Origin of the sequence: Poriferisphaera corsica (genome assembly GCF_007747445.1) — a bacterium.
GTDB classification, from domain to species: Bacteria; Planctomycetota; Phycisphaerae; order Phycisphaerales; family Phycisphaeraceae; genus Poriferisphaera; species Poriferisphaera corsica.
The window spans coordinates 2,595,216-2,710,558 of the sequence record NZ_CP036425.1; the positions used below are offsets into that span (position 1 = coordinate 2,595,216).

Below are 115,343 nucleotides of genomic sequence, written 5' to 3' on the forward strand. Positions count from 1 at the left end.
TAGCAGGTATTTCTGCTATTTTATAACCTCTTCGCTTTGCTAGAAATAAAAGCTCAGCATCAAACGCGAATCCGCTCATACGTTGATACTGAAAAACATCAAGAGCAACATCTCGTTTAAAACCTTTCAACCCTGCTTGCGTATCTTTGTAAGGCAATCCCAACACAGCGCGCACAATCAGATTAAACACCTTGCCCATACACTTCCGTCCAAGACTTATATTTCGCTGCCGAAAAGGAATCAATTTCCTAGAACCTATAACGACATCAAAATCTAATAACTTTTTGCGAAGACGAATAATGTGATCCAAAGAATAAGCAAGATCACCATCTGTAAAACAGACATAAGGCGTTCTGCAAGCCAATATAGCACTTTTTACAGCTTCCCCTTTCCCCATGTTTATCGGCTGCTGCAATAATGTAATACGTTCATTAATACCTGCTCGACAGAGGCGGTCCGCAATGATTGATGCAGTCGCATCGTCAGAACCATCATCAACAAATATGAAATAATAGTTGTTGTGCTTCTCAACGAAATCAATAACGCGATTCATGACCGCATTAATTAACCCGGCTTCATTGAAGACCGGCAAGATTACTGAAATTTTTTCCAAAGCTACCTATTACTCCATGCCACATACCCAAGTTTACAAACCATATTATAACAAGATTTTGCATTCTTTTGTAAGTCCGCAAAAGGCATGAGATCTTAGACATATCCCTATATACACACAAATAAAAAGGCGTCTTTAGTTTTCTAAAGACGCCGCTCAAATCTGCTTATATTCTTCCTAGTAAGTATCTCGTAAATGCATTACCCTTAAATATTTCTGCATATCTGAGACACTCACTTTTTCACGCGTATTAAAGAAAACCAAACGCTTTCTATCCGGCAATAATGTAAAGCTGCTATCTTCAAATGAACCCTTCAAAGGCCCCGTATCAAGGTGAACAAAAAATGCAGGATGATCTGCTTTCAGCTCAATTCCAATCTCACCATTACAATCCTTAACGACCGCCTCAACCTTAACCTCTGGCAAATCACATTCCTTAAATTTCGAGAAGAAATGTGTATTCTCATGTATCAACGATCTCTCAACACCGCGGCCATTCTCCTCATATAGCCGCATGTGCAAAAAGCCATCTTGTGGATCATTCAACAATCGTTTGATACCCAAATCAGCAACTTGTAATGATCGATCATCACACTTAATGCCGCCAATCTGTATTTCTTTTGTGATTTGGCATTGCTCATTGCCTTCGAAATCATATACCGTCATCTCTGCAACACAATCAATCTTCCCTGGCGTATCTTTCATCACCCAGATTTCGACATGATCCTCATCTTTTTGGAATGCAGAAATCAGCACAGGTGCAAAAAATCGTTTTGCATGATAATGAAGCTGCTTCCATTTACCGCCATACTCAATACTAGACCATGAAGCCACAGGCCAATTATCGTTCAACTGCCAATATAAAGTCCCCATACATATCGGCTGCATATGTCGCCAGTACTCAACCGCTGTTTTGATTGCCATCGCCTGCTGGACCTGGCTTAAATATAATTGACTCTCGAATGAGATCGGCATCCTAAAATACCGCGTCATCATTTCAATGATCTTGCCATTACCCCCACCCGTTCCATTCCTCTGATGGTGTTCTAAAACTGGAGACGTAACATTCCATTGATCTTTATCAGCATATGTTTCGACCACACTCATCGAATTTAGAGACTGATATCCAAATTCGGAACAGAAACGTGGCACGACACGATAATATTCTTCAAACGACTTACCCTCATGCCATACATTCCAAAAGTGCATATCCCCGCAACTATCATCATGCCATGCATCTCCAAAATCATCTGGTCCATTGCATGGCGAACTTGGCCAAAACAACCTTGTATCATCACAAGCCTCAATTGTTCTACGAAGTACACGATTTAATCGATCATATTGAACAAGAAACAAATCACGTTTCCCTTCTTCAAGATCGAAAATACCATTGAGAAACCCGATGAGCTCATTGTCGCCGCACCATAGGACAATACTTGCATAATCACGAAGACGTTTGATCTGGTATTCAGCTTCTTCTTCAATTTCAGCTAAAAACTCATCACTTGCTGGATACAATGAGCACGAAAACATCATGTCTTGCCATACCAACAATCCTAATTCATCACATTTTTCGTAAAAAAGATCGTGTTCATATTGACCTCCACCCCAGACACGAATCATATTCATGTTCGCTGCAACAGCATCCTCAAGCAGATCCGTATAAACATTGTCTGTATGACGTCCCGGCATTGCATCAACAGGAATCCAGTTCGCCCCTTTGCAGAAAATATCACAATCATTGACTCGCAAAGTCATACTTCTGCCAATGTGATCCTTGCGTAAAGCCCAATCAACCTTCCGTAGCCCAATTTTTTTATCAACACGATCATCACCCGCGGATACAGATAATTCATACAACGGCTGATGACCATAGCCTGCAGGCCACCATAATTTTGGATTATCAATAACAATCGTGGTTTCGATCACATTCAGCCCCACCGATAGATCTGCTGCTACATTGATTTGCTTTTCATCCAACTCAAAACAAATAACACGACTAGCATCAATTTCACTTTCAATCTCTACCTGAACAGTTACGTGACATTGATTCGCTTGGTGTTCTTGCGAGGTATATACATGCTCAATACGGAAGCCGTCATTTGCGCGTAAACTGATATCACCATAGATACCCAATACCATCAAACAGATGCCCCAATCCCAACCCCCATGACATTGAACCTTACGAACCATATTCAAATGCGGAATCTTATTGTTCCCTTTTGCCCAAGGAATCTCGTACAGCATTTCTCCCGCTTTATCCAGCGCAACCTGTTCAGCAGAATCGATACGAATACGTATATCATTCTCGCCTAACACCAAAGCATCCTTAATATCGACACGATACCGCTTGAACATATTTGAAGTGCTCAGCACGTTCTTGCCATTGACATAAACCGTGGCAAAAGTATCAACCCAATCAATATTTAAATATACAGATTGGCGATTGAATAAATCTTTTTCAACCTTGAATTTGCGTTCAAAGAACCAAGCCCTTTTCCCGATCCATTGTGCTTCATTTTCCGCAAGTCCAAAATATGGGTCTTTGATTTCCCCAGCTTCTAACAGTGCTGAATGAAGATCACCAGGAAGCATTGCTTTCACATCAACGCTGCCTTGATCATCCCTTACCTGCCATGACCCAGACAAATCAACCATCGATAACTCATTCTCAACTACTGACATACCCGACTCCTAAATCATATCAACCAACGATAGCTTACATCCCGGTAAACTATTGCTCTAAATAAAATATCATACTATATTGATTTTTCTTCCATATATATGACGATTTATTAAAATTATTTGATATTATGCCGAAAAACGCCCCGCCTGTCCCTGTTTTGAACCGCAAAGATCACTTCCCAGTCCCTTGGGACACATATCTCGTGGATCGTCGTACAACACGTAAGCCATGGGCTTTCTTCGAGCATACGCACAAAGGGTTCTGTGAATTCCTTTACCCCGTCAGCGGCTTGATAACCAATACCATCAATGGGATCGCTGTAAACCAGAAACCGGGCGATCTAATCCTCATCCGAGAACAAGACACCCATCATCTCAAAGGCTCAAACTTCACTTACTTCAACATTAATTTTGATTTAGCTGACCTACTCGAATTTTGCTCATCGTTAAAAATCGATCCCTACAGCAACGTCAGACTCAGATCAATACTTGTGGGCACAAACGTCTGTCATTATAAAGTGACTGATGAGCAGCATATCAATCTAACACACTCATTGAATGCTCTATTTGAACATCAACAAACACCATTAGGCAATATGATGTTTCAGAAATTTCTACTCAGTATCATGGTCGATTTTATCATCGCACCAACTAAACAGTCTGTTGCAAGCAACAATGCACCACTTTGGCTTAATGATTTACTAAATCACATTGCAGATAATATTGATCTTAATCTTGTAGTAAATGATCTACCAGAAATTTGTGATCGAACACACGAACACATTTCGAGAGTTTTCAAAAAGCATCTTTCATGTACACCTTCACAATACCTAAATAACCTACGCTTAGAAAAAGCAGCCAGGCTACTCGTTCATTCGAATCAACCAATACTAGATATTGCATACACTGTTGGTTTTAATAACCTAAATTATTTCTACAAGTTATTCAGCGATAAATATCTTCTAACACCTATGAAATACCGCAAAAAGAACACTCATATTACCTAAAAATCAGCTAACCTAACCATTACCGATCTGTAGATTATCTACAAAATAGTACGGTTTATTTCTCATTGTTTCAGTTGCCAATTTCCACATCATTGATGCATCTATTAGCAACGACGGCGCGCCCATAATCTTTGATCGATTACACATACAATCATCCAATAGATCATCAAGCCGATCATATCGTTGAATGTATCCACTTTGTGTATGCCCATGCCTCCAACAAGTGATAGCTTCAGGAATACGATTATCGTCAATAGCGCAAGATCCAAGACGGTTTCCAAGCCGAATTCGGTATTCGATTTGATGCGAAAACAAATAACTGGGTCTGGCTAACTCCTCTACTCCATGCATGCTTGTATTTGGCCCTAAACCGCATCCAAGCATTAACAATTTCCCGCCCACCTCACATAATCTAGCATACGGAGAATTTACCCCACACGGTGTATCATCTAAATGGTGTCCGTTAAGCATCTGGCATGCGCCATCTCCCCACCCGCAAACACTATGCGTCGGATGCACGCTCCTAACAACTCCTGGCATACTACGGAAACACTCGCTGATTGCCCCGACACAACTTGGTGTTTGCGACACGTCAAAAAGTCGCTGTCCTTCGTGACATGTTTCATAACTCAATGCAGGAAGCAATAATGCACCTTTAGCACCAATAATGCTCTGTAACACCTTGATCACAGTTTCTATCCCCTTTTGCTCACCTGGTAACCCCAAGGATCGATACGAGCTATGCATGAGCACAGTGTCGCCTTTGCAGACCCCCAGATCACGGAACCCAATATCCATTTTTTTAGCTGCATCCATCATCAATACATCATACCTTTACACTGTGATCTCGCTACAATATCGGTGCAAATACACGACTACCCAAACTAAGCATGAATAAAAACAATCAACAATTCAGTCCTTATAAGATCGCGACATTAATTGATCTGCAAACTCAATATCAGCAGGATCGCAATTTATCAGATGACGTGAAACTTAAAAGAGACATGCGCATCGCGCCACGACTCAATAATCGTCAGCATATCGATCGAATACAACTCTGGCTATCGAATGCGATGACTCAATCATCACACACAAATAAACTTATCGCACTAAGCTCAATACTCCTGATTATATTAGGCCTCATCATTGGTATCTTGATCTCTAAATCTGCCTATTACTACAATGGATCAACACCGATCAATGTGATGATCCCAATTGCTATCTTTGTTTTCGTACAACTAGGCTTATCATTTCTCACCGTTATCGCAATGCTACCATCAGCATTCACCAGAAAGCTTCCCCTTGCCACATCACTTCAAGATTCAATTCTTGCAATCAATCCAGGCAATCTCATACTCATTTTCAAAAAAATACTTCCCAGCCATCTAACAGAGAATATCCTCAATCAATTCATGTCAACCAAACTCATCTACGCGAACCTGCAAAAATGGACAATCTTACGCTTCGCTCAATCTTTCTCACTCGCCATTAATATCGCAGCCATTACCACGTTTGTTGTTACAGTAATCTTTTCTGATCTTGCATTTTCATGGTCAACAACACTGAACCTCAATCAGCAAACAATCCAAACCGTAACGCAGATACTCGCATTACCTTTCGCATTTCTTCCCGACCTCACACCGAATAACCATCTCATACAAACAACGCAATACTTTCGAGGAAACCCAAGCGATTTTGACCCGATCTTAGCCAGAAACTGGTGGCCATTCCTTCTCGCATGCATGATTACCTATGGCTTTTTACCTCGTCTTGTTCTATACATTATCGCGGCTCAAATTCAACGACGCACGATTAAAAGCACAATACTCAACCTTCCCGACACAACACTTCTCCTTACACGATTAGATCATCTACAACAATCTCCTCAAAACTCATACGCCAAAAGTGCTAACATAAGCAGCTCAAACGATTCGCCTATAAACAAAGATTATTTGCCTCAAAATTACAATCTACTCATCATTGATCACGCTCCCATACCATCCGAATTTCACCTCACCCCTCACCGCAAAGCTCATTTCGGTGGCACGCAATCAATTGAAGAAGACTCCCATGCAATCAAGTTATTCACCAGCAATTTAGCACCCGAAAACCATTTACTTATTCTCTCAAAACTATGGGAACCTCCCACACTTGAAACACTCAATCTTTTACAGACAGTTCGAGATTACTGTTCACCAACCACGCCCATTCACCTTCTCCTCACACCCAAAGATGACAACGGGAATATCGTCACATCTCATAACAATCACATGACCCACTGGAAAAACAAGATAAATTCATTGCACGACCCTCATATCTTCTTCCACAACACCAATCTCATGGAGGATAATGCCCAATGAATGCCTCCCCACAAAAACAACCAGTAACCCCCCACCTCGTAATCGTCGGCCACCCAAACCAAGGCAAATCTTCAATCGTCTCAACTCTGCTGCAAGATACCACGATTCAAATCTCCGACATCCCCGGCACAACAATCGCCGCCCACACATACCCCGTTAATATTGACGGATTTCACTATCTCAACCTCACCGACACCCCCGGCTTCGAAAACCCGAGAAAAACACTCCACCTCCTTCAACAATCCAACGCCCCCACACACAAGCGCATTGATGCAATACAACAGTTTATCGACACACACCACGCAGACACTCAGTACGCCAATGAGTGCAACATCCTAAAACCAATACTACAAGGTGCTGGCATCCTATATATCGTTGACGGATCTAAACCTTACGCTCCTAACTACGAAGCCGAAATCGAAATACTACGATGGACGGGCCGCCCCCGGCTCGCTCTTATCAATCCCATCGAATCAAACAATTACATCAACGATTGGGAAAAGGCCCTCGCCCAGTCATTCTCAACCACTCTCATTTTTAATGCGTGCAAATCCGAATTCCAAAAACACATCCAACTGCTCCGTACGTTTGCAACCATCGAGCCCAAATGGGAAGAACCACTTCAAATAGCAGCGAACGCAAAAACCAATCAAAGACAAACTCGACAAAATAAAACCGCTTCGCTTATAGCCGAGACATTAGCCAATATGCTACTCGCCAAAACGACGCGCACGATCTCAAAAGACAATGATATCACGACAAATCAAACTGAACTCAAAAAGCAATTACTCAAAAAAATCCGTCAGCTTGAATTTCAATACCGTGATGAAATCAAATCTCTTTATAATCTCTCACCCATTCATATCAGTGACAACAATCAGCTCCAGCTACCTGATGCATTAGCGAGCGATTTGTTCACTCAAAAAACAAGCACACTCTTCGGCCTCAGCAAAATGCAACTCATCTCTGCCTCTGCGGGAACTGGCGCGATCACTGGTGGCATCATTGATGCACACACAGGCGGAACCTCATTCTTCCTAGGCACAACCATCGGCACGCTCGTCGGCGCCGGAATCGGACTCTATACGAACGACAATATTGAAAAACTTGACCTACCTTTAGATACCCAACTCAAACACAACACAACAACACTTACCGCTGGCCCTATCAAAAACATTAACTTCCCCCACATCATTATTTCAAGACTCATCTATTTCCATCGCATCATTGCAACAACCAACCACGCAAATCGTAACCCCATCAACCTCAATACAGACCGTAATCTAAACATCACAGGCAACCGTAGAAGCCAAATCAACAAATTAAGCTCGCAACTACAAAAATCGACTGGCATGCAAAAACATCATGCAATTCTTGAAAAGCTAACCATTCTTATCAGTGATTTGATAAATCAACTTGAATCTCAATCGATAAACTAATCTCAACCATTAAATATCATTTTACTTCTCGCACATCTCAAAAGAACATAAGATACACTCATTCAATTGATTGATACTAAATTGGGGAGGGCTCCATTGAGCACACAATCTACCGCACCACCATCGCTTGATTCTCGTATAAAGCCGACAAGTACAACACTACCCTCTCCAGCAACAGATGGTCGAATCAATGACTTTCTAATTAAAATTGATAATTACCGTTGGCTACTATTTTCAGCACTCATACTTCTTTACTTGACAGGCTACACAACCAATTGGCTGCCCGGTCCCGACAGCTCCCAACATCTAATCTATGCGGATCACTTATACAACAACATCCCGCACCCATATTCAAACGAGATATTCTCCCCGCTATCTCCAGGCCTTGCATTTCTCATTAACCTTAACAAGCTACTATTCCAATCAAGTTTTATCGCAACATCATTATTCTCAATGCTTCTTGTAGCATTCGCTACACTTTATGTTTCATATCATTTCTTCAAAATCATTGCCAACCGTAATGTTGCCGTTCTACTAACATTGATGCTTGGCTGCTGTGAAACGTTTTATAGATATACATTTCAGCTCCTACCAGATCTCCCATTTTTCTTCGGCCTCATCACGACGCTTTATGCGTTTGAATGCATTCGCATACATAACCGCCCCCTGCCCTACAACCTTTCGCTCTTAATCCTTGGCCTTGCTGCCATGGCATTATTTAAATCGATTGCGATTGTGGTAATTGTAGCTCTATGCTTATCTTTTGTTTTCTCAGCAATAAAGAGCAAGCATTACCGCCAACTTTTCATTTTCATTGCGATTTCCTTTATCGCATTCATGAGTTTGCGATTCATAATTGGCGGCCCCACAACACTACACACACTACATATCGACGAGCGCATCATGCTCGATCGTTTAACAATCCTTCTCCCTCAAACACTTTACAATGCACTAACCAATAATTTGCCAAGATTACTCACAGAATCTTTAACCGAAGCTGTATTCGCATTGGATTTTGGCACTCTAATTAGTCCTCTATTCAGTATACCCATCCTGATTTACTTAATTTTTCTCACCAGAATACGCGTTTTTTGGGGCATACTTACCGCGCTTTTCATCACACAATGGCTCGCCGTCATAGTTGCCGATCGATACATCTTGACCATCATCCCACTGATTATTATTGCCTGGTACTTAGCTCCAATTTGGTACGAAAAGCACGTGTCTCGAAAACTTGGAACAATCACATTTACTTTTGCCATATTCATCTTCTTCACCCCCAATATCGTCTTTGACATCAGACAAATCATTCAGAACCATACCACCAACACCATACAAGACTACAAAGACGGTAAATACACAAACGAATATCATCTCTCAAACTGGCTTACTGCTAACACGCCCGAAAACGCAATCATCATTGCTCCCTACCACACCTTTCTCCTCATTGGTTATCTCAGCAACCGCTCTACATATTTCTCTCTCAACAATCTGCCCCAAACAACACAGCCTATTTACTTTATTGGCTCACCCACTGAGCAAATGCTGGATACCCTTCAAAATCAACAGGCATCACTCTCTCAATCTCAAGTTTTCCCAAACTCCTTACACAATTCCAATCTCTATTTAGTCATACGCGAACCAAATCGTCAATGAAATTGACTTCCAATCTCATCATGCCACTCGTCATACTCGAAAATTGAGCAACCGTTTAGAAAACATCTATAAATCAGCACTTTTTTTGTTGATTACTCATATATGTACTTGATCTTTTAGCCATTTAAAGATGTAATTATCCTTATATGATTTTTCGCGCCTAGATTATCGTTCGTCCATGTAAGCCTGTTACAGTCCGAATTATCAAAGTACATGTTGAAGTATTAACCACGCTTGTTTTAGTTATTCTTCCGCCGCCTGTTGCTACGCCTGCTCTTGTATTCATGCCTCTGTTGTATCGCCTGTGTCGTCGTACAAACGTACATTTATCAATTCGCGTTGATATCCGTGCGTCATGACTCTTATTACGCTTATCGCTTCACATTGGCGACACACAGCAAGACATCTGAATACTAATCGACTGTATTCTCATCGTTTCTTGCTCAACTTTTGCCGCCATCTCCATTGAAGCTTTGCAATCATTTTCAAGGAACCCACGATGTATAAAATGCAAGATACCCTGTGTACGCACTGTAACTTCTGCAGCGCGAAAGATGGCCCAAACCTCTGCTACGCAGCACGCACAGCCCGCTTCGGTCTTGAAGGCAACTTCCCAACAAAAGACGACAAAGCCAACACCAAATTCGGTAAAACACAATCCGCTGGCGAGCAATTCCACCCAGGCACACCTCGCTACAAAGCCTTCCGTGACATCATCTTCATGCCAGAACTGCTTGGCACTGACCGTGTAGCCAAGATGGCTGAAGTTGGCTACGAGCCACTGTACACCGACTGTAAATCAGCAAGCACACTCGGCGGTTTCGAAGTTGCCTCACCACTCGTCTGTGCAGCAATGGGTTCAACACCCGTAGCCAACGACATTGGCCCTGACACCTCCGCAGGTTGTGCCCTGGCTGGAATCTGCATTAGCATCGGCGAAAACATCGTCAACATGTGGGGCTACGACAAGCCATACGACGAAGGCCGTCCAACATTGGTCGACCGTATCGAAGGCTTCACCAAGAACTACACCGGCAAGGGTGGCGTGATCATCCAGCAAAACGTCGAGGACAACAAAGTTGACGTCTGGAAAACCATCTACAATGACCCACGTTTTGCCGAAGCATTCGACAAAGGCATGATCGGCTTCGAAGGTAAAGGCGGCCAAGGCGCTAAACCAGGCATGGGCGGCGAAGTTAAGATTCCTCGTGAAAAAGCCAAGCGCATCCACGAACTCTATCACTTCCCTGTCAACCCATTCGAAGTTGAACAAGAACTCTACCAGCGACACTCAGTACCGGGTACCGCGACAAGCGAGTCACTTGAAGAGTACTACACATGGATGTGCACCGAGTTCCCTAAAGCTAAGATCTGGTTCAAGACCGGCCCTTACGGCGACCTCTTCGCACAACTCGACGTGATGGAAAAAATCGCGACCAAGTTTGGTCTCCGCATCAACTGCACCATCGACGGCGGCGAAGGCGGCACAGGTATGTCACCTCTCGGCCCAATGAATGACATGGGCCTTCCTATGGTCACATGCATGCTTGCTGTTAAAAAAGCACGCAAGATGTACCAAAACCTCGACTTCACCATCGCTGGCGGCATGGTCACCGGTCGTGATCTTGCAAAGTCTCTCGCAATGGGTGCAGACGGCATGGGCATCGGCAAGGGCTTCCTGATCGCAACCATGGCGGGTCGTCATCAGTTCGCTGGCGCAGACTCACCAATCGAAGATATCCGCGCTGGCGGCGCTAAGGGCGTCTACAACTATGCAATCGAGGGCATCACCAACGAAGCCAAGATGCTCATCAGCTCCATTGCCAAGTACGATTTCAACGACATGAAGGACAACGCACCTTACGAAGTTTCCGGCCAGACCATCGACAACATCGATGTAGTCGCACTGGACAAGGACGTTGCTGAAATGTTCGACATCCTTTACGCATATGATGCGAAGATTTGGGACAAACTCCCTGAAATCACCGCTGAAATGCGCAAGCGTTGTGAAGAAAAGGCTGCAGTCACTGCATAAGTGATTACAACTTAGAAAAACAAAAACTGCCCGGTTATTACCGGGTAGTTTTTTATATGCGTATCATCAAGAAACTTAGTTGTGTATCGTGATTTTCAGTTCGAATAAATCATTAAAACGACCAACAACTTGTATCATTAAATCACTATTTCATTAGTCTAATACAAATCTCATGGCTGCCAACGCCACAACCAAACTTTTGATCTTCAACAGCTTATACAAGTCGTCAATCCTACAACGGCCAAAATCACTCATCAAAGATAGCTTATATGTGCATAAATGAACGAACAATTAAATCTTCAAAGATGTTTCCCGATAAATTTTATATATCTATAGCAAGCCTGATTGTGGGCAAACTAAATAACTACAAAAATAAATAATATATACGAATTAGTATTGCTTTAGTCGTACACAATTTGGGCAGTGGTCACAACTTCCAAGCATGCTAACCTGTTAGGTTGTTAATAGATAACACTGGTAAATCTAAAATAAATCAACCATAATGTTGCTATAAATTACTTGACACACAAATGTCTTTCGTGAAAATACAAATCATTAGTCTAGATTTTGCATTACCATCGAAACTATTCCGTTATGTATTTATTTTGACAATTTCACGTCCTATTTACTAATCTTTTTATGCATACTGGGCAAAGACATGCAAACACAACACACTTGTTACAAACGCTGTATATGGGTTTCGTGCTATCTTTTTTTTGTTATTGCGCTCCTACTACCCATAAGCAATACATATTCATCGATAAATGACGAAGAGGCATCAAATAGATCAAAATCCCAAACTGGAAGCTTTGATGCTAATAATTTCACTGGCGCTTTTACATATTCATACCCCATTCAAATTGCACCAGCGAGAAATGGTTCTGAACCTAAAGTTTCACTTTCTTATAGTTCATCAGGTGGAAATAGCTGGTGTGGTGTGGGATGGAATTTAGACTTTGGATTTATTACCAGAGATACTAAGGAAGGAGTTCCAATAAAATGGAATACAAGCACTGGGCAATCCGAACAACAGTATGACGATAGTAAGGGCTTCGTTGCTTCTATTGGCGGCTCATATGTGAAACTCATCTCAATTGGAAATGACACATATCGTGCGGAAATAGACAGTGAGGGTATGGAATTTCAATTCCATAGAACATCTGGCCAAAATTATTGGGAGGTGACAGATAAAGCCGGAAATCGTTACTTCTTTGGCGAATCAATTGCAGCAAGGCAAGAGAATGATAGATTTACATCCTCAAGTGCAACGGAAGATTTACGTACATTCAAATGGTCACTCAGTCGTGTTCGTGATGTAAAGGGTAACGAGAGTTACTACACATATGTCAAAGAATCGAACACGATGTACATTGATGAAATCAAGTACAATGCTAACGTCAATTCTGTGTCACTTCCTGCTACTCATAGAGTCAAATTTACTCTTGAAAATAGACCAGACATTTTACTCAATTATTCAACTGGTTTTAAAATACAAACAAACAAGCGTCTTACTCAGGTTTCATCATACATTGACCAAGAAAATCAGCCTTCACGTCTTGTCACAAAGTACCAATTTGACTATTCAAATACATCTAGCACTGGTCGATCCCAATTAATATCTATTACGCAATATGGAACCGATGGTATCAGTACGCTTCCACCTGTTGGATTTAGCTACAGCGATGTCAATAAATCATTCGATCAAATAATAAACTGGGGTCCTAAAGATACACAAGGACAAAACAGTCAAACTTGGGCAACTGTTCATGAAGGCGTATCTTCCGGCCAAGTTACCACGTTACGTGATATCAATGGCGATGGGTTACCTGACCGCATCATGCGTAAAGCTTCCGGCAGCAAAACCTCATGGCGCGTCCAACTCTGCACTGGTATGCAAAGTGATGGCACATATGGCTTCGCCAGTGCCATAAATTGGACCGGTATTCAGCACCCAGGGACAAGCGTTGGCGATGCAGGCTACTGCACAACCGCAACAAATAACTACGGCACTCATACAGATCTTATGGATGTCAATGGTGATAGCCTACCTGACAGGGTAATGGTTGCGAGTGGTGGCTACACCAACCCATTTAAGGTGCAATTGAATAACGGTTCAGGATTTGACCCGGTTATTGAGTGGGAAGGTGCTTATCATCAATCTAATGACCAAAACTGGTTTACACTTCATGAAGGAGCATCAAATGGACAAGTAGTTTCATTGCGTGACATAAATGGAGACGGCTTACCCGACCGTGTCATGTATCGAAAGTCTGGAGATAAAACCGTTTGGATTGTTCAGTTTTGTACCGGCATGCAGTCAAATGGCAAATATGGTTTTTCGAATCCCGTCGATTGGCCCGGCATCCAACATCCTGGCTCAAGCGTTGGAGACGCAGGCTACCGCATTGTAGCTATTAATAACTATGGTACTCATACAGATCTTATTGATGTTAATAGCGATGGCCTGCCAGACCGCGTAATGCTTGCAGGCGGCGGCATTGCAAAACCATTTCTTGTACAGTTCAACAATGGGAGAGGATTTGATCCAGCAATTAATTGGGGACCAAAAGATATCCAGGGACAAAGCAATCAATCTTGGGCAACAATCCATGAAAGCGTTTCTAATGGTCAAGTAGTTACAATACGTGATATCAATGGCGATGGGTTACCTGACCGCATTATGCGTAAACCTTCCGGCAGCAAAACATCATGGCGCGTCCAACTCTGCACTGGTATGCAAAGTGATGGCACATACGGCTTCTCCAGTGCCGTAAATTGGACCGGTATTCAGCACCCAGGGACAAGCGTTGGCGATGCAGGCTACTGCACAACCGCAGCAAATAACTACGGCACACACATTGACTTTATGGATATTAATGGTGACGGACTTCCTGACAGAGTCATGCTCTCAAACGGCTCATATACCAAACCCTTTAAAGTTCAATTCAACAGTGGAATAAAACCTGATTTACTGTTATCAATAAACAATGGGATTGGTGGCATTATTGACGTCAATTACACGACAAGTGCTAGTTTTGATAACAAAGACGATCAAGGTATATCACAGTTACGGCATTCAACCTATGTAGTTGATAGCATCAAGCTATCCGGTGCATTAGGCTGGGAAAGCACGACTCAATACAAGTATTCTGGCGGTGTATTCGATTATAAAAAGAAATCGTTTGCCGGATTCCAAAGAGTTGAAACAATCGATCCTTCAGGCTCTCGCAAAGTAGTTTATTACCACCAGAACGGTGGCCGAAACGACTCATTGAATGGAGAATATCAAGACGACGGAGCATTTGGTAAGCAAGGAATTCCTTATTGTACTGAAATCTATGGCTCTGATAATTCACTGTATACACGTACAATCAATAAAATTGATGAAATTCAATTGCATCCTAATGGCATCTACTTTCCATACATAGCTCAAACAATCAATATGGAATATGAGGGCGATGCCAACTACCGAGCTACTTGTACAGCCTTTGTATATGATACAGCAAACAGTGATTTTACTTTACGAAACAATTTACTAACTCAGATTGAGTATGGCGAAATCTCATCTGTAAACATTCCAAACCATACCTTTACCGATATTAATAATGACGATGTATACACTCATTTCGAATACATAACATTATCTAACCCATATATCAAAGGCAAAATCAGTAAAATTAAGATTACGAATGATCTTGCTGGCACACAAATCCTGCGTAAAACCCAATTCACATTTAATAACAATGGTCAAATCACAACACATGCTTTGTGGCTGAATACTGATGACCGATTTATAACTAATACATTCGAATACGATATTTATGGCAACTTAGTAAAGGAAATTTCGCCGACTGGAGTCGAAAAATTCACTTCATATGATTCTATCTATCAAATGTTTCCAGAATCAGTTCAAATGGGTGGAAACAATTTACCACGAACATTCACTTCATATACAAAATGGGATGACCGGTCCGGTTCACCCATCTGGTCTGTAGAAATTGATGGCATGGTAACACGTTATGAATACGACATGTTCTATCGTGATATAGCAACATACATTTCATCCACATCATATAGTTTTATTGATAACCCAATTCTAGACAACTGGGATCCAACTGCTATTGCTAATCTTTGGCGTACCAAAAAAGAATACCACATTAATGGAATAAGCAATAACGCCAGCAGTAACTACATCATTACTAGAAAATTCGATCCTAACGATACAGTCAACGGACATGTCACGTACACATATTTTGATGGCTTTGAACGAACAATCCAAACCAGAACTGAAGCGGAAACCGATGCAAGCGGAGATTTCCGAGTTACAGATATTGCTTATGATTCATCAGGCCAAAGTTCATCTCAAACAATATCATATTTCAGCAACGGATCGCAGTATACTCCTGTAATTAACGCTACACCGAAAATTAGTTCAGAATATGATGCTATTGGCCGGAAATGGAAAATCACCCCACCTGTAGGTGATACTGGATCCCCAACAGGTCCTGAGCAAGTATTGTATAAACATAATGCTGACCCTTGGATAACTGTAGCAATCGATTCTGCAGGAAAAATCAAGAGATCTGTCCATGATGGCTGGGGACGTACAACCAAGATAGTTGAGGTTAATGGCAGTAATGAATATGACACCATTTACGAATACGACAAACTAGGTAATGTCATAAAGATAACTGACAATGAGGGAAATATTACTCAATTTACACGTGACAGTTTAGGCCGTAAAACTCAACTTTCAGATCCAGATACAGGGATAACAACTTACACTTACGATGATGATGGAGCATTAATTTCAACGACAAATGCAAGAGGCATTAAAACCATCAATTCATATGATCTTCGTGGCCAAACAACTTCACTCAAAGATCCATTAGGACGAGTCATTACTATTCGTACTGTAGACAATAGTAATGTAGAACTAGGCAAAATTGACTACTATTACGACACCCAAATCCAAGCTGACCACCATACTTGGATTGGCAAAATCAGTGCGATCATTTATAACGACGGAAAAGTCATCTATGATTATGACAACCGAGGCCGTCCATATAAAAAATACAGATCATTTAGTATCAATGCTAACGATCCTAATATAGAGCTTAGCGTTGAAAGAGTTTATGATGATGCAGATCGTATTATTGAATTAAAGTATCCGAATAATATTGCAACCCTAGAGTATTCGTATGACACCGCAGGACATCTCCGCAAAGTTGAATCGACAAGCGGTACCACTACAAACGAAATATTCTATGAAACAAATAGTTTTGATGCACAAGGCCAAATGACCAGCTTCGATTATGGCAATGGTTTATCAACTAACTATGAATTCTATACTGGATCTAAACGTCTTAAACGGATGCAGACAACCGCAAATACGAGCGGATATTTACAAGATCTGCAGTACACATATGATACAGCCTCTAATATCAAATCGATTACTGACAGCATTTACTCGGCATCAGCGTCATCAACCATATCAAATCTTCAATACGATGATCTTCATCGATTAACTTCAATCAATTCAGTTGCAAATGGATCTCATTCATTCTCCTATACATCCATTGGCAACATGATCACTAACACTGAAAATGGCACAAACCCATACACATACTCAACATCTAAGCCACATGCAGTAACAGCAGCCAATGGCAATTCATATAGTTACGACGCCAGTGGCAATATGATCACGCGTAACACAAAAACTCTAACATATGACCATCGCAATCGTCTCGTTAAGGTCAAGCATGGCCTCACTCCAGACCAAGGCTACACAACGTTCGGTTATACCGAAGGCGTCGATAGATTATGGAAGTACCGGTATGTCTTCAGTGGTGTAGAAACTAAGATTTGGTTTGAAGGCATCTATGAGCAAAAATCAGAATCTACAGATGGCGAAAACTTTGAAACCAAAACATTATGCCATGTTATTGCGGACGGAAAACGTATTGCAACATTTGAGCCCGACACATCACTACTAACAGCAAACCATAACTCTTTTGCTTTAGCCACTACGAACATTCTCCTGTGGCCTCTACGTCCAGGTCGAGCTATATGGACAGGGTTTGGATGTATTGCCGCAATGATACTGGCGCTGAGCTGGTTGCCGAATCGTAGAAAGAACAAATACTCAAATAAAGAGTATTCACCCGCATATGAGTTCGTTCTGAATGCACTACGCTTTACAGGCCGCCCGTGGATGAAAACCATTGTGCTTATGCTGGTCTTCTCAATTTCAATGGCTGGCATGCCTTTACGTGCAATTGCAGCTGTGGGCGTAGCCGAATACGATCCTGTCTTCTACTACTACCATCAAGATCATCTTGGCTCAGCTTCTTTGTTAACTGATCGTGATGGAGACATTGTCCAACATTATGGATACGGAGCATACGGCAAGGAAACTTACAAAAATAATACCGCAGCATACAATCTGTCCAATCGCTATACAGATCAAGTATTCGATGAAGATACAGGCTTGTATTACTACAATTCACGTTACTACGATCCTGAACTAGGCCGTTTTATTCAGCCAGATTCAATTGTTCCCAAAACAGACGACCCACAAACACTCAATAGATATTCTTACGTCAATAACAATCCTTTTAAATATGTCGATCCAACCGGCCATTTCATTATTGAGGCCATTGTCATTGGCGCTATTGTCGGAGGTTTATCTGCTGCTTATTCTGGCGAAAATATACTTATGGGGATGGCAGTTGGGGCTGTGGGTGCATTATTCATGGGATTAGGTGCCGCCGGAGCAGGCATGTTCTCTTCTAATATCATTGCGCAAACACTATGTAAAGTAGCTGCATCAGTAGCATCCGGAACAATTACTGCAGCAATTCAAGGCAGAGATATTGGCAGAGCGGCATTACATTCCGCCTTAACTGCTGGGATAGATTTGATTGATAGTAGAATCGGTAATCTTGCCGATCAAACTCAAAATGCGAAAGAAATTGTTAAGATTTTTGGTTTACCCGTCAGACAGGTTGAACAATTCGCATTACAGCAAGTTCGTGGAATATTACAAGGCGGTGTAGATAGTTTAGCCAATGGTGAAAGCGTCTTAACCGGCTTTAAGAATGCCGCGAAATCCAGTTGGAAGTCAGCATTGAGTAGTATTACAAAATCAATTGATGAAAAATTGAATCTGAAGTTTAATAAGAATATAAACTTCGCAGATTACAGTGACAGTAATAGTTCAATATCTAAAGGCCCATTAGGAATATACAGAAAATTAGAAACAAAAATTAACAGTGCTGTAGGCCTGAGTTTGAATATCAATGCGAGCTTAAGTAGTTTTGTCGATTGCGTGGTTGAAGAGAGCGTTGGACCCAGAGATGTCTTTAACTCATTTTATAGCCTCAAAGCTTCTGCCAATATTTCAGTAAAACAAACAAAAACGGTAGGAATTGAAGGTTACGAACATTATGGACTAGGTGTCATAAATCAATCCGAGAATAATTTTTCTCGCGAAGTATCTGCCACGCTACAAGGTAATTCTTTTTCCCATAGTCTTCCACGTTTCTAACGATGTCATATATTTTAGACAAACCTTTACTTCTAATATTGTGTAAATATTACAAAAGCAGCCCTGCGAAATACCTCGCAGGGCTGCTTTGCTATTGCAAATAGATTCACACTTTTCAGGGTGATCCTATATTTTTGCTAAAAATTGGAATTGAAGTGCAATACCTACGGGGCCAAGCTCTTAAGTGTTCCGGCGATGGCGTTGAGGTTAACCGCAACGATTGCTGAACCAACGACTTTAGCATTGCCCCAACTATTCCCACCCTGGCGTTAACACTGTAATAAATAGTTCTGCGCAGCATATAAATGTGATATTTCACAAATCACATTACCCAAATATTCTGAATGCTTAAAGAAAACATAACCGAGAAACAGACTGAAATAATGTCACAAATAAAAGAACCACGGCCATAAACCGTGGTTCTTTTATTTGAATTAAATGGAGCCGGGGAGAATCGAACTCCCGTCCCGAATAGCAGTCACCAAGACGCTTCTACACGCATAGTCGTTAATTTGATCTCGGATCAAAGGCGACCAACGACAGTCTCCTTATCACCCAATCTCAGTGTTATTTAACCTTCAGACCCTGAAATACAGTCATCCAGCGAGTCTACTGTCTTTTGCACCATGTCTCAGCCGCAGACACTCCTTGACATGATGGGCAGCACTATTAGGCAGCCATACGTACTGGCGCGAAGCCAATACGACCAGCGATATTATCGTTGGCAATTAAGTTTTTTGTACGTGGTTTAACGAGGTTTTCGTACACCTCGACGTGCAACGCCGAGCCTTCCCTGCCCGGTCGATACCGATCGGCCCCAATTTTCAAAGAACATTCCCACACCCTAATCTAATCAATTATACCCTAATTCCTGCCCTTTGACTACCTCCCTGCATCACTCCCTTACCCGCTCTAAAACACGATACCCCCAACCATCCAACACAATCTCCTTACCCATCCGCCATCCAGTCCCATCAAACACATCGGCATATTCACCCTCCACACGCTCCTCAATAACAACCTGTCGCCTTTGAGCCGATAAATTCAACACCACCAACACCGCATCATCACCCTTCTCACGAACATACCCCAAAACCTTCCCTTCATCTTTCCCAGCATCCCTGAAATAACGCAACGCTACCGCTTCATCACGCACATCAATCATCTTTAAACCGCCCCCCAATCTCCCATTAAACAGCGCACTGTTACGCTTTTTCAAAGCAAGCAACACACCATAAACATCTGCCATACGATCCGTCTTCCATTCAATCGCATCATGCTCAAAAAAGTCCAACCGCCGATCCAAACCCGCCTCCTGCCCATTAAATATCAAAGGCATACCATTCACCGTCATCGTCAATACGCCATACACCTCAGCCCCCTCACCAAACTGCTCAATCCCACTCCCATGCCATGAATTCTCATCATGATTCGACGTGAAATACAAACGATACTCATCTTCATACGCCCCCCGATCACGCAATAAATATTCACCCAACCCATCCGCACTCAGCTCCCCGCGATAGTTCGCCAACATCTGCCCATTCTCAAAGCCATGCAATCCCCACGCATACAACATATCAAACCCCGCCTCCATCAATGAAGCCCCATCACCCTCCGCCAGCATCAGCAAATCACCCCGATCTTGTTTCAACTTATCGATCGCCTTCTCCCAAAACTCGCTCGGCACCATACCCGCCGCATCACATCGGAAACCATCAACCCCAATTTCATTCACCCAAAATCGCATCGCCTCAATCATATAAGCTTGCAGCGCTTGATTAGAAAAATCCAAGTCCGCTACATCCGCCCAATTCGTCCCCCCCGGCTTCACAATCTCACCATCCTTCCCCTTCGTATACCACGCCGGATGCGCTTTAAGCATCTCATTATCCCACGCCGTGTGATTCGCCACCCAATCAATCAGCACATACATCCCTCGACTATGTATCTCATCAATTAGCCGCTTAAACCCATCAAGATCTCCAAACTCCTCATTAAACCCCATGTAATCCTTCACCGCATAATAACTCCCCAAACTCCCCGCCTTCTTCTCCTCACCAATCGGATGAATCGGCATGAACCAGATGATCCCCACACCCATCGCCTGCAAACGATCCAAATGCTCCCGAAAGCCCTCAATATCTCCCCGCTCACTGAAGTGACGTAGATTCACCTCATACATCCCCAAGTTATAACTCCACACCTCATGCGTCGGCTCACCCCCAACCTCAGCAGCAGCCCCCCAGAGCCCATCAACACACACCAACAAACAAAGCAGTACGACCACAAAATGCCGCAACATCGCACACACTAAACGATACTCTCGCTCAAACATATCTAGACCCACATCATCCAATAGCAACAGGACAAAAGCAGCCAGACTGCCCAGCTGCCTTGATCGTTATTATAGCTATTTCGCTCTAGACTAAAAGCTTTTAATGAAACTCATTCCCCGTCACAGACCATAAATATCACCGAACTTCGCCTCTAAATGCCGCATCAGTGCATCCGCTCCCAGTTTTTCCCCTGTCACCTCCTCACATAGATCCCCTGCCCTGTACCGCATCCCTTGCTCATGAATATTCGTTTGCAGCCACCCCAGCAACCCCACAAATTCACCCTGCTCAAAGCCTCCCTCAATATCACCTAACGCGCGCTTAGCCGCCTCATAAAACTGCGCCGAATACAAGTTGCCCAATGTATAGGTCGGAAAATAACCGATCGCACCAAGCGACCAATGAATATCCTGCAAGCACCCCACTCCAACATCCGGCACATCCAGCCCTAAATAATCCTTATACTTCTCATCCCAAGCCCCAGGCAAATCCGCCACTTCCAAATCACCCCGCATCATCGCAACCTCCAATTCAAAACGCACCATCACATGCAAGTTGTATGTCACCTCATCCGCGCGTGTCCGTATCAAACTCCGCTTCACCCCATTCATCCCTTCATACGCCTGCCGTGCATTCAGTCCCTCATACAACTCACCAAATTCATGACGCATCTCACCCGCACACCATTTCCAAAACGTCTCACTTCGTCCCACCTGATTCTCCCACATTCGGCTCTGACTCTCGTGAATGCCCAACGAAACATAATTCCCCATCGGCATCCCAGCGTGCTTCTCCAACGCGCCTTGTGTATACATCCCATGACCACTCTCATGCATCACAGAACTCAACGTCCCACCCAAACGATCTCCCGTCACATGCGTCGTCATCCGCACATCCCCATACCCATACCCTGAACAAAACGGATGTGCTGACGTATCCAATCTTCCCCCTTCAAAATCAAATCCGATCTTCTCTGCAATCTTCCTCACAAAACTCATCTGCGCATCAAACCCAACCTCAACCCCATTCACAACATCCTTTGGCTCATAGCCCTTCTCCGCAATCCTTCCCACCAAATCAACTAGTCGCTCACGTAGCGGCCTAAACACGGCTTCAACTTCGCGCGCCTGACATCCCGGCTCATACAAATCTGCCAGCGCATCCCACTTCTCTGCAACCACTTTCCCCTCACTTAAACAATCCGCTTTCTCACGCAAAATCCCAAGCAGTTTCTCCAAATGCCCCGAAAACCCTTTAAAATCCCTATCTTTTTTCGCCTCCCCCCACGCCCCCCGCGCGAGACTCGACGCGCTCGTCTGCGCCTTCACCAGATCCCCCGGCAACTTCCGCGCTAAATCATACTCACGCCTAATCTCCCTCACATTCACAACCTTCGCTTCTCCCCCAAGCGACCCTATCTGCTCACCCCATTCATCTTCACAGATCGAAAGCAAATCCCCAATCTCATCAACCACCAACATCTCATGTTCCAACCCCGACAGCATCTCCAACTGTCTCGCCCTGTTCTTCAACCCCATCGTCGGCATCATCACGTCCTGATCCCAATGCAAACCCCAACTCACATTGCGCAACGTTGTGATCTCACCATACTTCTTACATAACTGCTCATATGCCTTCTCACCCGTCATGCTTAATCTCTCTTTCATCATCCCCACTCATCAATCAACATCCATCTAATCAACGATTACCCCACCTTAGCAAACTGATCCAAATTTTCAATGTTAAACAATCATCTAATCATTGATTAGCTCAAACAGCCATCCACCCACAATATAACCTCAACAACATCAAATAAATGATAAGATATTTCAGCTTCGTAGATGCAAAATCCATGCCAAAAATTATGTTTTCAAAACGCGCGCACCAAAGTGAAATTCAAGCCATTCTACCTCTCAAAACGAAACGATTTCTAACCATTCATTGGCTGTTTCTCACCAGAGTTCAGCATTTTGGGGTCATTTCTGTTCGATTTTGATTACAGGTAAACCCCGAAAAATCGTTTTCCGTGCGCACAAAAGCGCCTCATGCTGCCTGCATGCTTTTGATTCGATTTCAGATCAGCCACATCCATTAGCAGCTTCGCTACGCACCACCACCGCCACCACCATCTAACCCGCCGCCTTGAACGCCGGGTATTGCGCCCTTGGCAATCTGTTGATTGAGGACCAAGATCGCCCCCTTATCACCTCCCGCAAATTTCACGATCTCAAGCATATCGCGCATCGATTTCTCTTCTTCAACCTGCTCATCCAGGAACCATTGCAGCGCGCTAAGTGTTGCGTAATCTTTATGTTGAGCAGCCACCTGGTACACATGATTGATCGCCGCTGTATTGTTCTGCTCCAACGCCAACGCCGTATCGAACACATCTTTCACCCCATTAAACTGCATCTTCGGCGAGCTGATTGGCGGCAAATCCACCTTCCCATCGCGATCCAGTAAATACTGATACAAGCGATTCGCATGCTGCGTTTCTTCCTCACGCTGCTTGTGCATGAACGTAGCAAACCCGTCCAAACTAATCTCCGCAAAATACGCAGCCATCGCCATATAGCTGTAAGCCGCTGTAAGCTCATGATTTATCTGCTTATTAATCGCTTTTTCAATCTTCTTTTCAATCATTTTCATTCACCTTTACGCCGAAACTGACTGATCCAACCAGACGATTCTTTACATCAAACATGACCCATTTCGATACTTAATCCTATGCCATTATTCGACTTGCCCTGCCTCTTCGCTTTGAGATTGTTACAATCAATCCATGACCGCACCCGACAACCCCCGAACTAACTCAGCAGCACCTGCGCCTAAGGGTATATCCCCTGACCCATCGCTTCAAAGTGTAACTCAAGGCAGACCAACACATAACGGTCGCGTTCACGGCGTCGTCGTCGCCTGCTACCGCCCTGAAGATCAGAAATGGCTCATGATCCGCCGCTCCGCCCATGTCCCCGCTCCGCTCGCCATCTGTTTCCCTGGCGGCGCACGCGAGCATGGCGAACCTTATGAAACCGCAGCACTTAGAGAAATGCACGAAGAGATCGGTGCCGACGTCGAGCTCCTTGAACAGGTCTGGGATTACGACGTTCCCGATAAGCCCCTCACCCTTTTCGGCTACCTCGCGAAACTCAAAAACCCTGATTCCCTCGCCCACAACCCAGACGAAGTGCATGAAATCCTCTGGCTGACCACCGAACAAGCGATCACTCATCCCGATGCAATCCCAAATTCGCGTTTCTTTATTGAAAATCTCAATAAAGCTCTGCCCCGTCATTACCCCGTCTGATTTTCATTTCAAACCCTTTCTCTGAAATCACTTACATTTTGTCTGGCTGACGATCTTTTATGGTTTTCGCGGACGCACACAGCGTTTTATTCGTTCGCCCAGACATGAATGACTATTTTTATCTTTCTAGGCAACCTTTATGCTGGTTGTGTCACTCATCGTGTGAAGTGACACAAAATTGATGGCTGACCTCACCTGTCAGATACACCCCATCTTGTCCTCACGACAAACCCTCCAACAGGATCGCCAAACGCAGATGTCGAATACGCTGCCGTTTACAACTGAAGTCGAGCATAAGGCCAAGGATGATTCAATCCTCGGCTCGGTTAGCACGTCGGTGATGTGCGATGTTGAAGATGAAGCGGAGCTTGTGCAGCGGTCGATTAGAGGTTCGCGTGAAGCGATGTGCGTGCTGATCGAGTTGTACCAAGATATCTGGTACCGGTTCTGCATCGTACAGTTACGCGATATTGAGCTTGCAAAGGATGCTGCTCAGGAAACCGCGATCCGCTTTATACAGCGGCTAAATAGATTTCAAGGCAATAGCCAATTGAAGACATGGAGTTTGGGGATTGCGGTGAATGTTTGCCGCGAGATGAGGCGACGGAGGAAGCGGGGGGATATGCAGCGGGTCGAGGCGGAAATGCTTGAAGCGAAAGATCATTTAACTGGCGCTTATGGGAACCAGGCGATTGAGCAAAAGGAAATGATCACGTTGATGTTTGATCATGTCAATATATTGCCTGCTCGCCAACGTGAAGCTGTCTTATTGAGATATTTCGAGGAACTATCGATCATACAGATTGCGGAAGCAATGGGATGCTCCACTGGAACTGTTAAGTCATCATTACATAAAGCGATTAAAAAGCTGAGAAAGATGATGAAGGTGAAACCATGACAAAGGATCACAAATCACAATCTGAAAACTTAGATTCGATTATTGAGTCGCCGTTGAATGAGACTGCGAAAGCTTATCGAGCCATGCGATATGAAGGCAGCTTATACTCAGATATTGAATCAAGACTAGACTATGGACTCGAGAATAACGAGGCGCGTGACGCATTCCAGATGATGAACTACCGCTGGGTGGGTATCGGTGCGATTGCAGCGATGCTGCTCATTGGGTTAAGCGTTCTATTTATAGCGAATTCGGATCAGGGGCAGTCTGATACTTTGGGGCCAGAGATTGCAACGGGGGGATTAAAGTCACAACACTTGTTGAGTAAGAAAATAGCGGGGAAAAAGTTAATTATCGATTTGCCTGATCTTCAGATCGTTAAGAAGATCCATGATGTACGCGGGAAGCGTTCGAACCAGTCGGCTAAGCTGAGCCAAGGCTTCCGAAAGATCCATTTTTCGTTCAAAAGATCACGCAATACATCGCCGTGGCAAATGAATATCAAGAAGAGAAAACAACGCGAACAGAACAAAAAGGAGTCTGTCTTATGAAAAAGAGCGGAATGATTATGATCAGCGGGGCAGCATTAATTTTAGGTTTGCTGTTGATATTGAATGTTAAGAGTGAAGCACATCCACATAAGCAGATGTTAAGCAAAGCAGGTGAATATACAGGCGCGGCGACGGCGTATCCGGTGCATGATGAGCGTAATTGGGAAGAAGGTGAGATGTATTTCGAAGAGGAATTTGGCCCGCTTGAAGACATGCTCGAATACATGGAGTTTGTAAGTGGCATGTTTGATGTTGCAGATCAATATTCGACTGTCGCTGAAAGCCCAACCAAGTCAGCGATTATGGCGGTTTTGATGGCGGAGGATTCATTTGAATCTCCGGGAGAATACGCGGCTTTTCTGGAAGGTTTATTACCTGAGGTTGATAGCACCGCTGTTAGCCGAGCAATCAGATTGCGTATCGCTGACATTGTGAAAGAAGACATGACAGAAGCATCTATGAAGAAATCACGGACGTATCTTAAAGATTTGATCCTGATGAAATAAGACTAAAAGCGCGTGGTGAGCGCAGTTGGAGAAGCGGGATTCGTGAAAGCGGATCCCGCTATTTCATGCGCTGAACAATGCACAAGTGCAGTTCATGTATGTTTGTAGATCTGGATAAGGATTGAAGTAAGCGACAATCTCATGCTGAGGTATGGGCGGTAACCCATTGAGGGCATGTCTGAATAAGGAACTGTGATTTGGTGGTGGTATGGACTAGGTGTTTTGCTGATTGTGTGTGAGTTTTCCATTACCTGCAATAAAAGCTGATTTTCTCGGGCCTAGTATGACTCGAAAACGTGGCGTCACGTGGTTCGCATGTGTCGGGCTGATGACGCATCGGTCGGTGGCTGATGTCATGGAGATTTAAAGATGAAACGTAAAGTGATTGCGAGCGTTGTGACGCTGTTTATCGTGAGTGGTCTGGTTGCCGCATTGTACTTGCCGAGTTATGGACAAGATGATGACAATGATATGGATAAGGCAATGCAGAATGAGCAACGTGATGGCATGATGATGCAGCAGGATGATATGGACGGGGCGATGATGGATGATGATATGCGTGGGCGCATGGGACGGCATGGCATGAGGCATGATGGGAAGATGGATGATCAAGGCATGATGATGCGTCGTGGTATGGGAATGGGTATGGACCGCAACAAAATGATGGGCGGCAAGATGGGCATGATGGATGGCAAATGGGGCAAAGGTCAGATGTGCAACTGGGGATTCATTACGTGGTACTTGAAGGTTGGACAGATGTACCTGAATATTGTTGATCAATATACTGAGGTTGCTGATGATCAAGACAAGGCTTCTGTCAGTGCGATACTTGGATCTGAAAAATTGTTTGATACACAGGAAGCGTATGCTGCGTATTTAGAGCATTGCTTGCCTGATGCTCCTAATGACACGGTGAAACGTGCGATCCAAATGAAGCTGACTGAAATTTATGGCAAGTCTGATGATCCTCAGATGAAGGAAAAAGCGACGGATATCGTCCACAAGCTGATTACGCAGCAGGACTAAAATGTGGACTGTAAGCAGTATTAAAAGAACAAGCCTCGAACAAATGTTCGAGGCTTGTTTTATCGTCTGATTTAGATCAATCAACTTATGCGTTGAGTGATTTACCTTCAGCGCGAAGGTCAATGATGGCTTCTTTAATACGATCAGCCATGGCGTTCTCAGCAGCTTTGAGGTAAACGCGTGGATCGTAGAACTTCTTGTTACCAACTTCGCCGTCAACCTTGAGGATGCCGTCGTAGTTTTTGTACATGTGGTCAGCGATTGCACGTGTGAAAGCGTACTGAGTATCGGTGTCGACGTTCATCTTGACGACACCATAATCGAGTGTTTCTTCGATCTTGGCTTTTTCTGAGCCTGAACCGCCGTGGAAGACGAGCCAGAAGTAAGCGTCGTCGCCGAACTTAGCCTTGATCGCGTCTTGGCCCTTCTTGAGGATAGACGGATCGAGCTTCACAACGCCTGGCTTGTATGCACCGTGGACGTTGCCGAAAGTTGCGGCAAACATGTAGCGGCCGTTCTTGACAGCTGAGAGACGTTCGTAAACGTAAACCATGTCTTCTGGGGTGGTGTACATTTTTTCGTCTGGGGTGTCTTCAGTACCAGCGGCACCGTCTTCTTCACCGCCGACAACGCCAGCTTCAACTTCGAGGATCTGACCGATCTTAGCCATACGCTCAAAGATAGGAACTGAGAGGTCCATGTTGTCTTTGAGTGGGAGGCCGGAAGCGTCAAGCATGTGTGAGCTGAACAAAGGCAGTTTGCCTTCAGCAACACGCTTTTCTGATTCTTCGATGAGTGGAATCATGAAGGTTTCAACAGCATCTGGTGGGCAGTGATCGGTGTGCAGGACGACGTTGATGTCGTACTGTTCAGCGATGCGGTGCACGTGCTCAGCGATTGAGATAGCGCCTTCGACCATGCTGCCGACGTTGATACCGGAAGCGAACTTGCCGCCGCCAGTTGAGACCTGAATCATGCCGTCTGACTTGAGGTCAGCGAAAGCCTTCAGAGCTGCGTTAGCAGTGATTTCGGAAGTAACGTTGATGGCTGGGTATGCGAACTTGTTTTTGTACGCGTTGTCCAGCATTTTGCAGTAAGTCTTATAATCTGCAACGGGCATGGTAATACCTCTTTCTGCATGAAAATTAGGGAGTCGAATGCGAATTCGGCTCGAATCTCGATGATTTTCCAATGTCTCAGATGCGGCAGGTGGGACGCTTTCTCGACCGGTTAAGAGGCCGAGCCATAACTCCACGTTCCAGAATCGGACCTGAGAGTCCTTACTATAGTGTCTACCCCAAAAGCCGACAAATTGAAGAGGCAATTTGGAGGATAGAACGGGCAGAAATCCGCAAGAAAACGCAAATTTAACAAGCTGAGCAGGATTTTCCGCATTTGCGAATACATGAGTCAACGTTTCCGTGCTGCTCTGCTTATAAACATCGCAGGAAAGCTGACTTTCCCACACGGCCCGAAGCTGTAACAATAAGCATTATGAGTGCGATACAAGACAATCAGATCCATCCCGGTTCCATCACCCTGCCCCGAGGCTTTCGGGCCGGCTCAGCGACGGCTGGTATCAAGGTTTCTGGCAAGCCAGATATCACCGTCATCGCTGCGGACCGCCCTGTGGTTGCTGCTGGCGTATTTACACGCAACACCATCAAAGGTGCTCCGGTACTGATTGGTATGCAACACATCCGTGATGGCAAGCTTCAAGCAATCGTTGTCAACTCAGGCAACTCCAATGTCTGCACCGGCGATCAAGGTCTTGCTGATGCCACCGAAATGTGCGAGTTGGTTGCAAAACATTTGGGTTGCAAAACGACTGATGTTTTGCCTTCAAGCACAGGTGTCATCGGCCGCCCACTCCCGATGGACAAAATCCGAGCAGGCATCAACGATGCACTCGATCAGATCAATTCAGGTAAAGAAGCTGATCATGACGCTGCCGTAGCAATCCTGACAACCGATCTGGTTGCGAAGGAAGCTAGCCGCACCGTTACGCTAACTGACGGATCAACCATCACGCTCGGCGGTATCGCCAAAGGCTCTGGTATGATCGCGCCAAACATGGCCACCATGCTTGCCTACATCACCACCGACTGCGACATCGACAGCAACATGCTTAGCCAAGCGCTTAAGCAAGCTGTCAGTCAATCCTTTAACCGCATCACGGTTGATTCAGACACCTCAACTTCAGATACCGTGATCGTTCTTGCATCTGGTGACGCTAAAAACAAAACGATCGCTCGAGAATGTACTGATTATGAAACATTTGTTGAAGCATTGATCAGCCTTAGTAAAGAGCTTGCTTATATGATCATCGAAGACGGCGAAGGAGCCGAACGAATCTTCAAGGTCATTGTAAAGAACGCGGCAACGATAGATGATGCCGATGCTATAGGCCGGGCGGTTGCGGATTCGCCACTTGTTAAAGCCGCAGTGCATGGCAAAGACCCAAACTGGGGCCGTCTTGCGATGGCAATGGGTAAAACAGGTATCGCATATGATGCGACGAAATTGCGCATTTCTATCGGTGATATTGACGTTTTCTCCGCAGGGATGCCGATTGAGATGGACAAAGACAATCAATCGACGCTAGAGAACATGATGAGTCAAAAAGAGATCACCTTCACTTTCGATCTAGCCAATGGCAACCAAACTGTTGAATGGCTCGGCTGCGACCTTTCTCGCGACTATATCGCGATCAACGCGGACTACACAACCTGATCTCGCAAAGGATAAAACCAAACATGCGAATCGGTGTAGATACAGGTGGCACGTTTACCGACATCGTCCTCATGAGCGATGACGGCCTCATTATCCAAACACACAAACGACTCTCAACACCCGACGATCCTTCACTCGCTGTCATACAAGGTATCACTGAACTCTTCAGTAAAATCAATAAAGCTCAGCCTTCTGATATTACCGTCATCCACGGCTCCACAGTCGCAACTAACGCACTATTAGAACTCCGCAATATCGACAACCCACCCACTGCGATGATCTTTACTGAAGGCTTCACCGATACGCTTGCGATTGCACGGCAAACACGTCCCGATCTGTACGCGATCAATCCCAAACGCAGCAATCCACCCATACCACGTTCCCATTGCATCGCAGCTCCTGAACGCCTTAATTTTAATGGCGAAATCATTTCACCTCTTTCTGAACAAGCTTGCAAGACCATGATTGACAAGCTGCGAGATATGCAGATCCAATCTGTCGCAATCTGCTTGCTGCACAGTTACGCTAACTCGATTCATGAAAAGTTGATTGCACAGGCGATCGCAAACGTACTGCCGAATGTGCATCTAACGGTTTCCTCTGAGTTGTTACCCGAGTATCGCGAATACGAGCGAGCTTCAACCTGTGCGATTAATGCAGTCGTTGCCCCAACAATGAATCGCTACATCAAACGTCTGGAAGAACATTTTGGTAGCGAGCAACTCCGTATCATGTGTTCACATGGCGGCATCCTCCCTGCTAAAGCAGTACGACATCACCCAGTCCGTACCGTACTCTCGGGGCCTGCTGGCGGCGTACAGGGTGCGATCCATGCGGGTCAATTGGCTGGTTTAAACAATCTCATCACATTTGATATGGGCGGCACATCGACAGATGTATCACTGATCCAGGACGGAAAGTATAAGCTTTCGACTGAGCAAACCGCAGCAGGTTTGCCCGTCCACCTGCCCATGATCGACATCCACACCGTCGGCGCAGGCGGCGGATCTATTGCTTGGATAGACAAAGGCGGTGCTCTTCGAGTCGGGCCACGCTCAGCAGGAGCCGATCCTGGCCCTGCCAGCTACGGCAAACAACCCACAAACAACCTCACACCCACCGTCACCGATGCTCACATTCTCCTCGGGCACATACCTGAAGGAACAACCCTCGGCAACGATATCACACTCAATCCTTCACTCGCTGAAAAAGCCATTTCGCAAATCGCATCCAAACTCTCACTCACTCCCCATCAAACCGCCGAGGGTATTCTTCGCATCGCAGAGATCACCATGGCCAAAGCAGTTGGTCAGATCACACTTCAGCAAGGGCACGACCCTCGCGAATACAGCCTCATTACATTTGGCGGCGCAGGCGGTTTTCACGCGTGCTCACTTGCAGATCAACTCGGTATCAAGACTGTCCTCCTCCCACCGCACCCCGGCCTACTCTCCGCTGTCGGCATGCTCTCGGCTAAGCCGATCCATCATTTTTCTCACACAATCCTTCAAACCATCCGCACTGACGATCACGGAAACTACCCTGATCTATTACAACATTCGAGAATCACGAACGAACTGACCACACTCATCACCCAAGCTCATAATGCCCTTGAGTCTGAGAATATCCCAGTCAAGTCACACAATATTCGACCTCAAATCGACCTGCGATATCAAGGGCAATCATATGAGATCACCGTATCACTCGACACCACTGATCCCATTCAAGCTTTTGAACTGGAGCACAAACGTCTTTATGGCTATCTGGCGCATAGCCGGCCTATTGAAGCTGTCACATTACGCGTCACTGCCACAACATCAGCCCCATATACACATCAGCCAACACCCTTAAAACAGCAATTGCCAGATCAACCAAGAACAACCCCCGTTATCGAACTTGGCAAACCAGTCTGCTACACGCTTTTGCATCGCGAGAAACTCAACGCAAATGATGTTCTTCCGCCTCATACAATTCTCAGTGAATACTCCAGTACCACGGTTATCCCCGAAACATGGCATGGTGTCGTCACTGATACCGGCCACATAATCATTCGCAAGGAGGATCACTCTTGAACCCTCCCTCAAGTAATCTCTCACAATCTAATTCTGAATCACCGAATACCGACCCCATCGAGCTAGAGGTTTTTAAGCATTTATTTACCTCAATTGCAGAGGAAATGGGCATCCGCCTCATGCGCTCCGCCTACTCGCCTAACATCAAGGAACGCCGCGACTATTCATGCGCTGTATTCGATACTAGTGGCGATATGATTGCTCAAGCCGCACATATCCCTGTCCATCTCGGCTCATGTCCTCTATCTGTTAAAGCTATCATCAACCGTTTTAAACACGAAGGCATTCACCCCACTGACCGCTTTATCGTCAACGACCCATACGAGGGTGGTACCCATCTCCCAGATATCACACTTGTAGCCGGCATATTTATTGATAACCAAGAACAACCTTCGTTTTACGTCTGCAATCGCGCCCACCATGCCGACGTCGGCGGTATCACGCCCGGCTCACTCCCCCTCTCAACAAACATTAGCGAAGAGGGAGTACGTATTCCACCAACACGAATCACTGATAAACTCATCACCGATATTGCAAACCAAACCCGCACACCTGACGAACGACTCGGCGATCTCAAAGCCCAACTTGCCTCACTCGACATCGGCATCACCCGCATGACCGAACTTTGCGATAAGTACCAACTTGCGACGATTACTCGGTTAGGCGGTGAACTACAAAACTATACGCAGCGCTATATCACATCCATCATCAGCGACATGCCAGACGGTACATATTCCTTCACCGATTACATGGATGACGACGGCCACGGCAACACGAACCTTCCCATCACCGCCAAACTCACCATCGCTGGTCAATCCGCATCCATTGATTTCTCTGACTCAACCCCCCAATCGATCGGCCCAATCAATGCCGTACATGCCATCACACAGTCAGCCGTCATGTACTGCTTCCGCTGCCTTGCCGATGAGGAAATCCCATCTAACTCCGGCGTTTTAAAGTCAATCCGCATCACGACCAAGCCCGGCACCATTGTTGACGCAACTTATCCCGCAGCCGTTGCCGCTGGCAATGTCGAAACCTCTCAACGAATCGTCGATACGGTCTTCGGTTCACTCGCGCAAGCCTGCCCCAATAAAATCCCCGCAGCCTCGCAAGGCACCATGAACAATATCACCATCGGATCCTCTCCCATCTCATCCAATGATTCAGCAAATAAACAAACCTTCGCTTATTACGAAACCATTGCTGGCGGCGCAGGTGCTACACAATCATCTCACGGTTCAGATGCCATTCACACACACATGACCAATACGCTTAATACGCCCATCGAAGCGCTCGAACACGCTTATCCATTCCGTATCGGCAAGTATCTCATCAACGATCTCCCCCCTGACTCATTACCTCCAAACGCTTACCGTGGGGGCAACGGTTTGATGCGTGAGTATATCTTCGACACCACCGCCATCGTCACACTTATCACAGAGCGTCGTGTCCATCCACCCTACTCGCTCCCAATCGGTTCACCTCCTGCCGGAGCGATCGGCCACAACACGCTGATCAAAAAAGATGAAATACCACAACCAATACCTGCCAAAATCTCACTCAACCTGCAACCCGGTGATCGCGTGCAAATCCAAACCCCTAGCGGCGGCCATTGGCTCGCTTAACCTCTCAAACGCGACACTTTCCAACAAAACGAGATAATGATTTGCGGAAACTTCGGGAAAGATGCAAAACCGCTCGCATGCTGTTAAAATCATCATCCCTCGGCTCAGTAGCCCAATTGGCAGAGGCATGCGACTTAAAATCGCACAAGTGTGGGTTCGAGTCCCACCTGAGCCATCTTTAAAAACCTCTTGTATATGCAAGAGGTTTTTTTATTCCAACTTGCAATCACCTCACATACCCGCGATATCTCTACTAAAGGCCATAACCAGCAAATGTATCCACATAACGACTTTAACACTCAATACAATGCAGCAGTTTCTCAATGACACTCGAATACCTGTTATAGCGATGCAAACAAACGAATATCATCATCTTCGGATACTTATTTCCTACATGCATATTTCTCACACCAATAAGCAATACGCTCTGAGAATTTATCATAGTAGTACCCTAGGCAATATACAGTCATACAAAGCCACACCTTGCCTTACCCCCTAAACAGCCCAATCCCCCCATGCCTACAGACCCAATTCTAAGCACACAATCATCTGCACAATAAGTACGATTATTCAATTACTTATAATTATGTAACTCTAATAAGTTGGGTTTTGGGACATCATTATTTTTCCCTCAATAAATATCTGTTATAATTATCTTGCTGGATAAAATGCTTAACCATCAATCGATCGATAATGCAATAAATTTCGGGTAGTGCTAAGTTTCGAGAACACTTCTCTGCGAACACGCATTATATTTTGATTGAATACTCCCAAAGGTCGTGGCGTTATCCTAATTTTGTGCTTTATTGTTTATCAATAATCACACAATGTTTTAACACGATATGATTCATACTAATTTTCGGGGTCAAAATGAGAAACTTATTTTCCACCAAGCGACTATTACTGGCTACTTCTCTATGCATGCCATGCACCTATGCATCAGCCGAAATCACGGCCACTCAGCATGTATATCCTGACAATCCCACTACATGGAACGAGAACACAACCGTAATTCTCAATGGCCAAAACCACCCAAGCAAAATCGGCACACTGGAGATTAACTCTGGCAGCTCGCTTCATACTCTCGCCTCACACTTGGGTATTACCAAGGATTATGCAGGCCTTGCTGTTATACGTGATGAAGGCTCATCATGGTTGCTAACGCAAGATATTGTCATAGGCAAGCAAGGTATCGGTTCACTCAACATTCTGGATGGCGCAAAGGTTACGAACGCCAATGGTGTCATTGGCAGCGAAAGAGGATCTTCTGGCACAGTCACCGTGGATGGCAACAATTCAGTCTGGCAGAACAATGGCGATCTCATACTTGGCAGCTTTGGAGAAGCCACACTAAACATCTCCAACAATGGTACCATCAACGTTAATCAGGCAACCCGATTCTCCCATGAAAACAATATCAACGGGAAAATTAACTTTGACAACGGCACACTCAACACCACTTCACTTCGCCTATACAAAACACAACTACTCGGCACAGGCTCAATCAACACATATGGATGGATCTACAACGACCATGATTGGGTCTTTGATGCCTTAAGTGGAGCAACCAATACTCAACGCCTAAACATCAGCCCTGAACATAACATCTCACTAACCCTTGATCTTAGTGGTAAGACAGCCGTGGCCGATACAAGTGTCGATGGATCAATGGTTGTAAAAAATGGTATCAAGGTCTTCAGCAGAAAAGGCTACATCGGCTACCAACCCGATTCATCCGGCTCTGTCACAGTTACAGGAGATGGCTCTCTTTGGGACTGCAATGACTCATTGCACGTAGGATATAGAGGCCAAGGCAGCCTAACCATTTCCAATGGCGGCAGAGTAAGCAATACATATAGCTCAATAGGGTTCAATGTCGGCTCGCAAGGTTCAGTAATTGTCGATGGTGCCAATTCCGAATGGAACAACACCGACGGGCTCGTCATTGGCAATCAAGGTGACGGATCGCTATCTATACTGAATGGAGCAACTGTAATTACCGAGACGAAAGGCATCATCGGTTGGAATACTCTCGCCAATGGATCCGTAGTTGTCAGCGGCAATAACTCTACATGGAATATTGGCACATATCTAAGCATCGCAGGCAGCGGCAGCGGAACACTTGAAATCAAAGACGGTGGTACCGTCAACTATACAGACTACGGCTCTATCGCCTTTGGCTCTGATACAAACGGCTCGATAACTATCGACGGCAACAACTCCAGCCTAAACGGTGAAAGCCTAACTGTTGCAAATAATGGCATAGGAGCGATAAACATCACAAACGGTGGGCAGCTCAACCTCACGTCCTACCTCTCCATCGGAGGATACGGCTTACAATCCGAAGCCACAGCAATCATCGATGGCCACAACTCCGTCATTAACTGTGGCGGCGTCTCCGTTGGCAGCCAAAACAAAACATCCTTACTCATCACAAATGGCGCCACCATCAACGCTAACGGTTCTGCTACCTTAGGATTTAGTGAAGGATCAAACAGCATCGTAACCATTGCCGGCCCTCACTCAACATGGAACATCAAGCACCCCCTCACTGTTGGCGCTTATGGTAACGCCATACTCAACATCCTCGATGGTGCAAATGTCAATGTCAAAGACACAACCGCCATCGCCACACGCAAAGGCTCCAGCGGCGTGATCAACTTCACAAACGGCGGAACGCTCACAACCCGACAACTCGTTGCCAAATCCGAGCAATTAAGTGGTACCGGCATCATCAATACCGGTTCATGGAACACTCATGACACTTCTTGGGTTTTTGATGCAACCAACGGAGCAATCAGTACAACAACACTCAATGATAACTCATACCAAAACGTCACCGTCAACCTCGACCTAAGCGGCAAACTCGGCTGGCACGACCTCTTCGTCGGCTATCGCGACAAGGCCTCTGTTGATGTCAAGCATGGTGTCAAAATTTACAGCCTAAACGGCATCATCGGCAACTCGGCCTCCTCGCAAGGCACAGTCACCATTCAGGGTGAAAATTCCACTTGGCATTGCTACGACACAATCAACCTCGGCTACCAAGGCAGAGCAACCCTCAACATCCTTGATGGCGGCATCGTCAATAGCCGCTCCGCTAACATTAACACCAGCAATGAAGCAACTGCAAACGTCTTTATTGCCGGCCACAATTCTCAATGGAACATTGAACGGGATCTAAGAGTTGGCATAGCCGGCATCGACATCGTCGATGGCGCTTCTCTATCAAATTCCGATGCTTACATCGGTACCTATTCTACACTCCAACCAGTAAACGTGACCGTCGACGGCCCCGGCTCAGAATGGATTAACAACGGCAACCTATACATCGGGAATCAGCAATCCGCTACCGTCAATATCACCAACGGCGGCACACTTACCAGCAAAAATACTGAACTAGACGCGACTGTTAACATCTCTGGCCAAAACACCGTTTGGAATAATGCAGACACAATCACCATGGGGGAAAACAACGATTCCACCATCTACATTCAAAATGGCGGCATCGTCAACAGTGCTTATGTCGAAATCGGCAGAGACTATGGTTCATCAAGCACACTGGCGGTTGAGGGTCTAAATTCCAAACTAAACGTCTCCAACAACCTCTTCATTGGCGACCAAGGCACCGGTTTTCTTGACATCCTCGATAATGCTCATGTCGTTGTACAAAATACAACAAGAGTCACACAACGTGATAACAACGATAATCAAATTCACTTCTCCAACGGCACCCTCACAACAAATCAACTGGTCGCAACCGCAGATCAACTCAACGGCTTCGGCACCATCAACACCAAAGCATGGGTTGGCTGTGATGCCGACTTGCTCTTCAACGCAGCAAGCGGACTCAAACAATCCATCAAACTAAACAAAGATTCCAACCAAAACATCACGGTCAACGCTGACTTTAGCGGCAAAAACTTTATCGGCAATCTTACCGTCGGCCACAACAGTCAGGCATCCATGACGCTTCAGGATGGCCTCGTACTTCAATCCCAATACGTATACCTGGGCTACAACCAAAACTCCTTTGGTAAAGCCAGCATCTCAGGCGATCAAACCTCATGGAACATCAATCAGAACCTTCGTATTGGCTTTGGCGGCTACGGATCTCTTGACATCGCCGATCAGGGCCAAATTATCGCCGACAACGTGAACATCGGTGGATATGCGCCCTTTTCTTTCTCTCAAGGTTATGGACGCCTGACCATTTCTAACCACGCAAAAATGATCGTTAATAACAAATTAGAAAATTGGTTCGGCTCAAAAGCGACCATTGTTGTTTCTGATAATAATATGCTCCAAATTGGCGGAAAACTCTCAAACTACGGCCTCATAAACCTGATTGCTGACCAGCAACTCATCACTGGAACCTATACCCCAATTTCACTCGACACATCCACTGACCATAACTTTGGCAGCATCACTGCATTCGGCGGCGCTTGGGATCAATCAGAACTACAATTCACCGTCTCTGATTTTCAATACGCCAACAACAACGAACAATTAGCCCTCAATCTCACAGAAACACAACGCGTTAAAATCGATGAATCACTCATCGTCAATTTCCAACGCAATTTGCTTAACCCTGAAATTCAGTTCACCGCATCCAAAACAAGCAGCTCAGCACTTAACGATCTTGAATCACAACTCGATAACAATCAGCACATTCAAACCAGCTGGGATTTTGACATCAACGGCCTCACCGACAACGCAGGCGTCATGCTCTCATTCTCAATCAGCAACACTCTGAATGCAGATGATCTAACCATTTGGCATTACGATGGCAGCTGGTCTAAATTCAACACGCCAGACCTCGACATCCTAAACGGATGGGCCACATTCTATACCAACGACTTCAGCAGCTACGCAATCACCGCAATCCCGGAACCGTCTAGTCTACTCCTCCTCCTCGCAACGCTCGGCCTTACTCACCGCAGAAAAACTCACGCTTAACAGCAACACTCACACAAGCTACCTAAACGTAACGGCCAATCCAAACGCCGTTACGTTTTTTTTAGCCAACCAAAACCACCCAAACTCTACAAACAATCTAGTGCAACAACACGCCCAAACATATAATCAAAACTTACTATGCAGTGATTAGTCAATCTGCAATCCACCCTTTTATACTTTCAATTTTATTACTATGTCGAACCAAAAAATTACACCTCGGAAACAAAACTACGCTCAGTGGTATCAAGACGTCATCCAATCCGCAGGCCTCGCCGAGCATTCGCCCGTCCGCGGCTGCATGGTCATTCGACCGGAAGGCTACGCGATCTGGGAAGCAATACAGCGTGATTTAGATCTACGCATCAAGCGTTCAGGACATATGAACGCTTATTTCCCGATGTTAATCCCGCAGAGTTTTTTAGCAAAAGAAGCACAGCACGTCGAAGGCTTCGCCATGGAGTGTGCCGTTGTCACGCATTCCAAGCTTGAGAATGGTCATGACAATCAGCTTGAGCCAGGCGGCCCTCTCGAAGAGCCAATGGTCATACGCCCGACAAGTGAAACAATCGTTAATCACATGTTCAGCCAATGGGTCCAGAGCTATCGTGACCTACCTATCTTAATGAATCAATGGTGCAATGTGATGCGTTGGGAAATGCGTACACGTTTGTTCCTACGCACCGCTGAATTTCTTTGGCAAGAAGGACATACCGTTCACGAAACCCGAAAAGAAGCAGAATCCGAAACACTTCGCATGCTCGACACTTATGCCGATTTTTGTGAACAGATGTTGGCCATTCCTGTCATCAAAGGTCGCAAAACAAACAAAGAAAAGTTCGCCGGCGCAGTCCACACCTACTCGATTGAAGCACTTCTCCAAGACGGTAAAGCACTCCAGGCCGGCACCAGCCATTTTCTCGGCCAAAACTTCAGCAAAGGCTTCGACATCCAATACCTCGGACGCGATCAAAAACTCGAATACGCCTGGACAACCAGCTGGGGTGTCAGCACACGTCTAATCGGCGCATTGATCATGATGCACAGCGATGATAAAGGCCTCGTCCTGCCACCAGCCGTTGCGCCGCAAGCTATTGCCATCGTACCGATCCTAAACAAAAAACAGGATGACACAGATATCCGCACGCTAATTGATCAGCTTCTAAAGCGTCTACTACCTGAAAAAGCAATAAAAATTGCATCCACTGATCGTGACAGTATTGAAAAGTACATCATTAATGAAAACACGAATCAGCAGATCGTCGTGGATTGGCGTAAATATCGTCCCGGCGACAAACGCTATCATTGGGAAAAACGTGGTGTCCCATTACGAATCGAAATCGGCCCCCGAGAAGTCGCTGCACGTTCATGTATGGTCAAACGCCGCTGTGATAATACGCAAGCATCCATGCAGATAGACGACCTAACACCAGATTGGTTACGAGACCAGCTTGCTAGCATCCAAAAAACTATGCTGGACAAAGCATCTCAGTTCATGCAATCCAATATCCGTCACGCGAATTCTTACGATGAGCTAAAACACATACTCAAAGAACATGGCGGCCTCGTGCGCTGCTTCTTCGAGCCAAACGACGAAATTGAAAAGAAAATCCAGGAAGAAACCAAAGCCGCTGTACGAAACATCCCGTTCGATCAAAATACATCCATCGGCCGCTGTATCTACACAAACATGGAAACTTCGACTGAAGTCCTTTTCGCGCTGGCTTATTAGAGCAAGTGGCATGTCGACTTAGTGTGGCTGGCAGTTAGGTAATTCGACTGCCGAACTTTGTGATTGCTGCCACCCCATCCTCAACAAATCAAGATCCCCATCCCCCTGACTCAATCAGCCCGACCCAAACAAAAAGACCCGCTGCATTCGCAACGGGTCTTTTTGAATAATGGAGCAGAGGGGGCTTGAACCCCTGACCTTTGCACTGCCAGTGCAACGCTCTCCCAACTGAGCTACTGCCCCTAATCCCTTGACGGATGAAGCTCAGTTATTGACGTAAAATGCCAACTAAACCGTAACTTCTGGGGGTCGCAAATTATAACATCCTCACTGAACGCATCAAACAGCCCGGTTATCCCCATTCAAACGCAGCACTTGCGCATACACAATTTATGCTTATGCATGCCCACATATGCCTTTTAAGCACATGAATGGCCCTAACCCAATATGTGGAAGCCCGCCAATTCGCCGCAACTGGCACATCTGATATATTATCTTAATTACTGACGGGTTACGCCCCCTTGTGCCCGCCGGGTTCGCCATCAGCGCCAACCCACCTATAATGAGGTTGTGCACCGCCTGAGCACCTTCGCCCTGCCCCATTGAGGCCGCGATCCTCAAGCGCCGCCTCATAACATGCTCACCCTGACAATGGAGAATTGCCTTGTCGCTTCAGGAAGATTTGTACGAACTGTTCCTTCTCGATACCCAAGTGCGTGGTTTACGTAGCCGCCTCGATGCCGCGATGCGTCGTCAAAAAGCGCAGCAGACCAAGCTCGATAAGATCGAAAACCAACTCGGCGAACTCCGTAACCAGCTCAAACACCAACAATCAGCAGCCATGACTGCTGAGAAGGAATCAAACGAGATTGATGAGAAGATCAAGCAATCTCGCGAGCAGATGAACGCAGTCACCAGCAACAAGGAATACTCCGCTTTGCTGGTTGAAGTCAATACACTCAAGATTGACAAGGGCAAAGCAGAAACTGTTGCGCTTGACCATCTCAATGCAACCGAAGAAACGCAAAAAAATATTGATGTGATTGAGCAGCAAGTGGATAGCCAGAAAAATCTGGTAGAAGCAGCAAGCAAGGACGTCGAAGAAGCCCGCGTTGCAGTGGGTGATCAGCTTGACAAGGTTGAAGCTGAGCGTGCGGAATCTGCGAAAAAAATTCCAACCGCGTCATTGGCAATATTTGATCGCCTTGCGTATGAGCATGATGGTGAAGCACTTGCGGAAATTGAAGAGCAAAACCGCAAGCGCAACGAATACACCTGCGGCGGCTGCTACATGCAACTCCCAATCGAGCGTATCAGCAGCACAGCCTCCAAGCCCAATGCCATCACCACCTGCCCAACCTGCGGCAGGATTCTTTTTATGAAGACCGAGAACATTGAAGCGCTCAGCGGTAAATAAGCTGACCCCCAAACAAGCAAATCTCAAAGACGCAGTCCGTTACGCTGCGTCTTTTTTTATAGACATTCACTTGCGAGATTATGACGTGCTGCACAGAAATACAGATCAGCAACATACCTCAATGCAATATTTGCACGGATCGTTAAAATAACGATCAACCTAAGTACTTGACGATTAGCTAGTAACATTAAGATTTGGATAAGACATGATGAAATGCATCATTCATATTGACGGTGGGGCGAGAGGAAACCCGGGCCCGGCCGCGGCAGGCGTAACGATCAAACAAGCAGGCACAGGCAAGATCGTCCATGAGGCGGGTTATTATCTGGGGCACATGACCAATAACTCGGCTGAGTACAACGGGTTACTGCATGCACTGGAAGCTGCGAAGGGGTTGAAGGCTGACGAACTTCTCATTCATAGCGATTCTCAGTTGATGGTGCGCCAAATCAATGGGGAATACAAGGTTAAGAGTCCTGATCTCAAGCCTCTGTATACCAAAGCATTACGATTGATCGGCGGATTTAAAAAAGTAGATCTGGTGCATGTGCGGCGTGAGAAAAATAAACGTGCGGACGAGCTTGCCAATCTTTCGATGGATGCGGAGACGGATGTTTTTTTTACGGACGAGGGAGGGGAGGAGTCAGGCAGATCATCCGAAAACTCTTCGGTTAAATCAAGTGGTGCGGGCGAGGGCTTATTCGATAACCCGACAACTGAAAGTACTACGCAAGCACAGGGTGGTGATGGATTTAGCGTGAAGTTGACAACCGGGGATTGTCAGAATGGTTGCGGAAAAGGACGAACGTTTGTGTTCGGCGAAAAGACGCCGGGCGGTTGCTGTGTGCATGCGGCGGCGGCGGCGCTGGGTGCCAATCCGATGAAATGGGACAGGAATCAAACGGGCGAGGATATGATCTGCAACCAGTGCTGGCAGACAATCGAAGTTCGGAAGCGTTGATCCCCACCTCTAACCAACAATTAGATCTGTGTTTTCGATACGAGTTATAATTCGGTTTTGTGCGCAGGTTTGTGGTTTTGTTAGCGCGTTAAATCACGTTTTTTGCGCGCACAAAAGTGAAGAAAAACAGGGGTTCGCGGCGCGTTTGTGCGCATGAAACTTCTTAATCGGGGATTACCTGTAACTCAAGTGAACACAAAATGCAGAGAACTGACCAAGGTTTGGCAAGTATTGGGTGATAACCGCGCGCTAACTGAATTTTCCTCGCTAGTGAGAAAAAGGCAAAAAACGCGATTGTGCGTGTGATCGCGCTCAGATAAAACTGAGTTTTGGCTGACTCATTGAAATGCCATTCTCGGGGACATTGAGAAGCGAAAGACAAACCAAAATTCTGAGATCGCGATTGGCTGCTGAATGTATGATGCGGTTGATCGTTTTGTTTGCTTGACTGGATTGGTTTCATTAAGCTTTGGGGCAAGTTTTGTGTTATCAGTGGTTGCTCGGAGGGTAAACATTTTGCATGAAGGGCAGAGTAAAACTCACTTGAAATCAGATATGAAAACAACGTTTGGTTTTAGCAACAAAGTGTTTTTGGGTTGCGGTTTGTGCTTTGGGTTGATGATTCTTTTCTGGATCATGATGAATTCGCTCGCCCCCAATTGGTTGGATGGATACACAACTAAGCAGGGGAACTTGCCATATCTTATTGCGATGTTGATGACGGTATTGCCGCTGTTTGTGACGAATGTAACATGGTTTGCGCGGTTGTATATCGGTAATAATTCAGGGGGTTCGAGCCGATCGAATTTGGGTGAACATGTGGTGCATTGCAGCGCGATGAAGAAGTGGATTGGGGTGTATGATCCGAAATGTTTGGGAATCGTAGTTAATCTGAAATGCTCAACGTGTCACTATAATCTTCGTGGACTGAACATTGATAGTGATTGCCCTGAATGTGGGCGGTATATAGGCGACAGTATCATAGCCTTGAAACGAATGATTGGACGGCCGCCTTATGAGAAGCTTGCGCGTATGGCAACAATGTCGTTCTGTATCGCATGCTTATCAATCATCGGTATGTTCTTTTTTTCGAATTTACTTGGCGTTATATTGTTTCAGGCTGATGATGATTTTATCGTGTATGGAAGTATGTTTTTAATCATAACGGCAGGTGTGCTGACTTTCATGATTAGTCTGTTGTTTTTCTTTGTGAGCATGATTAGTTCAATCGCATTACGGAAACGATATGAACGGTTGATCGAGGACGTCATGAGGGTGTAAGGTTCGACACATCTGAGGGGCGAAGGAGGGGGGGAAGGAGGGGCGAAGGAGGGGGGGAAGGAGGGGGGGGAGGAGGGGGGGGAGGAGGGGGGGAGGTTAATTATTAGTGAATGGGCGACAGGTCGTCAATGTAGTCGGGGATGAGATGAGTTGGTGAAGTTGGTGACGCATTGTGATCGAGGGTGTAGCGGGCGGCGGCGAGTTCGCGGATAAGGAGGTTGCGGTGATTGTAGTATGCGAGTGTATCGTTGAAGCTGGATAGATCTTGCCAGGCGAAATTTGTGAGTGGTGTGGTGTAGCTGTATGAAGGATTCCCTGAGTTGTTGGGGTAGATATAAATCTGTTGTTCTGCTTGTTCGAGGTATTGCTGGCCAAGGTCGGCAAACTGCTTCCTGTCGTAATGTTTTAGAAAAGTATATTGATGAATATTGACCATGTAATGCATAAGTAGGTCAGGTACTTCATCTTCGCTATTAAATATCTCATTGAAATACCCTTCATATTCGATGGCATACTGGCGGATAAGATCGGGCATTTGCGCATTGAGTTGCTGATCTTCAGGCAGTATTAGCGCTTGTTGCAATTTGAGCAGTTGCTGTTGATTGAGCAGATCACTACGGACGGCATACATGATCGGATGGCTGATGTTATTCCTGTAGATTATTTCCAGAAACATCTTGGGATAGTTTCTGGGAATATGAGCGATGGTGTTGGAGAGCTGAATCATAAGAAGCATGTCGTCGTAGGCTTCATTGATGCGGTTGTTGCGTAAGTGGCGGATGGTTCGAAGGCTAAGCAATGAAGTGGCGTGGTAGATGTGAACTGTGTGGTCGAGTATGTGGTTGTATTCAGGCTGGCCGGGGAGATGGAACTGGACGGGGCCCGTGGCGCGAAGCGATTTGAGCATGTCGAGTGATTGGGATGTTTCTTCAAGTAATCGGTTGATGATAGCAGCGTGTTGTGTTGAGAGATCTTCATCTGGCGGGAAGCTGACAAAGGTATACGTGCCTGATTCAATCAGGATGTTGAGATTATGGCTAAGTTTAAGGTCGGGATCGAGCAATTCGAATGCTTCGTAGAAGGGGGAGGGATCGGCGTGGTCGTTGGGAAAGGCATCATAAAATTTTTGGTTGAGTGATTGAAGGGTATGGCCTTGGATTAGTTGATTGTAGGCGTTGTTGGCGAGTAGGTAGTAGGTGAGGTAGGTGATGAGGTAGAGGATAATGAGGGCGATAGGGGCGAGGATGAGGAAACGATACAACTTACGGTGATGTGTGAAGCGGTATTGCCAGAGACGGCGGTAGTCTTGAAAGTCGGATTTGAGGGTGTCGATAATGGGCATAATGATCGCTCACAATGATTGCAATGGCTATAGAAATAGACGGAGTGGATGGGGTATTGTTTCAGTATTAAGGTAAATGCGTTCTAGGCAGATTTCGATAGCTGAGCTGTTACTTAAGAAATGTTGGCTGGATGTGACAATCGGATTAATCGTCATAGATGAGCGATCATGTAAAAATACCATGATGAAGGTAGAAGATTTTTGCTTAGGAGGGTAGTTTCACATATCTTTTGAAGACGCTGAGCGTGAGAATCCGTGTCAATATGGAATTTTGGCCTCTTTGATCAGATTATGCAGATTTCTGGTGCGGTATGAGGATGCTCTTGCTTACGATGGATAAAAAAGATCAAGATCGAGGGTTTGCTGATGAATGTAGTCGTGACATGGATGTATTGCTCGCCTCCTAAGGAGAAGATCAATCATGCGCAAATGGGGGCTGATAGCGATCTGGCGGAAACTCAGAATTACTATTGGCGATGTATTTTTTTGATGTTCGAGAGTAGTTGGCGGTTAAACGGTGGAGATACGCGTCATATTTTATTGGTGAATAAGCGGCCGCCTGATGAGATCGATGGGGTGGATACGCGTCAATTGATTGAGCAGTATGGGGTAGAGGTGATTGATATTCCGAATATTACAAAGGCGCCGGAGGATTACCATACGGCCTGGAATATTCAGTTTACGCTGATCGATATTATGAAATGGATTGGTGAGAATACTGCTGCGGAAGATCATGTCTATCTGCTGGATAGTGATGTTGTGTTCAATCTGCCGCTGAATGATGAGATGGCGGAGGTGATTGATAAAAAGAAGGCGATGATTTATACGATCGATTATGAATTAGATCATGTGGTTAATGGGAATACACGGCGAGATTTATTGGCCATCTCAAAGGAGATGAGTGGGGGATATGATCGGGATGAATTCAGATATGCGGGCGGTGAGATCATCGGGGGATTGGGGAAAGAGTATACACGGATGGCGGAGTTAAGCCGCAAGTACTATGAAGAATGTTTAGAGCGATATGCGAATAAGCAGTCGAAGTTTTTGACTGAGGAGCATTTGTTCAGCTATGTGTATGATTTGCTGGGGTACGAGCCATATACAGCGAATAAGTTCTTGAAGCGTATCTGGACAGATCGTAGTTTGTATACGACGATCACAGGTGACGAACATGGGTTGGTTTTTTGGCATTTACCTGCGGAGAAAAAGAAGGGTTTTTATAAGCTATTCCAGCAGTATCGTCTAAAGGACGATGGGAGTTATGTTTTAGATACTGATCAGCATGGGCGGTTTTATGGGATTGACGCGACGTTGGGTACGCACTTGATGGTGTGGCCAAAGCGTGTGGCGAGAAAGATGTATTACATGCTGAAGAAGTGATTGAATAAGACAACGAATGACTATGCATGCATGCGGCGACGTATGCATGTTTTTATTTAGATGTGGATTTATGTTTTAGTTGGTAAGCGGTGATAAGGCCGAGGGGGAGTGTGAGGAGGATATCGGCAGCGCGGTCGATGAGGGCGGCGGCTGCGGCAAGAGGAGCGGTGATGGGGGTTGTTAATGCGATGAGGCCGGCGACTGTCCATTCGGAGAGGCCGAGGCCGTTGGGGGTGAGGCCGAGGAGTTTGATGAGGAGTGAGGCGGCGGTGGCGAGGAGTGCGGAGTGATAGGAGATGGGCGAACCGAGGGCGAGGAAGGCGAGGTAGAGACGGAGGGCGGCGATGAGCATATCGATGATTTTGAGGAGGGGCCATAGTGTGGGGGTGACGATGGCATGAGTTCGGTTTAGAAGCAGTTTTTGGATGAGAGGTTTGGTGAAGCGAGGGATGAGTGTGAGGAGAATGAAGGCGAAGAGAAGAATAAGGTTGATGGCGAATGAGGGGAATTGGTAAATAACACCTAACAGTAAGATAGATGCGGCGGGGATAAAAATGTAAAGGCTAAGGCCAAGGATGATTGCGAGGATGAGGAGTGAATCTTTGAGCGCGAGATTGTGTGAAGATTTGAGGTAGGCTGCCCTGCCCCACAGGCCGGGGCGTAGGAGGGGGATGTAGTTGAGGAGTGAGGAAGCGGTGATGAGTTTGAACATCAGACGGAAACGGACAGGTGAGGTTGTGGGGAAGGATTTGGTGATGATGTGGAAGAGGGAGGATGTCAGCAGGAGATTGAGGAAGACGAGAGCGATGATGGCGAAGAGATAGAGGGGATGGATGGACTGGAGGGTTACGAAGGAGAGGTTTTGGAATGCGTAGTAGATGGCGAGCAATAGGAGAGCAAGCCCGAGAAAAGGAGCGAAGGGTTTTAGGTATTTTGCGAGTTGCTGCTGCATGTTTGGTATGGTCATGAATGAAGGTTAAATGTGTGCCTGGGGACGGGCGATCGAGTGGCGTTAAAGTAAGTTTAATCTGGTATTTAGGGTGATGCCAGCTTACAATTGCGAATAGGATTGAGGGGTGGCGAGTTGTATACGCAGGGGATGTTAAATTGATTGCAAAAACTGTCAGGCAGGTGTGAATAAAAGATGTTTGTAAAGAGCCCGGAACAAGTAAAAAGTGTTGAGATGGATATGCCCGGTGTTAAGGGTGTGACGATGCAGTTGATGATTGGGCGCGAAGATGGAGCACCGAATTTCGCGATGCGTTTATTTACTGTTGAGGCGAATGGGCATACGCCGCTACATTCACATAATTATGAACATGAGGTGATGGTGGTGAGTGGTGAGGGGCAAGTGACGGGTGGTGTGGATGGGGGGACGATCCGGCCGATTAAGGGTGGGGATGTAATTTTCATGCCTGCGAACGAGACACACCAGTTCCGAAATACAGGGAGTGGTGAACTGAAATTTATGTGTTTGGTGCCTGTGAGTTTTGATTGTGGCAAGGGTGAGTGTGCGGTGACGCCGGGGAGCTGAGGTGGCGAACTGAATGGGGCAACGGCATACCAGGCGAGGGAAGTTTGGGGGCTGGAGGAGATGAAAGACTGAGGGTGAGATTGGTTTGCTCTATCTTTTGGATAGAGTGGTTATGCATAGGTATCAGGCAGGTGAGACAATCAAACAGGAAGGTCGATCATGACGCAAGAGATGCAGCAAACGGCGGAAGCGGGTGTTGAGCAGGAAGTTGTGTTGGACGAAGCGGAGAAGCAGGAAGAGCGGAAGGCGAGCCGGCCGCTACGGGCGCAGACGTTGTTGGCAGGAGCGGTGGTGATGCTGGTCATCACGCTACTGATCGTTGCGTTTATTAGTGCGGTGGTACTGGATGGGCGATATGGAATGGATCGTGTGGTTGCGGTGTATACGCCGGGATCCATGGTGTTTATTTATACAGCGATGTTGTTGCCGGCACTTCTGACGGGGGTGATTGGGGTGGCGCTTTTGATTATGGGAAGTTTGCGGGCTGGGATCTGGGGAAACGAAGCAAAGCGAATGGCAGAGATGCAGACAGAGATGATGCAGCGTTTGGATGAGATGAATGATCGATTGTTATTGAGTGAGACGGCGAAGAAAATTGCGTATCGATGGCATGATGTGGATGCACTGCGAAAATCGATCCGTGAGGATATCAATGCGAAACGATTTGACGCGGCATTAGCGCTGATTGGTGAGATGAGCGAATCGTATGGTCATGTGGAGGAAAGTGAAAATTTCCGTGATGAGATTCATGCGGCAAGGCGTGCTGAGATGGAATCAAAGATCACGGTGGCGATTACGCAGATCGAGAAGGTGCTGGACGAGAATGATTACGAGAAGGCGATGCAGGATGCTCGAAGACTGATGCGGCTGTATCCGGAAAGTGAACGAGCGAAGGCAATGCCTGAGCGGGTGGCGGATGCGCGCGATGATTATAAGAATCAGGTTGAGCGCGAGTTTTTGGTTGCTGCAGGTAAGGATGATGTGAACCGGGCGATGGATTTATTGAAGGTGCTTGATGTGTATTTGACGCCAAGCGAAGCGGAACCGCTGCGTGAGGTTGCGAGAGGTGTGATTGGAAAGTTAAGAGACAATCTGGGCGTACAATTCAAGATGGCGGTCCATGATGGGGAATGGCGAGCAGCGGTGAAGGTTGGCGGGCAGCTGGTTGAAGAATTTCCGAATACGCGGATGGCGGCGGAAGTACGTGGTTTGATGGATGAGCTGAAGAAACGCGTGGGGGAGATGGAGACGCAAGGGGCGTATTGAGGGGTTTGATGTGAATTGATAAAAGGAAGCCCAGTCTTTTGAGGCTGGGCTTTTTTGTATGCGAAATGAAGCTGAGAGGATTTGACGGGTGGAGAGGAATGGGGGATTATCAGTGGTATCGAGGGGGAAATAAAAAGAAGCCTGTGTCGCTATGGGCTGAAAAATGGTTTTGGTTTGAAAGAGGAAGAATCAGATGTCGAGCAAGTATCCGGTCGTATTGATTGCTGGTGACGGTATTGGGCCAGAGGTTTCTGATGCAGTGGTTGAGGTCCTGAAGGCGGCGGGAGCGCCGTTGGAATGGATTTCGTGTGATGCTGGCTTGGCGGCATTGGGCAAAGGTAAGGATGTGATGCCGGAAGAAACGCTGGATGCGGTGAAGAAGCATCATGTGGCGCTAAAGGGGCCATGTACAACGCCGGTTGGGAAGGGTTTCACATCGGTGAACGTGCAATTGAGAAAGAAGCTGAATTTGTTTGCTGCGATTCGGCCGGTGCGGTCGCTGGACGGTGTGCCTACACGTTATGAAGATGTGGATTTGGTGATCGTGCGTGAAAACACGGAAGGGTTGTATTCGGGTGTTGAGAATCGAATCACATCAAATGTTGTGACGACACTGAAAATTGCAACGGTTGAAGGAACTGAACGGATTGCGAAGCGTGCATTTGAGTATGTGCAGAAGCGTGGCCGCAAGAAACTGACGGTGTTCCATAAAGCGAACATTATGAAGATGTCGGATGGTTTGTTCTTGGATTCTGTGGCTAAGTTGCACAAGGATTTTTCAGATGTGCCATACGACACACAGATTATTGATGCGGGCTGCATGAAGCTGGTACAGGACCCGACGAAGTTCGATGTGCTTCTGATGGAAAATTTTTATGGTGACGTTGTGAGTGACCTGGCTGCGGGTTTGGTGGGCGGCCTAGGCGTCGTGCCGGGCTCGAATATTGGGTTTGAAGATGCGGTGTTTGAGGCGGTTCATGGCTCGGCACCGGATATTGCAGGCAAAGGGATTGCGAATCCATTGGCGCTACTGATGTCGAGTGTGATGATGCTGAATCATATGTATGAGAAATACGGTGACAAGCAGATACACGCGGCAGCGGAATCGATCAAAGCGGCGTATAACAAAGCGTTGTCGGATGGCGAAAAAACTGGGGACTTGGGCGGTTCGCTAGGGACGCAGGAATTTGCGAAAGCAGTGATCAGTCGCCTGTCATAAAAACCGAGACAACTGAGTTCGAATGCAATACAATTGCGGGTATCACAAACGTGATGCCCGTTTTTCATAAGTATTGTGTTGCCGTTATATAACTCATGATTAGATAGAGGTTATTATGCCTGAGGTTTTGGAGTGGACGTTGGAGGGGGCCGATGGCGAAGTGATTATTGGGAATACACATTTGCCCATGACGGATGAGCCGCTGGGGGTATTAATTTTGTGCCACGGGTTTAAGGGGTACAAGGATTATGGGTTCATGCCACGGCTTGCGATGGAAGGGGCAGAGACGGGGTTTGTGGTACATCGATTTAATTTTTCTCATTCGGGAATGACGAACAAGATTGAAACGTTTGAACGAGCGGATCTTTTTGAGAAAGATACGTGGGGCAAGCAGATTGATGATTTAAAAACGGTCATAGGCGCGGTCGAATGCGGGGATTTGGAAGGGATGGGATTGCCGCTGGTTGTATTTGGGCATAGCCGCGGGGGCATGACTGCAACACTCACGGTATCTGAAATACTAAATGAAGATGTGGATGAGCTGGGACGATCTATTTGCGGATTGATTACAGGTGCGGCCCCATCATATGCATGTTTTTTGAGTGTGGGCGAATTGGAAGAGATTCGGACGAATGGCAAAGTTTTGTCGCCGTCTGGGCGAACTGGAGAAGACTTGTATGTGGGGTTAGGCTGGCTAGAAGAAATTGAGGCTGAAGCAAAGCGGTTTGATCCGATACGAGCGATGCGGAAGATGCGTTGCCCGGTGTGTATTTTGCATGGAACGGAAGACAACACTGTGCCGATGAAGTGTGCGCATGAGTTGGCTGATGGCGCGGGCGAACGAGCGATGCGGGTGATCATTCCGAAAGCAGATCATGTTTTCTGCAGCCCAAATCCTCTGGGTGAAAATGATGCGATTCCTGCCATCACACATACGTTTATTTCGGATGTCGTGAAGTTTGCGGAAAACTGCGTCAGAGGCTGATTGGGTTACGGGCGAGAGATGGTGCCGAGATCGATGACGATTCCGTTTGGTTGGTAGTAATCAACATTGAGTGTATTGGTGGAGATGAAGGTGAAGACGACCGCGTGGGTGCCAAGACGATCAGCGAAGTTCTGATCTCCCTTCCCAGGTGCAGCGAACTGATGATTTTTATGCTTTTGTGCGTGGAAATGATAGTGAGCGAGGCCGGTGTACATGGATTTTATTAGTTGGTTGGATGCGTAAAATTTACGGTCGTGAGCGCGGATTTCGGGCGGAAAAGGTTGAGCTATGAATTGATTGGATTCATTCCATGTGAGCACGCCGCCGAGTTCGGTGGTGGTGTCTTTAATATCTCGATCGGCTTGCTCAAAAAGTAATTGCAGGACTGCTGGCGATTGAACAGCTTCGATGATGTTTTGAATAATCAGAAGGTCGGCTGGCGATAGTTGATCGGCTTGTTGACTGAATGATTCTTCAGCTTGATGCGGGTGATCGGTACGGAGATAAGGGGTTTGTTTGCTGAGATATTTGCGGATGGATTTGGCTGTGGGATTTATTTTTTCCGATCTCTTATGACGAATGGCTACAGGTAGATGGCGGATGTGAAGTGTGCTTTGCCAATATGGGTCGGTGGGCGCAAGATCTGAAAAAGAATCTGGTGAGCCGAGCGGGGTTTGATTATGGAGCAGGTAATTGATCCAGAGTAGACCTTCACGGGTAGTCGGAAGCTGCGTGAGTGATTGCTTAGCGGTATAGAGGTCTTGTGAGATTTGAGAATTCCGATCGGCGGCTGCGAGCGCGGCGTACAGATCGGATTGAGGCATGATACGGGTGAGTACGAGCCAAGCTGCGATCTGGTGACGTTTGGTGGTGAGCATGGCGGATTGAGGGCGGTTGGTCGGGGGTGTGCCGTGGTAGTTGCCAGTCAATATTTTGAGAAGTGTTTGTCGGGGAGTTTGAGTTGGGTTGAGGATTTGTATGAAGTCACGCTCAGGACGATCTGAGTCGGTGTAAAGAGTTGAGGTGCGAGCCCATGAGTGTACGGCGGCGATGGTGAATGATTGCCAGCGGTTTTGCTTGGCGAGATCCAGAAGATAAATAATCATGTTCCACTGATCGACGAGCGTGATGAGATCGTTGGCGGATTCGAGAAAGGCGTACTGGTTTTCTGCGATGAGTAGCTCAGTCGCTCGCTGCCTGAGCGGAAGTGGGTGAGAATCATTCCATACGAGGCCGTGGAGGGATTTGAGATAACGCTTGCTTTGAGGGTCGGAAAGCGGCGCGTCTTGTTGCTGTTGCTGGATTTGGTTGAGTGCTCGGATGCGTGAAGAGCTGGATCGTGAAGGATCGAGCATTGCGGCAATGGGGTCTTTGTGTGGCTGAGAGGCGCAGCCGATAAGTATGATCGGGACGAGTGCGAGTTGAATGATATTGCGTATGGCTGTCATGCGATAGTGTATAGAGATGGTGTGCTAAAAAAACAAAAAACCCATGCTACCAGATCGGCAGCATGGGGTCATGATCTTTTAGATTCGTTGGGAAATGCGTTTCAGGTTTAGCGTGGTACGCACTGTTTGGCACGTTCGCCAGCACATTGCTGTGTGGCCTGGCTAACAACCTGGTAGCCGCCGGGGCTGTTTGCACCGACCCATTTAGTTGCAGTGACGTTGCCGTACTGCATGCCACCTTGCATGATTTGCATTTCGATCATCATTGGGTCTGCACCTGAAGCTCTAGCTTTTTCAAGCTTCGCTTTCATTTTGGGGTGAAGACGTTCGGTGTAGGCGAGGAAAGCGCCTTCGGTTTTAATGGTGTCGGCGTTTAATTCGGCGTAATCGTCGGCACACTCGTTACAGGAGTAGATGTAAGCACGAACGCCATCTTTCCCTGAAGGTGCTTTAATGGGAGCCATTTCACCCGCACCAGCACGGTAAATCATGCCAGAGCCCGTATCGAGGAAGTACGCTTCTCGCGTGCCACCACTGGCAGCACCGCCGAAGATCCCCATCTGCATGGCGATGACTAGTCCGGCGACAACGAGTACAGCGACAGCAACAATTGCTGCGCCATTAGGATTCTGATCAATTTTTTCACGCAAACCCATACGATGGATCCTTTCGGGAGGATAAGCCTTTTGATAGAGGCGTCATTGATGATGGAATGAAATAAATACGAGCGTTTTACATGAAGTCATGATTAAGAAGCTGAAACTGAGCCACAATGCTCAAAGAGTAGAAATAGCTTCAAAATGAAGAAACTTTGGTTGAACAAAACCGAAGCGTATTCACGCAAGTTGCTCTAATAGCAGTATCTTAACAATCGTCGCTTTTTTCCACAACCGAAAAAGAGCGAAAGTTGTCTGATGAATTTGGCTCAGTTTTAGTTGATCACTCAATCGAGCTGCATTTGGTAGGCAAGTCGCACTTGGGACATCTCGGTGACCCATGACCGAACACGATCTGAATCCATCGTGGGGAGATTCTGAGAGGATGCACCGAGTACCGAGAGCAGGCCAGCTTTGGGGGCGGTCATCTGAGTCACGTGAGGCTTGATTGTGCTGGGTATCTGAGCTTGTGTAGCGGCAACCTCGATAGCACGGTCCAGATAGCCGATTTCATCGACGAGGCCGTTTTCGAGGGCTTCAGTGGCGGTGTAAACCTTGCCTGTGGCGAGCTCACGAACTTGTTCTTCGGTTAGTGTGCGAGTTTTGCCATCAAAAGTGATGGATTTGCGGCCTTCATAAACGACGCTGACGAATTGCTCGTAGGCGTTGTCGAGGATGTGTGTGATGAATTCGTAGTCTTTAGGTGTCCATTCACGGAACATGGAAAGCTCATCTTTGTCGACAGAATCGGTTGATGTGACGATTTTGGGTGTGACTCCGATTTTGGTCATGAGGCCGTCGACGGTGAAAGCTTGGGCGATGACCCCGATGGAGCCGGTGAGACCGGTACGCTCGATGACGATGGCATCGGCGGGTGCAGAGACGTAATAAGCACCTGAGGCGGCAACGCCTGCAAAGGAGGCGATAATGGGGATTTTGTGTTCTTCTTTAAATTTTGCGATTTGATGCCAAATTTGGTCTGAAGCGTTGACGTATCCGCCGCCTGAGTTGACGCGTAGCACGATGGCTTTGGGTTTGTCTTTGGCGAGTTGTTCGAGTGATTTTCGAACGAAATCGTACATGTCGTAATCAACAGTGCCTGAGATGGGGAGAATGACGATACGGTTGCTTTGTGAGCCTTCCAGGTAAAGTTTTTCGTATGGGCCTGATTGAATGGACGCATAGATAATCCAGCCCATGTAGAAGTTGAGGAATATGGAAAAGATGAGGAGTGATTTAACGATGCGGTTGATGAATTTGCCGCCCTCTTTGGGGGGCTGAATGATCACTTGTGGGATGTTTGATGGCGGCGTCGGAGGTGTGTTTGTACCCAGACCTGAGATGGGTGGGCGTGAGGATGGCTGGTCGCCTGCTGGGGGGGGTGTGGGATTATTGGTCATCGTGAAATGCTCCTGATGAATGAAGTTTCGCGGGAAGGCCGTCTGTGCGCTGTGGAGATGGAAGGAATGTGATCATTCGCGGTCCGAAAATCTCTGCAAAAAACGGCTCTGGTAGGTATCATCGTCCAATATGAGCAGACATCTACACATTGACGCGTTTTCGGGCATTGCTGGTGATATGTTTTTAGGAGCATTGATTGATTTGGGTGTGGACGCAGGGGAAATTGAGCAAAGCCTGCGCCAATTACCGGTTGAAAAAGAATGGGAACTGAGTGTAAAACGTGTATCTCGCCATGGCATTGGGGCGATTGATCTCAAGGTGCTGACGGGTGAGAACAAGCACTCACATCATCATGATGAACAGGGTCATCACCACCATCATCACACAAATTATCATGACATCATGCATATGATCGATCACCTCGATACAACCGAGCGAGGAAAAGACAAGGCGAGGCGAGTCGTGACACTTTTGGGTGAATCTGAGGCGCGCGTACATGAAACGACGCTGGATAAGATTCATTTTCATGAGGTGGGCGCAGTCGATTCAATCGTCGATATGCTTGGCAGTGTTGTTGCGTTAGAGTTGCTGGGAGTTGATAGTTTATCATGCGGCGTTTTGCCGATGTCACGTGGTTTTGTGAAATGTGATCATGGTGTGATGCCTGTACCTGCACCAGCGACGGCTTATTTACTAGAGGGATTGGCGACGATTGGAGTAGATCGAAAAGGTGAACTGGTTACGCCAACAGGCGCAGCTCTGGTCAAAGGACTGTGCGAAGAATTTGGGGCGCAGCCTGGGATGATGATTGATGGTGTTGGGTATGGCGCGGGCGATCGTGAAGATCCTGAGATACCCAATCTTTTGCGTTTATTTGTTGGAGAGCGAGTGGGCGCAAAGCGATTAATGCCAACGATCGAATCCGCATAAGAAACGGGCAAACTGATGAAAACGAGTTATGTGGTTCCAATGATATGTGTAATCGTGATCGCGGCTGCGTTGACGCAATACTACATTGGCCAACCGGCTGATCTTCCAACAAACGAAACGAATGAGACGGTATTGCGGCGTATCGAGCTGCGTGATGACTTTTCATCATTCATTCAGCATACGAATGCTGATATTGAAAAACGTGATGAGATTTACTCCACGATTATATCGGATTGGCTAGAGAAGAAGCATCAAGCGGGCTTCTGGAAGATACATGAGAAAACGCTGTTTCGAGTTTTGAATGGGCGTGAACCGGCACAAGGATTTATGGATGGTTGTTTTGAGATCAAATTAGGCGAGGTTCCTAGCGATATTGCTGCTATCGACAAGATAGGCAGCGAATTGATCGACTATGCGGATGATTTGGCTGAGCGTGGAGACGGGTTAAATGCTTATCATATCGGGCATATCGTTTTTGTTTGGGGATACGATTTATTACAGAGAAATACGATGCTTGATGCGCGGTTGCAGGGGCTGTGGATGCTAAACGCAGGAGGGAATGTAATGTTTAAAATGTTACGTCAATACCCAAAAATATCTGCGAAAGTTGAGATTGATGAGAATGTGCTTTTGGAGCTATCGGATCATGTGAGTGAGATTGATCAGAGGTGGTCGAAGAAACTGCTACTTGTGAGAAGCGTTACACCACACCTAGGTGATCTTATGCATATTGCGGAAAAAGATGAAGATCTGACATTTCGAATTGAAGGGGTCTTACGGTTGGGCTTATTTCAGCATGCTGCGAAATCACGCGGCAACCTTTGGAAAATGCAACAACTCATAGAATCAGCTCAGAAAGATGAGAATATCTTAATCCAAAAGGCTGGACATCGTGCGGCGGCTTTCAGTTTGAATGACGCGAAAGTTTTTCAGTAGCACAAGGAGTGGTTCGGTATGATGCACGTGTTAATGATTGTGCTGGTCTTGTTAATATTCTTGAATGATTCACTAGAAATTCCTGATTCGCATTCACGTTGGTTTGTCGTATTAATTTGGCTCATATCACTAAGTGTATTGGGGTTTGGGTATTGGTTGTTCTGCAAGATTATTCATCGACGCTTGAAACGTCATGACAGTCGATTGCTAGGTCAACTAGATCGTATAAATATGATTTTTCGTTTGATTGGAGTAGGCCTTGCATGTGGCGTGATGCTTGCTGGTGTATTGAATTTTTTAAGAGATTTGATGGGGAATGTGTATTTTTTGCCGGATGCTTTGTTTTTAATGCCGACAATCTGTCTGTTTATTTGGGGGTGGTTGTGCCAATATCCAATTGATCAACAGCTAAAAGAAGCCTCGCTTATACGTTGTGTTGATGATGGCGATAGCGTGTATGAATTCCCCAATCGTTATCATTTTTTATTGAATCATTTGCGACATGAAATGTTGATTGTATTGTTGCCATTACTACTGATTTTGCTTTGGGCGGAAACGACTGAATTTACTATCTTACCTTGGATATATGGCGCGGATTGGCAAGAAGAATCTCAAGGTGTCGCGTGGCTGTTAAATGACATCGCTGAGGTTGGATCGGTTATTACGTTAACAGGTGGTGTTGTAATATTCGTGCTTTCGCCAATGATCGTGCGATGGGCTTGGGACACGGAGAAGCTTGTAGACGGTACTGTTCGCGAAAGAATATTAGCGTTATGCAAAACACATCAAGTGAATATTTCTGAGGTTTTGCTTTGGCGGACAGCAGGGACAATGATCAATGCGGCAGTCATTGGAGCTGTCTCAAAATTACGTTACATTTTATTGAGTGACGCGTTATTGGATCGCATGCCGACACGAGAATTGGAAGCGGTGATGGCTCATGAAATCGCCCATATTCGCAAGAAGCACATTTTATTTCTGCTCATAGCGGCGATAAACCTAATCGGGCTACTTGAATTGCTTTTTAATTTGATTGGCGAAGGTATACACCAAATCATTGTGAGGATAACGGGGCATACTGATATAGATGTGCTTGAGTTGCAATTGAATGACATTATTATTCTATTTGGTCTTGGTGCAACATTGATTGGCTGGTTCATACTGTTTGGTTATGTTTCAAGACTCGCGGAAAGACAAGCGGATACTTTTGGTGCTGTGCATATGACCCGTGTGCTGGAAAACGATTGGGAAGACGAAAACTGTGTTAGCCGAGCTGGTGCGGGGACAATGATATCGGCATTACAGCTGGTCGCTGACTTGAATCATATTCCGACAAAAAAGAATAATTGGCGGCATGGCTCGATTGAGAAACGCCAGGACTATTTACGTTCGATCGTCGGGCAGCAAATTGACGAGTTGATCGTGGATCGCCAAATACGTTTCTTGAAATATGTGTGTATATTTTTGCTTGTACTTATGTCTGCAGGGTATTGGTATTTGGGAGGTTAGCTTAGATATTTCGCAATATTAGGCAATGACGTGGTGATGGTCTATAATTGCTGACTTATCCTAAACTCAGATTGGAACTGGAGGCGACATGCAGTTCACAAAGATGCACGGTATTGGCAACGATTATGTGTATGTCAATGGTTTTGAAGAAACCGTTGAGCAGCCTGAAGAGTTAGCTCAGGTTATAGCAGACAGACACTTTGGTGTTGGTGGTGATGGTCTGATTTTGCTGCTTCCTGCGGATAAGGATGTGGAGGCAGACTGCCGTATGAGAATGTTTAATTCGGATGGCTCTGAATCTGAGATGTGTGGTAACGGGGTAAGATGTGTATGCAAACTGGCACATGATCGCGGAGTTGTAAAAGCGAATCCGATGAAAATTCAGACAGGTGCTGGCGTATTAACGTTGGCATATACACTGGACGATGAGGGTATGGTCAGCGAAGTGACGGTGGACATGGGTGAACCGATTTATGTAGCTGAGCAAGTACCAGTTCTGCCAAAGCATATGAAAGAAACGGATGAGCCTCATACATTTGTGCTGGAGTTTTTAGATACTGGGGAATTGTTCACAGCGACGATGGTGAGTATGGGCAATCCACATGCGACGATTTTCGTGCCTGATGTTCATGCAATTGATCTAGAACGGATTGGCCCGAAACTAGAGAACCACCCGGCGTTTCCAAACAGAATGAATATTCATTTTGTGCAACATCATTCACCTGATGAAGTTACGATGCGAACATGGGAACGCGGCTCAGGCATTACGCTTGCTTGCGGCACTGGAGCATCTGCTGTCTGCGTTTCAGGCGTATTAGATGGCCGAAATGACAAAAAAATTCTGGCACACTTGCCGGGCGGCGATCTCACATTAGATTGGCGTGAAGATGGCCATTTGTATATGACGGGTACTGCGACAGAAGTGTTCCGGGGTGATTGGCCGGAGTAATTGCTAAATGAATAAACATATCAAGACCCAAAAAATTGGGTCTTGTTTTTATATGGATGTTGAAGCATGAGAAATCCTAATCAGCGCATACTCTATATTACAGACACGCATGTTGGTGCGAATCTTAAGGATGGGTACTACATGCAAGGCCGATGTACTGATGAATGGGAGGCGATTATAGATGTTCTGCGCGGATATATTGCAGATCAGAAAATTGATATGGTTTTGCATGGCGGAGATTTAGTAGATACCGCGGATGAACAGATCATAGCGCTTGCAGCAAAATCTATGCGATCATTGGGCGTGCCCGTCACGATGTGTTTTGGTAACCATGACCTGGATCATGTAGATGCTAGAAAATCTTGGTACAAAATTGCTTCAGACCTCCTACCACAAGGCACTCATACTGGTGGCATCTGCGGTGATAAGATAAATGTATTTGTGATTAGCCATCATTATGCTTCAAATAATCCACCACATTACTGGGATATGAAGCGAACGGATGCGCAAATACCTGTCATTGATGAGACACAGCGTGCGACATTGGAGTTGTTCGTCGCTGCCTCGGATAAGCCTGTAATAATCGTCACGCACTGCCCTGTGCATGGTATTAGTGCTGAGCAAACCGGCGATACTGAATTCCACCCAGCCAATAAGGCGTATGCGAATTATCTATATAGTTTGGCGGCGCAAAGCGGAAATGTGCCGTTGATCCTTTCTGCACACAACCATGTAAGTTCTGTTCAAAGACATCTGGGATTTGTCACAATGACGACAGGCGGATTAACGGAAGTGCCCTGCTCTGCTCGTTTATTGACGATTGATGATGAAAAAATAAAGATTGAGCAGGTTGATTTTGCAGGGCAATTGGGCCTGCTTGGAAAAATTGATGAATCGAAAAAATGGGTGGCGGGTATGGCTAAAGATCGTTGTATAGAAATTGATATTAAGTCGAATGATGACACAGGGGACATGCTGTCTGAACTGTTACCCATGATATAAAAAAGCGACCTCAAAATAGGCCGCTTTTGTTTTGATGCTGTGTTTTATCTATTTCTATTTCATTCAATTTCTAGAAGCCGCTCAACATAATTAATATCAACGTTTGAAGTTAAAAACCCTTCATCAGTCAACAAATCTTCATGTAATGGGATCGTAGTTTTGATTGGCGCGATTTCAAATTCTCGCAGAGCGCGCCTCAATAAAATAATAACTTCGTCTCGTGTTTTTGCATGGCCGATAAGCTTGGCGATCATCGAGTCGTAGTTCGGAGGGATACGATAACCTGTGATGACATGTGTATCGAGACGAATACCGATACCACCTGGCGGGTCAAAGAAATCTACCAAACCTGCACATGGAATGAAGTTATTGCGAGCATCTTCTGCATTGATACGCAATTCGATGGCGTGTCCATTGGGCTTGATATCTTTCTGCTCAAAGCCAAGTTCTTCGCCAGCAGCGATACGGATTTGAGTTTTTACGATATCGACACCGGTAATGGCTTCGGAAACAGGATGCTCAACTTGCACACGGGTATTCACTTCCATCAGATAGAATTGCTTATTACTATCCATTAGAAATTCAACGGTTCCAGCAGAGTAATATCCCGCGGCTTTACATAAACGTGCTGCGGCTTTGCAAATTTTGTCTCGTTCAGTTTTGTCGAGGACTGGGCATGGTGCTTCTTCAATAAGTTTTTGCTTACGCCGCTGCATTGAACAATCTCGTTCATAGAGATGCACAACATTACCATGTTTATCGCCGATGATTTGCACCTCGACATGACGGGCACGGTCGATAAATTTTTCGAGATAAACGGTACCATTGCCAAAAGCATTTTCCGCTTCCGCGATAGCTGCACGCATGCCTTGACGAAGTGAGTTATCGTCATGAGCTAAACGCATGCCTCGTCCACCACCACCTGCGGCAGCCTTGATCATCACTGGGTAGCCGATTTCGTTGGCGATCGTTACAGCTTTATCTTCAGATTCAACTGCACCCTTTGAGCCGGGTGAGGTAGGAACACGCTGTTTTATGGCAAGTTTTTTACACTCGACTTTGTCACCGAGCAATCGCATTGCTTCAGCGGACGGGCCAATGAATTCAATGTTACATTCTCGGCATACGTCGGCAAAATGCGCGTTTTCAGCGAGAAAACCGTAGCCGGGATGAATCGCTTGTGCGCCGGTCACTTCGGCGGCTGCGATGATGCGTGAGATGTTCAGATAAGACTCGTTTGGTGCTGGCGGGCCGATGCAAATTGCCTGATCCGCCATGCGGACGTGCTTGGAATCTTTATCGGCTTCGGAGTAAACCGCTACTGTTTCGATGCCGAGCTCTTGCGCTGCTCGGATAATACGAACGGCAATCTCGCCACGGTTTGCTATCAAAATACGTGAGAACATAATCTTCACTCTTATCAATCAGGTTTATTGAATTGATCGCATGTTGTCCATGCATACAAGCTGACTAACTTATGATTAGTCTGGCTTAACGAGGAAGAGTGGCTGGCCGAACTCAACGGCTTGCCCATTCTCTACAAGACGTTTGACGACGGTCCCCTTCACTTCTGCTTTGATTTCATTAAACACTTTCATAGCCTCGACAATACAGACAACAGATGATTCGGTAACAGAGTCACCGATTGATATGAAATCTTTTGCGTCGGGTGATGAAGCTGTGTAGAAAGAACCCACCATTGGCGAAATAATTTCGAGTAGATTCTCTTCTTCTGCGGCGGCAACAACAGCAGGTGGACTGACGGGCGATGCTGGTGCAGCGGGCACCATTTGTGAAGCGGCAGGCATCTGCGTCATCGCTTGTTGTGCATTAACAAATTGAACGTCATTACCAATTTTTCTTTTGAGCTTTACTTTGTCGCTTTCGCCTTCAATATCGAGTTCTACCAGGTCATTGTCGACCATGAGTTTGACGAGCTGTTTAAGCTTTTTGAGATCTGTCATTGTTTTTGTGTTCCGTTCTGACTTACAACATTTTCCCAAGTACATGCAGCGTTTGTAAGTCCCTTGCCCTGATCATGAATTCGTGCGAGCGTAACACTCTACTGACACGTTTTTCATGGTTCTGCCTGATGAGTCATCTCCTAAACATCCAGACATTGCTGCTACATTTCTCGCGTCGACTCTCCCAAGCCGATTGGAATCACGGATCAAAACTGGTTGATCCAAACATGTTTGAGCCCTAAATGATCGCTGATTCTAGCGTTTTGGGCAAATCTGATAGCACTTTATAACCATTTGATGTAACGAGTACATCGTCTTCTATCCGTACTCCGCCAATTCCAGGAAGATAAATGCCGGGCTCGACGGTAACAACTTGCCCCTCTTGCAGTTCTCCCTTGACGGAGGCTGCGAGGCGCGGCTCTTCATGGATATCAAGTCCTAAACCATGACCTAAAGAGTGACTAAACTCTTTACCGTAACCTGCTTTAGTAATGATATTTCTTGCGACAGCATCGATATCACACAACCTGGCCCCGGGTTTGATTGCTGCGATTGCGGCTTCTTGCGCATCCAGTGTGATCTGGTAAATTTCACGAATCCTCGGTTTCATTTTACCTAAAGCAATTACACGCGTGAGATCGGAGCAATAGCCGTTATACCGAGCCCCCCAATCAATCAAAACGATACCACCTGTTTTCACTTTGGTTTTGCCTGGAATCGCATGCGGCAATGATGCGTTTGCATCTGCGGCGACAATTGAAGGGAATGATGTGCCGTCTGCTCCCAATGCTCGCATTTTATATTCGAGAATTGCCGTAATCTCATACTCAGTCATCCCCGGCTTGATCTCGGCAATTGTTTGATTGAAAGCACACTGTTGAATAACCAGTGCTTTTTGTATCTGTTTAATTTCATCGGGTGTTTTGATTGCACGTTGCTGAAGTAAGCCATCGTCATGTTCGAGAATATTTTTTGCACCAATTTTATTTGCGATCGCTTTACGGATTGCGAGCGTGGTGTAATCTGGCTGCAGAAGCACTTTCGTTAGTTTGCGTTTTAAAAGTGTTTCTTTCAATGAATCTGAGAGAGATTTGGTACGCATCACAGCTTTGGCGTGCGGGGCTTCCCGTTGTATCTGCTCTTCGAAGCGTGAGTCGCTGAGGATCGTGATAACAGAACCGCGCATCGGCACAATGGCCCATGAGTCATCGCCAATAAAGCCGGTGAGATATCGGATATCTTTAGGGTTAGTCAGCAGAACGGCATCTGCTTGAACCTGCTCACCTTTCAAACGTTTTTGTAACGTTTTGGTGCGAGAAATAAATAAGCTCGATTTTTGAGCTGATTGTTTTGAGACTTGCTTCGGCATAGCCAAATCCTCCTGTATCCCACACATAAGCGTATCCGTACGCATCGGCTTGTGCGCATATTGTGACACAAAGAACTGCTTTTCTCAATAGATACCTGTAATTGGGAGCACCCCTACCCCAGCAACACCTAAAAGATCGTAATGCCCGGTTTTGCATGCAAATCTATTCAGCAAATAGCCACCTATAAATAATAGAAAAAGCGAGCTAACTTTTAGCTCGCTCACTATTACTCTTAGCAGTAAATATTTTTACTTATAAACATCGTTGGGGTCAAAAACTTTTGACTCAACGGTTTCCAAAGTCGTTGGATCCGTGATCCTACGATAGAAGCACGACTTGTATCCGACGTGACAGCATGGGCCGTGCGAAATGCATTTTAGAACAACAACGTCTTGATCACAATCGGTACGAGCTTCGACGACTTCTTGGATGTGGCCGGAGGATTCACCTTTGACCCACATTTTTTGACGTGATCGTGAGTAGAAAGTTGCTTTCTTGGTTTCGATCGTTTGCTTCAAAGCAGCTTCGTTCATCCAGCCCATCATGAGGATTTCGCCAGATTGATGGTCTTGGACAATTGCGGGGACGAGTCCATCGCTATCAAATTTGATATCCAAAACACTGCCTTCTTCACGTTGTGGGTCAGCCATTTTACATCTCCAATATCTGTGAGCGGTTCATCCGCCCGAAGCTAAATCATGACCTGTTCGATTCGTTTCGAGCTGGACATTATACGAAACGATGAGTTGCAACGCATTTCACCATTCAAGACCCAAAAACAGGTCGGCTGCGAAAATTCCCAGCCATGGGGGCAGGATTTCAAAAATCTTTGCAAAAACATAAGACCAGCAACTCGCAAGAGTCATGTGCGTTATCTATACTTCGTAGACAAAGCATATTGCCTGTTTTGACACGCTTAACATTATTCAGGAATTTCAGAATGACTGACTCCGAATCGCCCAAGATTCACATCGATAGTGACTGGAAAGCCCAAGCCCAAGCCGAGAAAGAACGCCTCTCTGCTGAAGCTGAGCAAAAAACTGATACAGACCAAGGTGCCGGCGGGATGGGCGAGATGCCTCCTGCGAACTTTGAAACCTTGATTGGCACATTTGTCACGCAAGCCTTGTTTGCTCTTGGCGCAATTCCAGACCCTCGAACTGGACAGCCATCGCTCAGCCTCGATCTTGCTCGCCATAACATCGATATGCTGACCGTTGTTTCCGACAAAACCAAGGGCAATCTTTCTAAAGAAGAGGAAGAAACCTTGGCAACAACTCTGTACGAATTACGTAATCGTTACGTACAGATTTCGCAGGCTGCAAGGCAACAATAATCGCGTAATTGAGAACCTGTCTCAGCTGCTAACTTTCTGTAGGTGCAAATGCTTATGGAATTTGACGCAGTTAAAGACAGGAGTATCCTTTGTATTGTCACAGCTAGCAGACCTGTGTTGTCCAACCCTCGCGAAAGCGTTTAGCTGTGATGGAATCTCCCATTGACATTACCTCTCCTTATTTTCCTAGTGTACGGTGAAAGGATCCCCTGCCGTGTCTGATTCAACAGTCGCTTTAGCAGAACCGAAAAGCATGTTCGGTAAGTACCACTTCCTGCTCCGCAGGTTGCATTCGCTGTCCGGTATCATTCCGATCGGTTTGTTTGTTTGTGTGCACTTGTTCACAAACGCTCAGATGATCTTGAATACCCTGTTCGGCCCAAACCCAGCAACAGGTGAAAGCTACTTCCAACACGAAGTTAACTTTATTCACTCTATGCCCGCACTCGAAATCATCGAGTACACACTTTGGGCAAGCATTGCTTTCCATGCTGTGCTGGGCTTTGTGTACATCTTCAATTCGAAGTGGAACACAACTCATTACAAGTATGAAGCAAACTACCGTTACACGCTCCAACGTTTGACTGGGATCATTGCGATCATCTTTATCTTCTTCCACATTGCCACACTTCGCTGGCGTTGGGATATTGGTGGCTTCTGGTACACCCCATTCTGGGCACATGGTGGCTATACCGTCGATAACTGGGAAAAAATCGGAATGGGCGAGCTTGGACACGTTCCAATGTCACTCCCATATACCGCATATGCACTTCAGTTCCATTGGCTGATTATTGTCTTCTACATCGTCGGTGCTGGTGCCGCGATCTTCCACTGGGCCAACGGTCTCTGGACAGCTGCCATCACTTGGGGTCTCACGATCACACCAACATCCCAAAAACGTTGGGGCGGTGTCTGCTGGGCCTTGGGTATCTTCCTCACCCTCGCAATGGCTGCTGCACTCATCGGTGCGATGACATTCAATTTCAAAGCGATGACACCTGATCAAAAAGCTGTCTTCAGTCGCACCGTACCTCAGAAGCAAGTCGAACGCTTCCTCGGTACAGGCGTTCCAAAAGAAAAGCTTGAAATCGAAATCAACGAAATCGGCCACTAATCAAAACCCCGCGACACACGTTTCTTTAAGTAACTGAAATTTCCCCTTCCTCAAGCGAAGGGCAGCAATAAAAGGTATTGAACACAATGTCTGATCATCCAAGAGTCATAGTCGTCGGCGGCGGTTTGGCAGGTCTGGCAGCGACCGTAAGGATCGCTGAGCAAGGCGTCCCCGTTGACCTCTTCTCCATGGTCCCCGTTAAGCGATCACACTCCGTGTGTGCTCAGGGCGGCATCAATGCATGTAACGAAGTTGCTCGTCAGCAAGGCTACTCAGAGTGGCAGCACATGGACGAGACACTCTACGGTGGTGACTTCCTCAACCACCAACCTCCAGTCTACGAAATGACCCACTGGGCTCCGAAGATCATCGATCTTCTCGACCGCATGGGCGTTCCATTCAACCGCACAGCTGAAGGCTTCCGTGACCTCCGTCTCTTCGGCGGCTCACTCTTCAAGCGTACACACTTCTCCGGCGCATCCACCGGCCAGCAGCTCCTCTACGCTCTCGACGAACAAACCCGTCGTTACGAAGACAAAGGCCTCGTAGAAAACTACGAATTCTGGGAATTCCTCTGGCCAGTCCTCGACGAAAACGGCGTCTGTAAGGGTATCATCGCTCAAGACCAACGCACCATGGAAATGAAAGCTTTCCGTGCTGACGCAGTCGTCATGGCAACCGGCGGTTGCGGCGTCGTCTACGGTAAATCAACAATGTCCGTCATCTGCACCGGTGCTGCAGCAGCTCGCTGCTACGAAGCCGGCGTCAAGCTCGGCAACCCTGAAATGATTCAGGTTCACCCAACAGCAATTCCAGGCGAAGACAAATGTCGTCTCATGTCTGAATCAGCTCGTGGTGAAGGCGGCCGCGTCTGGGTCCCACGCAAAAAGGGTGACGACCGTAAACCAACCGACATCCCTGAAGAAGAACGCTGGTACTTCCTCGAAGAACGTTACCCCAAATACGGCAACCTCGTTCCTCGTGACATCGCAACACGCGAAATCTTCTCTGTCTGCGAAGAAGGTTACGGCGTCGGCGGCGGCCGCATGGCTTACCTCGACATCACCCACCTTCCAATCGAAACCAAAGACAAGCTCGCTGCGATCCTCGAAATCTACGAGAAGTTCACCGGCGACGATCCACGCTTCGTTCCAATGAAGATCTTCCCAGCTGTTCACTACAGCATGGGTGGCCTCTACACCGAATACGAAGCCGAAGAACGTCTCCCTGTCCCTGGCGACAAGCTCGACAAGGTCTGGGGCATGAAGGACGGCGATCCAAAGAACATGATGACCAACGTTGAAGGCCTTTACGCTTTCGGCGAAGTCAACTACCAGTACCACGGTGCAACACGCCTCGGTGCTAACGCCCTGCTCTCCTGCATCTTCGACGGCCTCTTCTGCGGCTCTTCCGTAGCTAACTACGTCAAAGCATGTGAAGACAAGGCTGCCGATAAGCCCGAAGCTCTTTACCAGAAGTTCCTCGATCAGGAAAAGGCAAAGATCGACAAGCTCATCAACATGAACGGCAAGTTCAACCCATACGAGATTCATGCTCGTCTCGGCGACGAAATGACCGCTTCATGTACCGTCGTCAAGAACGAAGAGCGTATGCTCCAGTGTTACGAAGCTCTCAAAGAAATGAAAGCTCAGTACAAGGACATCAAACTCTCCGACACAGGTGATTACACCAACGCTAACTTGGTCTTCTCACGTGCACTCGGTGACATGATCGTCTACGCTGAAGCAATCCTCCTCGCTTCTATCGAACGTAAAGAATCACGCGGCTCACACTTCCGCAGTGACTTCCCAGATCGTATCGACGATCCGTTCCACAAAACCGCTGTTTGCTCATACGACGTAGAGAACGACAAGCCCATCCTCGAATGGGAAGACGTTCCACTGCACATGGTCGAACTGCGTAAACGCGACTACTCCAAGTAACCCCGGAAGTAGTCACACTTGTCGGCATCGGCCCCGGACAACATTCCGGGGATCGCCACCTAGAATGATGTAAATAAACAGGTAACACCTGCAATAAATACAACAACAAAGTACCCTGATTGAAGGTACCTCGAAAATGTCAACGAAAACATTTAAAGTCAAAGTAAAACGTCAGGACGAAGCTGCCTCAGCATCCTACTGGCAGACCTTTGATGTCGATTACACTCCGAACATGAACGTCATCTCCACCCTTCAAAAGATCGCTGCTAAGCCAGTGACTGCTGACGGCAAAGACGTTGCTCCCGTCGTATGGGACTGTGGTTGCCTCGAAGAAGTCTGTGGTGCATGCACCATGGTCATCAACGGCCGCGCATGCCAAGCATGTTCTACTCTCGTCGATGACCTGCTCGAAGAAGCATCCGTCATCCAGATCGAGCCGATGAGCAAGTTCCCAGTCGTCCGCGACCTTTGGGTTGACCGTGCTCGCATGTTCAACAACCTCAAGCGCATCAAGGGCTGGGTCCCAACCGACGGCACATACGACCTCGGCGCCGGCCCACAAGAAACCCAAGAAGAGCAAGACCTGCGTTACGCATATTCTCGCTGCATGACTTGCGGTTGCTGCCTCGAAGCTTGTCCGCAGTTCACCAAAGACAACGACTTCATGGGTGCTCAAATTTTCGCCCAGACCGACTACTTCAACTCACACGCCACCGGCAAACTTCTCGCTGACGATCGTCTCGACGTCATCATGGGTGAAGGCGGTATCTCAGACTGTGGTAACTCGCAAAACTGCGTCCAGGTATGCCCGAAAGAGCTTCCACTACTCAACGCCATCGCAAGCGTCGGCCGCCAAGCAACGATCTACTCGATCAAACGCTTCTTCACCGGCAAAAAATAAGCGATCATAAATTCCTAAATACCATAAGGCTGACGCCCCTGCGTCAGCCTTTTTTCATGTCCATAAATCCTCAAACCATCACTTTGCGTCAGTACCGTAGATGGCTTGTATTCCAATTATTACCATTACAACCGTTTACTCCGGCCGTATTATCGGGACACTCACGGTCACGCAATTAGACACGATCATCAATACGATAGCGCGAACCATATCCCCCTCCCCCATATTGAATTTTCATCCCAGCGATTTACCCCAATCAGGTGTTTCACGCATCACTAATCTTTTTGCCTTCAAATTAGCCGATACGAATTTAAGTGGGAATTGTTGGAACCATTTAAATCCTGTTAACACGGGGAGCCTGTTGCCCATGTCTTGTGATCTCCGCCTCGCCTCTGTCTCGCCGCAAATCCGTTATGTTGACACGGATCGTGCTATCGTCGATGTACTCTTTGCAGTTACACCCGTCGAACCTAGCTCTCCAAAATTCAATCCGGAAGCTAAAATCGAAGTACTTCTAGATATCGATGGAGCAGATGGCTTCCACGATGAAGGCCGCGCACACGTCCGTCTAAACCAAGGCATGGGCTGTGTTCGATTCGAAATTGTTCATCCGCAACGCTGGTGGCCCGCTAATATGGGCGAACAACCTTTATACGAACTCACCATCGGTCTACTCGTTGACCAAATCATCACTGATAGCACGGGCGTTCTTTTCGGCCTCTCATCGGTTCGACAAGATCCATTCACAGAAATGTCACTCGACCCCACCCTTCTCGTCAATGGCGAAGTGTGCGATATCGAATCCATCGTCATCGTCGATCAATACGAAGACCAGAACCTCCTCCCCGAAAGCGGTGGCTCACTTCTCGTCGTCCGCGATCACTTCGCCCCTGACGTCCTTTTCGAAGCAGCAGACAGAGCCGGCATTCTTCTGATCCAATGCTTCCCCGAAATTGAAGAAACAGATACCGACGAGCAAATCTCACAAGCCATTAATCGTATTAGTCCCCATCCCTCGCTTGCTGGCTGGTACGTTGGCAACCATGGGGATAAATCTCAAAAAATTGCAGATCGAATCAAAAAAGTCGATCCAACCCATACTATTTTCCACGAATTCCCACTCGTATACGCTGCCTGATAGAATCATCCATCATGAATACATTCAACCGCACCCTCACCTCCTTACTTTGCCTAATCACGCTACTCATCGCCACTAGCTGCGTCATCGCTCAAAACGAGTCGAATACCAATGAGCCGACACTCGATCAATGGCTCACAAAACTCGAAAACAAAGCCGACGAAATCAAAACCCTTTCCTCCGAGCTTCGTTACGACCGTATCAACGAACTGCTCGACAGCAAGGAAATCCGCAAAGGCACCTTCTACTACAAAGCCGGACCACCTCGCAGCTTTGCCGCACACTTCACCCTGCAAATCTCAGCATCACGCCGCGGAGAACGTATCGATAAATGGTGGATATACGACGCACGCTGGCTGGTCGAAAAAAACGTCAAAGACAAATTCTTTAAACGTTATGAAGTCGCACCACCTGCTGACGCGGATGAAGAACAAACCGAAGTCCTTGAGCTTGGTGAAGGTCCATTCGCAATCCCCATCGACTTCAATAAAGGCACGCTGCTTAAGAAATTTGAAGTTAAACTAATCGATGATCGCGATGGCGGCCCAGAAAATTCAATCCACCTCCGCTTAACCCCTAAAAATCCTGAGCAAATTGAAGAAACTTACTTCGATCTCTGGTATGACCGAGATACGCTTCTTCCAACCATGGTCGAAACAATCAATGAAGACCAGGAAACACGCTCTCTCTTCAAAATGACGAATACCAAACTCAACACGGATATCGATGAAGATGTTTTTGATACCACACCGCCCAAAGACAAATCTTGGACGATCGACGAACAACGTATTGACTAAACATACATATCTACTTCAACGATAATTCATACAGTTCATCAAGCGCTAGCAGCAAAGCTCCAACGCCATACGGCATCGTTGATGATGCATCAAAATCATAAGGCGATTTCCCAATAGGTTGCACGTTCTCTAACTTACCATCAGCCGTGATAGATTGAGTAAGCGCCTGATACCCTTTCACAATAACAGAAGTATATTTCTCTCGCGGCAGGTATCCCTGATTCACTCCCCAAGCAAGACCATAAACAAAAAACGCTGTCCCACTGGCTTCTGATTGCCGCCACTTTTCTTCGTCTAACAAACCAATAGGCCAGAAACCGTTCTTCATCTGTAAGCCAGCAATCCGCTCCGCCATATCAACATACAGCTTCTCATACCGCTCTCGCTGCGGATCTTCTACCGGCATCAACTCGATCACATTGGCCAAGCCAGCGAGCACCCAGCCATTACCTCTAGACCAAAAAACCTTCTTCCCATTCGGCTCGCGCTTATCAAAATATCGACTGTCACGAAAATACAATTTTTCGTCTGTATCGTATAAGTATTCTGTTGTCTTCCACCACAATTTATGCTGAAATTTCAGATACTTCATATCGCCTGTCAATCGATACATTTTCATCAAAGTCGGTGGGCCCATAAACAACGCATCACACCAAGCCAACTCGCGATCCACAATCCCCCTTCTAAATTCAAGCGATTCATCGTACGATTTCTGCATCGCGTCATCCAAACATGACACCATCGGGTCAATCATCTCCGCCTTCTTCTCCCGCTCATACAGCATGGCATACGCCCAACCTATCGCCCAATCGTCTGCATGTCGCGGACGAAAACCAAACCGCCAATCAATCGCCTCAAAATCTCGTTTCATCACCGACAGCCACGATTGCTGACCCGTCGTTTCAGCAAACCTGATCGCTCCGATGTAAAACGGAGCAAAAACCCAATCATCTCGCCGCCGATCGACATCATCCATATGCATGATCTGCCACCAAAATACATCATAACCAATCTGCTTGATCTGTTCTGGCTCAAGTAATGCTTCATAATGATCATAGATTTGCCTCTGCTCTACAGACGTTTTAGCCGCATGAACAGACTCGATAAATTTCAAATCCACACCAACCAATACCACCAATAAAGCAAAATTTAATACAAGCTTAGACATCACACCGACCTCTCAAAACAATCATGTCACACAGCGAAACTTCAGAATACCTCGCGAACACATACTTCTTCGAAAGTAAAACCTGACGTTCGTATCATATTCTGACGGATCATTTTCGAATAGATTCAACCAATAACATTTCCCATCATTGGGATGCAATAACTTATATTGCCATTGATCATGCCTCAAACATCCCTCAAACCCTCTTTCACATAACCGATATACCAATAAAAATCACCCAGTTGTTGGGTGATTTTGTCGTCAATAAACATATTGGCATAAACTAATAACTAAATCATTGGCAACGCTTCAACAAATTTCTTCATATGCCCAACTGTGTTGTAAAAGTGCGGACTAACGCGTAATCGACCTTCACGTAATGCAATAATTACACCTGATCGCTCCATCTCGTTGACAATTTTCTGGTGTAACTCTGGTTTATTTGGATGCTCGAAAATCAAAATCCCACTACGCTCTTCTTGTTTCTCTCGTGGAGAAAAAATGCGATACCCCTTCTCAACTAACCCCTTTTCCGCAATAGCTTGAAGCGCATCAACTCGCTGCCAAATCTCATCAATCCCCACTTCCATGATCAAGGCTAAGCTACCTCCCAAGCCCAAGATCCCCGCAACATTACTTGAGCCTGGCTCAAACCGTCTTGCATCCTTCAATAACTCAAACTGATATTGTCCATAATTATCTGCATCCACCATGTTCATCCAACCCACGACTGTCGGATACAACTTCTCAGCCAGTTCTTCCTTGCAATAAAAGATCCCCAATCCCTCCGGTGCCAACATCCACTTATGCCCATCCGCGCTTAAGAAGTCAATCCCCATCGCTCGTACATCCACCGGCAACACACCCACGCTCTGAATCCCATCCACACACAAATACCCACCCTTCGCATGAATCGCTTCACTAATCGGCTTCAAATCAATCCGATGCCCCGACGCAAATTGAGCATGCGATAACGACACAACTCGCGTCCCATCCTCAATCGCATCAACCACATCTTCAATGTGAATCCGCGCATCATCACGCTGCTTCACTTCAATCAGCTTGATACCTTTTGTCTTCGCAAGATTTTCCCACGGATACCGATTCGCCGGATACTCGACATCCGTAATCACCACACTATCTCCCGCCTGCCAATTCAATCCATTGGCTACCATCGCCAAGCCCGTCGTCGTATTGGGTATAAACGCGATCTCCTCACGACCCTTCGCGCCAATCACCTTCGCTGCTAAATCTCTTACCGCATCGATTTTTCCGGTATACCAACCACTCCCTACATACGCCGCTTCCGCCGCTTGGTCCGCATACTCCTTCATCGCCTCCGCGCTCCGTCCGCTAATCGGTGCAACCGCCGCGTGATTCAAAAAAATCATCCGATCAGCAATCGGAAACCCATCAGTATAATCCCGCTCATTCAGTAATTGTTCTTCACGCATCCTAACAACCGATCCTTACTTTAACGTTCATTTCTTCTCTGGTTCGTCCCTCGCACACACGCCACATCCATCCTCATTTTATCGGCTCCCTCTTTCTTTGCCGCCGCAAACCCATCATTTCATATAAAATATCATGCAACAATTCCCCCCCTACATCCGCGGCATCACCAGTACCATCATCTTCCTCACGGCTGTATGGGTACAATCGCCCACCACCCTCTCTGCCCAAGATGATTCACCACCCGTCCCCACTTCCCCGCTACTCACTAAAATCCTCAACGATCCGATCAACTCTCCAAAAGATCAACGCCGACTTGCTCTATTTCATGGCCGATACGATCTACTCGACAACAATGAACTCACTCCCACAGAAGCCGCCCAACTCGCCATACAGCAATACAATCTCAATCACCCCTCACTAACCGATCCACAAACACCAGCCAACCTCCGAGCCAAAGCTGCTCTTCTTAAAGGCAATCCTAATCAAACGCTACAACTCATCCCTAACCCGCGATCCATCATCGAGCGCCACCTCGTATCCCTCGCATATCTAGATCTCGGCCAACCTCAAAACGCAATCAAAAACCTGCAATCTATCCGAAAGATAGCCTCAACTCGAAAACTCATTGCCCCCATCAACATCATCGCTGCCGCCGAATCACTCGTCCTTCTCGCTCGTCTTGAAGGCCGCCCCGCTCAAGACTGGCAACTCGCGCTAAACCTCCTCACAAAAATCCACCAAGAACAAGATCCTCTTTATTGGCCAGCCTTCATCTCCGAGGCCAAACTCCTCTACCTCAAAGACAACCGTCACGCAGCCATTGATGCCCTCACACATACACTATCGCTCAACCCCAACGCCTCCGAAGCCTGGCATCTCCTCGGCGTCATGTCCGCCGAATCATTCGACTTCAAACGCGCAAATGACGCCGCGCGCCGCCTACGCACACTCTCCCCCGATCACCCCCTCGCAACCATCATCGAAGCACGCGCCTTTCTCACTCAACGTGATCATCAACGTGCCTTACATACCATCAACCAGGCCCTTGAAATATTCCCCAATCATCGTCAGCTTATCGCCCTCAAAGCCGCCGCATACGCTACCGCCTTCGATGACAAGCAATACAACCAAACACTCACCCAACTCGATAACCTCATGCCCAACTCACACCTCGGTTATCTCGAAGCTGGCCGCTACCTCTCACTGGACCGCCAATACGCCCTCGCTCAAACTGCCCTCAACCTAGCCGCCAAACGCCTTCCCAATGATGCTGAGCCTGTCACCGAGCTCGGCCTACTCCTTATCCAAGACGGTCAACTCGTCCTCGCCCATCAAACCCTCACACGCTCCGCTCAACTCGATCCTTTCAACCGACGAGCCGTCAATTCACTACAACTCGTCCAAGACCTCCTTTCCTACAAAACCATTGAAACACCTCACTTCACCATCCGCTACAAGCCCGGCATCGACCACGTCCTCGCCACTGATATCTCTCAACAAGCTGAAGCCATCTACACCGCCGTCACTTCCTTCTACAAGCACCAACCCGAACGAAAAACCCAGATCGACATCCTCCCCGATGAAGAATCCTTCGGTGTCCGCATCACCGGCATGCCCGAGATATGGACCGTAGCCGCCGCCACAGGCGATTGCATCGCGCTCACCCCACCACGCTCCGGTGCCAAACAACGAGGCTCCTACGACTGGTATAACGTCATACAACACGAATTCACCCACACAGTCACACTCTCCCTAACCAATAACCGCATCCCACACTGGCTCACTGAAGCCTGCGCAGTCGAACTCGAAATCACCGAACGTGATTTCGAAACCGCCAAACTCCTCTCTTGGGCACTCAGCGAAAATAAACTCTTCGACTATAACAACATTAACTGGGGCTTTGTTCGCCCCGAAACCGACTACGATCGCTCACTCGCCTACGCACAAGCCAACTGGATGCTCCAATACATCATTGAGACCTACTCCCATGATGCCCTCCTTAACCTGCTCGCCCTTTACCGCACCGGCACCTCCGACTCAGACGGCCTCCATCAAATCACCGGCCTCTCAACCACTGAATTCATGACAAATTTCAAACAATGGGCCACAAAAGAAGTCACCGCCTGGGGCCTTGATCAATCCACATCCCCACTTCCTAAAGAAACCGCACAAAGCCTAAACACACTCCCTCTTGATCAGCTCCGCGCAAAGCTCGCCGACTACCCCGACAATCCACTACTCTTGCACACACTCTCGAAAAAACTCCATCAGCAAGTCAAAACCCTCCGTGACAACCCAACCATACAAAATCTCGAAAACGAGCAGCAACTCACCATCGAATTACTAGCCATCCTCGATCATTTCCAAAAACTCCACCCCATCGACACATACCCCGCACGCCTCCAAGCGGAGCTTACCCTCAACAGCACTAAATCTAATCGTCTAATAGACTCACTCAAACGTCTCGACAGCACCGAACAGGCCAAAGGCAACTGGTCTTATCAGCTCGCCAAACGTTTTCGTAAACAAACCGATTACCCCAAAGCCCTCAAATACATTGCCCGCGCTCTTCACCGCGAGCCCTACAATCCCTCATACCGCCAGTTTGCCGCCGCCCTTGCAATCCAGGCCACCGATCTCTCAGCCGCAGAGCACCACCTCACCATGCTCACCTACCTCGAACCCGAGCAATACACCCATCACCTCCGTCTCGCCGCGTTCTTTAAAAAAACAGGCCACCCCGACAAAGCTCTCCAAGCCGCCCGCAAAGCCAAAAACCTCAACCCCAAGATCAATCTCACACCCTTCCTCACCCTCAACACGCTCGCCCCTTCATCGCTCAATAATAAAGCGGCCCCCTAATCCTCATCCTCATCTCCAAACAACCGTTTTTTCGCCAACCCAGCGGCTGCCTTGGTTTCACGTTTCTCCAACAGCGCCTCAGCTAGTTCCGCATCTTCACGCCGTGTAATTTTAAAATTCGTACTCTCTCCCTCCACCACATAAACATCAATCCCCATGGCCTCGACCAAACTCGCATCATCCGTGATCCCGTTGCCATCCATCTCGCCATCTCTAATTTGCGCGTAGGCTTTCTTCATCAATCCAACCGCCACAACCTGTGGCGTCTGCACTTCAACCATCGCCTCTCTGCTGACCGTCTCTACAACCCGCTGCACAGGCACAGAAACCTTCCCAGCACTTCCCAAAATCGCATCCGCCAACACGTCATCCGCCCCACCCACTTCCAAGCCTGCATCTGCAACTTTCTTAAGCGTCGCGTTCACAGCCACACCAGGAATCACCGCATCATGCCTCTCACATGCCGTAAACACCCGCTCAATCATCTCGCCACTCGCCAGCGGCCTTGCCGCATCATGCACCGCCACATGCGTCACCACATCATCCACCGCTTCCAGCGCGTTCATCACCGTTTCCCAACGTTCCTTCTTTCCACCTGCCACAATTTTCACACCCATAAACCCAAGCTTATCCCCATACCTCATTCTAAACTCACCCACCTGATCTGGATTGACCGCCAAGATCACTTGATGCACATCATGATGATGCAAAAACAATTCAATCGCGCGCAAAAACACCGGCTTCCCCGCCAGCACCATCTCCACCTTACTACCACCACCAGCGATCTCTTGCCCCCCTTCAACAAACCGCTTTCCAATCCCCGCAGCCGGTATGATCACAGCAATCTTCATCTTCAATCCTCTTCAAAACATTATTCTGCAACACAAACATCTTACGCAAACATCATACCATTTTCCGCCCTTATCAACCTCCTAATCTCATCAATTAAAAAAGCCCGCAGCAGCCGCTACGAGCGATTAATTGATTCACATTAAGACCGGCCTACTTCACCACAATCCCAACCGGCAATATCGTTAGCACCGGCTCATCTTTCAGCAACAACATCCCATCCAACACCCGGCTCACACTGACCCACGCCTGTTCACCCAACACCCTTTTCACGCTCTCGCCAATCAAAGTCCCACTCACATCAACTCGCTTCGCGCTCACCCCCATCACCCCATTTAAAAACTCAGGCAAACTCACGGGCTCAGGAAAATGCTTCACATCAAAAGCTCCCTCCTCCAGCGCCAACTCACCCACCAATGCATCAATCGAATTCTTCAAATCCCCAACCTGATCAGCCATCCCCAACTCAACTGCCTGTTGCCCTGTAAACAGCATCCCCTCATCTACCGCCTCCAAATCCATCAACCTCGACCCCCTGCCCCGCTTCACACGATCCTTAAACTGATCATAAATATTCTGCATCGATTTCAACATCAACTCGCGCTGTTCCGTGCTGAACGGTTTCGTCGAACTAAACAAATCCCCATATTTCCCTCGACTCCTTGAAGTCACCTCCACACCAATCTTCTCATACAACCCACCCAAAATAATCTTCCCACTCACCACACCAATCGAACCCACCACACTCGACGGCGACACAAACACTTCATCCCCCGCACATGCCATGTAATACCCACCACTCGCCGCCATACCACCAACACTCACATACACTGGCTTCTTCTCTCCTAACTCTCGAATAGATTGCCACATCACCTCACTCGCCAGCGCACTCCCGCCCGGCGAATCTATCCTTAAAACTACACCCTTCACATTCTCATCACCCTTCAACCTTGCCAACAATTTCGTAACTGTTTTGCTGCCAATCTGATCATCACTAAACATCCCATCACCCCGTGACGACTCTCCACCATAAATCGGCCCGCTGCAATGCACCACCGCCACCGTCTCACGCGTCACCGCAGGTGCCCGCTGCTTAAACAACAGTTGAAACATCGCCATCGGGTTTCCACCCGCGCCAAAGCCGCCCCCCTCATACGCCATCCCCATCTGCTTATCCCACTGAAACCCATCACCAAATTCAATCTCCGTCACACTGATCAAGTCCCGCCTCACCAAGTGATCCACCAGCCCCGCCTCAACCAACTCCTCATCCGTCATCGCCCATGTCCGACCAAACAGTTCATCAACCTGCTCCGCCGCCATCTCTCTATTCTCCATCACTGCATTCACAATCTGGCTATGCAAATCATCCAGCAACCCCTCAATATTTTTATTCCATGCCTCGCTCGGCTTCCGCCGCGTTAACGCCTCGTTCGCCCCCTTATACTGGCCAATCTGAAGCAACTCCGCTTTTGCACCAATCTTCTCCAGCAGTCCCGCCAAGTACATCTCTTCCACCGAAACACCCGACAATTCAATCGCACCTTTATGCTGCAATAAAACCAAATCCGCGCTGCTCGCCAGCACGTAATCTTTTGTCGAATAGGTCTCGCCAAACGCAAGCACCTTCTTTCCTGCCTCGCGTACTGCCTTCACTTCTTTCGATAGCGTTTGTACCTGCGCCAAACTCAACGACGCATCATTCATAAACAAGATCAGCCCCAAGTACCGCTCGTCATCTCGTACCGTCCGCAATTGCCCCACCACACCTTCAAGTGATGGCCCCATTTCATCTTCACTCACCCATGCAAACGGCGATGTGCCCTCGCGTAACCCGCCCGTCAATTCCAACCACCCCACCAACACCTCCTGATCTTCCGGCACCACTTCCTCATCACTATCTTGCGCATATACCACGACACCCTGCAAAGCCATCACAACCACAATCAAAACTCGAAGCCACCTATATCTAATCACTGGATAGCCCTTACAATTTAATGGATTAAGCAAATCTGACATCGGACACGTTCCTCCGGAATTAATCGACCTATCGAATTCTCCACCCTAATAAAACAGGCATTTCCCCACCCCCAACAGCCCTTTAGCATAACCGATAAACCCCAATACAGCACCCCAATTCTTGCTTTTCTCATACCTGCACAAAATCGTAAAAAATTTCTCATTTGCGTATAAACCAATGTAATAACATAGCTTCCATCGCCTCAGGGACGCACCCCACAAAATCCACAAAACAACCCCACGAACCCCAAACACCCTCAGGCGTAATAACCTCAGGCTCATAACACAAACCACTCAACTCCTCCGAATAATTTCGCCGACTTAACTGTTGAAATCATGAGCCATTTGAAAGGAGATTATTACCATGGATTGGCAAATCAGAGGCCTAAATATCAGTCTTTCAAAACCGCTTAAAAAGCATACCGAAAGCAAATTAATAGCCCCCCTACGTAAATTCAAAAACGCCGTTAATAAAGTCGTCATCCGCTTCCAGGACGCCGACCTAGCCAACCACCACTCTGAAGTCTCAGCAAAAGCACTCGTTATCCTCAGCAACGGCCGCGTTATTGAAATCGAGCAAACTAACCGTAACTACTACGATGCAATCAACCAACTCGCTGATCGCATCAAACTCAACGTCTCTAAAAACCTCAACAAACAACGCGACAAGCAACGCCGCGCATCGACCAGACGTGTCGGGAATCTGTTCAAACGTCGTAGTTCAAACTAACCACTAACACTTAGAAATCTCTCACCGGAGTAAGCTGCGCGATTATCCATAGTTTGATGTAAAGTCTATTTTTAGACAACAGAGACATCAAATACGCGACATGAATGTACTCAACCTACTTCTTAACGCAATAAATAATCTTGCCAAACGCTTTTTAACTCTTCTTCTTTACATGGCTGCCCAAGCAGCCTGGATTGTGACAAAGCACGCCCGCTGCACCGGGCGTGTTTTTTATATCCCTCTTTCACACTAAAAAAGACGCCGCTTTCGCGACGTCTTCTAATTTACGGTTAGCCAACCTGATTACACGTTAAAATACTTCGCTTCAGGATGATGCACCACAATCGCACTCGTCGATTGCTCCGGATCAATCTGCCAATTCTCCGTCAACTGACAACCAATCCGTTCAGGCTTCAATAAACCAAACAGCTTGTCTTGATCGCTCATTTCTGGCACGGCTGGATACCCAAAACTATACCGTGATCCACGATATTTCTGTGTAAATAGCTCACGGATCTTCGGCGAATCTCCTCCATCAATCCCCATCTCCTGTCGCATCCGCTTATGCCACATCTCCGCACAACCTTCACACGCCTCAACACCCAACCCATGCGTATATAAATACTCCTGATACGAATTCGCATCATAAAGTTTCTTCGCAACCTTCGACACCTCACTGCCCATCGTCACGCAGCTCAACCCAATCACATCTTTCTCCCCACTCTCTACGCTCTTAAAGAAATCGCTCACGCACAACCGCTTTTTATCCTTCTGTCGCGGCCATGTAAATCGCTCAATCTCCTTATCATGATCCTCTGGATCAAAAATAATCAGATCCTCCCCTTCACTCTGGCACGGCCAATACCCATACACAACCTTCGGCCGCAGCACCCCTTCATCCTTAAACCGCTTACACATATCCCTGAACAGCGGCCGCACATCATCTTCCAACTGCTGCTCATATTCCTCCGCCGTCTTTCGGCCTTTCTTAAACTGCCACTGCCCCCTAAACAATGCAACCTCATTGATAAATGGATACACCTGATTCAAATCAATTTCTTCAACAACCCGGCTGCCGAAAAACGGTACCGTTGGCACAACTACATCTATCGCTACATCACTCTTCACAGCAACAGCCGTTCCACCTTCAGCAGATTCTGCAGCAATCTTCGCTTTTTTCTTCGCCGCGATCTCCGCCAGCTTCTTATCTGTCTCTGCACGTTTACCTAAACGCACCTCAATCTCTTCATTCAATCCATCCTGCTTCCCATCATGCATCATGTCCATCACACGCAGCCCCTCAAACGCATCCGTCCCATGGAACACATCCCCCTGATAAACCTCCCGTAAATGCGTCTCACAGTACGGCCGCGACAGCGCCGCACCACCTAAAATCATCGGAACATCAATCCCCAAATCATTTAGTTCCTTCAAATACTCCTCCATCACATTCACACTCTTAACGAGCAAGCCCGACAACCCAATCACATCAGGTTTCAACTCCCGATACTTCTCAACAATCTCGTTGATCGGCACCTTGATCCCAATATTGTGAACCGTATACCCATTATTCGACAGAATAATATCAACAAGATTCTTGCCGATATCATGCACGTCCCCTCGAACCGTCGCTAAAAGCATCGTTCCCTTTGTCGTCCCCTCAACCTTTTCCATGAACTGCTCAAGATACGCAACAGCCGCCTTCATCACCTCCGCGCTCTGCAGCACAAACGGCAACTGCATCTGCCCACTCCCAAACAATTCACCCACAACCTTCATCCCCTCAAGCAAATGCTCATTGATAATCTCAACCGGGGCATACTGCTTCATCGCTTCATCCAGATTACTCTCCAGATCGCGCTTTTCACCATCAATAATGTGCTTCTGTAATCGTTCTTCAAGCGGCAGCTCACTCATATCAACCTTCGTACTCACCACTGCAGCATCATCACCAAACATATCCACAAAAATCTGCAGCGGATCCTTCGTCTCCGTCCCATCTTGCAGCGTCACCGGCTCATCCGCCCAACGGTTATAAACCAAATCAAGCGCCGCATTCCATTGCGTCTCATCTATCTTCTGCTTAGGCAAAATCTTGCTTACATGCAGAATCGCACTGTTCATGCCCACCTTTACAAGCTCAGACAAAAACACACTATTCAGTACCTGACGCGCTGCTGGTTTCAAACCAAAACTCACATTCGACAACCCGCACGTCATCTGACTCTCAGGCATAACCTCCTGAATCTGACGTGTCCCCTCAATTGTCTCCAGCGCACTACGCCTATCCTTATCCATCCCCGTCGAAATCGGCAACACCAACGGGTCAAACATTAAATCACGACCGTCTAACCCATACTTAGTCGTTGCCAAATCATACATCCGCTTTGCGATCGACAGCTTACGCTCTGCCGTACGCGCCATCGCCTCTTCTGGATCTTCATCAATACAACCAAGCACCAGCCCTGCGTTGTATTTCTTCGCAAGCCTGCACATCACCGCAAACTTCTCTTCACCATCCTCCAGATTCCCAGAGTTGATGATGCACTTACCACCCGCACACTTCAAACCCGCCTCGATCGTCGCAGGCTGCGTCGAGTCAAGCATCAACGGCGCATTCACCTGATTCACAAGCTTCTGCACCACCGTCTTCATATCCGCCTGATTATCCCGTCCCGCATAATCAACATTCACATCCACCACATGCGAACCTTCCCTCACCATCTCCTTCGCAAGCGACATAATCTCATCCCAACTCTCCTCCTCAAGCAGCCGCTTAAACTTCCGCGACCCCGATGCATTCGTCCGCTCACCCACATTCAAAATCGACGCATCCTGCTCATACGCCACCGCCCCCATCAACGAACTCACCCCCGGCAACTCCGCCGCCTTCTTAATCTGCAGCGGCTCCTGATCTCCCACCTTCTCAACCAGCGCTTTAATATGCGCAGGCGTCGTCCCACAACAACCACCCACGATATTCAAACCATACTTCACCACAAACTCTCCAACCTTCTCCGCAAACGGTTCCGCCTCAAGTGGAAACACCGTCTCCCCCTCCACCAACGTCGGCAACCCCGCGTTCGGCAACAAACTAATACGCTTGCGCCAATTCTCACTCAGCCACTGCACATGCTCCGCCATCTCCGTTGGCCCCGTCGCACAGTTCATCCCGACCGACAAAATCGGATACCCATCCAGCGCCGCCGCAACACCCGCAATATCTGTCCCCACCAGCGTCGTACCAAACTGCTCAATCGTCACCTGCACCATGATCGGCACATCGCCCTCACCATCAACGTCAGGCTTCAACCCCTTCTCCGCTAGCGCCTCAATAGCTGCATTCACCACACACTTCACTTGGAGAATATCCTGCGCCGTCTCAATCAACAGCACATCCGCACCACCATCAACAAGCCCCCTCACCTGCTCCTTATAACTCTCCAGCATCTCATCCCACCCAATCTGACCCAGCGAAATCAGTTTCGTGCCCGGCCCGATCGACCCCACCACAAACCGTGGCTTCTCATCTGTCGCCCACTTCTCACACGCCTGCTTCGCCGTCTCTGCCGCCAGTCTATTCAATTCATAGACACGATCACTCAGATCTTGATCTTCCATCGTATGAATCGACGAGTTAAACGAGTCCGTCTCCACCGCATCCGCGCCCGCTTCCAGATACTCCTCATGGATCTGCTGGATCAGCTCCGGCCTCGTCAGCAGCAGCACCTCCGTACAATTCTCACGCCCCAGATAGTCCTTCTCAAGATCCAATCCCTTGATCTTGTGAATACTCGTACCCATCGCGCCATCCAAAAACAGCACGCGCTTCTTCAGTTGTTCAACAAACTGGCTCATAGCATCCCTTTTCCATTTTTCTCACCGCGGCGCCAACTTCCCAATCAGCCGCCACAGTACACTTTTTGCAAATCGTATAACACATCCCATCTCCCCTCTTCTCTTCTCCCTCCCTCTCATCTGCCCCACATCCTCCTCCCTGGCACTCCGCCCCTCACACCCATCAAACCACACCCTCACCACTTTATTCCATCCGTATATCCGGATGTACGGATATATTACAGCCGCCCTCCCCTACAATCAACCGCAAACCTCGCTCTCACCCCCATTTAACACCTCAAAGCCGCAAAAACACGCGCAACTCGCCCCTATTTCCGCTACCCTATCCTCTCATTCAAGCACCCAACGAAAGGATTCGCCCATGACCTGGTGGGAAGCCATCATCCTCGGCCTCGTCGAAGGCATCACCGAATACCTACCCGTCTCCTCCACAGGACACCTCATCCTCACTCAAAAAGCACTCAACCTCACCGGCCCTGCCGCCAACGCCTTCGCCATCTGCATCCAAGCCGGCGCCATCATCGCCGTCCTCGGCCTCTACTACAAACGCTTCATCCAAATGACCCGCGGCTTCTGGCTACGCCCTCTCGGCCTCACCAAATCCGCAACCCCCGATTTACAAAAATCCGACGTCGCAGGCCAAAAACTCGCTTTCAACATCATCATCGCATTCCTCCCCGCCGCCGTCATCGGCCTACTCTTCGACGACCTCATCGAACAAAAACTCTTCGGCCTATACCCCGTCACCGCCGCTTGGTTCTTCGGCGGACTCGCCATCCTCATCACTGTTTGGCTCAAAAAATTCCACGCAAAAAAACAAGGCATTTCAGCCGCGGAACTCAAAGCAGCAACCAATGCTGGCAACCCACTCGAATCACTCACCGCCCTCCACGCACTCGCCATCGGCTTCATCCAATGCATCGCCATGTGGCCCGGCACATCCCGCTCACTCGTCACCATCGTCGGCGGCCTCATCGTCGGACTCTCTGCCGCCGCCGCTGTCGAGTTCTCCTTCCTCCTCGGCGTCATCACACTCCTCGCCGCCACACTCTACAAATCACTCGATGCAGGCCCCATCATGCTTGAACAATACGGCTGGACACCCATGCTCATCGGCTCGCTCGCCGCATGGCTCTCCGCCGCCCTCTCTATCAAGTGGTTAGTCGGCTACCTCAAATCTCACGGCCTACAAATCTTCGGCTACTACCGCATCCTCCTCGCTCTCATCACCCTCACCCTCCTCCTCCTAAACCTCATCAACAACAACTAACCCTCACACCAACCTCTTCGCATCTCCCCACAAAAACAAGCCCCTGACCGCCGGTCAGGGGATGTCTGCAACAATCATTCTTACTTACCCCCTTATACTGCCGCTTCTTGCTGCGACACACCAAACGAAACCACTTCACGCAAATACTCATATGCTGTCATTTCATTATGATCTGGCTCAATACAGATTTGACTATTTACATGCGTTACGTATTCTTCAAACATTCTTTTCACACCATACACTTCTTGCTGAGTCATACCATAGGTTGTTCCAAAAATCTGTGCTTTCGTTACACCTTTACCAAATAGTGTACGCAGATTATCTGGATGATAGGCAAACCCTAAAAATATAATCCTCTCAGCCTGAAGCATTTCACTTCTCAAATTATCAACAAATGTCTCATCTTCATTTTTATCACCAATAATACGAATTCCATTACATGCACTTTGCAACCGGCTCACTTCTATATGATCGTTATAGGGCCAAACTCCGCTTGGGCCAACCACATCTGCAGTATGTAACCCTAAACAGCCATGCACATGTCTTATTCGAGAGGCTATAAGCGTATCTACACCACTTTTGTTATTGCAGTAATTCATAATAACTTTACTGAAATACTGCTCTAATGACCTATCATAATTAAATGTTACAAAAAGTGGGCATTGACTTTCCATAAAATATTTTACACTTTTTGCGCCCCCTAAATACCCTTGCATCTGCGACCAAATATATTTGTATACACTTGGACCCACATAGCTACTGTGTTCTTTATTTTGAAATTTTTGCCTCAAAAATAAATCCACCTCTTGTTCTGCCTTAATTAGTATGTGCGAAATTGCCGTCTTGCCAAGATCTTTAAAATGCTTGTTATTTCGCAAAAATGAATCTATTGAGTTGGTATCTGAATAATATATTCTTTCTCGAAATCGCTGAATTTCTTGATAATCAAAGCATAAAACTAGCAAAGCATCAATTAAGCAATTCATTTCCAATTCAATATCATCATCACTTCTCCAATGCGACTTTACCCATTTGCCTTCGTGTAATTTGTATTCATATTCACTCTTCGCAAGTTCCTCACAAATATTATCCACCAACTCTGCCCCACTCGGAAACCCATACTGCATTGAAACACCAGCACCAAGTACAAAAACAGTCTTCTTTTGCATGTTCATTGCCCTCATAAGATAAAAGAACAACTCAATTTTACTTGAGTTGCTCCATCTCACAAGCGCTTTTATATTCTCAACCACAACCTCACCACCCAGCACTTTCTAGCACTAGCCACTAGCACTAGCACTCTCAAGTCCGGGGGCCACCCAAACCCCAAACGGCGCATAAACATCCTCTCCATCAATCCGCACCTGCACATACAACCTCAAATACCCAGCCTCCTCCGGCTGCAAATGAAACTTCAACATCGGCCCGCCCCGCTCACCAATACTCTTCGGCTCCTCCCCCATCGGATGCGTATGCGCAATCGTCTCATAATCCCCATAAAAACCCATCATATGTGCAAACGCGCCCATCACTGGCTCTAACTCGCGCATAGCCCCACCATCTCGACTCACATCCACCTCAGCCATCACTTCCTTCCCCTCAACCACCGGCCCATCAAACTTTAACTTAAACGTATACCCATCCACCTCCACTTCATGATTCACATACTCATCAATCGCAACATTACAATCCAAACCACTTGCAAGCTCCTCTTGAATAAATCGCTGCCCACCATCTATCGGCTTCACATCCACCCACATCCGGTACCCACAATCACTCTCAGGCGTAAACTTAAATCCATACTTCCCATCGCCCAGATACTCCGGGTGAACATGATGATAATCACTATAATTCGGATCAAGCAGCATCACATGTACCGGCTGCTCGTGCACCACCTCAAACTCACCCACATCCATCGGCTTCCCTTCTCCATCGGTCAACGTAAACACCACATCATTCAACTGATCTGGTATCAAACGCATCCCATCCCTCGTCTTAACGATAACCTCTCCACCCCCCTCCTTCTCTACCATCCCATGACCCGCATGCCCTTCTATCCCCACAGTACCTTCCTGCCCATACACCCCAACACCCAAAAACATACCAACTAACCACGCAATAGATACAAGTGTCTTTTCCATAGCACAATGCTATCCCGCATCGCCTCCCTGAAACATTAATCAACCCTTAAGGTTTCCCCCAAACACACTCACCAATCCACGACCCTTTTGCGTCATCACTGACATGATTAACCATTAAACCCCTATTTTTTAAGCATTTCTTAATGCGCACCCACCAGACATCTTTCTCTCCTTACTTCTACACACTTCGTTTTCTATCTTTTGCCTATTACCTAAATTCACATCATTTGTGCTTGAGCCAACTCTTTTTCTCGATAAACTGCGGCCATGCTCAGCAACCGTAACCTGAGCATCACGATTCACGAGAGCAATACATTGACTTGCAGCAACAAACCCCACAACTAACGAATCAAACGTTAGTAAACTCAAATCAAAAATTGAATTCAACACACAAAGCATCACAACCATGATGCCCACTTATCCCTCGCCGCTTGCCAAACGTTCAGCTCAATAGGAGATACAACATTATGAAACTCTCACTCTGCATCACCACCGCACTAACACTCTTTGCAACCACCACCCTCGCCTTCGGCCACGGCTCAGCTATCGACCCAGCTTCGCGCGTTTGGCGCGTTCGTCAAAGCAACCCCGAACGCCCCAGCTTCCAACTCGCTCAAAACGCCGTCAATATGGATGGCAAAAATGCCTATTACACATGGAATCAAGTCTCACAAAATATCTCAGCCGCTGTTCAAGCCGGCCTCCCCGAAGGCTTCGACTACTCACCTTGGGTGCCAGACGGCCAAATCGCCTCAGGCGGCAACCGTTCATACTCCGGCCTCGACCAAGTCTCTGACGAATGGCCAACCACACCCGCCACCGCAGGCGAAACCTTCTCCGTTGACTTCCACGCAACAGCCGTCCACGAACCCTCCGTCTTCGATGTCTGGATGACCACTGAAGACTGGGACCCCAACACTCAACTCAACTGGGATCAAATGGAATTCCTCGGCCGAGCTGACACCACACTTCAAAACAACCACTACTACTTCGACGTTGACATCCCCGAAGACCGCTCCGGACACCACGTCCTCTGGATCGCATGGCAACGCAATGACCCCGTCGGCGAAGTCTTCTTCTCAACCTCCGATCTCATGATCGCACCATCCAACGTCCCTGAACCCGCATCCCTCGCCCTCTTCGGCGCCATCGGCATCCCCGCCCTACTCCGTCGTCGCCGTAAAGCAACCATACAAGCCTAATCATAAGTTAGTACGAACTAAATCAAAACAACTAAACTTCTCCTCCTCTCACTGCGGCCATCTTGGCCGCAGTTTTTCATATTCCAAGATCAGCCGCCAAATACGTAAATCGCACCGCAATCAACCGCGCGCACAAAAACAAAACCCGCCAATTTGGCACCCTTCAAAAACTGTTCATTTCTTCGAATTCTTCACAAATCTTTGACCAAACTATCTCAAACTTCGCCATTCTTCACCTATTTCAACCCATTTCTGATTACCGTACACATCCTAACCTATGATTAGTTTTGATCCCGAACCCAATGCAAATGAACAACTTACAGGCGATACGAAATTCGATCGCGCAGAATGCGCGCACATCAATTTTCTGCAATCCCAAGCATTATCTTCGAGCGCATGAAAAAACGGTGCGCATACTTTGAAAATGGCGCACAGTTCACTCACCAAGTAAACCTAATTATTTCGACTTGTACTAATTTTATGGCTCAAGCAACACTTTGATAGCACCACTCTTTGCTGCCACGATCGCTGCTTCACCATCACTTAATTTCATACGCCGACTGATCAAACTGACCACATCCACCTTTTCAGCCGACAAAGCGTCTAATGCGATCGGAAACGGACCACACCGGCTTCCAATGACCTTAATCTCATTAATCACAACCGGAGATAAGTCCAGCTCCTCAAACCCATTAGATACCTGCAAATCATCATGCCGAGGCGCGACTGTTGTTTTTAAAACTATGGTCCCGCGAGGCCGCACCATCCCCATGGCAACCTTCATCCCCTCATGACTGCCCGTACAATCCACCACAATATCCTGATCCATCCGCAGCCCCACATCCTGCAGCAATCGATGCTTCACGCCCCACTTCTCACACAGCGACAATTTCTCTGGATGCTTACCAATACATCGCACCGTCGCATTGAGCTGACTCAACACCTGAGCACACAACAACCCTAACCGCCCGTCTCCTAAGACAGTTACGAATGGCCTGCCCTCAATCGTCAACTGCTGCAGAATCTGATATGCAGCCGCTAACGGTTCAGTAAATACCGCATGATCATCATCCACATTCTCCGGCACTTCAAGCAGGTTCATCACCGGTAAGCAAAACTGATCTGAAAAACAGCCATCCCGATTCATAATCCCCAGCACTGTCCGGTCCCGACAATGCTCACGCAAACCCGCTTTACACATATCGCACTGACCACAAACACAATTGATCGTGCCAACAACACGCTTGCCAACCCAGTGCTTATCTTCCTTATTTCCAACCGCTTCGACCACACCAACAAACTCATGCCCTAACACACCACTGTAACCCATATAACCCTTACAAAGCTCAATGTCGGTCGAACACACACCCAGCCGTGTCGGGCGGATCAACGCCTCACCTGCTGCGGGTTTTGGGTCCGCATAGTTTGCTTCATACTTCAATCCATTGCCATCAAATACAAGTGCCTGCACGTTCAATCCTCTTTTTTGAGCTATTCAGCCTGATTTTGGCTACGTCCGCCCTGTTTTAAACAGTTAAGTGAGCCTGAAAGCTAAATCATCTTGTATACAATCTTTACAGCTTATAGTCGCTTGACGCAACTAGCCGATTGTATGATTATCCTTCGGCTTATTCCTGCCATAACAACACCCCAACGGTTACAATACCTTTATGACTGAGATTCACGACTTGCACAACCCACAGATTACGCACAAGCCCCGAATATTTATTCTGGCTAACCGGATTAAGCCACAAGTTGTTGAGGCGATGCACTCATTCCGACCTTGGCTGGAAGAACGAGCAGACATCGTTGCGGAGCCTGACATGCAGACGCTGTTTCGAGAAACAGCGAGTGATTTGCCACAGGCTGATTTGGCCGTTGTTTTGGGCGGCGATGGGACGCTGCTTTCTCAAGCGCGGGCTTTGGTGGATCTTGAGATCCCAATGATCGGGGTGAATTTTGGAAAGGTCGGATTTTTAGCTGAATTCTCGATCGCGGATTTAAAGCGGCATTGGAAGTGTATTTGCAGCGGCGCTTGCCGAATGTCAAAGCGAATGATGCTTGATGTGATGGTGTATGACGAGGGGACACCAGAATGGGGAGACGGTGACGAAACGATCATGCCGAAGCCGATTTTCAGATCGGTCTCATTGAATGATGCAGCGGTTGTCGCAGGGCCGCCATTCAGGATGATTGAGATTGAACTAGCGATTGAGCCGAAACAAACGAAATCTTCAGCGACCACGATTAATGGCGATGGGCTTGTCGTTGCAACACCATCTGGATCAACGGCATATAACTTGGCAGCAGGAGGACCGATTGTATCGCCGGGGATTGACGGGATTTGCATCTCGGCGATTGCGCCGCAATCAATTGCGTTTAGGCCAATTGTTTTTAATGCGTCATGCGATGTATGGCTGACGCTCAAACGGGTGAACGAAGGCTCGGAACTTGTGCTGGATGGCCAAGAATCCAAACCCTTATGCACTGGCCAACAGATTTATATTCGAAAGCATGATCGTGTTCTGAAATTAGTCCATAATCCTGACATGAACTACTGGCAACTACTTGCAAAGAAAATGCATTGGGCGGCTAGGCCATCACGTGATTGATTCTTCTCATACATAACCCGACAAATGCCTAATCGTTGATTAGGCATAAGCGTGCCGACCAATATCACGATTAATCGCTCTTACATGGCTTGCTCACATAAAACTGAACATTCATTTTATACAGTACGGGCACATGGTACCGCGCATGGTGCTTAGGATTTGCCACGAAAGTATGGGGCAATTACCTGCGATATTTCCTGATATGTTCTTCTATCAACGTCAGTGTTGTGATAGCCTATGATTGTGGGAGCAATGATGTATACGAGGCATACTGATGTGACATTGAGCAGAGATAGATCAGGCACAGGAGATATGTAATGCAAGAAAAATCGAAGTCTGGCGAAACTGTGATTTTGGTGCAAATGGAAACGGAAATCGAAGCCGCGATGTTGGTTGATGCGCTAAAAGATAAAGGGATCGAAGCGATGGCGTCGGGCGCAATTGCTTCGGGATTCAGAGCAGAAGCGCCTGGCTATGTCAATGTACTGGTTCATCAGAGTGATGTGGAACGAGCAAAGGCAGCAGCGGAAGCCTTCAGCAATGAGCATTTTAATATCGATTGGGACAATGTGGATGTGGACGCCAACTTGCCGGATGAAGACGAATAATCGAGTTCATGCCTATTCATCATCTCGCGAAAAAGTTGATCGTGGATGACGGCTCTGCGTACGAAATACGTACATTAACAAGGCCTTGAAGCGCGATTGCGTCTAGAATTGCGGTGTTCTGACTGGCAACTCCTGAGTTTTCCACGATTTATGGATCGAGGATATTGGGTGGGTGTGCGTACTTGCCCTGAATAAAAATCTCGTTAAAATATCGACTCACTTAAGGGGCCTTAGCTCAGTTGGGAGAGCGACTGGTTTGCAACCAGTAGGTCAGCGGTTCGAGCCCGCTAGGCTCCATTAACATAAACCTCTGAATCTAAACGATTTAGGGGTTTTTTGATGCGCGGGGTGAGAATATATTTTATCTCTCGGCGCGCATCTCGGCGCGCAAATGGTATACTGTGTTCGGTGATTATTCGGGTAACACTCTCAAATCTGGTGCAGATGTTTTGATCTGAGAACGCATTTCGCAACCCGTAAATCACTGGCTGGCAGGCGATCCGAGAAGGTCGCTATATGTCAGCGTGGACAAAACGAAACAACAAAATCAAGCCTGCCAGCTTCGCACGAAAAGCCAAGCCCGCTATCGGTTCGTCCGGTGGTGGGTCGCTTTTTGCGCGCCTAGGTAAGGGCTTGGAAGTTGCCTATTACTGGGGCGTGTTGGTGGCGGTTGGGGGTCTCGCATTCTTATTGGCAATTCTGGCGGCATTGGTTGGCGCTGGGTATCGAGGGTGTGAGAGATGAGAAAGAGTGTCGGGTATATCAAAAGAGCCAGCAGCAATAAGTCTTGGTGCATTTCTAAACACAAGATTGACCGATTTCGGCTTGAGATTGAAAGCTACATTCTGCGACGTGGCTACATGGTTGATGACATGATCGCAATTACTAGAGGGCCTAGAGTATGACCTACCCCCAACTACAAACAGCAAAGAACCCAAACGAAGTTATTACCGCTATATCAAACGGTAGCAATGCAAGTGTAGTTAAAGAGGATGGGTTGAAGCCTAATGAAGCAGTCCTTCACGTATCTACCACAGAGCGGTACAGAGTCAACGCCGATCCTGAAATTATGGTTGTGAATGAATCCGATGAGGGCATGGCAAGAATGGGAGTCACAAAGGCGCTCGAAGCGGTGAAGATGGCGGGTGAGAGAGGTAAGGTTAAGAGGGTCGCGAAACCAGCAAGCCCGGCCAAGGCGTCAAAGAAAACCCGCATCATCAAGCTCCACGGATTCAACGTCCACGATAAAGGCGCAGCTACCGTTGATATGCTCAACCCCTATCTAGCTGATTACGATTATCAGGATTTGGATTATGGGTATTTCAACCTTAAAGATGTACGAATGAAAAACAGTACTGTGGCACTAGCGTTAGCAGTACAAACCAAGCAACCGAAACAGGATATATGGCTAGGGCACAGTAACGGGTGTGCAATAATATATGAAGCCTTGGAGCTTATGAGTGATGTGTCTGCCGTATCGCCAGAAATAGCCGAATATTTGCCATACCCTCAAGGCATCATCCTAATTAACCCTGCCCTAGACGCTGATATTGAATTCCCCGAAGGCAACTACTTCATTCACATCTACTACTCACCTTCGGATGACCCCGTCTGGTGGGCTAAATGGCTTTGGTGGCACAAATGGGGATCAATGGGGCGTGATGGCTACACGGGCAAACCAGACCCAAGAATCAATCAATTCAACGAAATGGATCTGCTGGCACGCAATATTGAACACTCGGATGTGTTTAAGCCCGGCATTGTTAAGCGATTCGCGCCGTTCCTTATTCACAACATCAAAACAGAGTTGGAAGCGAGCAAACCATGAAACTCTTAGCTGTTGTATTTTCTATAGTTATGTTACTGACTGGTTGTGTACAGAAGAACCAAACCGTCAATATCAACCTGCCAGAAGGCATCAAGATCGTGCCGCCGTTGATGATTAACCAAAACGCTGAATACCTCAGCGATACGGATGTGCGAGATAACAACCCATCGGGTGAGTTTGATTTTATTCCTATGAACCGAAAGGTATCGAGATGAGCAATTTGGTTGAACATGCAAAGAAAGAATTGAAACTGGCTGGGTATGCAGGCCCAGACGAGGAAGGCCCCAACGGATGGGCATATAAAAACATCATTGAGTTGATAGAGGTTTTTGCCAAACAAGGCCATAGCGGGTCTTCAGCCCCGTATGTTTCTGAGACATTCAGCAAACTTGCAGAATACGAACCATTAACCCCGCTAACTGGTGAAGACGACGAATGGAACGACATTAGCGCGTACTCGGATAATCCAAAGTGGCAAAACAAGCGAGACAGCCGTGTGTTTAAAGATAAAGGCGGCAACGCCTCATTTATCAAAGGCAAAGTATTTTTTGGTCCAGACGGAATTGGCTATACCAACTCAGACAGCCATGTACCAGTTACCTTCCCCTTTACCCCAAAGACTGAATACATCAAGGTAGACGAGGAAGGCAACCCGCTAACAGAACAAAACTAGCCCACCCTGACCACCGCCCTGCTCTCTCTTGAGCAGGTGCGGTCTTTTAATTCTACTGAGAGGTAGAGGTGATGAACGAATCTACGGAAACCAGATGTACCACTCTGAAGGGCGCGCAGATACCCGAAGACTGGCAAGGCAAAGACAAACTTGTCGGTATTCAGTATTACCCATTCGTAACCAAGGACGGCGGCGTAGACGAGTCGCGTTCTGAAGTCATGACAATGCATCATTCAGAAAACGGGATTGCCGAAACAGCTTTCTACGTCCTGCCAATGGGCTACGCAGATGTTCACGCATTGAGTGTCTTGGGGATCTCACCTTTGGATAACGACAACTTTCACAATGCGGATCTCAAGGCGATGGGCGTGGTGAGAGAGGCTGGGAAGCACAAAAGAAAGGAAGAAGAAAATGAGTGACGAAGGAGTTGTCATTGTTGTGATTGCTGTTTTTTTGAATAGTCTTGGCATTGGTAGTCTTTTGGGATTAGGTGTGGATCAATCCCGTTGGCAAAACACGCGTTATTGAACGCGGCATCGCCGAGTACGACTCGCAGACAGGCGAATGGCAGTATAAGGCCGAGTATAGGTTGGAGGGCGAGTGATGAATAATCAAAGATACGAGCGGTACTATCACTGTTCCGAACACAACAGTTTTTTTTGGGATTGGTGTGAAGCACTAGAGAACCTTGGGTGCAAACTTCTCGGCCTCTATGGGAGTAATTTTTGCGAGGGTTACAGGCTCTATTGCGTTGTAGCGAACAATTCAGGCAACAGGTCAACTATCAAGATTGATTCTAGGAATAAAGAATTGAAAGTATGTGCCGCCAAAATTCCATCATTTAGGGCTATGTCTCTTTACAACTATGTACGCCAATGGGTGGTACGCCAGCTGGAGGGGAAAGATGTTTAATACGATTCACAAAGAAACGCATCACCATCACAACACCACCAATGTTGAGCAAGCAGGAGTTCATGACGCAGCACGCTTGTACCGTGATATGAAGGATGAAGTAGAAGCGAATGTGATGTGTCAAAAACTGATTGGGCAAGAAGCGCGTATAGCCATGTTTGAGTGTATGGATATTGGGCTAGAGTTAAAGATTTCATTTGGCATCAAACTCAACAATCAGTCTTTAGTTGGCCTAAGCAGTCTTGGACGATGTGAATATGAAATGATTAGAGGTGGGCTAAACAAGAGCGAAGAAGCCAAAAGGACAGTTGACCGCATTTTGAATGAGATAACAGAGCCGATTCGCGATGCTCTGCTGACCGAGTTAGTTGAGATGCTTGGGATAAAGGGGGAGTAATGGACAGCCTCTATAAGAAGCTTGGAGGGAAGGCTCCATATGTGATCGTACCGAATTGGCCTTGCCCAAAAACAGAGAATTTTATTAAAGAGTTGAGGTTGCGCGGAGAACGTAGTGGGAAAACAGATCAGTTGTACAAGCTCATGAAAGATTCCATGATCCCAAATAGCCAAGTAGCAATCGTTAAAGCAAATGGGGTTGTGATGATTGAATGCAACACACCACCAACCCCTCACTATTGGCAGAGATTTAAAGAATATATCCGCACATACAAATTAAGAATTAAGAGGGCGTGGCAAATTTCAATAGGAGTAAACGATGACCTGTAGCAAATGCCGCTTCTGCGGAGAGAAATGTAAGGGTAACGAGAACCCTAAACCAACCTGCAAAGACTGTGAAGCACGCAGGGAAGCAAACGAACGAGCAGAGAGGAACGCAGTTAAATGATTAATTGTAAGTCCAAAACCAGATTCGGCGCAGTACATTTCAGGGAAGCCAGTGAAACCGTTTTGAGGGATATATGCGGTATCACAGATGGCCCCATTAGCGTTAGTTTTGACGACGATGGCTCACCGAAGCTGCACGTATCTACGGAATACACGATGGAAGGAGTTGAGTTGGGGCAGGTTTTGGTTAGGGACTGGTGCAAATCCACGCTCGAAACAATGAGTTTAGATGATTTTGAGGCAAGGTTCGATCGTGAGAGTGAGGTAAAGAATGAGTATGTGGAACCGGATGCTCAAGGATAGTGAATACCCAGAACTGCCAGACTATCCAAAGATAGCTTTCTGGATGTGTGTGGCGGTTTTTCTGGTATGGGCGGGGTTTGGTTTTATGGTGATCTTTTAAATGCGATAGGGATACAACAAGATAATGGCTAAGTACAGAAAGAAACCAGTTGTCGTTGAGGCAGTGCGTTGTGCGGGAAGTGTAGAGTCCATTGCAGGATTTATTGGTGGTGCTGTTCTTACATTTGATATGCGAGAGGTGCTGCTAGAAACGGCCAACGAAAAGCTTCGAGTACCAGCAGGCCATTATCTAGTGAAGGATATAGACGGATTAAAGGTAGTTCCTCCTGACATATTTGCCGCCACATACGAGAGGGTTGAAGACCCCATAGCAAAGGATGAAGGATGAGCGGAGCGCAAGCACAATTGGGTAGTGCTGCAAAGCAAGGCAAACCATCGAAGTATAGGCAATTTGTTAAACGCATGCATCGCCGGTGGTTTCGTAGGGAATGCAAACGTAACCCAGAGGGCGCGCCAACAAAGCGCATCTACAGGTACTACGACTAACCCCCAAGACAGATAGAGGATGATGAGATGAGTGGATATGTGTGTTTGATTCTGTGTGTTTGTTGCTGGGTATCGTGGGGCTGCGTAGGCGATATTTATCCAGCATATGAAAACACAATATCAGCGCTTAATACATGTGGATGGTTTTTTCTTGTTGGTTGGTTGCTCAGCAACTAACCCCGCCTACACGGATCGCAAGCCTAGACGACTTGCGAAAGGGGTAACTAGCTATCGCAATTGTATTTTTCGGCTTGTTTGGATTTCTTATTTTACGTTTCACTCGAAAAGTATATTAGCGCAATTTTATGTGTCATATTTATCAAACTGAAGGATAGTTTCGCACACAAATACAAATTTCAGGTTGCAGAAATATCCAGTGAGAAAAAAACCCGCTCCAATATGGGGCAATCACAAGGAAAAGAAATGTATTCAGATGGTAGTAGAGTAGTGAGACAGGTTGGCGAGAGAACGGCTGGTGGTGCGTATGCGAAGTATCAGATTGTGAACTATGAAGTTCCAGATGGCGCAACGCCAGACGACAAGAGCGTTTTGGCTTTTATCCCATTCCAGCACGACGTGATCCCTAAAGTGGGCGTAGTAGGTGCTACAAACGAATGCTTACTGGCAATCGTTATCGACCGACTTGAAGCATTTCAAAGCAATGGATTTGGGTGTGTGGAAAATGAGATTGCACTGAACGCCTGTAAGTCTGCGTTGAAAGTTCTTGAGTATCGCACAGAACTACGCAAGCAACGCAATGTTGAAGGTAAACACGAAAAGTGATCGACCAACTAGCCAGCGGCTAGATGGCAGTCGAGGCCGACGCGGAGCCAGTCTGACGAATCCGCGTTTTTCGGTAGGTCAAGCCAACAGCAGGCGATGGCAACTCACCGCTAATGAGTCGAGGCTTAACCGTCCTTGCAGGTTCGACCCCTGCACCTACCGCTTTTGAAAACCAAGAGGCTACTAGCGATTAACAGCGATCACAACAAAGCCTCCTTCGGGAGGCAGCCTCTTTTATCTTGGAGACTTTATGGGCAGCTTTAAACACAAATGGACGCACGATATGGATGCGGTGTTGTTGCGCATGAAATCCCAAAAGAAAAACTTCGGTGAAATTTCCAGAGAGCTATCGAACAAGCTTGGTGTAGACCTAAATCGGAAACACACACTCGCTCGATTTGAATATCTTAAAAGGCAGTCTAACAAAGAAGCGGCCACCGCATCTGATGCAGAATACGCTACTCTCCCCGAAACTACCGAATTTAGTCGGTTCGTCTACATTGACTCGCCGGAAGCGATCAAGAATCCAAACGAATTGCTCTCACGCGCCGATATTGACCTTGATCCCAATGAATATGAGATCACCAAAGTCAATCCCAAGGCGTGGACTACCACGATGAAAAGTGAGGATGGTGGCCCGCCCCTCCAAGTCCAGAACTACGGCGTACAGATCGACATTAGGCGCATACCGCCAACTGATCCAAGAGCGATGAAGCAGGCAATTATCGATGAAATCAAGGCCAACACATCCAAGCCCCAAAAGATCAAACGCAAGCCCATACCCAATCACGCAACCGGCCACATGCTCGAAATCTGCGTCTTTGACCTGCACCTCGGCAAGTACGCATGGAAGCCCGAAACCGGCCAAAACTACGACATCACAATCGCCAAGCAACTCTTTGAGCATACACTCAACCAGATCATTGAACGCTCAAAAGTCCATCCCGTCTCACGCATCCTGTTTCCAGTCGGCAACGACCTCATCCACATCGACAACCCTGACAACACCACAACCAGAGGCACGCGGCAAGATGTAGACACACGCTACATGCACATTATCAAAGAAACACGCCAACTCATCGTCAAGGCTATCAATACCCTCCGCGAAATCGCCCCCGTCTACGTTCCCATCATCCCCGGTAATCACGACAAAATCACGGTCATGAACCTTGGCGATACGCTAGAAGCGCTGTTTGAACATCACGAAGACGTATATATCGATAACACACCCTCTCCTCGCAAGTACCACACTTGGGAGGATGTTTTGATTGGGTTTGTGCATGGCGACAGGAGAACAGAGATCAACAAGCTTCCTTTGCTGATGGCGAACGAAGCAAGGGAGCAGTGGTCAACAGCACGGTTTACCGAGTGGCACTGCGGCCACCTGCACACACGCAAAGCGGTTGAGCATGTGACGTGCGACTCTCATAACGGTGTTGTTGTAAGAACGATGGATTCATTGTCGGGAACCGACAATTGGCACGCTGAGGAAGGATATATCGGTGGGGCGAGAGCAGCTAACGCGCTGGTCTGGCACCCGAAACATGGATGTGTTGCCGAATACATCGCTCACGCGCCGGAGGAAGCGTATGCCTAATAAGATCACACTGAATATACCAGAAGACACAGAGCTTACGGTCAACGTAGTAAAAGACATTAAAAGTGACCCCGCACCTAAGCCTACGCCAAAGCCTGAACCTGCTACCAAGCTTGATGGAATTGGCATGAACCTGTCCCACTCGGATCAGGAGTGGGGATGGTGGCCAATATCTGAAAACGATCCGGCTATTGATCTTCTAAAAACGTTCCCGGTCATACGAACGATGAACTGGGAGTTTGGTGATTGTACTGTAGCGTCGCAGGTTCAGGTTTGTAACTGGGCCAACGCGGATATGTGGTGGTGCTGCTTCCCACAAAAGAATATTTCAGAGATTGAAGACGATCTGAAATATATCAAGTCACACCTCATGGGGAAGCTGTATTTCGCGTATGGCAATGAGATGTGGGCAAGTGGGAATAAAACCGATCAGATTATCCGCGAAAGATATGGGCTGGCTGGTCGGCATGAAATAAAGCGGAGCGCACAAGCCCTCGTAACGCTGCAAAAGACGCTTAGAGGTGTTGCCCTTGATTCTGAGGAGATTGCTCGCAAGGACTCAAAAATCAGGTTAAACAACATCTATATCGACTGCTGCGTGCATGAGATGAAGCGATCATTTGAAGCGGCAAGGCAGATATTCAGTGATGATCCTGACCGGCTTAAATGCGTTATTGAATCACATGATGAGAACCCTTGGTATTCCGGTGTTTTTAGTGAGGGGGTCGGTGCGGGGAACTTTGATGCGCTTGCGATTGGCTCGTACTTCGGCGCGTGGGCTGTACCGGAGAACATTGACGGATTGACCGACGACCAAATCCTCGAGGTGATGTTTGAGAAGGGGCTTGTAGACATCGGGGATAAGCTGCCCAAGAAGCAAGAACATAAGGAAGTCGCAGGGAAGTATGGTGTTGAACTCTTCACCTATGAGGGTGGCCAGCACTTCATTATACCCCGCAAAGTCACTTCAAAGGATAAAGCGCGGTTAGGCAAATTGGTACGGCAAGCTCAAGCAGACGATCGCATGAACGAACTGACCAAGTTAAACATAGAGATGGCCAAAAAATCGGGCATCAGCATGTTTATGGCCTACTCGTTCCACAAGCAAAACATGGGCAAAGACCCGTTCGAACATATCTTCAAAGATTTAAACACTAATACGCCCAAGTGGCGTGCGCTGATGGAGTATTCAATTGGCAACTAACATTTCTAAAGCTTCGCTTGATAACACTTCTGATTGGTCAAAAGTACAAGACTCTAAATGCAAGGACATTTGTGTATATCAATCTGGCAAACGTGTTCCCACGTACATCGAGAACGGTGACCTGGCCAATAAAACTGCAGTCGTCTGGTATCGAGCAGATAGCAGTAAAACGATACAAATTACAGGCGGCGTAACACCCTCCGGGAAAACGTACATCGGATCTGAGTTGCAGCCTGCAACGCAGATCGATCTTTCTGCCAATCACACTGATGGCGGCGGGCACAACCCCATTGCGTCCTACCTGCATCCCTCTGTCGTCGATTTTGGGCAAGCATGGAACGGCTACCGATACTGGATGACAGCAACCCCGTTCGATGTGTCTGGTGACGACTACGAGGATGGATTCGTCTTTGTGTCTAATGATGGCGCAAGCTGGACAGCATTCGACGTAGACGGCGGTGGTAACTCAAATATCACATCCATCTTTCCCAATCAGATAAACCGCTTTCATTCAGATCACCGATTACTGATCGACGATAACAAATTGGTTTGCTATTACCGCCGTAATGCCACCGACTTGCCGGGTAAAAAAGAAACGATTCTTCGTATTGAATCGAGTGACGGGCAGAATTGGAGTGCGCCAGTTGAATGCATCACCAGCGACGACAACCCCACTCACTACATGTCGCCATCCGTAATCAAACGAGGAGAAAACGATTGGCTGATGTTCGTTTCTCGCTTGGATGTGAGCGATGACGCGCAGACGAGGGTAGTACGATTAGTTTCTAGTGATGGCGTTAATTGGTCGGAGCAAGGTTTTGTTGGTATGGCCTTGCCAGATTTCGTAAATGGCCCTTGGCACAACGATGTACAGCACGACGCAGTTAATGACCGATTGATCATGCTTTTTCCGACAGGCCGAAGATCTATACAAGATCCGACATGGCAAGGCATGTTTATGCTGGCGTATTCGTATGACTGGGGGTTGACGTGGCAACTCGACGAGATGCCGCTTGTGGGAGGTCGTACGCAGTCCTACATGCGAGACAGGTGTTACAAGGGTTGCTTGTTAGACCTAGGCGGTGGGAACTGGCGCGTGTTTATTTCCGGTCGTAATGCGGATGATACGGCGTGGGTTGTGGGACGGCTTGACACAGCGATCACCGCCATCCCACGTTCATGTCCTAACATCACGAGTGTTTTTCTTGGCGGCGATGATTTTGAAGATGACAACTTCGATTCAACACCGATGTGGAGGCAACGTGAAGGCAATGCTTCGGTATCCGGTGGTGTGATTGATGTGAATCGATCGGCGGGGCAAGCCGGAGTTGTTGTGATGGGGGAACTGTTGGGTTCAAAGTTTACTATGGCCTTTAACTTTAAGCTGAAATCTATCAACTCACTTGCTCGTATCTATGGCGCGAGCGGTTCGGGTTTCCTATGGAATGACTTCTCCGCAAGAGATGAAGTCATGTTGAGGCCGGGACACGCAGAGAAAAGTCCACTCCCTGCCAATACTGATTGGCATAAATGCGAGATCGTACGAGATGGTTCGTCGTGGACGATCAAGCTTGATGGCGCAACGGTACACACTGCCACATATGACGATGGCGGCAAGCAAGGCGGGGTTGAGCTTGGCGGTAGCGGTTCTGCCGTTGGTGATGGTGTACTGATCAAAGATGTGATGTGGTATGACCACACGCGCGTGGGTATTTCAACAGAACAATTAAATCCTGTGGTCAAATCCTATCGTAAGGACAGTATTGCACCCGGTATGGGAATGGGGTTTGGATACTAAATAAACAATTAATGGAGATACAAATGGCAACAGACAATCCATATGACAATGATTTTAAAATTGACTTCTCAGTCACAACAACAGCAACAAGCGTGTTTGAAACGTCTGGCGACGGTGACCACGCATTTTCACACTTCCAAATCGATGCGACTGATTCGGCTGAAGACATCCAGTTTAGATTCAAAATCAAACAGCATTGGACAAGTTGGGGGCGAGTCAGATTGGGCACAATTTCCCCAACCATTGGACGTGTTGGTAACCAAATTAAAGATGTTGAATTACAAACCGCAAGCGGCACAGGCACCTGTGATTTCGCTGTGTTATACAGGCAATAGAGATGAGTGAAGCAGATAAGACAACTGAACAAATCGTTGAAGAACAGGGATATAGCCCAGTTGCAGAAGTACGCGATAATAGAGGGCGCTACGCCCAAGGTTACACGCCACCCGGTGCGAAACCTTGGCCGAAAGGTAAATCCGGCAACCCTAAAGGATCAACCAGTATTGGTACTCGCCTTTCAAGGTTAGTCAATTCATATGGATCTGAAGTAGAGGTTACAGATAAGAATGGTAATGTTGTTATCGACCCAGAAACGGGTGACCCCAAAATGGTGGGAAAATATTCGGTTGCACAACTCAAAAAGATAATTGATGAATCGGGTGACCCCTGCAAGATCGCTGCCGCTGTTCGCGTCATACGATCAATGGAGGATGACAGACTCGGTCTTGATACTTTCACCACACTGATTGATTACACAGACGGCAAACCTCACCAGAGCGTTAACATTAAACACGAAACCGAACCCGATTCTATCGGCGATCTTCTAACTAAAGCGACATCAGTTGGCAGGGTGGGAAACAATCAATAACTGCCAATGGTATCACTTGCTGACTTCAACCAACCCGTCACTCACCCAATACACGAACTACATGATCGTGTCCGCTATGAACTTGCCTTATTCGAGGAAACAGGTCAATGCAGCGAAGGGATTACGCCTCGTTGGATCAAAGATGCCACGGCACAGTTAGCAAACAATCAGCTTGAATTGCTGTTTCGCCCATCACGCAAACCGGGTGAGGAAAATGGGCAGAGGTATACGGGAGCTGGATCTAAACAGCTTCAAATGAAGCTGGACTGGGAAGCCAAAGAGCGATTCATTGCAGCCGGTGGCGCTAACCGATCCGGCAAAACGCAAGGTATCGGTGGGATCGTCTGCCTTGAAATCCTGCATAACCTCAAGGACGGTGATATCATCTGGGTTATCGCGCAGGACTGGGACATGATGAACGCCGTCCCGCAGAAATTCCTATGGGATTTTCTACCTCGCTCAATGTTTCCTGATAGTCTTGAGTACAAAGATGAATGTGGGTTCGGTAAACAGCGTTCTAGCATCACGCTCACGCTCCCTAATAATCGCGGCAAGGTTATCGTTCGATTCAAGAACGAAAAGATGGATCTCAATAAATACGAGTCAGAGCCAGTCGCTTTGATCTGGTACACCGAACCATCCAAAGAACAGATCTTTGACGCAATACAAACACGATTGGTTGATAAGGCTGGCAAGCTCTATATTGACTACCTTCCTCGCTTTGGGTGGCTGAAATACAAAGTGCGCTTAAGCGGGGATTTCAAGGTTTATCAGGTGGGCATGGCCGACAACGCCCACAATCTGCCTGATGGCGAAATCGATAAAGTCATCAAGCGGTACAAGAACGAGCCCGCTGAGGTCGCAGTCCGCGTCTACGGTAAAGAAGCCAGTGCGTTTGGCACCGTTTTCCCTCAATTCCAAGCGAATCTTGATGGCCATATTTGCAAACGCTTCCCACTACCGAAAGAAGCTAAACGCGCATTGTATCGATGTTATGACTACGGATTCAGAAACCCCTCGGCTTGCTTGTGGGCTTCTCTACTACCTGCTGGGTTTAAATTTCCGTCTGGCGTTGGTTCGGTATGGGATGGCAAGGAGTTAGATTGCGAAGTGCTTTTGATCTATCGCGAATACTACAAGACAGGTCAAACACTCTCGCAACAGGCTAATGAAATCATTGCCATGTCCGGCAACAATAAAGTATTGGAACGCACCTATCAAAACATCTCATATTATCGTGAGGTCTTTGAGCGCGAGCATTTCAGAATGGACATGGTTTCCGACCCTTCTATCTTCAACACAGACCAAGCAGAAAAGGGGGAGTCCAAAGCAGCGATACTTGACAGGAATGGGCTTAGAGCCAAGAGAGGTAAACGCGCCAATGCTTCAGATGGTGCTTCGTTGGTGGCAAAAGTCAGACTCTGGTTTGAGGATAACAAAATCGTGTTCTTTGAAGATTGCGAGAATGCAATACGTGAACATGAAATCTGGAGACACAAAGAAAACTCGAATGGTGAGGCTCCAAGTAATGAGCCTTATGAGGATCGAAATAATCACACCTGCGATGCGCTCAAAGAGTTGGTGGCCGAGCAATTGGTCTATCACCAGCCGAGAGGACGTATTGTAGACATACCATTGGATTGAGAGATGGATAAGCCAACTTGTAGCGCGTCAGGGTGCGGCATGAAGGCGATTGCAAAAGCAACACTTCACGATGAGTCGGTTCAATATCTTTGTCAGAATGATCTTTGTGCAATGAAAGACTTCTTCATGCAAGAGATTCAAGAAGGAGATATTGATGCGAAGGAGTTCCCAAACGTTGAGTACTTCGACACTCAACATAAAATAAGTGAGGTGGTGCATGGATAAAACTGCTGCACAGCATGCAATGGGGTTGTGGTTACCCAAACTTAAGACGTACCTAGGTTTGGACACATGGAATATTGATCTGGAACTAAACAACCGAATTGAGGCGGCCGGGGAATGTGAACTGCAAAACTACGCCTATAGATGTGCTGTTATCACGGTAAATCACGACAATATTCAAGATCATACAACTCTTTTCCATACCTTGCGACACGAGTTGTTGCACATTCTTCTTGCTCAATTCGTCCAAACCGAAACGATGGTAGCTGAATGCGTTGCAGGCAAATCGCTCGATTTGATTAACCTAAGTTTTACAGATTCGACAGAGCTAGCCATAACGAATATCGAATTTCTACTCAATCGTATAGACCTTGATTTTTCTAAGAGTTTAATTCGCATGGCTGAAGGGGTACGGAATGATTAACACACAAGATTTCTGTTGCGCCAAGGAAGTAGCAAGCAAGGTCGGTAAATCAGTCCGTACTATTCAACGAATGTGCGGTAAGAATGCGATCAAAGCCATTCAACTGATACCAGGCGGTGAATATTCAATACCCACCAGTGAAGTTGAGCGGTTGTTGAAAACTCGCCTTTCTGCGTCATCTGCGACACCTGCGACACCACCCCCAAACAATGCCGCATAACAAAGCATAATAAGTGCATGGAGGTTCCTATCTCATACGCACTGGCTCTCGGCTTTGGATTAGCAGCAACCCTGCTTGCCTCTCATGCTGTCATCTTTATTTTCGGATGGAACCTCTGCGCCAAAAATCATAGGACTGGAAATACGCCAGATCCAATTACACTTCCTGCTAGTCGCCCAACCAAACCACACGAACCCGTCTCGATCGAAGGTGAACCGATCAAAGACACCAATCGCAACGGTGGCCCATAACGCGGATGTTTGGCTTCAATCCAAAAAAAGAAAAAGAGAATGAGCTACGCCGTAAGCGCCACAAAACCGCGATGATGGTCAAGGATCTTGTGTCTGAATCTCGCTCCAAACTGGGCGATCAGATTACGCCGCAATCCACAATTGGCGACCAATTCACCGCCAATATGCGGGCATTTCTAGGCGATATGTGGACGACCAAAGCGAGAGAAGGTATCCATCGCATGACCCTTAATATGACGGGCAATGCGATCATGGCGATGTCGGCTATTCAGTCCGACCAATCATACCGCCCGTCAGTTGAACCCGTTGAGATCAAGAGCGGCGATTCTCCTGTTTATCTCTCACCAAAAGCTGCAAGAATCATCACCAAACACATCGAAAGAAATGAATTGATTCTTGATGAATCGATTACGGATGATCAACTCAACTCCTCAGCACCCCTATCACAGAACCAATTAGAAGCGATTGAACCACTGACCGAGCCTTGGGTATCAGGTAGCAATATGGCGATGCCAGCCTCACTTGAACCAGAGGATCTGATCGAAGTTTCTGACGTTTTCCTAGCCAAGCAAATCCAGCAGCGATTTAACATCATGTGGGATCGCGCAATCGGTGATTTCCATCTAGCCGAACACGATTTGTACAAGAACATCTTTGGTCATTGCCCAATCGGTATTGAGTACGATGAAGAATCCAACAGTGTCAAGTTGTTTAATGCGAACGTGTTGGACGTACATATCGACCCAACTTGTACAAAAATCGAAGATGCTGCTTATGTTATTTTCGATCAATATGTCCCGATTGAAACCGCAATCAAGCAATATCCTAAGTACAAGGATCAGATTAAGAAGGCGGCTGACAACGGAAAATTCACGCGGTCTTCACGGTCTTCAGATGAACACGGCACTGCGAGCGCTATGGGCTATAGCTCGGTAGATTTCAAGCGAGATATGGTCACAATTCGCCGCGCATGGCTACGCGATCACCAATACCCTCTGCCAGAGGACGAAGTCGGCGGATCGCAATTTAACATCATTGAACGCAGTGCAAAGAAAATCGGTACGACACTTATTGAAACTGATGGCTACGAGCTAGTGACGGAGCGAAATGATAGTGGCGAGATCGTTGAAACAAGCGAAATTGAATACGGTGATAAAGATTGGCCTGTGTTAAATGGTATTCGTCAGCTCGAAATCATTGCCGAGATTGACGAAGTTGTCAGTGACAGTCCCTGCCCTTACAGCGACATTCCTTGGGGATGGTCAGTTAGCTGGCCCATACCATACTGCCCATACGGCATGGGCGAACCGCTTCGCACTCAAGACCTTTCAGAATACATCAACCGTCTTGGCACAATCATTATCACGATTGCTCATTACTCACAGTATCCAGAAACGATCATGCCGGACGAATTGCTCGATCACTTGCAGAAGATGGCCGGTGACAAGGGTGTGATGTCAAGGCCGGGTCGCATCAACGGCATACCATCCAACGTTTGGGATCGTTTTGTCGGACAAAACGGTACAACACCAATCCTCAAGCTTGAGCGTGATCAACTTCCCGCTGATCTTCTGAACTTCTTCTTTAAATTGGTAGAACTGCACAGCGAGCTTTCAGGCAATGTCGATGTTCTGCAAGGACAAGCCCCCACCAACAATGCATCCGCAAAGCTAACTGAAAATTTGGGTACGGTTGCGCGTGGGCCTATCAAATACAAAGCTTTCCAAACGGAATTCACTATACGCCGCCTTGGTCGTTTGATTATTGATGCGATGGTTAAGTTTATGCCGCCGCACATCTGGGATCAGATGGGTGATGAATACCCGCCTGTTGTGATGGACGCGATCAGACGTGGTGCCAAGTCACTCAAATACGATATATCCGTTGAACTTCAAGCTGGTAAGGGCGCATCAAAAATAGCTCGTGCGGAAAAAGCACGCTTCGATTTTGGTGCAGGGCTAATCGATCGTGTTACCGCGCTCGAGGAAACAGGCAGAAATGCGGAGAAGATCGAACGGCGGTTTAAAGAACAACAAGAAGCCAGTGCTGCGGAAACGCAACAGATGGCGCTTCCTTTTAATCAAAGCCCTGCGCAGGGTGTTCCTGCTCAGGCGTAAGTGCGTTGTATGCGCACAAATTGTCCTTCGTGGGCCGGTCTAAGGCTCGCTACCCGTGACACAGCCAGCTACTTCGATAGCCGCTGAAAACGGTCGGGGACGCAGCAAACCTAGCAAATGATAAGGATTGGATTTATGGAAGATCTCAATAATCAGGAGATTTCGCAAGAAACCGAAGATAGTGAATTTGACTTTGATGCTCTGAGTTTCGATGAAGAAATCGACGGACTTCACAATGACGAGGATGATTCTGGCGATGAGCTTGATGATTCCAGCGAACCTGAAGATACCGAAGATGATGACGTTGAAATTGCAGAGAATGACAGCGACGATCAAGATGATAGTGGTGATTCCGATTTACGCGATACTGACTTAGGCAAACAGATTCAAAAAGTGCAGATGCGTAATGCAAATCTCGAAAAAGGTATGGATAAGCTGACCAAACTTGTTGAATCATTGGCAAATCGCCAATCAGCGCCTGCCGAATCACCCGTCACTGATACGCAATCCACACCAGATACTGAAACGCCCGCCTCTGTGGCGGATCTGAGCCAAATCAAGTTCGTCGATGAAGACGGCGTGCCACGGCCAGAAGCACAGGCGGAAGCCCTTGCAATCATTCAGCAAGGTCTTGCGCAAGAAAACCGGGAGTTTCAACAGGGATTGCTTGATCGTGTCAAGTCGCTCAATGACGAGACGCGCAGCACCGTCGATCAAGTCAAGCAGGAAAAAGCCGTTCAGCAGCACTGGCAAGAATATGCCAAACAACACCCTTCTGTTGGAAGTAAAGGTGGTCAAGAGCTGTGGTCAAAGGCGAAAGAACTTGCGAATAAAGAAGAGCCTAACGGATCGCCCGAAGAACTCGGCGCTATTGCCCGAACCTACTTGCGTCAATTGACCAAACAGGCTGAGGCTGCGGCGAAGAAAAACGAGTCTAAATCCAAACCTAAATCGAAAACCACTGAAGGCACCAAAAGTACAAGAACCAAAGGTGCCAAGAGTACACGACAAGCTAACAAAAACAATTTTGACGAAATGTCAGACGACGAATTGCTGCGTGAAGCGCAAATTGAATTCGGGAATGATGGCTTGTTGTGATGCGTTGGCATCTTTCATGATGAAAGGTGTCTCAAATGAGTTTGGGATATTCGGCAATTGATGCCTACATTGGTCGTTACGTTATTCGTAAGCTTCATACTAGCTATATTACTAGATCGCCTCTTCGATATTTTATTGTTGGCGAAGACAAGAAGGAATTGCTTAAGCTAGGCAAACCCAACGAATCCGTTGTTTTTGGGCGCAAGGATATGGGTAGCGCTCAGCGTAAAAAACTTGCGGGTTCAAAAGGCGTAGAGATCCGCTTCCAAAAAGATGTTCCTGATCCGCCAACAGCCGGTTCATATAATGGCGAGACAACGCCCACGGCAACCAAGTATGCTGAAGATCTCGTTGAAACTGGCGAAATTCGTTGGTCGGAAAAATGGACACCATTAAAGATACGTGAACACTCGCTTCGCATGGCCCGCAAATCTGGCAACATGGCAAACTTTGCTGCGATCGCCGAAGAAGTCGTCCAGATGGGAATGAATGAGCATATTAAGCAGGATAACACTGACCTTCACGAAGGCACCCTGACCACTGAACAGCAAGATGCTGAAGTTTGGAATAGCTACCTTGGATTGCGTCATACGCTTTCAGATGGACAAGGCGATGAGTCAGGCTATCGTTATTACGCAGGCAAAGACCGTAACACATATACACAATTACAAGCGAAAGTGGTTGACGTCGCCGCTGAAACCGCCGCAGGTAGATTACCTGATACAAAAATTCGTCTTAATCTCGCGCGTAAAGCAGATACCGTTTACGGTATGAATCAGTACACCGAAGGAGGTGTTGGCCTTTGTCTTGTAAGCGCAGATTTATACGAGCCTCTTGCAGAAGAAGCCAACAAACGTGCAAGCATTTACCGCGAAAGTATTGGTGTTCCTGATTTCGCTGTTGATGGATTCAAGTACCCTGTTATTCAAGTTGGCAACAAGTTTATAACCTATGATTCCGGCTGTAAGACAGGGGAAATGTGTTGTCTCAATCTGGACGACTGGATGTTTGAAGTCCAAGACGACGCTAACTTCCAACTTGAACCGTGGCAGCGTAAATGGCTCAACGAAGAGGGTGGCGGATACTATCGTTGGACACAAATACACTCCGTCACACGTCTCTCATGTGCGCGGCCGTGGGCCCAGCTTAAGTACACCGGCCTCACAATCTAAAACCGTCAACCTCCTCCTCTCAATAGGGGAAACGGCTTGGGCGATCGCTCAAGCCGTTTCCCCGTTTACAAAGAAGGATTAAAGCCTATGAATCTACTTGAGGCTCAACAGACGTTGACAGATTCCGTTCTTTGGAGTGGTGAGAGCTATCCCAAAGAAAAACTCAACCGAGCAATCCGATACGTCCTCCAAGACTTTATTAACGACACCAAATGCGCCCGCAAAGTTGGTGTTGTCTCTGTATCCAGTGGTGATGACGTTTTAGATATTCTTGCATCGCTGCCAGATTTTAACATCGAAAGCATGGACGGTATCCGTATTGGCAAGCAGCCCTATATTACGCAGGTTGGCGTGTCCGAAATCCTCGGTGATTATAAAAACCATCCGGATAAAGTCGGCGAACCAACCAAGATTGCCTTTGAAACGCCAGACAAAGGGATGATATTCCCCGTATCTGATGATAACTATGATTTCTCAGTGGTTTACTCCCCGCCTTTAACAGCCTTCGCGGTAGATACAAATACACCGGAAACAATCGAACTCAACATACCGGATCGCTTCATCGATGCGGCTTTATGGCATGGGTGTAAGGCGGCATTAACCCGTGGGCAAACTGGAGCGAAAACTAGCGAAGATTGGGCTATTTATACCCAGTACAAATACAAAATTGCTTCGAAAGTTAATCGGGTTTCATTCACCGCTTTTGCTGGCACTGCAATTTAAGGATTGATACATGAGCGATTCACTTATACAAAACGGGCAACTTGATATCAGCAATAATCCGGTGATCAACGAACTACTTGGATTCGTTCAAGCGGTCACCCCCACCGTGCCTGTTTCAGTTGGTAACACCGTTTCATACGAAACGGGGCGTACCACGTATCACGTTGGCGTGTCCGGTGTTTTTGTCGATGACGAGAATTACCCCAAACCCGTTAACGTCGCTGTTGCAAACTCGCCGTTCTCAAGAGTTGGCAGGGTCAGGCTCTCACGTTCATTCCCGACAACTCCGACCAGCGGGGATACCGAGAACGAAAACACCTCAACATTCTCACCCGGCAACCCAACATTCACGGGGGCCATGACCGCCTACCAAAAGCAGACAGACAGGCCGATCGAACCCGGCAGTATTAAAGTCAACAACCTCACAATCCCCTTCAGTAACGGTATCTCAATTAAGGGCAATGCAATCTTCGCCGTCAGGCGTAAACAGATCAACCGGGTCAAAGGCGGCGGAGTACGTGTGACATGCAACTTCATTCTCAACGGCAATATTACCTTTACCGGCAACACGCCGTTTGGCAGCAACGAAACCGCCTATCAGACCTTCGCCGCCGACATACGCACAGACAACGGGCGTAAGATGACCGGCGATGTCATCGTGCCGCAGATGTCTGTGGACATTGACTACGAAAACCAGACCCCCACACAAATCGATATGCGGGGCATGTTTAACGGCCTTGTTACTTTTGCGGATGTTTGAGCATGAGTGATTACATGAAAGATCGATTCGCAAAAGAACGTCGTGTGAAAAATGACCCGTACGCACCTGATCCTGCGCCTACAGCAGATCCACAAGATGAAGAGCGGGAACAGGAAAATCAAAAGCTTGACCAGATCCTTGAGATGGTTGAGGAACTTCTGAGCCAGTCAAGCGACCGAGCGGGGTTAGCGGGCCGTTTGCTGGACAACCTCGAAGAACGCGAGAATGGCGAGGATGATGAGGACGAAACCTCTGTTGCCTCTGAAGGCGATGAAAAGAAGAAAAAGAAGAACGGCAGGTTTCGCAATCAAAGCGACAAGTTCAATAACCAGAGCGATAAGTTTAAGAATCAAAGCAGCGTTCTTAAAGGACAAGTTGTACACGACGGGAGAGACGAACAAGAGGTTGAGCAGGCTAATGACAATCAGGCGGGTCATCAGAGCGAATCAGATAGCGGCGATCTGAAGAAGGCTGTTGATGAAATGCGTGAAGATATTGCATCTATCGTCGAATACCTTCAGCAGCTTCCTGAACAGATGGTTGAGCAACTGGAAAACCTCAATGTCGAATAACAAAGGATGATATGGCAACTTTAAAAAGACATATCCACGCAACGACCCGCGCCTACTACGGCGTGCAGGATTTACGACGAAGCCGTTTCGACGTGGGCGGTCTGGTGACTGGTCTGAGCTTGTCAGGTAACGAGGGGGTGTCTCAGGCTGCAGCAGATTGGCTTTTGGAAACAGGTGCTAATGATGTTTTTGATCGCATTCAAAGCGATATCCATGATGTGCCGATTAATGCGGTTCATATCAAACCATTCACCAGCTCGAAAGCAATCGTCAAGCTGATCTATGCGTATGGTCGTGGCTCGAACATGCCATACGACCCGTTTCTTGCGTGCCCCAGATTGTCGATTGGGAAGCGTTCGTTCAAACATTTTGAAGATAAGAAAGAAGAATCCGAAGACCCAACTAATCCAGGCGGCGATCCAGTAATAAAAGTGATTGGAAGCTTTAAGGTAAAACGGTATACGATCTCTAGATTGCCGGTTATTACAATACTTAACGAGCCTACAAAGCCAGACCTACCAATAAACTCTTTTAATAGCGATAAGGTTTACTTCAACAACCTACCATGCGAACCATATACACTCGAGTATGTTGATCACGAAGTGCTTGATCCAATACCACACATCAACGGCACAATGCAATTTCCTCATGTCTATTTGTTCCACTATTGCGAAGCTGGGTGGGGAACAAAAAAAACAACAATTGAACTAGATGGAACTACTGAAACAGAGGACATACCACCAGAAGATTCTAGTGAATTTGCAGGTAAATTCATAACCCACCTAGGCTCTGGCCCCCCCACAAGTAAAACCAACAACACCGGTAGCGGCAGCACGATCGGTAAAGACGCACTTCCATCACCTTAACTAAGCCTATGACAAATAACGGAACAAAATCTCTACCCAACGATATAGCCATGTTCCCTCGGCAAGCCTTTTTCGTGACAGACAGCCGGGTCACAAGCTATCTCCGTCAAAGTTTCAGGCGGTGCTTGATATGGATCGAAGGCGAGGGAGATGTATACATTGATTCGGGTAACCAGGGTTCGCTGTTTGTCGAAAAGAGAATTGATTCTGAACCGAATCCATCGCCTTCGGTTTTAAAGCCTATCATCAAAGGGTTAAAACCATACCAAAACTCAAACTGGCGAGAAATTGTAAATCACAATTTTTCATCTCTCATAACAGGATCCACGTCAAACGATATTGCTCTGGAAGGAAACGAATCTGGCACGCTACATTTCATTGATCTTGAAGCTGAGTCAATTGTCTGGTTCAGCCCAAAGTCACACGATCAGCGGTTCCAGAAAAACCAAAACGGCACATTGATCATTCCAGACGGCGCGTCAATCAAGGAAATCGCGGATATTTGTGATTACAACTTTTCGATGGCGATCACAAACGTGACCTGTACCAACGATTTTGTCATCCGAATTGTTAACCAAGGCATCTGGCATATCTTTGCTGAAAATCTTGACGGCATTCCCGATAATGGCGATGGAGCAGGCGGTGGAGGCGGCGGGGGTAGTAGCAGCAGCTCAGATGGGAATGGTAGCGGCAGCGGCCCCTCATCATCATCTAGCAATGACGCTGAGTACATGCAGTTTGCTAGCTGCTTAACTGGCGATGCGGCTGACTGGTGGCTCGATATTTCCGCATATCAACCCCAAGTATTCGAAATCAACGGTGAATGCTTTGTGCCTTCTGGGCATACAGATAACCCTCCAGGAGCGCTGATACCTTGGACAACGGTCAGTAAATACGATAGCTGTAACGATTGTCATGGATGCTGTAAAACTGGCGATTGTTACTTTCATCCTGATTCAACTGTTAGCGGATATCAGGAAGGTATCTCTGAGTTGGTATCAGAGGGAGAGCGGTTAGAATTTTCGGGATTAGAGTATGTGAGTTGTGGGTCATGGAAAGGCAAAGGCACCTTTAAGACACTTGGAGAAGACGGGTGGAGTGATGGGATAGAAAAGAATGTAGTCGTAACTTATGGTTCAGGTGCATTTTCGATCAATGGGAGTTCGCTGAAAGCAGAAAACTGTGAGTGTGAAAGTGGTCATTATTATTTAGAATTTAACGACCCTGTAGATGGCCCGCATAAAAGCACTCTAACTGTCAGTGTTGATAAC

General features: G+C 47.0%; 94 protein-coding genes, 4 tRNA genes and 1 other RNA gene (2 of these 99 cut by a window edge). 72 read left to right on the forward strand and 27 right to left on the reverse strand.

The window, feature by feature from the left end; translation table 11 throughout:
* A protein-coding gene (locus KS4_RS10670) for a glycosyltransferase (RefSeq protein WP_145077814.1) crosses the window boundary here: on the reverse strand, positions 1-613 show its 5' portion. It extends 185 nt beyond the left edge of the window; the window shows 613 of its 798 coding nt (coding positions 1-613); it begins with the start codon at positions 611-613; its stop codon lies off the left edge, out of view.
* Positions 614-790: 177 nt separating this feature from the next.
* The gene (locus tag KS4_RS10675; RefSeq protein WP_145077816.1) at positions 791-3,298 is read right to left on the reverse strand and encodes a beta-mannosidase; all 2,508 of its coding nucleotides are present in this window, start codon (positions 3,296-3,298) and stop codon (positions 791-793) included.
* Positions 3,299-3,501: 203 nt separating this feature from the next.
* Between KS4_RS10675 and KS4_RS10680 the strand changes: the two genes are divergently transcribed.
* On the forward strand, positions 3,502-4,305 hold the full coding sequence (locus tag KS4_RS10680) for an AraC family transcriptional regulator (protein ID WP_200761166.1): 804 nt from the start codon (positions 3,502-3,504) through the stop codon (positions 4,303-4,305).
* A 12-nt stretch (positions 4,306-4,317) separates the two neighbouring features.
* On the opposite strand, the gene KS4_RS10685 is transcribed toward KS4_RS10680, so the two are convergent.
* Positions 4,318-5,124, reverse strand: coding sequence for an AAC(3) family N-acetyltransferase (locus tag KS4_RS10685; RefSeq protein WP_145077820.1), 807 nt, complete (start codon positions 5,122-5,124; stop codon positions 4,318-4,320).
* A 167-nt stretch (positions 5,125-5,291) separates the two neighbouring features.
* Between KS4_RS10685 and KS4_RS10690 the strand changes: the two genes are divergently transcribed.
* The 5 genes from KS4_RS10690 (at position 5,292) to KS4_RS10710 (ending at position 19,344) form a co-directional block, all read left to right on the forward strand.
* Positions 5,292-6,665, forward strand: coding sequence for a DUF2868 domain-containing protein (locus tag KS4_RS10690; RefSeq protein ID WP_234698791.1), 1,374 nt, complete (start codon positions 5,292-5,294; stop codon positions 6,663-6,665).
* Positions 6,662-8,104: a GTPase/DUF3482 domain-containing protein gene (locus KS4_RS10695; protein ID WP_145077824.1), complete on the forward strand. Its 1,443-nt coding sequence runs from the start codon at positions 6,662-6,664 to the stop codon at positions 8,102-8,104. The genes KS4_RS10690 and KS4_RS10695 overlap by 4 nt, the downstream gene beginning before the upstream one ends.
* 66 nt (positions 8,105-8,170) lie before the next feature.
* Entirely contained in the window at positions 8,171-9,760 is a 1,590-nt protein-coding gene (locus KS4_RS10700; RefSeq protein WP_234698792.1) for an ArnT family glycosyltransferase, read from the forward strand.
* Between the two features lie 508 nt (positions 9,761-10,268).
* A complete protein-coding gene (locus KS4_RS10705) occupies positions 10,269-11,795 on the forward strand; it encodes a glutamate synthase-related protein (protein WP_200761168.1) in 1,527 nt (508 codons plus the stop codon).
* Positions 11,796-12,453: 658 nt separating this feature from the next.
* Complete coding sequence (locus KS4_RS10710; protein ID WP_145077830.1) at positions 12,454-19,344, forward strand: RHS repeat-associated core domain-containing protein; 6,891 nt, start codon at positions 12,454-12,456, stop codon at positions 19,342-19,344.
* Positions 19,345-19,780: 436 nt separating this feature from the next.
* On the opposite strand, the gene ssrA is transcribed toward KS4_RS10710, so the two are convergent.
* The 4 genes from ssrA to KS4_RS10730 all read right to left on the reverse strand — a co-directional run bounded on the left by ssrA (position 19,781) and on the right by KS4_RS10730 (position 24,326).
* Positions 19,781-20,163, reverse strand: a transfer-messenger RNA (tmRNA) gene (gene ssrA, locus KS4_RS10715).
* Positions 20,164-20,239: 76 nt separating this feature from the next.
* Entirely contained in the window at positions 20,240-21,682 is a 1,443-nt protein-coding gene (locus KS4_RS10720) for an alpha-amylase family glycosyl hydrolase (RefSeq protein WP_145077832.1), read from the reverse strand.
* A gap of 120 nt (positions 21,683-21,802) precedes the next feature.
* Positions 21,803-23,350 (reverse strand): carboxypeptidase M32, encoded by a 1,548-nt coding sequence (locus tag KS4_RS10725; RefSeq protein ID WP_200761169.1) that lies wholly within the window; start codon positions 23,348-23,350, stop codon positions 21,803-21,805.
* A gap of 436 nt (positions 23,351-23,786) precedes the next feature.
* Entirely contained in the window at positions 23,787-24,326 is a 540-nt protein-coding gene (locus KS4_RS10730; RefSeq protein WP_145077835.1) for a ferritin, read from the reverse strand.
* Between the two features lie 139 nt (positions 24,327-24,465).
* Between KS4_RS10730 and KS4_RS10735 the strand changes: the two genes are divergently transcribed.
* From KS4_RS10735 to KS4_RS10755, 5 genes are all read left to right on the forward strand, one after another.
* Positions 24,466-24,990 carry an NUDIX hydrolase gene (locus KS4_RS10735; protein WP_145077837.1) on the forward strand — a complete coding sequence of 175 codons (525 nt, stop codon included), beginning with the start codon at positions 24,466-24,468 and terminating at the stop codon, positions 24,988-24,990.
* 181 nt (positions 24,991-25,171) lie between these two features.
* Positions 25,172-25,888, forward strand: a complete 717-nt coding sequence (locus tag KS4_RS10740) for an RNA polymerase sigma factor (RefSeq protein ID WP_145077838.1) — start codon at positions 25,172-25,174, stop codon at positions 25,886-25,888.
* On the forward strand, positions 25,885-26,439 hold the full coding sequence (locus KS4_RS10745; RefSeq protein ID WP_145077840.1) for a hypothetical protein: 555 nt from the start codon (positions 25,885-25,887) through the stop codon (positions 26,437-26,439). Before KS4_RS10740 ends, KS4_RS10745 begins: the two co-directional genes overlap by 4 nt.
* Positions 26,436-26,945, forward strand: a complete 510-nt coding sequence (locus tag KS4_RS10750; protein WP_145077842.1) for a hypothetical protein — start codon at positions 26,436-26,438, stop codon at positions 26,943-26,945. The genes KS4_RS10745 and KS4_RS10750 overlap by 4 nt, the downstream gene beginning before the upstream one ends.
* Before the next feature lie 369 nt (positions 26,946-27,314).
* Complete coding sequence (locus KS4_RS10755) at positions 27,315-27,971, forward strand: hypothetical protein (RefSeq protein WP_145077843.1); 657 nt, start codon at positions 27,315-27,317, stop codon at positions 27,969-27,971.
* Positions 27,972-28,056: 85 nt separating this feature from the next.
* Here the strand turns inward: KS4_RS10755 and fbaA are convergent, their stop codons facing one another.
* On the reverse strand, positions 28,057-29,091 hold the full coding sequence (gene fbaA / locus KS4_RS10760) for a class II fructose-bisphosphate aldolase (RefSeq protein ID WP_145077845.1): 1,035 nt from the start codon (positions 29,089-29,091) through the stop codon (positions 28,057-28,059).
* Positions 29,092-29,465: 374 nt separating this feature from the next.
* Here fbaA and argJ point away from each other — a divergent pair, with 374 nt between their 5' ends.
* The 6 genes from argJ (at position 29,466) to proS (ending at position 41,092) form a co-directional block, all read left to right on the forward strand.
* A complete protein-coding gene (gene argJ, locus KS4_RS10765) occupies positions 29,466-30,704 on the forward strand; it encodes a bifunctional glutamate N-acetyltransferase/amino-acid acetyltransferase ArgJ (RefSeq protein ID WP_145077846.1) in 1,239 nt (412 codons plus the stop codon).
* Between the two features lie 23 nt (positions 30,705-30,727).
* On the forward strand, positions 30,728-32,776 hold the full coding sequence (locus KS4_RS10770; RefSeq protein WP_200761170.1) for a hydantoinase/oxoprolinase family protein: 2,049 nt from the start codon (positions 30,728-30,730) through the stop codon (positions 32,774-32,776).
* Entirely contained in the window at positions 32,773-34,404 is a 1,632-nt protein-coding gene (locus KS4_RS10775) for a hydantoinase B/oxoprolinase family protein (protein ID WP_145077850.1), read from the forward strand. Before KS4_RS10770 ends, KS4_RS10775 begins: the two co-directional genes overlap by 4 nt.
* A 101-nt stretch (positions 34,405-34,505) precedes the next feature.
* Positions 34,506-34,579, forward strand: a tRNA-Leu gene (locus KS4_RS10780).
* A 695-nt stretch (positions 34,580-35,274) separates the two neighbouring features.
* A complete protein-coding gene (locus tag KS4_RS10785; protein WP_145077852.1) occupies positions 35,275-39,363 on the forward strand; it encodes a hypothetical protein in 4,089 nt (1,362 codons plus the stop codon).
* A 193-nt stretch (positions 39,364-39,556) separates the two neighbouring features.
* A complete protein-coding gene (gene proS, locus KS4_RS10790; protein ID WP_145077854.1) occupies positions 39,557-41,092 on the forward strand; it encodes a proline--tRNA ligase in 1,536 nt (511 codons plus the stop codon).
* A 170-nt stretch (positions 41,093-41,262) separates the two neighbouring features.
* On the opposite strand, the gene KS4_RS10795 is transcribed toward proS, so the two are convergent.
* Positions 41,263-41,335, reverse strand: a tRNA-Ala gene (locus KS4_RS10795).
* Positions 41,336-41,756: 421 nt separating this feature from the next.
* Here KS4_RS10795 and KS4_RS10800 point away from each other — a divergent pair.
* The 3 genes from KS4_RS10800 to KS4_RS10810 all read left to right on the forward strand — a co-directional run bounded on the left by KS4_RS10800 (position 41,757) and on the right by KS4_RS10810 (position 44,751).
* Entirely contained in the window at positions 41,757-42,509 is a 753-nt protein-coding gene (locus tag KS4_RS10800; RefSeq protein WP_145077856.1) for a zinc ribbon domain-containing protein, read from the forward strand.
* 205 nt (positions 42,510-42,714) lie between these two features.
* Positions 42,715-43,470, forward strand: coding sequence for a ribonuclease HI family protein (locus KS4_RS10805; protein ID WP_145077858.1), 756 nt, complete (start codon positions 42,715-42,717; stop codon positions 43,468-43,470).
* A 555-nt stretch (positions 43,471-44,025) separates the two neighbouring features.
* Entirely contained in the window at positions 44,026-44,751 is a 726-nt protein-coding gene (locus KS4_RS10810) for a hypothetical protein (protein ID WP_145077860.1), read from the forward strand.
* A 103-nt stretch (positions 44,752-44,854) separates the two neighbouring features.
* Here the strand turns inward: KS4_RS10810 and KS4_RS10820 are convergent, their stop codons facing one another.
* Positions 44,855-46,093: a hypothetical protein gene (locus KS4_RS10820; protein WP_145077861.1), complete on the reverse strand. Its 1,239-nt coding sequence runs from the start codon at positions 46,091-46,093 to the stop codon at positions 44,855-44,857.
* A 366-nt stretch (positions 46,094-46,459) separates the two neighbouring features.
* Between KS4_RS10820 and KS4_RS10825 the strand changes: the two genes are divergently transcribed.
* Entirely contained in the window at positions 46,460-47,476 is a 1,017-nt protein-coding gene (locus tag KS4_RS10825; RefSeq protein WP_145077863.1) for a hypothetical protein, read from the forward strand.
* Between the two features lie 52 nt (positions 47,477-47,528).
* On the opposite strand, the gene KS4_RS10830 is transcribed toward KS4_RS10825, so the two are convergent.
* Positions 47,529-48,428, reverse strand: coding sequence for a lysylphosphatidylglycerol synthase domain-containing protein (locus KS4_RS10830; protein WP_200761172.1), 900 nt, complete (start codon positions 48,426-48,428; stop codon positions 47,529-47,531).
* Between the two features lie 192 nt (positions 48,429-48,620).
* Between KS4_RS10830 and KS4_RS10835 the strand changes: the two genes are divergently transcribed.
* From KS4_RS10835 to KS4_RS10850, 4 genes are all read left to right on the forward strand, one after another.
* Positions 48,621-49,010 (forward strand): cupin domain-containing protein, encoded by a 390-nt coding sequence (locus tag KS4_RS10835; RefSeq protein WP_145077867.1) that lies wholly within the window; start codon positions 48,621-48,623, stop codon positions 49,008-49,010.
* A 159-nt stretch (positions 49,011-49,169) separates the two neighbouring features.
* The gene (locus KS4_RS10840; protein ID WP_145077869.1) at positions 49,170-50,276 is read left to right on the forward strand and encodes an ABC transporter permease; all 1,107 of its coding nucleotides are present in this window, start codon (positions 49,170-49,172) and stop codon (positions 50,274-50,276) included.
* Between the two features lie 193 nt (positions 50,277-50,469).
* Entirely contained in the window at positions 50,470-51,495 is a 1,026-nt protein-coding gene (locus KS4_RS10845; protein WP_145077871.1) for an isocitrate/isopropylmalate dehydrogenase family protein, read from the forward strand.
* 115 nt (positions 51,496-51,610) lie between these two features.
* Entirely contained in the window at positions 51,611-52,480 is an 870-nt protein-coding gene (locus KS4_RS10850; RefSeq protein ID WP_145077873.1) for an alpha/beta hydrolase, read from the forward strand.
* A gap of 5 nt (positions 52,481-52,485) precedes the next feature.
* On the opposite strand, the gene KS4_RS10855 is transcribed toward KS4_RS10850, so the two are convergent.
* From KS4_RS10855 to sppA (KS4_RS10865), 3 genes are all read right to left on the reverse strand, one after another.
* Positions 52,486-53,928 (reverse strand): hypothetical protein, encoded by a 1,443-nt coding sequence (locus KS4_RS10855; RefSeq protein ID WP_145077875.1) that lies wholly within the window; start codon positions 53,926-53,928, stop codon positions 52,486-52,488.
* Between the two features lie 107 nt (positions 53,929-54,035).
* Complete coding sequence (locus tag KS4_RS10860; RefSeq protein WP_145077876.1) at positions 54,036-54,584, reverse strand: hypothetical protein; 549 nt, start codon at positions 54,582-54,584, stop codon at positions 54,036-54,038.
* Between the two features lie 287 nt (positions 54,585-54,871).
* On the reverse strand, positions 54,872-55,984 hold the full coding sequence (gene sppA, locus KS4_RS10865; protein WP_145077878.1) for a signal peptide peptidase SppA: 1,113 nt from the start codon (positions 55,982-55,984) through the stop codon (positions 54,872-54,874).
* 130 nt (positions 55,985-56,114) lie between these two features.
* Between sppA (KS4_RS10865) and KS4_RS10870 the strand changes: the two genes are divergently transcribed.
* The 5 genes from KS4_RS10870 (at position 56,115) to KS4_RS10890 (ending at position 61,311) form a co-directional block, all read left to right on the forward strand.
* Positions 56,115-56,915, forward strand: coding sequence for a LarC family nickel insertion protein (locus KS4_RS10870; protein ID WP_145077880.1), 801 nt, complete (start codon positions 56,115-56,117; stop codon positions 56,913-56,915).
* 15 nt (positions 56,916-56,930) lie between these two features.
* On the forward strand, positions 56,931-57,851 hold the full coding sequence (locus tag KS4_RS10875; protein WP_145077882.1) for a hypothetical protein: 921 nt from the start codon (positions 56,931-56,933) through the stop codon (positions 57,849-57,851).
* Between the two features lie 18 nt (positions 57,852-57,869).
* Complete coding sequence (locus KS4_RS10880; protein WP_145077884.1) at positions 57,870-59,360, forward strand: M48 family metallopeptidase; 1,491 nt, start codon at positions 57,870-57,872, stop codon at positions 59,358-59,360.
* A gap of 88 nt (positions 59,361-59,448) precedes the next feature.
* Positions 59,449-60,309: a diaminopimelate epimerase gene (dapF, locus tag KS4_RS10885; protein ID WP_145077886.1), complete on the forward strand. Its 861-nt coding sequence runs from the start codon at positions 59,449-59,451 to the stop codon at positions 60,307-60,309.
* Between the two features lie 66 nt (positions 60,310-60,375).
* Positions 60,376-61,311: a metallophosphoesterase family protein gene (locus KS4_RS10890; protein ID WP_145077888.1), complete on the forward strand. Its 936-nt coding sequence runs from the start codon at positions 60,376-60,378 to the stop codon at positions 61,309-61,311.
* Positions 61,312-61,370: 59 nt separating this feature from the next.
* Here KS4_RS10890 and accC read toward each other — a convergent pair whose 3' ends face one another.
* The 4 genes from accC to hisI form a co-directional block, all read right to left on the reverse strand.
* Positions 61,371-62,717, reverse strand: coding sequence for an acetyl-CoA carboxylase biotin carboxylase subunit (gene accC / locus KS4_RS10895; protein WP_145077890.1), 1,347 nt, complete (start codon positions 62,715-62,717; stop codon positions 61,371-61,373).
* Positions 62,718-62,792: 75 nt separating this feature from the next.
* Positions 62,793-63,275 carry an acetyl-CoA carboxylase biotin carboxyl carrier protein gene (gene accB, locus KS4_RS10900; protein ID WP_145077892.1) on the reverse strand — a complete coding sequence of 161 codons (483 nt, stop codon included), beginning with the start codon at positions 63,273-63,275 and terminating at the stop codon, positions 62,793-62,795.
* 238 nt (positions 63,276-63,513) lie between these two features.
* A complete protein-coding gene (locus tag KS4_RS10905; RefSeq protein WP_200761173.1) occupies positions 63,514-64,644 on the reverse strand; it encodes a M24 family metallopeptidase in 1,131 nt (376 codons plus the stop codon).
* 249 nt (positions 64,645-64,893) lie between these two features.
* The gene (gene hisI, locus KS4_RS10910; protein WP_145077896.1) at positions 64,894-65,295 is read right to left on the reverse strand and encodes a phosphoribosyl-AMP cyclohydrolase; all 402 of its coding nucleotides are present in this window, start codon (positions 65,293-65,295) and stop codon (positions 64,894-64,896) included.
* A 290-nt stretch (positions 65,296-65,585) separates the two neighbouring features.
* Here hisI and KS4_RS10915 point away from each other — a divergent pair, with 290 nt between their 5' ends.
* From KS4_RS10915 to KS4_RS10940, 6 genes are all read left to right on the forward strand, one after another.
* Positions 65,586-65,981 (forward strand): DUF1844 domain-containing protein, encoded by a 396-nt coding sequence (locus tag KS4_RS10915; RefSeq protein WP_200761174.1) that lies wholly within the window; start codon positions 65,586-65,588, stop codon positions 65,979-65,981.
* 214 nt (positions 65,982-66,195) lie between these two features.
* Positions 66,196-67,095 carry a hypothetical protein gene (locus tag KS4_RS10920; protein ID WP_145077900.1) on the forward strand — a complete coding sequence of 300 codons (900 nt, stop codon included), beginning with the start codon at positions 66,196-66,198 and terminating at the stop codon, positions 67,093-67,095.
* Positions 67,096-67,181: 86 nt separating this feature from the next.
* Entirely contained in the window at positions 67,182-69,038 is a 1,857-nt protein-coding gene (sdhA, locus tag KS4_RS10925; RefSeq protein WP_145077902.1) for a succinate dehydrogenase flavoprotein subunit, read from the forward strand.
* A gap of 136 nt (positions 69,039-69,174) precedes the next feature.
* Entirely contained in the window at positions 69,175-69,939 is a 765-nt protein-coding gene (sdhB, locus tag KS4_RS10930) for a succinate dehydrogenase iron-sulfur subunit (RefSeq protein WP_145077904.1), read from the forward strand.
* Positions 69,940-70,306: 367 nt separating this feature from the next.
* Positions 70,307-71,077 carry a glycoside hydrolase family 2 protein gene (locus KS4_RS10935; RefSeq protein WP_200761175.1) on the forward strand — a complete coding sequence of 257 codons (771 nt, stop codon included), beginning with the start codon at positions 70,307-70,309 and terminating at the stop codon, positions 71,075-71,077.
* Positions 71,078-71,091: 14 nt separating this feature from the next.
* Positions 71,092-71,874, forward strand: a complete 783-nt coding sequence (locus KS4_RS10940; RefSeq protein ID WP_145077907.1) for a LolA family protein — start codon at positions 71,092-71,094, stop codon at positions 71,872-71,874.
* A 10-nt stretch (positions 71,875-71,884) separates the two neighbouring features.
* Here KS4_RS10940 and KS4_RS10945 read toward each other — a convergent pair whose 3' ends face one another.
* Together KS4_RS10945 and KS4_RS10950 are read right to left on the reverse strand one after the other, a co-directional pair.
* Entirely contained in the window at positions 71,885-73,042 is a 1,158-nt protein-coding gene (locus KS4_RS10945; protein WP_145077909.1) for a glycoside hydrolase family 88/105 protein, read from the reverse strand.
* 290 nt (positions 73,043-73,332) lie between these two features.
* Positions 73,333-74,496 (reverse strand): aminotransferase class V-fold PLP-dependent enzyme, encoded by a 1,164-nt coding sequence (locus tag KS4_RS10950; protein ID WP_145077910.1) that lies wholly within the window; start codon positions 74,494-74,496, stop codon positions 73,333-73,335.
* A 133-nt stretch (positions 74,497-74,629) separates the two neighbouring features.
* On the opposite strand from KS4_RS10950, the gene KS4_RS10955 reads away from it, so the two are divergent.
* Positions 74,630-77,359: a peptidase MA family metallohydrolase gene (locus KS4_RS10955; protein ID WP_145077912.1), complete on the forward strand. Its 2,730-nt coding sequence runs from the start codon at positions 74,630-74,632 to the stop codon at positions 77,357-77,359.
* Here the strand turns inward: KS4_RS10955 and KS4_RS10960 are convergent.
* Both KS4_RS10960 and sppA (KS4_RS10965) read right to left on the reverse strand, forming a co-directional pair.
* A complete protein-coding gene (locus KS4_RS10960; RefSeq protein ID WP_145077914.1) occupies positions 77,356-78,210 on the reverse strand; it encodes an IspD/TarI family cytidylyltransferase in 855 nt (284 codons plus the stop codon). The genes KS4_RS10955 and KS4_RS10960 overlap by 4 nt on opposite strands.
* A gap of 151 nt (positions 78,211-78,361) precedes the next feature.
* The gene (gene sppA, locus KS4_RS10965) at positions 78,362-80,227 is read right to left on the reverse strand and encodes a signal peptide peptidase SppA (RefSeq protein WP_145077916.1); all 1,866 of its coding nucleotides are present in this window, start codon (positions 80,225-80,227) and stop codon (positions 78,362-78,364) included.
* A 364-nt stretch (positions 80,228-80,591) separates the two neighbouring features.
* Between sppA (KS4_RS10965) and KS4_RS10970 the strand changes: the two genes are divergently transcribed.
* A complete protein-coding gene (locus KS4_RS10970) occupies positions 80,592-80,957 on the forward strand; it encodes an HPF/RaiA family ribosome-associated protein (RefSeq protein ID WP_145077918.1) in 366 nt (121 codons plus the stop codon).
* A gap of 303 nt (positions 80,958-81,260) precedes the next feature.
* Here the strand turns inward: KS4_RS10970 and metH are convergent, their stop codons facing one another.
* Positions 81,261-84,815 (reverse strand): methionine synthase, encoded by a 3,555-nt coding sequence (gene metH, locus KS4_RS10975; RefSeq protein WP_145077920.1) that lies wholly within the window; start codon positions 84,813-84,815, stop codon positions 81,261-81,263.
* Between the two features lie 361 nt (positions 84,816-85,176).
* Here metH and KS4_RS10980 point away from each other — a divergent pair, with 361 nt between their 5' ends.
* Positions 85,177-86,085: an undecaprenyl-diphosphate phosphatase gene (locus KS4_RS10980; RefSeq protein WP_145077922.1), complete on the forward strand. Its 909-nt coding sequence runs from the start codon at positions 85,177-85,179 to the stop codon at positions 86,083-86,085.
* Positions 86,086-86,177: 92 nt separating this feature from the next.
* Here the strand turns inward: KS4_RS10980 and KS4_RS10985 are convergent, their stop codons facing one another.
* The 3 genes from KS4_RS10985 to KS4_RS10995 all read right to left on the reverse strand — a co-directional run bounded on the left by KS4_RS10985 (position 86,178) and on the right by KS4_RS10995 (position 88,634).
* A complete protein-coding gene (locus KS4_RS10985; RefSeq protein WP_145077924.1) occupies positions 86,178-87,254 on the reverse strand; it encodes an SIR2 family protein in 1,077 nt (358 codons plus the stop codon).
* A 111-nt stretch (positions 87,255-87,365) separates the two neighbouring features.
* Positions 87,366-88,226 (reverse strand): hypothetical protein, encoded by an 861-nt coding sequence (locus tag KS4_RS10990; RefSeq protein WP_145077926.1) that lies wholly within the window; start codon positions 88,224-88,226, stop codon positions 87,366-87,368.
* 129 nt (positions 88,227-88,355) lie between these two features.
* A complete protein-coding gene (locus tag KS4_RS10995; protein WP_145077928.1) occupies positions 88,356-88,634 on the reverse strand; it encodes a hypothetical protein in 279 nt (92 codons plus the stop codon).
* Between the two features lie 59 nt (positions 88,635-88,693).
* On the opposite strand from KS4_RS10995, the gene KS4_RS11000 reads away from it, so the two are divergent.
* On the forward strand, positions 88,694-89,428 hold the full coding sequence (locus KS4_RS11000; protein WP_145077930.1) for a lytic polysaccharide monooxygenase auxiliary activity family 9 protein: 735 nt from the start codon (positions 88,694-88,696) through the stop codon (positions 89,426-89,428).
* Between the two features lie 478 nt (positions 89,429-89,906).
* Here KS4_RS11000 and KS4_RS11005 read toward each other — a convergent pair whose 3' ends face one another.
* A complete protein-coding gene (locus KS4_RS11005) occupies positions 89,907-90,899 on the reverse strand; it encodes an MDR/zinc-dependent alcohol dehydrogenase-like family protein (RefSeq protein WP_200761176.1) in 993 nt (330 codons plus the stop codon).
* Between the two features lie 199 nt (positions 90,900-91,098).
* Here KS4_RS11005 and KS4_RS11010 point away from each other — a divergent pair, with 199 nt between their 5' ends.
* The 32 genes from KS4_RS11010 to KS4_RS11155 all read left to right on the forward strand — a co-directional run.
* Positions 91,099-92,040: an NAD(+)/NADH kinase gene (locus KS4_RS11010; RefSeq protein ID WP_145077932.1), complete on the forward strand. Its 942-nt coding sequence runs from the start codon at positions 91,099-91,101 to the stop codon at positions 92,038-92,040.
* A gap of 317 nt (positions 92,041-92,357) precedes the next feature.
* Positions 92,358-92,648 carry a putative signal transducing protein gene (locus KS4_RS11015; protein WP_145077934.1) on the forward strand — a complete coding sequence of 97 codons (291 nt, stop codon included), beginning with the start codon at positions 92,358-92,360 and terminating at the stop codon, positions 92,646-92,648.
* A 224-nt stretch (positions 92,649-92,872) separates the two neighbouring features.
* Positions 92,873-92,945, forward strand: a tRNA-Ala gene (locus tag KS4_RS11020).
* A gap of 219 nt (positions 92,946-93,164) precedes the next feature.
* Complete coding sequence (locus tag KS4_RS11025) at positions 93,165-93,392, forward strand: hypothetical protein (protein WP_145077936.1); 228 nt, start codon at positions 93,165-93,167, stop codon at positions 93,390-93,392.
* A gap of 157 nt (positions 93,393-93,549) precedes the next feature.
* The gene (locus KS4_RS11030) at positions 93,550-94,476 is read left to right on the forward strand and encodes an alpha/beta hydrolase family protein (RefSeq protein ID WP_145077938.1); all 927 of its coding nucleotides are present in this window, start codon (positions 93,550-93,552) and stop codon (positions 94,474-94,476) included.
* Complete coding sequence (locus KS4_RS11035) at positions 94,473-94,691, forward strand: hypothetical protein (RefSeq protein WP_145077940.1); 219 nt, start codon at positions 94,473-94,475, stop codon at positions 94,689-94,691. Before KS4_RS11030 ends, KS4_RS11035 begins: the two co-directional genes overlap by 4 nt.
* Positions 94,688-95,149, forward strand: a complete 462-nt coding sequence (locus KS4_RS11040) for a hypothetical protein (RefSeq protein ID WP_145077942.1) — start codon at positions 94,688-94,690, stop codon at positions 95,147-95,149. The genes KS4_RS11035 and KS4_RS11040 overlap by 4 nt, the downstream gene beginning before the upstream one ends.
* 71 nt (positions 95,150-95,220) lie before the next feature.
* A complete protein-coding gene (locus tag KS4_RS11045; protein ID WP_145077944.1) occupies positions 95,221-95,568 on the forward strand; it encodes a hypothetical protein in 348 nt (115 codons plus the stop codon).
* Between the two features lie 485 nt (positions 95,569-96,053).
* Positions 96,054-96,458, forward strand: a complete 405-nt coding sequence (locus tag KS4_RS11050) for a hypothetical protein (RefSeq protein WP_145077946.1) — start codon at positions 96,054-96,056, stop codon at positions 96,456-96,458.
* The gene (locus tag KS4_RS11055; RefSeq protein WP_145077948.1) at positions 96,458-96,787 is read left to right on the forward strand and encodes a hypothetical protein; all 330 of its coding nucleotides are present in this window, start codon (positions 96,458-96,460) and stop codon (positions 96,785-96,787) included. Before KS4_RS11050 ends, KS4_RS11055 begins: the two co-directional genes overlap by 1 nt.
* Before the next feature lie 388 nt (positions 96,788-97,175).
* Positions 97,176-97,307, forward strand: a complete 132-nt coding sequence (locus tag KS4_RS18025; protein ID WP_261341872.1) for a hypothetical protein — start codon at positions 97,176-97,178, stop codon at positions 97,305-97,307.
* Positions 97,308-97,331: 24 nt separating this feature from the next.
* Positions 97,332-97,595: a hypothetical protein gene (locus KS4_RS11060; protein WP_145077950.1), complete on the forward strand. Its 264-nt coding sequence runs from the start codon at positions 97,332-97,334 to the stop codon at positions 97,593-97,595.
* 395 nt (positions 97,596-97,990) lie between these two features.
* A complete protein-coding gene (locus KS4_RS11065; protein ID WP_234698794.1) occupies positions 97,991-98,536 on the forward strand; it encodes a hypothetical protein in 546 nt (181 codons plus the stop codon).
* 72 nt (positions 98,537-98,608) lie between these two features.
* Positions 98,609-98,698: transfer RNA gene (locus KS4_RS17610), tRNA-Ser, on the forward strand.
* 88 nt (positions 98,699-98,786) lie between these two features.
* Positions 98,787-100,133 (forward strand): hypothetical protein, encoded by a 1,347-nt coding sequence (locus KS4_RS11070; RefSeq protein WP_145077954.1) that lies wholly within the window; start codon positions 98,787-98,789, stop codon positions 100,131-100,133.
* Positions 100,126-101,337 carry a hypothetical protein gene (locus tag KS4_RS11075; protein ID WP_145077956.1) on the forward strand — a complete coding sequence of 404 codons (1,212 nt, stop codon included), beginning with the start codon at positions 100,126-100,128 and terminating at the stop codon, positions 101,335-101,337. The genes KS4_RS11070 and KS4_RS11075 overlap by 8 nt, the downstream gene beginning before the upstream one ends.
* Complete coding sequence (locus KS4_RS11080; protein ID WP_145077958.1) at positions 101,327-103,135, forward strand: sialidase family protein; 1,809 nt, start codon at positions 101,327-101,329, stop codon at positions 103,133-103,135. The genes KS4_RS11075 and KS4_RS11080 overlap by 11 nt, the downstream gene beginning before the upstream one ends.
* A gap of 23 nt (positions 103,136-103,158) precedes the next feature.
* Positions 103,159-103,470, forward strand: a complete 312-nt coding sequence (locus KS4_RS11085; protein WP_145077960.1) for a hypothetical protein — start codon at positions 103,159-103,161, stop codon at positions 103,468-103,470.
* A gap of 2 nt (positions 103,471-103,472) precedes the next feature.
* On the forward strand, positions 103,473-104,003 hold the full coding sequence (locus tag KS4_RS11090) for a hypothetical protein (RefSeq protein ID WP_145077962.1): 531 nt from the start codon (positions 103,473-103,475) through the stop codon (positions 104,001-104,003).
* 6 nt (positions 104,004-104,009) lie between these two features.
* Entirely contained in the window at positions 104,010-105,647 is a 1,638-nt protein-coding gene (locus KS4_RS11095) for a hypothetical protein (RefSeq protein WP_145077964.1), read from the forward strand.
* Positions 105,648-105,650: 3 nt separating this feature from the next.
* Complete coding sequence (locus KS4_RS11100; protein WP_145077966.1) at positions 105,651-105,872, forward strand: hypothetical protein; 222 nt, start codon at positions 105,651-105,653, stop codon at positions 105,870-105,872.
* Positions 105,865-106,293: a hypothetical protein gene (locus KS4_RS11105; RefSeq protein ID WP_145077967.1), complete on the forward strand. Its 429-nt coding sequence runs from the start codon at positions 105,865-105,867 to the stop codon at positions 106,291-106,293. Before KS4_RS11100 ends, KS4_RS11105 begins: the two co-directional genes overlap by 8 nt.
* Complete coding sequence (locus KS4_RS11110) at positions 106,286-106,513, forward strand: helix-turn-helix domain-containing protein (protein ID WP_145077969.1); 228 nt, start codon at positions 106,286-106,288, stop codon at positions 106,511-106,513. Before KS4_RS11105 ends, KS4_RS11110 begins: the two co-directional genes overlap by 8 nt.
* Positions 106,514-106,530: 17 nt before the next feature.
* Positions 106,531-106,764 (forward strand): hypothetical protein, encoded by a 234-nt coding sequence (locus tag KS4_RS11115; protein ID WP_145077971.1) that lies wholly within the window; start codon positions 106,531-106,533, stop codon positions 106,762-106,764.
* A gap of 5 nt (positions 106,765-106,769) precedes the next feature.
* Positions 106,770-108,881, forward strand: a complete 2,112-nt coding sequence (locus KS4_RS11120) for a hypothetical protein (RefSeq protein ID WP_145077973.1) — start codon at positions 106,770-106,772, stop codon at positions 108,879-108,881.
* 135 nt (positions 108,882-109,016) lie between these two features.
* Complete coding sequence (locus tag KS4_RS11125) at positions 109,017-109,979, forward strand: hypothetical protein (RefSeq protein ID WP_145077975.1); 963 nt, start codon at positions 109,017-109,019, stop codon at positions 109,977-109,979.
* A gap of 35 nt (positions 109,980-110,014) precedes the next feature.
* Entirely contained in the window at positions 110,015-111,151 is a 1,137-nt protein-coding gene (locus KS4_RS11130) for a hypothetical protein (protein ID WP_145077977.1), read from the forward strand.
* Between the two features lie 36 nt (positions 111,152-111,187).
* Positions 111,188-111,874, forward strand: a complete 687-nt coding sequence (locus KS4_RS11135; RefSeq protein WP_145077979.1) for a phage adaptor protein — start codon at positions 111,188-111,190, stop codon at positions 111,872-111,874.
* Between the two features lie 10 nt (positions 111,875-111,884).
* Entirely contained in the window at positions 111,885-112,634 is a 750-nt protein-coding gene (locus KS4_RS11140; RefSeq protein ID WP_145077981.1) for a hypothetical protein, read from the forward strand.
* Positions 112,635-112,648: 14 nt separating this feature from the next.
* Positions 112,649-113,206, forward strand: coding sequence for a hypothetical protein (locus tag KS4_RS11145; RefSeq protein WP_145077984.1), 558 nt, complete (start codon positions 112,649-112,651; stop codon positions 113,204-113,206).
* 11 nt (positions 113,207-113,217) lie between these two features.
* Positions 113,218-114,072, forward strand: coding sequence for a hypothetical protein (locus KS4_RS11150; protein WP_145077986.1), 855 nt, complete (start codon positions 113,218-113,220; stop codon positions 114,070-114,072).
* Between the two features lie 50 nt (positions 114,073-114,122).
* Positions 114,123-115,343, forward strand: partial view of a hypothetical protein gene (locus KS4_RS11155; protein ID WP_145077988.1) — the 5' portion only. Its footprint extends 1,014 nt past the window's final position; the window shows 1,221 of its 2,235 coding nt (coding positions 1-1,221); its start codon is at positions 114,123-114,125; its stop codon lies off the right edge, out of view.

Coding starts and splice junctions, on each gene's coding strand:
- KS4_RS10905 (WP_200761173.1), bottom strand. CDS start 64,644: ATGCCGAAGCAAGTCTCAAAACAATCAGCTCAAAAATCGAGCTTATTT.
- KS4_RS10850 (WP_145077873.1), top strand. CDS start 51,611: ATGCCTGAGGTTTTGGAGTGGACGTTGGAGGGGGCCGATGGCGAAGTG.
- KS4_RS11015 (WP_145077934.1), top strand. CDS start 92,358: ATGCAAGAAAAATCGAAGTCTGGCGAAACTGTGATTTTGGTGCAAATG.
- KS4_RS10845 (WP_145077871.1), top strand. CDS start 50,470: ATGTCGAGCAAGTATCCGGTCGTATTGATTGCTGGTGACGGTATTGGG.
- KS4_RS10820 (WP_145077861.1), bottom strand. CDS start 46,093: ATGCCCATTATCGACACCCTCAAATCCGACTTTCAAGACTACCGCCGT.
- KS4_RS10750 (WP_145077842.1), top strand. CDS start 26,436: ATGAAAAAGAGCGGAATGATTATGATCAGCGGGGCAGCATTAATTTTA.
- hisI (WP_145077896.1), bottom strand. CDS start 65,295: ATGGCTGACCCACAACGTGAAGAAGGCAGTGTTTTGGATATCAAATTT.
- KS4_RS10940 (WP_145077907.1), top strand. CDS start 71,092: ATGAATACATTCAACCGCACCCTCACCTCCTTACTTTGCCTAATCACG.
- dapF (WP_145077886.1), top strand. CDS start 59,449: ATGCAGTTCACAAAGATGCACGGTATTGGCAACGATTATGTGTATGTC.
- KS4_RS11105 (WP_145077967.1), top strand. CDS start 105,865: ATGGATAAAACTGCTGCACAGCATGCAATGGGGTTGTGGTTACCCAAA.
- KS4_RS10970 (WP_145077918.1), top strand. CDS start 80,592: ATGGATTGGCAAATCAGAGGCCTAAATATCAGTCTTTCAAAACCGCTT.
- KS4_RS10735 (WP_145077837.1), top strand. CDS start 24,466: ATGACCGCACCCGACAACCCCCGAACTAACTCAGCAGCACCTGCGCCT.
- KS4_RS11060 (WP_145077950.1), top strand. CDS start 97,332: ATGGCTAAGTACAGAAAGAAACCAGTTGTCGTTGAGGCAGTGCGTTGT.
- sdhA (WP_145077902.1), top strand. CDS start 67,182: ATGTCTGATCATCCAAGAGTCATAGTCGTCGGCGGCGGTTTGGCAGGT.
- KS4_RS10745 (WP_145077840.1), top strand. CDS start 25,885: ATGACAAAGGATCACAAATCACAATCTGAAAACTTAGATTCGATTATT.
- KS4_RS10740 (WP_145077838.1), top strand. CDS start 25,172: ATGGCTGACCTCACCTGTCAGATACACCCCATCTTGTCCTCACGACAA.
- KS4_RS10705 (WP_200761168.1), top strand. CDS start 10,269: ATGCAAGATACCCTGTGTACGCACTGTAACTTCTGCAGCGCGAAAGAT.
- KS4_RS10915 (WP_200761174.1), top strand. CDS start 65,586: ATGACTGACTCCGAATCGCCCAAGATTCACATCGATAGTGACTGGAAA.
- KS4_RS11085 (WP_145077960.1), top strand. CDS start 103,159: ATGGCAACAGACAATCCATATGACAATGATTTTAAAATTGACTTCTCA.
- KS4_RS10725 (WP_200761169.1), bottom strand. CDS start 23,350: ATGAAAGAGAGATTAAGCATGACGGGTGAGAAGGCATATGAGCAGTTA.
- KS4_RS10685 (WP_145077820.1), bottom strand. CDS start 5,124: ATGATGGATGCAGCTAAAAAAATGGATATTGGGTTCCGTGATCTGGGG.
- accC (WP_145077890.1), bottom strand. CDS start 62,717: ATGTTCTCACGTATTTTGATAGCAAACCGTGGCGAGATTGCCGTTCGT.
- KS4_RS11025 (WP_145077936.1), top strand. CDS start 93,165: ATGTCAGCGTGGACAAAACGAAACAACAAAATCAAGCCTGCCAGCTTC.
- KS4_RS11090 (WP_145077962.1), top strand. CDS start 103,473: ATGAGTGAAGCAGATAAGACAACTGAACAAATCGTTGAAGAACAGGGA.
- KS4_RS10995 (WP_145077928.1), bottom strand. CDS start 88,634: ATGGTTGTGATGCTTTGTGTGTTGAATTCAATTTTTGATTTGAGTTTA.
- KS4_RS11145 (WP_145077984.1), top strand. CDS start 112,649: ATGAAAGATCGATTCGCAAAAGAACGTCGTGTGAAAAATGACCCGTAC.
- KS4_RS11115 (WP_145077971.1), top strand. CDS start 106,531: ATGGAGGTTCCTATCTCATACGCACTGGCTCTCGGCTTTGGATTAGCA.
- KS4_RS10695 (WP_145077824.1), top strand. CDS start 6,662: ATGAATGCCTCCCCACAAAAACAACCAGTAACCCCCCACCTCGTAATC.
- KS4_RS10890 (WP_145077888.1), top strand. CDS start 60,376: ATGAGAAATCCTAATCAGCGCATACTCTATATTACAGACACGCATGTT.
- KS4_RS10770 (WP_200761170.1), top strand. CDS start 30,728: ATGCGAATCGGTGTAGATACAGGTGGCACGTTTACCGACATCGTCCTC.
- KS4_RS10785 (WP_145077852.1), top strand. CDS start 35,275: ATGAGAAACTTATTTTCCACCAAGCGACTATTACTGGCTACTTCTCTA.
- KS4_RS18025 (WP_261341872.1), top strand. CDS start 97,176: ATGAGTATGTGGAACCGGATGCTCAAGGATAGTGAATACCCAGAACTG.
- KS4_RS11000 (WP_145077930.1), top strand. CDS start 88,694: ATGAAACTCTCACTCTGCATCACCACCGCACTAACACTCTTTGCAACC.
- KS4_RS10950 (WP_145077910.1), bottom strand. CDS start 74,496: ATGCGTGAAGAACAATTACTGAATGAGCGGGATTATACTGATGGGTTT.
- KS4_RS11125 (WP_145077975.1), top strand. CDS start 109,017: ATGGAAGATCTCAATAATCAGGAGATTTCGCAAGAAACCGAAGATAGT.
- sppA (WP_145077916.1), bottom strand. CDS start 80,227: ATGTCAGATTTGCTTAATCCATTAAATTGTAAGGGCTATCCAGTGATT.
- KS4_RS11095 (WP_145077964.1), top strand. CDS start 104,010: ATGGTATCACTTGCTGACTTCAACCAACCCGTCACTCACCCAATACAC.
- KS4_RS11100 (WP_145077966.1), top strand. CDS start 105,651: ATGGATAAGCCAACTTGTAGCGCGTCAGGGTGCGGCATGAAGGCGATT.
- KS4_RS10710 (WP_145077830.1), top strand. CDS start 12,454: ATGCAAACACAACACACTTGTTACAAACGCTGTATATGGGTTTCGTGC.
- metH (WP_145077920.1), bottom strand. CDS start 84,815: ATGAGCCAGTTTGTTGAACAACTGAAGAAGCGCGTGCTGTTTTTGGAT.
- KS4_RS10720 (WP_145077832.1), bottom strand. CDS start 21,682: ATGTTTGAGCGAGAGTATCGTTTAGTGTGTGCGATGTTGCGGCATTTT.
- KS4_RS10840 (WP_145077869.1), top strand. CDS start 49,170: ATGACGCAAGAGATGCAGCAAACGGCGGAAGCGGGTGTTGAGCAGGAA.
- KS4_RS11055 (WP_145077948.1), top strand. CDS start 96,458: ATGGACAGCCTCTATAAGAAGCTTGGAGGGAAGGCTCCATATGTGATC.
- KS4_RS10980 (WP_145077922.1), top strand. CDS start 85,177: ATGACCTGGTGGGAAGCCATCATCCTCGGCCTCGTCGAAGGCATCACC.
- KS4_RS10810 (WP_145077860.1), top strand. CDS start 44,026: ATGAAAACAACGTTTGGTTTTAGCAACAAAGTGTTTTTGGGTTGCGGT.
- KS4_RS11030 (WP_145077938.1), top strand. CDS start 93,550: ATGACCTACCCCCAACTACAAACAGCAAAGAACCCAAACGAAGTTATT.
- KS4_RS11010 (WP_145077932.1), top strand. CDS start 91,099: ATGACTGAGATTCACGACTTGCACAACCCACAGATTACGCACAAGCCC.
- accB (WP_145077892.1), bottom strand. CDS start 63,275: ATGACAGATCTCAAAAAGCTTAAACAGCTCGTCAAACTCATGGTCGAC.
- KS4_RS10985 (WP_145077924.1), bottom strand. CDS start 87,254: ATGCAAAAGAAGACTGTTTTTGTACTTGGTGCTGGTGTTTCAATGCAG.
- KS4_RS10805 (WP_145077858.1), top strand. CDS start 42,715: ATGATGAAATGCATCATTCATATTGACGGTGGGGCGAGAGGAAACCCG.
- sppA (WP_145077878.1), bottom strand. CDS start 55,984: ATGACCAATAATCCCACACCCCCCCCAGCAGGCGACCAGCCATCCTCA.
- KS4_RS10675 (WP_145077816.1), bottom strand. CDS start 3,298: ATGTCAGTAGTTGAGAATGAGTTATCGATGGTTGATTTGTCTGGGTCA.
- KS4_RS11070 (WP_145077954.1), top strand. CDS start 98,787: ATGGGCAGCTTTAAACACAAATGGACGCACGATATGGATGCGGTGTTG.
- KS4_RS11140 (WP_145077981.1), top strand. CDS start 111,885: ATGAGCGATTCACTTATACAAAACGGGCAACTTGATATCAGCAATAAT.
- KS4_RS10870 (WP_145077880.1), top strand. CDS start 56,115: ATGAGCAGACATCTACACATTGACGCGTTTTCGGGCATTGCTGGTGAT.
- KS4_RS10835 (WP_145077867.1), top strand. CDS start 48,621: ATGTTTGTAAAGAGCCCGGAACAAGTAAAAAGTGTTGAGATGGATATG.
- KS4_RS10960 (WP_145077914.1), bottom strand. CDS start 78,210: ATGAAGATTGCTGTGATCATACCGGCTGCGGGGATTGGAAAGCGGTTT.
- KS4_RS10880 (WP_145077884.1), top strand. CDS start 57,870: ATGATGCACGTGTTAATGATTGTGCTGGTCTTGTTAATATTCTTGAAT.
- KS4_RS11050 (WP_145077946.1), top strand. CDS start 96,054: ATGTTTAATACGATTCACAAAGAAACGCATCACCATCACAACACCACC.
- KS4_RS10875 (WP_145077882.1), top strand. CDS start 56,931: ATGAAAACGAGTTATGTGGTTCCAATGATATGTGTAATCGTGATCGCG.
- KS4_RS10935 (WP_200761175.1), top strand. CDS start 70,307: ATGTCTTGTGATCTCCGCCTCGCCTCTGTCTCGCCGCAAATCCGTTAT.
- KS4_RS11040 (WP_145077942.1), top strand. CDS start 94,688: ATGAGCAATTTGGTTGAACATGCAAAGAAAGAATTGAAACTGGCTGGG.
- KS4_RS10755 (WP_145077843.1), top strand. CDS start 27,315: ATGAAACGTAAAGTGATTGCGAGCGTTGTGACGCTGTTTATCGTGAGT.
- KS4_RS10825 (WP_145077863.1), top strand. CDS start 46,460: ATGAATGTAGTCGTGACATGGATGTATTGCTCGCCTCCTAAGGAGAAG.
- KS4_RS11130 (WP_145077977.1), top strand. CDS start 110,015: ATGAGTTTGGGATATTCGGCAATTGATGCCTACATTGGTCGTTACGTT.
- argJ (WP_145077846.1), top strand. CDS start 29,466: ATGAGTGCGATACAAGACAATCAGATCCATCCCGGTTCCATCACCCTG.
- KS4_RS11110 (WP_145077969.1), top strand. CDS start 106,286: ATGATTAACACACAAGATTTCTGTTGCGCCAAGGAAGTAGCAAGCAAG.
- KS4_RS11075 (WP_145077956.1), top strand. CDS start 100,126: ATGCCTAATAAGATCACACTGAATATACCAGAAGACACAGAGCTTACG.
- sdhB (WP_145077904.1), top strand. CDS start 69,175: ATGTCAACGAAAACATTTAAAGTCAAAGTAAAACGTCAGGACGAAGCT.
- fbaA (WP_145077845.1), bottom strand. CDS start 29,091: ATGCCCGTTGCAGATTATAAGACTTACTGCAAAATGCTGGACAACGCG.
- KS4_RS11150 (WP_145077986.1), top strand. CDS start 113,218: ATGGCAACTTTAAAAAGACATATCCACGCAACGACCCGCGCCTACTAC.
- KS4_RS10990 (WP_145077926.1), bottom strand. CDS start 88,226: ATGGAAAAGACACTTGTATCTATTGCGTGGTTAGTTGGTATGTTTTTG.
- KS4_RS10955 (WP_145077912.1), top strand. CDS start 74,630: ATGCAACAATTCCCCCCCTACATCCGCGGCATCACCAGTACCATCATC.
- KS4_RS10855 (WP_145077875.1), bottom strand. CDS start 53,928: ATGACAGCCATACGCAATATCATTCAACTCGCACTCGTCCCGATCATA.
- KS4_RS11120 (WP_145077973.1), top strand. CDS start 106,770: ATGTTTGGCTTCAATCCAAAAAAAGAAAAAGAGAATGAGCTACGCCGT.
- KS4_RS10730 (WP_145077835.1), bottom strand. CDS start 24,326: ATGATTGAAAAGAAGATTGAAAAAGCGATTAATAAGCAGATAAATCAT.
- KS4_RS11045 (WP_145077944.1), top strand. CDS start 95,221: ATGAACGAATCTACGGAAACCAGATGTACCACTCTGAAGGGCGCGCAG.
- KS4_RS10830 (WP_200761172.1), bottom strand. CDS start 48,428: ATGCAGCAGCAACTCGCAAAATACCTAAAACCCTTCGCTCCTTTTCTC.
- proS (WP_145077854.1), top strand. CDS start 39,557: ATGTCGAACCAAAAAATTACACCTCGGAAACAAAACTACGCTCAGTGG.
- KS4_RS11035 (WP_145077940.1), top strand. CDS start 94,473: ATGAAACTCTTAGCTGTTGTATTTTCTATAGTTATGTTACTGACTGGT.
- KS4_RS10945 (WP_145077909.1), bottom strand. CDS start 73,042: ATGTCTAAGCTTGTATTAAATTTTGCTTTATTGGTGGTATTGGTTGGT.
- KS4_RS10860 (WP_145077876.1), bottom strand. CDS start 54,584: ATGGGTTTGCGTGAAAAAATTGATCAGAATCCTAATGGCGCAGCAATT.